We start from the raw sequence: 115,343 nt of genomic DNA, 5'->3' as shown, positions 1-115,343 counted from the left end.
ATCTTCTTATTGTGCGTTTATTTTGTCCTTTACAAATTGTACAAACGCTTCTGCATCACCTTTTTGTATGTTTTTCATCGGCATAGGTCCAATATTAAAGGTGAAATGAATGCGACCGTCTTCGTATGTAATTTTCTCTACTTCATCATAACCAATACTTCTATAATAGAATTCTCCATTCATATCTACATTCAAAATAATACGTTCATTTGTAGCAATAAATGCACCTTCAAATTCTGTAGAACCTTGTACAGAATACTCTATCGTACCTAGTACACTAGGACCTTTCTTTTCTGTTGGAAATAAATCATTTGGGTTTACATTATCTAAAATCATTTTTATGTCACCTTCTTTTACTATTTTTATTCATTATACAAGTTTTTAAATCAATTTATTACTTAAGTGCTCAATTCCATTCTAGTATTGAGTTAATCAAAAAACAATTGAGATTAACACAGTTATATTTTAGATCATCTTGTAAGCAGAACGAATCATCCATAATCAAAAAAGCAGTGAATTCACGATTAAAGTGATTTTCACTGCTTTGAGTATGCGTTTTTAAGACAATCCCCACACATGTCTATTATTATTTTTTATCTATTGCTTTTTCGACTTCTTCAATTTGTTTAATCGCAGTTGTTGTCGAACCACTTGCGAAGTACCAAAGTTTTGGATCTAATTCATATACTTTATCATGTTTAATCGCATCAACATCTTTGATGACATCATTACTCAATGCTTTTTTAGCAGTAGATTTACCTGCTACAGCTTGACCTCGGTCCATCGCAAAAATAATGCTAGGATTTTTTTCTGCAACATATTCATTTGTAACATTTTGGCCATGATTACTTTCTTTAATTTCTTTATCTGCTGGTGTAAAGCCCATTGTATTAAAAATCATAGAACCGAAACGTTCTCCCGGACCAAATGTTGATAATTCACCTTCATTTACTAATAAATATAACGCTTTTTGGTCTTTTAAATCTTTTGTTTTTTCTTTCATACTTGCTATTTTATCTTCTAATTTTTTATTAAGCGACTTAACTTTGTCTTCTTTTTGATAAATTTTACCTATTTTTTTAGCATTTGCTTTAAGCGACTTAACTTCATCTTTATTATCTACACCTATGTAAACAACTTTAGCATCTGGTGCAGCTTTTTTAAATTCATCTAAGTTTTTTTGGTTTGCTGTACGTCCAGATATGAATATCACTTCTGGTTTTGCTTCTGCAACCTTATCAAAATTAACTTCTTTTAAACTACCAGTATTTAAATACTTATCACTTTTAAATTCACTTAAAAAATCTGGTAATGATTTAGCATCTTCACCTTTAGGAACAGCTTTAACTTTATCTTCAAGTCCTAATTCTTTTAATGTATCTAATGCACCATAATCAAACACAACTGCGTTCTTAGGATTTACTGGAACCTCAACTGTCTCTTTTACAGATTTAGCATCACTTCCATCACGTTTTTCTCCATTAGCTTTATAATCATTTTCTATCTTAACTGTTTTATTTGATTCATTGCTATCTGATTTTGTATCCGATGACTTTTTATCGTCTGAGCCACCATTATTACATGCTACTAATAAAAACATTAAACCTATTACCATAAACAAAGCAAATTTCTTCATATGTTTAATCCTCCTGGAATACTAAAGTTAATCACCATTTCAATATGCCGTTTAAAATGAGCAACGTTGCAGCTGCATCACTCCCTTCAATAAAAATCATTCAATTTTAAACGGATTGTAATATAGATAATTCATAATCAGCTGTTTCTTCATCAAAATATACACAAATGCGTTGTCCGCGAATTTCTTCAATTTTAACGTCCATATCATACAATGTTTTGAGCGTATTTTCTTGTATTACTTCATCTTTAGTACTGGCTTTGACCATCTCTCCATCTTTCAATGCAATGATGTCATCTGAATAACACGAAGCAAAATTAATATCATGAATCACAACAACAATTGTTTTATTGAGTGATTTTGCGAGTTGACGTAACGTTTTCATGATTTGAACTGAATGTTTCATATCTAAATTATTTAATGGCTCATCCAACAAAATATACTCTGTGTCCTGCGCTATCGTCATAGCTACATATGCACGTTGTCGTTGGCCACCTGATAATGTTTTTAAGTAACGATGTCTTATTTCTTTAAGATTCAATAACTCAAGTGCATACTCAACTTGCGCCCGATCTGCTTCATTTAAACGGCCTTTTGAATATGGGAATCTTCCAAAATTTACGAGTTGCTCAACAGTAATATTTAACTCAGTATGATTAGCCTGTTTCAAAATTGATAATTTTTTAGACAATTCATTACTCTTAAATTCAGAAATAGCTTTCCCTTCAATCTCAATAGTCCCTTTATCAAAATCGATCAGTCGTGTAATTGCTGAAAGTAAAGTACTCTTACCTGCACCATTTGGTCCTATCATTGAAGTTAAACGCCCTTTACTTATATCTACATTAATGTCATTTAAAATCGTTTTATCTTGAATGGTTTTATTTAACCCTTGAACACGTATCAATTCGCATGTCTCCTTTTAATTAATAGATAGATAAAGTACGTCCCACCTACTAAGTCAATAATGATACTCACTTGCGTCGTCGCTTCAAATAAATTTTCTACTACACCTTGTGCAATAAATAAACTCAACCAACTTAAACAGATTGTTGCCGGTAATATATATTTATGTTCATAGGTTTTCATCAATTCATGCGCTAGATTAACTGTTAACAATCCTAAAAATGTAATCGGACCTACCAATGAAGTAGAGACAGATACTAATATCGCAACAAGTATGAGCAATAATCTGGTAATCATTTTATAGGACAAACCTAAATTAATTGCTTGGTCTTTTCCTAATAAAAGCACATCTAAATATGGTATCGCAATCACTGTAATAATGATTAAAATAATTAATATAACGCCGCACAACATTACCAATTTACTATTGGAAGCATCGAAATTGGCAAACATTGAACTCTGAACTGCTAAAAAATCTTCAGGATTAATAATCAGTTCTAAAAATCCAGTTATACTTCTAAAGAAAGTACCTAATATGACACCTATGAGTAAAATTAAATATATCGACACATCACCAATTCTAAAGATACCTTGAAATAATAATAATGAAAATACGACCATAACCAACAGCGAAGTAGCAAAACTTAAATATATATTAGTTACAAATGCAGACTGTACGCCAAACACAAATACTAGCAATACTTTCACAAACATATATACAGCATCAAGTCCCATAATCGATGGTGTCAATAAACGATTCGTTGTAATTGCTTGAAAGATAACTACTGACGCTGCAATTGCTCCACCTACCAATATCATGAGCACAAGCTTTCGAAAACGACTGATAAACTGGTATCTAAAAATATCAAAATCAATACCGATGAAAAGATATATTAACGCAGCAATTAAAGTGACAGCAAATAATATCATTAACTTTGATTTAGCACTAATTTGCATAATTGTGTCTTCCTTTCATCAATAAGATCAAGAAAATAATCGTGCCAAAGACACCAATTGTTAAACCAATATTTATTTCATATGGATAGACAATAATCCTACCAATTATGTCAGAAAACATAACAAATACCGCCCCTAACATTGCCGTGTGAGGTAATGCTTGCTTTAAGTGGTCACCTCTGAATATTGACACAATATTCGGAACAATTAGACCTAAAAATGGTAGTGTTCCTACTGTAACAACTACAAGTGCTGTTATAGTTGCGGTTATAAATAAACCAATATTTATTATTCTTTCATAGTTGACGCCTAAGTTATTACTAAAATCTTTTCCCATCCCTGCAATCGTGAAATGATTGGCAAATATATATGTAAGTATCAATAAAGGAATGCTTAAGTATAATATTTCATATCTACCGCTCGTAATGATGGCAAAATTTCCATTGAGCCAGTTTCCTATACTTTGTACAGTATTGGTTCTCAGAGCAAGAAAAGTCGCTAAGCTAGACACAATACCACCAAGCATAATACCTAAAAGCGGAATAAAAATAACATCAGTGAATCGTATGTATTGAACTAATTTAACAAATAAAAATGTGCCACCAATACTTAATATCACCGCAAATATTAATTTAATAATAATGTTTTCTTGCGGAAAAAATATCATTGATATCAAAATGCCTAACTTTGCCCATTCCATCGTCCCTGCTGTCGTTGGACTCACAAATTTATTTTGCATCATCTGCTGCATAATAAGTCCAGAAAGCGCTAAAGTACTTCCAGATATTAATATACTTATTGTTCTGGGTATCCTACTAGACACGATGATATTTAATTGTTCATGCGTTAAATGAAAAATATCAGTAATTGATACTTTACTAACGCCTATAAATAAAGAAAGGATAGTTAAAAAGAATAAAATAATAGTTAAGACAACACCATTGAGTAAAAATTTCATAGTGAGTAATTAATCCTTTCATAATCGTCATGTTTTATTGAGTGTGATAATCATTATCAATACCTATAAGTTAAATTTTATCATCTTTACATGTAAATTCAATAGCTATAACAGAGATTATCAAAACAATTCTCTATTTATGTCAAAATTTTCAAAATAAAAGCAAAAACTTTTAGCCAAATGCACTTTTTTGAATTTATGCATTTATAGAAATTTTTGACATTTCAGTTGGCAAACTAATTCAAATACTAAATAAAGTTAAATACGTACTTGAATTAATTGTATTGGCATAAATGTGTAAAATATTAGTGCAACGCACAAAACTTTAATAAATAAAAAACGTCAATCTCTATATAATTCCAATAGAAATTGACGTTTGTTGGTGATTAAAATTTATTTATATTTCACTCATCTGCTATTAATAACTTTAACATTATGATAGTTTAAGCAGGTGTAATTTAGTCTTCAAAAATAAAATCTTCATCTTGTAATGCTTCAACATTTAGCGCTAAAGTATAACCATCGCCTTTAACAGAGAAGAAATCATGGTTTTTTGTAGATGTGTCTAATGCATTTTCGATAATTGGATTAAATTCTCTTTCTTCAAAGTATGGATCAAATCCAAGGTTTGATAGTGCTTTGTTACCATTATATCTTACATAGTTAAGCACATCTTCAGTTAAACCGATATCATCATATAAAGATTGTGTATAAGAAACTTCGTTTTTATATAGTTCATCTAATAGTTTATACATTTCTTGGTCTGCTTGCTGTTTTTCACTTTCAGACAATTCATTGCGTAAACTTTGTGCGTCCATACCAGTAAATACACCATGAATAGATTCATCTAATAAAATTTTACGAATAATTTCTCCAGAAGTCGTCATTTTACCTTGTCCAGCTAAATATAATGGATAATAGAAACCAGAATAGAATAAAAATGTTTCTAGAAAAACACTTGATACACGTGCAATATATTGATCATAAATAGATGCTTCTTTACCCCATAATTTATGATAATTATTTACAATTTTATCCGATTTGAATTTCAAATGTGGTTCTTCTAAGACCCATTTATCTAATAAATAGTTTGTTTCGCTAGATGGTAATAGTGTTGTAAAGATGTGAGAATAACTTTTAGCATGAATTTGTTCCATCATCGCCATAAAGGAATATACCGCTTTTTTACGTAAATCTGTAGTATGTAACATAATTAATGGCATACCATCATCTGCTTGGTGTGTATCCAAACCAGTTAAACCTGCCAATGCCTTTTTAAATGCATTTTTTTCTTCATCAGATAATGTTTTCCAACTTGCAATATCTTTTGAAACTTTAAATTCAGTTTCTACCCACATTTGCGAAATATTTTGTCGCCAAAACATATTTGTCATATCTTCTTGAGTATTCCAATTGACTGCTTTCATTTAGATAATTCCCCTATCTAGTAAATATTTGTTTAATTTATAAAACACAGAAAGTGGGACAGAAATCTAAATATATTTTTAGATTTTCTATCCCTTTGCATAAGTGATTATATTTCTCTAATGTCGATACACTTTGATTTAAATGACATTCACTTAATGCCTCACCTTTTTGTATTTAAAACAGATGCGTTATTTCAAGATTCATATATCTTTTTCATTAATTAAAAAGTTTCGTTTTATATTGCACAGCTTGTACATTCTTCAACACTTAATAATTTATTTCTAGTGTAATATAAAGATTTCAATCCTTTATGATGTGCATAAACATATAATCTAGATAATTCACGTGTTGATATCTCTGAATTCACATAAAGAATTGTAGAAATACCTTGGTCCACATGTGTTTGGATCGTAGCTATTAAATCAATTAATTTCATTTGATCAGTATTAAATGCAGATTTATAGTACCACATTGTTTCTGGCGATAAGAAAGGCATTGGATAAAACGTTTCTGCATTACCATAAGTACGACGTTCAATTTGATCAACTATCGGCATAACTGAACTTGTCGCATTTTGTACATAAGAAATACTTTGTGTTGGTGCAATCGCTAAACGATATGCATGGAATAAACCGTGAGTTTCAACTTCTTTTTGTAATGCTTTCCAATCTTCAGGTGTAGGAATTTCTAAGCCTTCAAATAATTTACGTACTTTTTCATATTTTGGTGCAAATGTTTGCGAAGTGTAAAACTCAAAATATTTACCATTCGCATAATCTGTCTTATCAAAGTCTTTAAATGTTTCTTGTCTATCTTTTGCAATTTCCATGGATCTTTCAATTGAATAGTAGTTCATCATCATGAAGAATATGTTAGCAAAATCTTTTGCTTCTTCAGATTCATAACCAATTTTATTTTTAGCAAGATAACCATGTAAATTCATAACGCCTAATCCAACTGAATGTAACTCGCTATTGGCTTTTCTAACACCTGGCGCATTTTGAATATTTGCTTCATCACTAACCACTGTCAATGCATCCATACCTGTATGCACTGAATCTTTGAATTTACCTGATTCCATAACATTAACAATATTTAAAGATCCTAAGTTACAAGATATATCACGCTTGATGTCATCTTCTGTACCGTAGTCATTAATAATAGACGTTTCTTGTAATTGGAAGATTTCTGTACATAAATTACTCATTTTAATTTGACCAATATTAGAGTTAGGATGTACTTTATTCGCATTATCTTTAAACATTAGATAAGGATAACCAGATTGTAGTTGTGTTTGGGCAATCATATTTAGCATTTCACGAGCGTCTTTTTTCTTTTTATCAACATTTGGATTGGCTACTAAACTTTCATAGTATTCATCTAAATTAATATCATCTAACGTTACACCATATTCATTATAAACTGTATGCGGTGCAAACATATAAAAGTCTTTACCCTCTTTCGCCAATTCAAAGAATTTTGAAGGTACAATTAATCCAGTAGAAATAGTAGATAATCGTAAATCTTCATCTGCGTTAACTTTCTTTGTATCTAAAAATTCTTCTACATCATAATGGAAAATATTTAAGTACACTGCACCAGCACCAGGACGCTGTCCTAATTGGTCTGCATAGCTAAAGCCGCCTTCAAGAGATTTAGCAACAGGTAATACGCCTTTTGCTACACCTTTAATGCCTTTAATCGCTTCTCCTCTTGCACGCAATTTAGATAAGTTGATAGCAACACCGCCACCAATTTTACTTAACTGTTTTGCCGTAGAATCTATAAAATTGATTGAATTTAAACTGTCGTCTACTTCTAATAAGAAACATGATACGAGCTCACCACGACGCGCACGTCCTGCATTTAAAAATGTTGGCGTTGCTGGTTGGTAACGTTGTTCAATCATTGCTGAAATAAGTTGTCTAGCTGTCGGTTTATGACCATTTGCTAAATAAAGTGCAACAATCACAACATGTTGCTTATAATCTTCTAAGAATTGTGTTTTATCATTTGTCTTTAGCGCATAATCTTTAAAGAATTTACTAGCTGACATATAACTTGCAAAACGAAACGCTATACTTTTAGCATAATCTGTAATTTCTTGTAAATCTGCTTCTGAATATTTTTCAAAAACATCAAAGTAAAAATCGTTATCTACAAGATAGCGTAAACGTTCAATTTCAGTATCAAAATAGATTGTCTTATCTTGAATCTCTTCTAAATAAACTGCCAGTGCTTCTTGGTCTTTTTCCAAATTAAAGAAACCATTATCTTTTCGTTTTGTAACCTCATTATTTAATTCAATATGATTGTATTTCTTCTCGTCCATAATCTTCATTGAAATTTCCCACCTTATCTTTAAATTCATTTATATCGTCTGCAGTGCCCTGTACTTCAAACTTCAATAATAGTGGAACTTGATATCGTTCCGAAATTGATCGTCCAGCTTTTGCGAAATTTTGTCCCCAGTTACGATTTCCGCTTGCTGCAACAGCTTTTAACAAATCATCATTCACATCTAAAAACGTTTGAACTGGTTGGGGTACCTCACCAAATCCTATTGTTCCAGTGACCAAAACGAATGGCTCCTCTATTCTCTCTGAACAATTATTTTGCGTGATTTCCATAACATTTGTCAGTTCGGTTTTTTTTATAAATCTGCGCACATTGCCGGAAAACGAAAAATATACCACTTTCATTGGATCACCTTCTTTCTAATAGATATACGTAAGTTGGAAAATCAAAAAATGTAAGGCTTTCGAGGTGTTATTATTTGAATGTGTTTTAAATGATTGAAGTAACCACTATATATAGTAACTTGTAAATCTATAAGTAGGTATGTAAAAACTCAACATTTAAGTATTAATGCCTTATTTGTCATTATTCAAAGCCTAAAACTGTGTGATTTTACTTAAAATTTGATTTATTATAAATAAATTGACCACGTACTAAAACACAATATATTGTGTTTTGTCCTGGCCAGAAATACTATATTATGTGTTTCATTATACATAACTCATCGCCTTATTAAAAGTCTTTAATTTATGACAAAACGATGAAAACAGTATGAAAATGGCACCAATTCAACTTTAAAATCAATTTTAAAAATTTAAAAAATATTTTTGTCTTTTTTAGAGTCTCAATGCTTGCTTTTTTTAATTTGTTCTTAAGCCTTGATATACCTGCATTACTTCATCTATCCTCATATAGATTGCACTTCATCTATTATATTTTTGAACTAATTACTATGCTAAATTACTTTTAAGTTTCTCGATTACATACTTTTTAATAGAACATTTGTTCGTATATCATCTTAATATATTTCTACTTTGATTTCAAGCATATATACATTTTCTAATTAACTATGCTAATATAGATACGTTAAAATTTTAAAATTGAGGCGATGTATGTGAATCCAAAAGTAAAAGGTATTATTGCTATTCTAATTTCTGCAGTTGGCTTTAGCTTTATGTCTGTTTTTTTTAGATTAGCTGGAGATCTCCCTGTCTTTCAAAAATCATTGGCAAGAAACCTCGTGGCGATGTTTATACCTTTGTATTTTATATTTAAATATAAGCAACCACTTTTTGGTAAATTAAGTAGTCAGCCTTTATTAATATCTCGTTCTGCGCTTGGCTTGATTGGTGTTTTATTAAATATATATGCCATCGACCATATGATACTCAGTGATGCAGACACATTAATGAAATTAAATCCATTTTGGACGATACTACTTAGTTTAATTTTCCTAAATGAAAAAGTACGCAATTACCAAGTTTTTGCTATGATTATAGCCATTTTTGGTATGTTGTTCGTTGTAAAACCTGAGTTTTCCTCATCAATGATACCAGCGATTGGTGGATTGTTATCAGGTATCTTCGCGGCAAGTGCCTACACTTGTGTTAGAGCATTAAGTAGCAGAGAAGCACCTTATACGATTGTTTTTTATTTTTCTTTCTTTTCTATAATAGTTCTCATTCCATTTACGATTTTTACATTCGAACCAATGTCTGTCATGCAAGTTGTTTATTTAATCGGTGCTGGCTTAGCTGCAGCTGCAGGTCAAATAGGTATTACTTTAGCATATAGTTTTGCACCAGCAAAAGATATTTCAATATTTACGTACGCATCTATTATTTTCACTGCGTTATTTGGTTTTATTTTATTTGGCGAATCACCAGATTTCTATGCAATTTTAGGTTACATCATTATCATTGGTGCAAGTTACTATATGTTTGAAAAAGCCAGACGCCAACCGCTAACAATTCAGAAAAAAGAACAAAAATCCAAATATTAAAGGAGCAATTACAATGTCTGAAGGACGTAAACAAGAAGATTTAAATGACATTACTTTACTAGGAAATCAAAACAATAAATATGATTTTGATTATCGACCAGATGTATTAGAATCATTTGATAATAAACACCCAGACCGTGATTATTTTGTTAAATTTAATTGTCCTGAGTTCACATCTTTATGCCCTATCACAGGTCAACCTGATTTTGCTACAATTTATATCTCTTATATCCCAAATATTAAAATGGTTGAATCTAAATCATTAAAACTCTATTTATTTAGCTTTAGAAATCATGGTGACTTTCATGAGGACTGTATGAATATTATAATGAATGATCTCATCGACTTAATGGATCCACATTATATAGAAGTTTGGGGCAAATTCACACCTCGTGGTGGGATATCTATAGACCCTTATACAAATTATGGTCGCCCTGACAGTAAATATGAAAAAATGGCAGAACATCGTTTAATGAATCATGACCTCTATCCAGAAAAAATAGATAATCGTTAATTCATTGCTGCTATGAATAATCCACACGAACTAAAAATAATTCGTGTGGATTATTTTTTATTTATTTCATTTTTATATTAAAACGTTTACTTATTTAATTTTGTACTATTGATATATACACTTGTTATTTAAGTGAAAACATTATAAAATAAATCCAACCATTTAGGGGAGGGAAATTATGAAACAGATAAGTTACACGCACGAGGAAATTATGAAAAGTACTCCGAGAAAGGGGTTTTTCGGACATCCAAAAGGACTAGGTACACTGTTTTTCACTGAATTTTGGGAGAGATTCAGTTATTATGGCATGAAAGCGATACTAATATATTATCTTTATTATAGTGTGGCTGAGGGTGGTTTCGGTTTAAGCCAAGCCGTAGCAATGCAAATTGTCGCAATTTACGGAACCTTAATTTATATGTCAGGTGTTATTGGGGCATGGATTGCAGATCGGATAACCGGGACGCAAAGCGCTGTCTTCTACGGTGGATTCTTGATTATGATCGGGCATATTTTATTGTCCTTACCTAATAATTTAACATTAGTAATGGTTGCGCTCGCAGTCATCATTGCAGGTACTGGTCTATTAAAGCCAAATATTTCATCAACTGTTGGTGAACTGTATGATCGTAATGATGTAAGACGAGACGCTGCATTTACTTTATTCTATATGGGAATTAATTTCGGTAGTTTATTTGCGCCATTACTTACAGGTTATTTACAAACTAGAGTGAGTTTCCATGCAGGTTTCTTAGTAGCTGCTATCGGTATGTTCTGTGGTTTAGTAGTATATGCACTAAAACGTAAGGTAAATTTAGGTTTGGCTGGTCGTAACGTGCCGAATCCTTTAACTAAACCAGAAATCAAAAAGTTCGTATTATTTAGTTTAGGTATTGTTGTATTATTTTTAGCATATTTATTAATTCTACATTTAAACAATGCCTTAAGCTTAGAAAACTTCAGCTTTTTAATTACCATTTTAGGTATCGTATTACCAATCTACTTGTTTATTAATATGATTTTACATAAAGACGTTACGAAAGATGAGCGTTCACGTGTATATAGTTACATACCATTGTATATTACATCTGTTGCTTTTTGGATGATACAAGAACAAGGGTCAACGATTCTCGCAACATTTGCAGATAAAAAGACACAACTCGAAATGTCTGTATTAACGAATGGGTTAATTGATTTTTCAATTCCTGCCTCATGGGCACAATCTTTAAATCCATTGTTTATCATTCTCTTAGCGCCAGTCTTTGCAACGTTATGGGTTAAATTGGGTAAAAAGAATCCGCCTACAGTGCATAAATTTGCTTATGGTGCTATTATCGCTGGGTTCTCTTATCTAGTCATGATTATTCCATTGGCTACAGGCAATGACTTAATAAACCCATTATGGCTTGTACTCAGTTTCTTATTAATTACTATCGGTGAACTTTGTATTTCTCCAGTCGGTTTATCTACTACTACAAAACTAGCACCAGTCACATTCACGGCGCGTATGATGAGCTTGTGGATGTTAAGTAACGCAACAGCACAGGGACTTAATGCTCAACTTGTTGTTGTATACACAAAAATGGATCAAAGTGATTACTTTATGTATTCAGGATTAGTTGCAGTTGTTATCGGAGTTATATTATTGATTATTTCACCAAAAGTAAAACGTGCAATGAAAGGTATATATTAATCACTTAAACAATAATATTTTTTAATAAGCAATATAGAGATCGGATTTCAAAGATTTCTATATTGCTTATTTTTTTGTAAAAATACACCGTCGACAATTTAAATATAACTAAATAAAAATTTATGTTTATATACAGTGGTAATAAATCAGAATATTTTGAATATTGTTGTTTTGAGAATATTATTGAAATTTAATTTAATTAAGCGTAAAATCATTTTTATACATTTTTATAGGGAGTATGAAAGGACGGGGAATGTTTTTATGCAAAATCAAGATAAAGCCCATGAACAAGCGGTTCAATCTATTCCACAAAAAGGATTTTTTGGACATCCTAAGGGGCTAGGCGTATTATTCTTTGTTGAATTTTGGGAGAGGTTCAGCTACTACGGTATGCGTGCCCTGCTGATTTTCTACATGTATTTCGCTATTAAAGATGGCGGACTCGGCATGGATAAAGGCACTGCACAGTCTATTATGGCAGTATACGGTGCACTGATATACATGACATCTGTACTGGGTGGATGGATTTCCGATAGAATTACGGGGACACGCGCAGCAACATTTTACGGTGGCGTGTTGATCATTATTGGACATATCTTCTTAAGTTTACCTTTAGATATTATAGGACTATTTATTTCTATGTTCTTTATTATAGTAGGTTCTGGTTTAATGAAGCCAAGCATTTCAAATATTGTCGGTAGATTATACCCTGATAGAGATACACGTATAGATGCTGGTTTTGTTATATTCTATATGTCTGTTAACTTAGGTGGATTAATTTCACCAATTATTTTAGATCGCTTTGTACATACAGGTAACTTCCACGGTGGTTTCTTAATCGCTGCGATTGGTATGGCACTTGGACTCGTATGGTATATATTTTTCAATAAAAGAAATTTAGGGCAAATTGGTTCAAAACCAACAAACCCATTAAATAAAAGCGAGAAAAAGAAATATAGCATTTTATTTGCTGCAATCATCATAATCATTGCAGCGGTATTAGTAATTACCGGCTTAACAGGTACATTATCATTTAACTTAGTTAGTACAACGGTACTCATACTAGGTGTGGCATTACCTATCATATATTTCACAATTATGATTCGAAGTAAAGAAATCACAGACGATGAACGCTCAAGAGTAATAGCGTTTATACCACTATTTATACTCGGTGTAATATTCTGGTCTATTCAAGAACAGGGTGCCAACGTGCTTAACCTCTTTGCGTTTGAAAGCAGTGATATGAAATTAAATCTATTTGGATGGAAAGCCGATTTTGGTCCTACACTCTTCCAATCGATCAATCCATTATTTATTGTATTACTAGCACCAGTAGTTTCACTGATTTGGGCAAAAATGGCTCGACGCCAACCAAGTATAGCCACAAAATTTGTTCTAGGCGCAATATTAGCAGGTGCTTCTTACATAATGATTGGTTCTATCGGTCATTCAGCTGGCGGTACCGATATTAGTGTCAACTGGATTATTTTATCTTATATCATTTGTGTAATCGGTGAACTTTGTTTATCACCTACAGGTAACAGTGCAGCAGTTAAACTTGCTCCAAAAGCTTTCAATACACAAATGATGAGTTTATGGCTGTTAACTAATGCCTGTGCGCAGGCTATAAATGGTACATTAGTAAAACTAATCGAACCTCTTGGATACAAAAACTACTTCCTATTTTTAGGTGCTATTGCAATTGTAGTAAGTTTAATTGTTTTAGCATTTGTACCAAAAATCATCAAAGGTATGCGTGGCATTAAATAGCGCATGCAAAAGGCCCTCTTCTCAATTTATTGAGTTAGTGGGCTTTTTCCATGCGCTAAAGCTCAGATAAACATCGACCTAATTATCCTTGTATAATAGTGCGAGGAAATCATTTGAAATGAAATATATGTTTCGCCCGCCAAAATATATTTATAACTATAGAAATATGGGTAAAGTGAATAAGCAACAAAATTTAAAAGAATATGGTGAAAAAAATTGGAAAATACTAAATTCAAACACGGTGTCTTATTTTATCATGAATATAGTGGTATTAAAGATATATATCGAGGACTGGGAGATGTAGCAGCTTCTTTAACTACGTTTTGTAAACATCTGTCAATCCAACTAAGTGAAGATGAAGGTGATATCATAAGATTTTGCCAGAAGATTAAAGATCAAAGTTACAGTGACGATGTAGATATCATTTTTCTCCTTGGTGGAGATGGTACTGTCAACGAATTAATCAATGGCATGATGCAACATGAATTGAATATCCCTATTGGTATTATTCCAGGTGGTACGTTTAATGATTTCGTTAAAACATTAAACCTAAGTCCACGTCATAAAATAGCCAGTCAACAACTTATTCAATCAGAGTTACAAGCTTATGATGTGATGAAAATCAATGATCAGTATGCACTAAACTTTGCTGGATTGGGGCTCATTGTTCAAAATGCAGAAAATGTTCAAAATGGCAATAAAGACATTTTTGGGAAATTGAGCTACGTAGGGTCTACTGTTAAAACTTTACTTAATCCAGAGCACTTTGATTATCAATTAACCGTTGATGGTAAAGTCATTGATGGTAATACTGCCATGCTTGTTGTTGCTAATGGGTCATTTATAGGAGGCAGTCGCATACCTTTAACAGACCTTTCGCCTAGTGATGGTTATCTGAATTTATTTATCTTCAAAGAACACAGTTCAAGTGTACTGAGTGATATATTTAAACAAAGAGACAGCATGAACTGGAACCACATGACAGAAGGTATTCAGCATTTATTAGCCAAAGATATCAAAATAGAGACTAAGCCTGAAATGAAAGTAGATATCGATGGTGAAATTGCATTAAAAACACCCATCCATATCGAAGTTATACCAAAAGCAATTCAAATTTTAACGTTACCTGAAAATACACCTGATACTGAATATGAATAAATACACTATATATAAAATGATGAATAAAAAGGACTAATCCACGCACATATGGATTAGTCCTTTTGATATAGTGTTAGGACGTGTTTACTTAATTAAAATATAGATAGCCCATAATCTTTCCCTCATGACATATTCAAATGCCGACACATTATAAGTAAAACATCATTAAATTTCATATTTAAACACCAAAACACGTTCATGTCATTTGTATTATATATCGTAATCACGATCACCTAAGAAATATTTTTCAACATCATACCAATCATTCACGCGTGTAAAACGATCATCGTTAACATTATGTGATGCTGTATACATAATTGGTTTACCAGTAAATATAGCTAACTGACGAGGGTTGTCATCTATGAGATAGTCCGCGTTTACGATATCCTTACGACCACAAAAAACAAAATGCTGTGGATCTAAAAACGGAAAATACTCTCTTAACCATGCATATTTATCATGAAACGATGTAGGAACGTCCATTGCAGCAGTAGCAATATAGACATCATAATACTCAGTTAGTTTTTTCACAACTTCTTGTGAATGTGCCATCACTTTTAATTTTTTGAAAAAACCTGGTTCGCGTAAAATTTCATGTAATAACCCATCATGTTCAGGCATAGCATGACGTAATTTTTTACCATCCAACATATCATATGTTATTCCTAAATCTGTACGTTTATTCACATCTTCAATCAATGCACCTACTGTATCAGCAAGTACTTCATCCATATCAATAGCAATTGATTTTCTAGTCATCTCGTACTCTACTCCCTTTTAAGTTCTCGTTCATCAACAATGAAACGCATTATTACATTGGTGATCTTATAACATGATCTTGTTTATCACTATTAGTATAGCAAAAAACGTTCAATGAAACCAAAATTGTATATGAGCATATCATAATATACTATATAAATTAATTATTTTCATTATATAGTTTATACTTTATACATTTTAATTTATTGAACGTTATAAATACTACTTTTTATAAATCAAAGTTATTTAATACTTCGATCATTTTATCATTTTGCTCAGGGAAACCAATCGTAATTCTGACACCATTCGGAAATTCTCTTGTAATGCACCCTTGTTTTAACAATGCTTCATATAATTCGTGAGGTCGCGACGTATTCACAAAAATGAAGTTCGTTTGGCTTGGATTTAATTTATGACTACTGACTGAATCAAAGAATTTCGCTCTTTCTTGTGCATTTTTTTCACGAATAGAATCTAAATAATCTTGATCTTCTAACGCAGCAAGTGCAGCGTGTTCTGATAATCGACCTACATTAAATGGTGGTCGTATAATATTCCATTTTTCAATCGCTTCTTGAGCAGCAATCACATATCCAATACGCATGCCGGCTAATCCATATGCTTTAGAAAATGTTCTCAGTAAGAAAGCATTTGGAAATTGTTCTTGTAAAGCTAATGAATTCGGAAAGTCTTCAGCTGTCGCGAATTCAACATAAGCTTCATCTATAATTACGGGTATATCTTGAGGCACACGTGATAAGAATCGTTGCAACTCTTCATGTGTAAAGTATGTGCCGGTAGGATTATTAGGGTTACACAACCATACAAGTTTAGTGTACTCATCAACTTCAGAAAGTATGCCTTCTAAATCAAATCCACCATCTTTTAGTGGGACTTGTACAGCATCCGCCGCTTCAACTATGGCATTATGATAATACTGACCAAAAGTCATTTCACTTGTAACAATTTTATCTCCTTGGGTTAAAACAGCACGTGAAATCATTAATATCACTTCATCTAATCCTGCACCAAATAAAATACGTGCTGGGTCAACATTCAAATGTTCACTTATCGCTTCTTTAATTAACGGAGAACCCGTTTCAGGATAAAATTGCAATTCGTCTAAATGATGTTTGATTGCGTCTTTCACTTTAGGTGATGGTCCATATAAATTTTCATTAGAAGCTAATTTATAAAGCTCACCCTCAATCCCGTATTGTTCTTTTAATGCTCTTGGTGATAAACCTGGTTGATATGCTGATAATTGTTCGATTTGTTTTTTCATTGTTGATTCGGGCCTCCTTAAATTTACAGAAATTTCAAAACTTAGTAACCATTATATACCTTATTTCCATTGAAAATCAATGTAACTTAATTTTAAAAGCTAGAATTTAATCAAATATAAATACGAGTTCAACTTAATGCATTTTTGTCCGTAGTAAAATGCATTGTTAAACTCGTATTGTCTTATGAATTAATCAATTAAATGATGTTTCTCTAGATAGTTTTTAGCTACCTCATATGGATCTTCTTTTTTCACTGTAACTTCATAATTCATTTGTTGCATATCTTCATCAGAAATCTTACCTGCTAATTTATTAAGCGGTGCTTTAATTTCAGGATGCTCTTTTAAATACGATGTTTTAAACATAGGCGCGCCTTGATATGGAGGGAATACTTTTTTATCATCTTCTAATACAACCATGTCGTATTGTTTTAATTCAGCATCTGTTGAATATGCGTCGATTAAATTAATATCTCCGCTTTCAACTGCTTGATATCTTAATTTCGGCTCCATCGTCTTCACGTCACCGAAATCTAAATCATATGCTTTTTTAACAGCTGGGTAACCATCCTCACGATCATTAAACTCTAATGTGAAACCTGGTTTAATTTGATTGCTCACTTTGTTTAAGTCACCTATCGTTTTAAGATTATGCTTTTTCGCAAAATCTTTTTTCACCGCCAATGAATAAGTATTATTATATTGCATTGGTTTTAACATAGTCATATCGTATTTATCTTCTAAACTTGATTTTGCTTGTTGATATACTTTATTTTCTTGTTTAGACTTCAAATCTTCTTTTGTTAACTCTCCAAGTACAGTACCCGTAAACTCAAGGTAGCCATCTATATCGTCAGATTTCAAGGCATTAAATAGGAATGAAGTTTTCCCCATGCCATCTTTCACTTCTACTGTATCATCTGTTTCTTCTTCAATTAAAATTTTATACATATTGGTAATAACAGAAGGTTCTGAGCCAAGTTTACCTGCTAATGTAATTTTATCTCCTTTTTGAGCAAACATTGGCCCAATAATTACTAATAACAGTATTATAACAATTGCACCAAGGGAAATAAGCAATTTTTTATAGGATAGTTTTTGCATATAACGTAAAACTAAATCAAATAGAATTGCTAATAAAGCTGCAGGAATCGCACCAATAATAATCAATGATGTGTCATTTCGATCTATACCTAACAGAATCAAATCACCAAGACCACCTGCACCAATTAAAGCTGCTAATGTAGCAGTACCGATAATCAATACCATCGCGGTTCTAATACCTGCCATAATTACTGGCATGGCTATTGGCAATTCCACTTTTGTTAATCTTCGACCTGGCTTCATACCGATACCCTTAGCTGCTTCAATTAACGAGCTATCCACCTCGTTGATACCTGTGTATGTATTTCTTAATATCGGCAACAATGCATAAACTACTAATGCGATTACTGCTGGTACCTTACCAATACCAAACAGTGGTATCATCAAACCAAGCAAAGCTAATGATGGTATTGTCTGTAACACGGCAGCGATATTCATCACAATCTCAGAAACCTTGCGTGTCTTTGTGAGTAAAATGCCCAACGGCACCCCAATTACTGCAGCGATGAGCAATGCAATAAACGATATTTGGATATGTTCAAATATGGTAGTTAACAATTGTCCTTTCCTATCTGAAAGTGTATTTATTAATTCATTCATTTTTGACTACCCCCTGTATGCTCCGATAGATATTTAAACATATCTTCGCGTTTAAGCACATGCTGTGTAGCAGTCGAATCATCATTTATAATGATTGCATCGTGATTAGCTAAATCATTATAAATACTTTTAATAGAAGCGTTACTATTAACAATAGGATAACCTTTGGTAGCTTCCTGTTCATTAATCGTTAATTCACCAATAAGTTCTGATAGTTTTATGTCTTTTTCTATTTTCAGTGATTTATCTCCAACAAATTGTTTTACAAAATCACTTTTAGGATGATTAACCATATTGTCAGGTGTATCTATTTGCTCTACATGTCCTTTGTTTAAAAGACAAATTCTATCAGCTAGCTTCATCGCTTCTTGTATATCATGTGTGACAAAAACGATTGTTTTTTTAATTTTTTGCTGTAATGCTATTAAATCATCCTGCAGCTTTTCTCTGCTGATTGGATCTAATGCACTGAAAGGTTCGTCCATCAGAATAACTGGTGGATCTGCCGCTAAGGCACGTACTACACCAACACGTTGTTGCTGTCCACCTGATAATTCATCTGGTTTTCTATCTTTAAATAGTTCTGGTTCTAAGCCAACCATATTTAATAACTCATCTATACGTTTATCAATATCTGCTTCTTTCCATTTTTTCATTTGTGGTACTTGTGCAATATTCTCTTTTATCGTTAAGTGCGGAAATAATGCAATTTGTTGTAAAACATAACCAATATCCCAGCGCATTTCATAAACTGGATAGTCACTAATTGGTTTCCCTTTAAAATAAATAAATCCTTCTGTTAATGAAATTAAACGATTAATCATTTTTAATGTCGTTGTTTTACCACAACCTGAAGGTCCGATTAAAACAAAAAATTCACCTTCTTTTATATTAAAGCTAAGATCATCTACAGCTTTCTTATCCCCATAACGTTTCATAACATTTTTAAATTCTATCAATTTGTCACCCTCACTCTTCTCATTGCCTTTACTATCAGTTAAAAAAATTCACATAGTTAACACATAACCGATTTACCAACAATTTAACCTTTTTAATCATAGTTAAATAAAACAAAAACGAAGTTAATTCAAACTAATCAATATTACTATTACATTTGTGCCTGTATAGTATATTAAAAGTTGTCAAATTAACTTCGTATTTTTTGCAATCATTTCAATGTAAAATACTAATACCGTTAAAATTAAGTATATGGGATTATATATTCTAAAAACAATTATTTGCTCAACTAAATTTGAGCTTTATAAGATTGTATTGTTTCTAAAAATACTGGACAGTAGTGTTTTAATTTATAACTTCCAACACCATCAATTAATATCATATCTTGTTTTGATTCTGGTTTTTTCTTAGCAAATTCTTCCAAAGTAAAATCCGAGAAAATGCTTACAGGTGGAATCGTTAATTTTTCACTTAATTGTTTACGTACAGCAACTAATTCATCGAATAAAGCACGGTCTACACCTTCTACAGTGTTGATGTTAACCTTTTCTTTTGATTTGCGCTTAAATGGTGTTGTATATATCGAAATTTGATTATTAAGCAGTTCCTTTACAGAAACATCACAGGTTAATATTTCATCGTGTTCATTCAAAAATCCTTTGAATCGCAATTCATCAATCAGATGACTGAGTTCAGAAGTCGTATAGTTTTTCATAATACCATGCGTTGTCAATTGATTATAATCACAATAACGAATATAATCAGAGTCTTCGCCTCTTAAAACTTGAATAATGACACTATAACTTTCTTGCTGTTTCATACGTGCAATACAACTCACTATCATTTTCGCTTCATTCGTCATGTCATATGTTTTATTTTCTCTAACACAATTACTACATTGTTCACATTCTTCTAGTTTTTCATTAGGTTCAAAATAATGTACAAGTGTTGCTTCTAGACACTTTTTAGTCTTCGTATATAGCAGCATTTTATTCAATTTTTCACCCATTTTTTCTTTGTAATCATCGTCTGCTTTTGAAGATGAAATGAAATATTGGTGTAACCCAATGTCTCTATCGCTGAATAAAAGAATGCAATCACTCTTCAATCCATCACGACCAGCACGTCCCGCTTCTTGATAATAAGACTCTAAATCACCAGGCATATTAAAGTGAATCACAAATCGTACATTAGATTTATCAATACCCATACCGAATGCGTTCGTTGCTACAACGACACGCACGCGATCATATACAAAATCATTTTGTGCTGCTTCACGCTCTTTATTGGATAAACCAGCGTGATATATTGTGCTACTAATTTTATTATTTTCAAGTGCTTCATGTAGTTCTTCTACTTGTTTACGTGTCGAGCAATAAATAATGCCTGCTTCTTTTTGATGATCTTTAACATATTCTAGTACGAACTTTTGACGTTGATACGTTGGATTAACTTGAAATATTAAATTACGTCGTTTCGTACTTGTTTTAATTTCGTCATGCTTGTCGATATTTAAGCGATCCATAATATCTTTTTGCACTTCAATCGTTGCCGTTGCTGTTAATGCTACAATTGAAAAATCTTGTGGCAAGGCAAAAACCTTATGAATGACCTCCTGATAACTTGGTCTAAAATCATGTCCCCATTTTGAAATACAGTGGGCTTCATCAAAGGCAACTAAGTGTATATCTAACTGCTGTAATAAGCGCATAAAATTAGCATTATCAAAACGTTCCGGTGCAACATATAAAAATTGGATTTCTCCACTTTTTAGTTGTGCTTGAATATCTCTTTGTTGCTTTTGAGTCAAACTACTATTTAAATATGCTGCGCGAATCCCCATGGCCTTTAATTGATCAACTTGATCTTTCATAAGTGAAATTAATGGGCTGATTACGATTGTCGTACCACCCAACATTAATCCTGGCACTTGATAACAAATTGATTTTCCCCCACCAGTTGGTAAAACGCCAAGCACATTACGATGATCCATTACTTTAGTTATTATTTCTTTTTGACCTGGACGGAATGTGTCATAGCCAAAATAATGTGATAATGTTGCTTCCATGTTATATAATCCCTCATTGTTCTTTTAATTCTTCAAGTTCGCTCCATCTTGCTATATCTTCTTCATACAACATATTAAGATTTTGTTGTTCTTCATTTAATTCTTTTACTTTAGCATAATCAGAACTTGCTTCAACCATTTCTTGTTCGATTTCTTCTAATCTGTGCTCGGTTGTTTCAATACGCGCAATTATTGTTTCATATTCTTGTTTTTCTTTATATGATAAACCTTTTTTCTTTTTCTTTTCATACGTTGGTTTCACTTTAGCTTGTTGTTTTTCTTGCGTTTGTAATTTATCTATCTCTTTTTTATAGGCTTCATAGTCATCAAAATTTCCTATGATACGTTCTATTTTTCCATCATGAATATACCAAAATTCTTGAGCAACTTTATTTAAAAAGTAGCGATCATGACTCACCGTGATAACTGTGCCACCAAACGTATCGATATAATCTTCTAAAATAGTTAACGTTTCTGTATCTAAATCATTAGTCGGTTCATCTAATAATAAAACATTAGGTTGATGCACTAATAATTTTAATAAGTACAATCTTTTTTGCTCTCCACCTGATAATTTATAAACTTTTTTACCATGCGTTGCACTTGGGAATAAAAAGCGTTCTAATAATTGTGTAACTGACACAGCAGTTCCATCTTTTTCTTTCGCTACTTCACTTTCTTCACGCAAATAATCAATCATTCTGATGTCCCGGTCTAAACGCGCTTCAGTCTGTCTGAAATAAGCAACTTTAACGGTTTGACCAACTTTCAATTCCCCTTCGAACGCTTGATCATCACCATTCAAAATATTCAACAATGTTGTTTTACCAGCACCATTTGGTCCAACGATACCAATTTGTTGTCCATTTTGAATAATTTCAGTGACATGTTCAAATAATATTTTATCGCCTATACGTTTTGACACGTTATCAAGTTCAAAAACTTGTTTACCTAAACGTGAATACGCAAGATTTAAAGATGCTTTATCTTGTTGTTGTTGATTTTTCACATCGTGTTCTAAATCTTTAAATCTATTTTTTCGTGCTTGTTGTTTTGTAGAACGCGCTTTTACTCCTGCGCGCATCCAAGCTAATTCTTGTTTATATAATGCGCGCTGTTTCGCTTGTTGTTTTTGCTCAACAACTTCATTTTCAGCACGTTGTGCAATGTAATCTTCATAATTACCTGGGTAAGTAGTTAATTTACCTCGATCTAATTCAATAATACGAGATGATACTTCATTTAAAAAATAACGATCATGTGTTACAAATAGCACTGTATGCGGATACTGTTTAACATAATTAATTAACCAGTTGATTGACTCAAAATCTAGATGGTTCGTAGGTTCATCCAGAAGTAATAAATCCGGTTGCTCTATAAGTGTTTTAGCAAGACCAACACGTTTTTGTTGCCCACCTGAAAGTTCTCTCACTTTTTTAGTCGTATCATTGATGCCTAGCTTTGATAAAATAGTCTTAATTTCAGCACTATAATCCCAAGCTTGATATGTATCCATGGCTTCTTGTGCTTGCATCATTTGTTGAAAATCTATCTCGTTCTGCGTCTCACTATATTTTGTTACAGCAGCTTCATATGAGCGAATCACCTGAAGTGTCTTTGTCTCTGACGTTAATACCGCTTCAAAAACAGTTAAATCTCCTTCAAACTCTTGTTTTTGAGACGAATAACGTATGCGATATGCATTGGGATGTGAGACCTCTGCCTCGAAGTCTTCATCCAAACCAGCAATTACTTTTAACAAAGTACTTTTGCCTGTACCATTAATACCTACAAGACCTATTTTTTCTCCACCAGAAATAGACAGATGTAAATCATCGAAAATGATTTTATCAGCGTAAGATTTATGTAAATGTTCAATTTTGTAGGCTTCCATCGTCCAACATCCTTTTTAATATCGAAAATTATAATTAATTCTGTTAAACTTAATTTCAGTTCTATATATTATACACCTTTTTGAACTCAAATGATACAAGGGAGCGTAGCTTATGTCAGATTTTTTCCAAGACTTACCTCCTTTTATCCAAGCACTAATCGCAGGTATCATCACATGGTTATTGACTGCATTAGGTGCTGCAGCAGTCTTTATATTCAAAAGAGTAAATGATAAAATACTGAATTCGATGCAAGGATTTGCTGCAGGCATTATGATTGCTGCAAGTTTCTGGTCTCTATTACAACCATCAATCGATTACGGTTCTGGATCATCTTTTGCATGGTTACCGGCAGCAATAGGGTTTTTATTGGGCGGTTTTTTTATACGCGCGTTAGATTTAATTATTCCACACATTCACCCAAACACCCAAGACACTAACCAATACCAAGAAGGTGTAGGAACGAAAAAACTCAATAAAAATACATTACTTGTATTAGCTATTACATTGCATAACATACCAGAAGGTCTGTCTATTGGTGTAGCATTTGGTGGCGTAGTAGCTGGTAATGGACAAGCAACTTTTTTAGGCGCACTTGGTTTAGCAATTGGTATCGGGATTCAAAACATCCCCGAAGGTGCTGCACTTTCAATGCCTATCAGAGCAGCTGGCGCTTCACGATGGAAAGCATTTAACTATGGACAAGCATCTGCAATTGTTGAGCCCATTTTCGCTACAATAGGCGCTGCTGCAGTACTTTTCATTACGCCTATGTTACCCTATGCTCTCGCTTTTGCCGCTGGAGCAATGATATTTGTAGTTGTAGAAGAGCTTATACCAGATTCTCAAGCTAGTAATAACACTGATTTAGCAACTTTAAGTTTAATGCTAGGCTTTACTATTATGATGATTTTAGACGTTGCACTTGGATAAAAGGTAAAGAAAAAGAAATAACTTGGATCCATTCTTCAAATAAAAAGTGATGAGTCTGGGACGATCATCTCAACCTCAAAACAAAGAGTTTGGGACATAAGTCCCAGAAAAATAGCACTCAGATGATTCAATTCAATTCATCTGAGTGTTTCTTTTTATTCAATACTTCATATTGTTGGTTCGCTATCATAGGGGACAGCTTCAGCCAGTAGCCTTCAGTTTGTCCTATTCCCTCAAGCATCTCGCCAAAATACGTCCCATTTGTCCAAAAACTATATGTCTCAGACAATCTAATTTTGAGAATGAGGATTTATGTTCTAATCCTTTTTAGCATTCTCTTTTTTTACTTTTTCAACGTGCATGTTTGCTCTTGATATTTACTAATCCGCTATCCTCCCCATCTTAAAGTTCACTCATATTAAATATTTTAATACAATTATCATGTGCATTATAAAACACCATTCAATACGCTTACATATATAAAAAGCCCTAATCCATTATCTAAAATGAATTAGGGCTTAAATAATTATTATTTTTTCTCATGTCCTTGCGGTCCAGTTTCATATTTATAATTTGATGGTTTCACTTTATCAAAGTCAGGGTTATCATAGAATCTCAATAAATCGCCGTTTAGGACATCATCACTCATTTGCAAGTCTTTTTCAGCTTGTTGTTTGCGTTTATCAAAATCGCTTGGTTTTTCTGTAACTGGCTCATTATTTTTATTATTATATATTCTACCATTTACATATTTGTAATCTTTCGTTACAAAGTCACCATTTCTAAACGGTACTGTATCATTATGATCTTTTGACAATAAGTCTGTACCCATCATGAGATAATTTTTAGTGTCAATACCCATTAAATGTAGTAATGTTGGCATTACATCTGCTTGTCCAGCATAAGTTTTATCAACAGTACCTTCTTTACCAGGTATTTTCAGCCAGAAGCCTGTTCGGTTTAAATCTGTAAATTTAGCTGGTGTAATGTCTTCACCTAATAATTTTTCCATCGCTTTGTTATGATTTTCAGAAATACCATAATGGTCACCATAAATCATAATAACGGAATCATCATAGATACCTTTTTTCTTCAATTCATTTACAAATTGTTCTAACGATTCGTCTAAATATCTCGCTGTCTGAACATAACCGTCAACTGTTGAATCACCAGTATTTGGTTTATCAATTGATGCATCTTCAGGAGATAATGTAAACGGATAATGGTTTGTTAGCGTGATTAAGTGGTTATAGAAAGGTTCTTTTTCCTTCGCCAAATAATCTGCTGATTCATCAAAGAACTCTTTATCTTTCAGACCTAAATTCTCTTGATTTTCCTCTGACATATCATAGTACGTTGCATCATAGAATTTATCTACGCCGAAGTGTTTATAAACTTGGTCACGGTTCCAGAAAGTTTTATAATCACCGTGCATCACGCTAGATGTGTAACCTTGTTGTTGATGCAAAATCGCTGGTAATGATTGGAACGTATTATCACCTTTAAGCGAGAATGCCGAACCTTGTGGTAAACCGTATAAACTGTTATCCATAGTGAATTCTGAGTCTGAAGTTTTACCTTGTCCTGTCTGGTGGAAGAAGTTTGGATAATATCTAAAATCTTCATTACCAGAAGAAAGTTTATTTAAGAATGGTGTAACTTCCTCGCCATTTACTTTTTTGTTGATCAAGAAAGTTTGGAAACTTTCTAAGTGTATTTTAATCACATTTTTTTTCTTAGCCGCTCCGAAGTATTCTGGGTTCGGTTGCGTTTGTTTTTGTTTCGTATAATTTAAAACTTTCGTTAAATCATCTTCATTTGCTAATGCTTTTTGTTGATTATTTTGAATCGTTTTTACACCATCATAAACTGTGAAGTTATATGGACCTAAGTATTTAACTAAATATTTATGGTCAAATGTACGTGTTAATAATTCCGGACGATCGGATTCAGCAAAAGCTAGGTTTAAGAAAAATAGTGCAACGGATGCTGCCATAATCACTGGAACAAATTTTTTGCTAAACACACGCTTGTCTAACCATTTTTGTCTAAATATCAATACAAATAAATAAATGATTGTATCGATAAAGTAAACAAAGTCATACCATTTAAATGAAGCTGATACAGCACCACCCATTGATTCAACATTACCTACTTGATTTAACGTACTAAAAGTCAAGAAGTCAGAGAAGAATCTGAAATATACAACATTTGCGTATAATAAGAAGGTTAAAATAAAACCGCCTATAAAGATAAACCAAAATGCTTTCTTACCTTTGAAGAATAAGAAAATACTCAATACTAATGCAATTAAACTATATGGATTCATTAATAAGATTAAATTTTGAACTAACCCTTTAACACCTAAAGAAAAGTCAACATAGTATGAAAAATACGTTTTAGCAGTAACTGTTAATACAGTTAAAATAAAAAACGCAAAAAGAGTTAGTTTCTTTTTGTGTAGACTCATGTCTGTTCCCCCGATATAAATTAATAAAAGTTGGTGCTAATACCTAGCCCAATTAAAATGCTTTGTAATCATTGTTAATGCGTAACTTACATTATCTAACAATGCCTTTATCGTTATTTGCGAAAGTTAAAATTTAAATAAGAAAAATAGGGTGACATCCTGTATCTTTCTTCTAAAACACATCTTTTTGTCTTCTGTCACTAATTTATTTTTATAAAGTAGCAATTTTTATTTTTAATGAAATTTATTGATTCTTTTTGAAAAATTATATTTGTTGTAATGTAAATTATGTTAATGCGTTTTATTATGTTTTACATCGTTTTTACACTGCGTTCACTCTGTAACATCTTTGTAATAAAACGATTATAGTTCAATTAATAAATATAAAGCAATTCTTGTCTAATATCAAGTAAAAACACACTTTTTTAAATTAAAAACGCTGATTTAAGCGTTTTATGAAGGTATCATTAACCTATTGTGAATACGTGATTAAAATGAGATTAAAATTTAAATTTCCTTTATAATTATACTTGCTCTACTTAATAAATTAATCAGGCCTTGGACCTATTTAAATAAAGGTTAATTTATACAGAACAACTTATGTAATTACTTAATCTTATCATATTCAATACGATTACCGTTTATTATACTAGATAAATGAGTTCAAATATTTAAGAATGAATCACTATAACTGAATGTATATCGAATAATTCCTGAATATATATCACAAATAAAATTTCAAAACTACACTTGAGTCAAACATTTATCTGAGATCTATGCATATTGAGAAAATCATCTAATGTAAAAAACCTCAGGTAATTTATCACCTAAGGTCTGGATACATTCTAAAATTCATTAACCAAAAGACATATTGATATAATAATTATTTTATGAATAGGAGATTATTAATTTTAAATGCACACTTTCACAACGTGTTACTATACACACATACATTTTATTTTTTGATTGTGTATACTATTTTAGCATTTCTAATTGCATTCTATACTCAATACCATGAAACAGTTGATTTAACCAATTGGTATATTTTATTAAATTCTTTTCTGCAGTTTCAACATCTATGAATTGAAACTTCAACTTAGTACCGGGATGTTTTTGGCCTAACTTCGTTAAGTGATAACTGGCGATTGTCCCTATTTGCGGGTAACTGCCTAATGTATAATGATCATTTAACAATATAATAGGTGTACCATCCCTCTTAACTTGAATCGTTCCTATTTGTACAGATTGATGTGCAGGCATATCTTCATAAAATGCTTTAACAGGTTGACCTTCAACATACATGCCCACCCTGTTCGCTTTACTTGTCACTTTATATTCCCCATAAATAAAACGATTTAAAGCATCTTGATTAAAATCCTCTGTTCCTTTATTTTTAATGACATGAAATACATCTGACATATAATTAAAAGAAAGTGCATAGCCATCTATACCCCAATCTGTTTGATGTGTATGTTCAAGATTCTCAAAAAGTTTGTGGTGACGTTCTGTATAATCACGTTTCATATTGATTTCATCGCCTTTTTCTAATTTGCGACCATGAAAACCACCTAGTTTAGACATGAAATCAGTAGATGTAGAACCCAGCCATTCGTCTAACTCGAATCCTCCACCAACGGCTAAGTATACTCTTGAGGTACGTGACGTTTCTGTAAATTCAAGCACATCACCTTTTTCCATTAAATAAAGTTTATTCGGTAAAACCTTTAAATTAGAAGTTTTAGCTTTAAAACTGCCACCACTTAATGCGATTAAAGTAGGTTCTGTGAAGCGGATACTAGCCATTCTATTGGTCATTTCTAATGTTGCTTCGTGTTTATCATTGGCTACTAAACGATTAGCAATTTCATGTGATAATGGATCTAAAGCACCACTTGGGATTACACCATTGTGTTCAAAACCGATACGACCAAAATCTTGAAAACTTGAGAACAATCCTTCATTTTCTATTATGATTGACATGGTTTAAATCCTCCTAAATCCAATGCTTCTGCTGTCATAGCTTGAAATTGCACATTATCACCTAATTTTAAAGTCGTAAAATCTGTTTGATGCGGATTAAATAATTCAACTGGTGTGTAGCCTATCACTAGCCAATCACCATAAGTATCAATTGTAGTAATACCTGTTTTTTTACCTTCAATAATCACTGATCCCGCAGGAATAAATGCTTTTTTACCACCTGTGTGATTTACAAATAAACGCTTATCCATCCCTGTTAAATATGGAAATCCTGGAGAATAGCCCATCATTGATACGAAAAAGTTCGAATTTGTATGTAATTTTACAAATTTGTCGAAATCCATTTTATAATATTTTAGCAAAGACTCTAAATCTGGACCAAATTCCCCACCATATACTACAGGTATTTGAATTGGTTTAGATGTCTCTTCCACATGTTTTATTTCTAATTGAACAGATTGCAACAATGCTTTCATATATAAAAATGGTGATTTTATGTTGTGATGTTTAATCATATCTCTAGCGTCATAACAAATCATCATATCTGACTCTGTTGGCACAATTTCTGTAATAAAAGGATAATTTTTGTTAACAAGATATGTTTTTAACGCGAGTAGATCGTCAGTTAAATCTTTGGAGACTTCTTTTTCTATAGAAACCACAATTGCTTGGTCGCCTTGACTGTATATCTTCATAAATTCACCTCATCTATTGTGTCTATTGATAAAATACATTTAATATTTGTGTTAAGTAGCGTATTAATTCTTTAACTAAACCATAGATAAATATCAACTGAATAGCACATGAAATAGTGATGATTAACTTAGTAGCAGAATATTTTTGTTGATTCATTAAATAGGTTACATACCATTTTGTAAGGCCGATTAGCGTGATAATTAATAAGATCCAAATCAATATCATTATTTTGCCTCGCTTGCTGACATTAGATTTTTTAAGACTCATATAACTTTGTTTATCTTAATTCAACTCATACAGTTAAACTATATCTATGTGTGGCATATTTGAAATTTCCAACTATTGGTATCAAACACGCTCGCAACAACGTTTTATCACAATTATTAGAATTAAAATTAATATTTTTCTTATACTTTCTATATTCTATAGATTTATTACAACATCGGCAACCTCTCTCAAACTATTTATCAGAAAAACTTGAATTTGATTTCCCCTTAACTTGTGCTTAAAATCTGTCAAACTATAATCTTTTTCAATTAATTTACCTTCTTCTATTAATTCTTGTCTCTTACATCCCTTTAAAAAGTCTTCATTATATATTGGTGTATAATAATAGTTTCCTTCTTTGATCATAATATTTCCAATATCAAATTCTAATATTTTTCCTGATTTGTCATAGAGTAAGATGAGATCAGTTTCATGATTATGTGCTAAATGATCCCTATTTGTTGTTTTATTCGTAAGCACTCGTTTATCTTGAATTGGGGTTAATGGTACAATTTTTGCCGTAAAGCTATCTTTTTGAGGTAATTCAGCAACTTCATATTTAAAAACACCATTAGGGTGTAATATAATTTTCACTCTATAAGTTCCTGTAAAATATAAGCCTTTAATTTCCGAAATCGTTTTGTTCCATTGCTCATCTTCGAAAGTCATTTGGAATTGCTTTGCCGAATGTTTTATTCTGTCATAATGATATGTCAACCTTGAAAATTTGCCAGAATCTAATCGTAATGTTTCAAATAACTGCATTATAATCTCTCCAATATTTTTGTCTTATCAATGAATTCTTGCACCTCAGATTCTGGATCAGAATCAATGGTAATACCTGCGCCAACGCCATAAATAGCTTTTCCATTAATATATTGAATTGTACGAATAGGTACATTAAAAATAGATTTCCCATCAGGTAGCAATAAGCCTATCGTTCCACAATAACCATTTCTTGGTGTTTGCTCTAATTGTTTAATATATTTCATTGTGTTCAGTTTCGGTGCACCAGTAATTGAACCACAAGGAAAAATGGCTTCTAGAACACGCAATAAACGTATATGATTTGGTAATTGTCCAGTTACCATGGATGTCATTTGATAAACTGTTTGATATTTTTCAATATGAAACGGTTGATATACTTTAACTGTTCCAGTATTGGCTACTCTACTTATATCATTACGCAACAAATCAACAATCATTACATTTTCCGCTCTATCCTTGGTAGAGTTTCTTAATTTTTCAAAATGTTCCTTATCTTCTAATTCTGTTTCTCCCCTAGCTATTGTCCCTTTCATGGGTTTACTTAATACAATATTCGATTGATTTTTAAAGGGTCCATATTGAAAAAATAGCTCTGGTGATAATGATGCAATTTGAACTTCTTCAGTATCAATCAGTGCAGAATAATGGCCATGATTCCCACCCTGTAGTACATGGTAAAGTTCAGAAATCGGACCTTGTATATCATCACTCAATCTCGTTGTATAATTAACTTGATATGTATTGCCTTCAACAATCGCTTTTTGTACTTGTTTTATATGTTCAATCATTTGTGCATGTGCATATTGAAATTCAAAGTTATATTTACGTTGATATGTAACATTTTGTTCATTTATGCCATCATGTACTGCTTCAAATACATATGCAGCAGCATAAACAAATGCACCATCGGGAGTTACTGTTGCTAACTGATCATTAAAATAACTTGCCGCTTCATACGGTAAATATAAAGCTACATATTCCCCTTTACTTTGATGTAATTCAGCAAATTGAATGACTGCTCCAATGTCCTGCTTTTGATATGCTATTTTTTTACATACACATTGTTTAAATAGGTATTGATAAGTTTCGGTTTCTGTTTCATTTATGTAATATTGATAATTAAATTTTACTTGCATGATGTGCCTCCACACTTTCAATAAATAATTTAATTTGGTCGATACCGTATTCACTCAAAAATGATTCTGGATGGTATTGGACACCATAAACAGCAAATGCTCGATGTTCACAAGCCATAATAACCCCTCTGTCATTGGTTGCTGTTACGGTTAACTCTCCAGGAAATGTATGTATATCAGCCATTAATGAATGATAACGCATTACATTAAATGATTCTGGTAAATTTTTAAAAATACCTTTGCCTGTATGTGTAATTAAAGTTGTATGTCCATGGATAGGCTTATTGTTCTTTACGATGTGCCCACCAAAATAACTAATAATTTGTTGAAATCCTAAACATACACCCAAAATAGGTATATGATTCATAAATTGTCTTATGACTTCATTTAAAATCGGATAATCTGACGGCGTTCCCGGACCTGGCGATATTACAATTGCTGACGGTTTCATATTGATCAGCTTTTCTATATTAATTACGTCCACATCAACCACTGTGATTGCCTCTGTATAACATTGTTTGAGATAGTCCACGATATTATAGGTAAATGAGTCTTTATTATCGATTACAAGTAGCATTGAATCACCTCAATTATAATTATATATTGTTCTAATATAGTCATTATCCCAAATCTCAACTTGATTTTACAGCTTAAATGTATTATTCTAGTCACGGTATAAATATAACAGAGGTTTCTAGCTGACACCCTCTATAAAAAACTAGACACTTGAACGACGTCTATCTTTTTATAGAGATAGGCGTTTTTTTATGGCGTCATAAGTTTTATATGGCAAAGCTAGCACGATATTTTAAGGAGTGTAAACTATAATGACACAACAGCCATTAAACAATAATAAAGCCATCGTCGTATTTAGCGGGGGCCAAGACAGTACAACCTGTTTATTTTGGGCAAAAAAACATTTTGATGAAGTAGTCTTAGTAACTTTTGAATATGGACAAAGGCACGATACAGAAATTCAAGTTGCAAAACAAATCGCCAAGGAACAAGCAGTCGAACACCATGTACTTGATATGTCACTATTATCTCAACTCACTCCTAATGCACTCACACAACATGACATCGATATAGATGAAGATGAAGACGGCATGCCAAACACTTTTGTACCTGCACGCAACTTGCTGTTCTTATCATTTGCTGGCGCCCTAGCTTATCAAACAAACACAAAACATATTATCACAGGCGTATGTGAAACAGACTTTTCTGGTTACCCTGATTGTCGGGATAACTTTATAAAGTCAATGAACGTTACACTTTCGCTCTCTATGGATAAAGATTTCGTTATTCATACACCGTTAATGTGGCTTGATAAGAAACAAACATGGGCATTGAGTGATGAACTCGGTGTATTAGACTATGTTAGAAATCGAACGTTAACTTGTTATAACGGTATTATTGGTGAAGGTTGTGGCGAATGCCCTGCCTGTAAATTACGCGCACGTGGTCTTAATGCTTATTTAAAAGAAAAAGGAGCGAATTAATATGTTCCAACAAAATTATCCGAGTGTGAACCACAATTACCAATTTGAACTTAATAAGGATTTTAATTTTTCAGCTGCACATTATATCCCAAGTGAAGACGCTGGAAAATGCATGCGTACGCATGGACATACTTATTTTGTCAACTTAACAATCGGTGGAGATACCGTAGACCATAATGGATTTTTAGTGAATTTTAGTGAATTGAAGCAGCTCGTTCACGGACAATTCGACCACCAATTATTGAATGAGTTACCTCAATTTGAAGGTAAAAGTCCATCGACTGAAATTGTTGCACAAACGATATATGAGATGGTCCAATCCTCATTAGATCAAAGACCAAACAAACCACAATGCTTACAGGTTTATGTTAGAGAAACACCAACAAGTTATGTCATATATCGTCCAAAGGAGCTAAATCATGAGTAAAATACCTGTGCTTGAAATTTTTGGCCCAACGATACAAGGTGAAGGCCGTGTAATCGGCCGTAAAACCATGTTTGTACGTACAGCCGGATGTGATTATCGTTGTAGTTGGTGTGACTCCAGTTTTACATGGGATGGCAGTGCTAAAGAAGATATACGCATGATGGATGCAACAGAGATTTATGAGAAATTATATGACATTGCGGGTGAATCATTTAACCACGTAACAATTTCAGGAGGTAATCCAGCTTTAATAAAAGGCATTCAAGGATTAGTCGATTTATTCGAAGAAAAAGGAATACAAAGCGCTCTAGAAACCCAAGGAAGTAAATTCCAGCCATGGATGACACAAATTGATGATTTAACAATTAGTCCAAAACCACCCAGCTCAATGATGAAACCAAATTTACCTATATTAGATGACGTCATTGCTAAATGTAAGCCAGAAACACTCAATCTCAAAGTAGTTATTTTTGATGACGATGACTTTGAATTCGCAAAAATGATTCATCATAGATATCCTAATGTGCCATTTTATTTACAAGTTGGGAATCCATATCTAGATGGAGAATATGTCGAATCTCATACAGAAAAGTTACTTTCATTATATGAAGCCCTTGTTAATCGTGTTATGGATAGTAGCGATATGAATAATGTATATGTATTACCTCAATTACACACTTTACTTTGGAGTAATAAAAAAGGTGTTTAAATTGAGTAAATCAACCGGTTCGTTGTATAATGCTCTTTGTCTATACAATAAACCGGTTTTTCTTTTTTACATTAAATATAGCAATGATTGTCACTGTAAATATAATTATTAAAAATAATAACATTTTTACAATATGTCGGATATTGACTTATAATTTTTTAAAACATCAACTGTTATTAAATGATTAAATCTAACTTAATTGATATAATGTTGCAGTGAAGTATCTAGGTTAGGAGAGCAACATGCTAATAAATATAATCATCAATATAGCTACGGTAGTAATCATACTCGGTATTGATTTATATCGTCAGAATTTCAAACAACTTAAGTTTAGCTCTATACTTTTATCAATAACTATTAACAGTATTATCAATTTAGTCTTTGTTGGTAAATACGATTACATAACATTTTACACTTGCACTCAATTGATTATTTGGACATTATTGCAATTGTATCTCAATAAAAAAACAAAAACATATGTAATAACTGATCAAAAATTTATTGGTTTTATTTTAACGATTATCATGAGTACATCTTTAATCCTTTCATACGATACAAGTAAAGATTCTTACTACATGTCCATTCCGTATTTAGCTCCAGCTATTTTTCTCATAGGTGCAACTTTATTGTTCTATAGTACATTCCAAACACATGAAAAAGAACAAATTAAAATCTTGAATCGTATTCGTAAACCAGTAGTGATTGGGCAAATTATAATTGTATTATCTTTTACAATCATGCCATTATTAACACCTTATTGGTATGCCTTTATTATTGTACATTTATTATTCTTACTTTTTTTATTATGGCAGAATATATTTTTTTCAAAAAAATGATTAGCAAATTATATTTTGTGGTATGTAATAATTGATAATGATATTTAAAAAGGAGGTATACTTATGTTTGGATTTATTGTTATGTTAATTGTCGGCGGTTTGATTGGCTGGATTGCTGGTGGTATCGTCGGTAAAGATATCCCTGGAGGTATTTTAGGTAATATTATTGCCGGTATCGTAGGTTCTGCACTAGGCTCATGGATATTAGGTGATTGGGGTTGGCACTTAGGCGGTATCGCTATCTTCCCTGCACTAATTGGAACAATTGTTCTTGTTGCCCTTTTATCATTTATATTGGGTAAATTACGTAAAAAATAAATGGTTTGTTAATTTTTTAGTTTTTAAAAAAATTCCTGAAACTTAATGTCATAGTTTCTATATCGACAGAAGATGACTATATAGTGAAAGCACTCAGGAATACTAAAATCTCAACCAAAAATATGCGTCAATTTCTATTAACATACTATAGAAATTGACGTTTTTTGTTTTTTGATGTGTTATCATCTTGTGAGTTTATGATCTATTTTTTGTAAGATGTCATTTGTATCAACCTTAGTTGTTGTTTTAACTTTGTGTGTCTGGGCTCAACAATAACCTAAAATCTAAGACAATCTTTATAAAACTAAATATTACTTCTGTATCAACATTTTTTTGACTATAGCATTTTTGTTTTTAAAAGTATTTAACTAATTTGATTCTTTCTATAATTTTGTAATGTGCTAATGCTTGAGAATGATATACGTGAAAAACTACAACCACAAATCGTATCTCCAAGCATGTAAGGTCAAAATTGTAATAATCATTCTATTTATAAATAAAGCCCCAATCTACACTTTTAGCATAGACTGAGGGCTAGGATTATCTGTGTTTAACGAGTGTTTTATTTTTTTCAGTTTTCACCTTATGTGATGGTACATAAAAATGCTCTTCTCTATTTATTCTGTTTTCATTATTTTCTTCTGTTTCTTCTGTTTCTTCTGGATATTCAGACATTTCTATTTCAGAGCCTAATCCTGTTGTTTTGTGTATTGGTTTCAAATTAGATACTTGAACAATATATTTTGGTCGCTGTTTTACTTCATAATATATCCTACCGATATATTCGCCTACAATACCTATTGAAATAAGTTGGATACCTCCAAGTAATAAAATAGCTGCAATTGTTGAAAAGTACCCTGGTGTTTTCACACCATTAATCATAATGTTACCGAAGCTAAATACAATATAAAGTAGACTCACAAAAAACACGATAAGTCCTAAATAAATCATAGCTCGTAACGGTTTATTATTAAATGAAATCAAGCCATCTATTCCATAGTTTAATAATTTACCAAATGACCATTTAGATGTACCTTCTTCTCTTTCAACGTTTTCATAAGTGAAAACCTTAGTATTATAACCTATCCATTCATACAATCCTTTTGAAAAACGATTATATTCATTTAACGATGTTAATGAGTGTAGTGCACGTTGACTAAGCAACCTAAAATCTCCAACGCCATCTTCTAATTTAATATCCTCAACAAAGTGATTAATCATTTTATAATAGCATTTAGTTAAAAATTTTCTCGAACGTTTTTCACCTGTTCTATCACGTTTTGCGACAACTTGATCATAGCCATCCAAATAGCTATCTATCATCTGTGGTATCAGCTCTGGCGGGTGCTGTAAATCAGCATCAATCATCACAACAGCATCACATGCCACACTGTGTTGGAAACCAGCAATCATTGCTGATTCTTTACCAAAATTCCTACTGAACGAAATATACTTCACATGTTCATCATGAGTTGCCATTTCTTGAATATAATTAATCGTTTTATCATGGCTACCATCATCTACAAATAGTAAATCATAGCTATAGTGACGGTTAAGACTATCTTTTTCTAGTATTTCAGTTAACCTACGGTATGTTTTTAATATTACTTCACCTTCGTTATAACATGGCACTATAACTCTTATCTGCATAATAAACACCTTCATTTCAATTACTTCAATTTCACTTTACCAATATTTACAGTTATTTCGCCATTCTTTTCATTTAGATTTACATAATTTTTATATTTCCTTAATATTCAATTATAAAACTTACACGCTTTTAAAAAATTACCGAAACAGATAACATCAATGATTTGCATAATAAAGAAAATCTAAAATGCAATTTTCAAATTTTTCTAATAAAACAAATTATATATATACATAAATATTGCTCTATATCTTTTTTGTAAAAAGTTGTAACTTTGTCCATCTAGTTTATCAACTATTTGTCAGAAATGGAAACAAAACCTAATATTAGTAAAATTAAAAAAATAAGATAGAGAATTAAGTGTCATTAAAACAATTCTCTATCTTACACAATATAAAATAATCAGCTTACAACCTTTTAGGTATATGTTACAGAAAATAGACCAATGATTATAATTGCCGTTTATTAATTTTGTAATTATTATTTAGCAACGCATGCTGATAAAATGATTTAAACTCGCTACTTTAAATTGCTTATTTTAAATCACCTATACGCACTTGATCAGGGTCTTTACCTTGACGTGCATCTTGATTCAGATTATCTATTTCAGCAATGTCTGTTAATTCTAAATTAAAATCAAAAATTTCATAATTTTCTTGAATACGTTTTGGTGTTTTAGATTTAGGTATAATCAAACGGTTATGTGCTGAATGCCAACGCAACACAATTTGCGCAGGTGTTTTACTATAACGTTCGGCAATATCAACAATGATAGGATGTTCAAGTAAACCTTGGTTTCGCATGAGCGGCATCCAAGCTGTCACGGCGATATCATGCTTATCACAAAAATCTTGTAACTCATGCTGATTGAAATAAGGATGTATCTCCACCTGATTTACTGCAGGCGTAATTTCTGTCTCAGCCATCAATTTTTCTAAATGATGTTGCTTAAAGTTACATACACCAATTGCACGTATTCGACCTTCTTTGTATAGTTTTTCCATCGCTCTATATGTTTCAATAAAAAGTCCATCTTCTTCACATGGCCAATGTATTAAAAATAAATCTAAATAATCAGTGCCTAAATTCTCTATAGACTTTGTGAAAAATTCAATTGTTTTATCATACCCTTGATAATCATTCCATATCTTCGAAGTAATAAACAATTCAGAACGAGGCACATCAGATTTTTTCAAAGCATTGCCTAATGCAATTTCATTTTTATAAAAGTAAGCTGTATCAAAAGCACGGTAACCGATATCTAAAGCGCTAGATACAGCTTTTTCCATTTCCTCATCAGTGATTTTGTAAACACCCAAACCAATTTTCGGCATAGGATAACCATTATTTAAATAATACGTATCTTCTATCATAAATTTATTCTCCTCTTTATTTGTATAAATGTATATTTTCATCCTTTAAACAAAAATCGCTATTCTCATAATTTTTCTATAAAGACGATTATAAAAAAACTGGGACATTAATTGATGTCCCAGTTTTTGCAATACTTACTCATATTTATAATACAAGTTGTATGCGTATGGTGCAAAATATATGTTGATATTTTGCCAACAAATGATAATTACTATGTCAAAAACTCAAACATCTCTGATTTATCATCACTCGCAGCTTAATTATCATTACTTTCTTCGTCCTCATCTTCTTCAGGAGTCGGACGTGTTTCATGATATTCAAACTCTAAGATAACATTGATAATTTGATGGTTATCCACTTCCGATATTACCCAACGATCATATTGTGTATCTACATAATCATTTGGTTGTAAGTTGGTATTATGTGCTTGTAACCAACCACCAATTGTATCTATATCTTCAGAATCCTCAAATTCAATACCAAATTGATCGTTTAGATCATCTAATAACACTCTACCGTTAATTTGGTATTTATTATCACTTAGTCTGAGAACATCATTGACTTCATCATCGTCAAATTCATCACGAATTTCACCGACAATTTCTTCTAATATATCTTCCATAGTTAAAATACCTGCAGTACCACCATATTCATCAATAATTAAACTAATGTGAACGTGTTCGCGCTGCATTCTGATAAGCGCATCACTGATTCTAGTAGTTTCGGAAATCATTGGCAAATCATGGATATAGTTACTTGCTTTCATCGGTTTACCAGAAGCATACTCTGTTAAAAATTCTTTTACGTTAATAAAACCTTTTACATGATCTTTATCGCCATCTTCTGTAATTGGATAACGTGTGAATTGATGTTCTTTAATTGTTTCTAATAATTCATCTACATTAAATGGCTCATTTAGTGTAACCATTTGTGTACGCGGCACCATGATATCCTTAGCATGTCTTTCATCAAAAGAAAAGATGTTTTGCATATATGCTAATTCTGTTTGATTGATTTCTCCGCCATTATAACTATTATTTATGATAATTTTTATTTCTTCTTCTGACATAGCATCATTATTTGCATCAGGATCCACACCAAACATACGAATAATCATTCTTGCCGAACCATTCATTAACCAAATTAATGGCTTCATTATAAATCCGAAATAATATAGCGGTCTAGCATAAATGAGTGCCAATTTTTCTGTATATTGGATAGCAAGCGTTTTCGGTGCTAATTCACCCAAGACAACATGCAAATATGTCACAATGATAAACGCTACTATAAATGAAAAAGTTGTCGTTAGTGCTTCAGGTAAATGGATTAATTCAAATAATGGGTGTAGCAACTTGTTAAATGTTGGTTCACCTAACCAACCTAATCCTAAAGATGTCACGGTAATACCCAACTGACATGCTGATAAGTAATAGTCTAAGTTTTTAATCATCTTTTTAACAACACGTGCACTACCGTTGCCTTCTGTTGCAAGTTGTTCAATCCTAGTAGTACGCACTTTAACTAATGCGAATTCTGATCCTACGAAGACTGTAGTTAATGCTATTAAAAAAAAGAATATTACTAAATTTATTATGGTCACTGTTTCCAATTAGTTCCCTATTTCTAGGGATTCACCTCCAAATTTTGTGTCACAATAGGTGACTGCTTATAAAATATTATATGATTGTTAACGTTTGTATTATATGCTAAATCCTTCCCATTGTAACACCTCCCTAAAAATACGCATTTCTTTTATTTTATCATAATAGTTGTTTCGAAAGTAATTTAAAAAAATTAAAATTTATATTCACCTAATGTACCATTTAAACGCAAAATTACCTTCGCGTCAACTTTCTAAATTTTACATCATTTGCCCTAATTAATATTTATTTATTCTAAAATAATGATTACTTAATAAATTGATGTATTTCACCATTTTTGATAGTTGTCTGAACTTCAATATCATCGTTCACGATGACAATATCTGCATCTTTGCCTGCCTTTATGCTACCTTTATTATCGTCAATGTTTAAAGCAATTGCCTGATTCAAACTAGTGACACGCCATAGATTATCCAATGAATCACCAGTAAATTTAAGAAGATTATGCAAACCAGTATTCATTTTTAAAATACTTCCTGCTAATGCTCCTGAAACTAAACGTGCTTCAGAGTCTTTCACGATGACATTTTGACCACCTAAATCATATTCTCCATCTGGCATGCCTTTTGCTCGCATAGCATCTGTAATTAAATAGAAATGTTCATTTCCTTTTTGCTTATATGCGATATTTACAGCAGCAGGATGTGAGTGGATGCCGTCGACAATAACTTCAGTGTTCAATTGATCATTAACCCATGCTGCCCCAAATAATCCTGGTTCTCTATGTTCAAAAGGTGTACCAGCATTATATAAATGCGTTACGTGTTTGGCGCCGTTTTTCACCGCTTCATTACTCTCGTCAAATGTCGCAACTGTATGACCAATTGAAAATATAATTTGATCTTTAAAAGCTGCTAATGTTTCCTTAGCCCCATCGACTTCAGGTGCAAATGTGATAACTTTGATGTGATTATTCGCTATATTTTGGAAATATTTTAATTTTTCCACTGAAGGCCGTTGTACATAACTAGGATTTTGCGCACCTACTTTATGTTCAGAAATAAACGGACCTTCTAAATGGATACCCACAATTTCAGCTGTATTTAACGTATCTTGTTGTGTTTGATATGCAGCTATATTTTTTAGCGCATTTGTAATATTCTCATCTGATTGTGTCATTGTAGTTGCTAAATAACTCGTTGTACCTTCAGATAACAATGATTCTGACAAATGTTTTAAGCCTGTCATCGATGCATCCATTGCATCTTCACCGTAACCGCCATGCATATGAATATCAATAAATCCAGGTAGAATATGATGTCCTTGTGCATCTATTGTTTGTAAATCACCTTCATATGTCCCTATACCTAAGCCAGCAATTTTACCAGATTTAATGATGATATAACCACAATCAATGGTTTCAGTTTCAGTGTATATTCGTCCATTTTCAATTACATATTCAACCATTTATATTACCTTCTTTTCAATTATTTTAGGTTAAAATTTTCTTGCATCACTTGTAATTTATTTTACCAAATTCAAGCCTTATATTATATTCAAAAGCAAATAATAAAAAACCAGAAGTTTCACTCAATCATGAGTTTCTTCTGGTTTTTTATTATGAATCTCTGTATTTTAATCATTCATCGCTTCTGAATTTTGTATCTCTTCTTTGGTTAATGTTGGTTTTAACATACCATATATAACTGCTGCTATGATAGCCCCAATAATGATTGCTATCAATGATTGCAATACGTGACTAAAGTCTGTTCCTAATATAACGATAATACCACCATGTGGTGCTTGAATGGATGATCCTAAACCTAATGCAATTGCACCTGCTACACCTGAACCCACCATCATAGATGGGATTACACGAATAGGGTCAGCTGCGGCAAAAGGAATTGCACCTTCAGTAATAAAGGATAATCCCATCACATAGTTTGGAACAATAGAACCTTTTTGTTCTTTAGTGAATTTTTTACGGAACAGTAACATTGCTGTTGCAATAGCAATCGGTGGCACCATACCGCCAATCATCGCTGCTGTAATTGGTGCTGCATTGCCCTCTGTCAATGCAGCTACAGCGAATACGTAAGCTGCTTTATTAAATGGACCTCCCATATCTATAGCCATCATCGCACCAATAACAAGACCTAGCAACATAATGTTAGTACCTGATAAACTTTGTAAGCCATTTAGCAATAAATTATTTAACCAAGATGCTGGAGGATTCAAAACATAAATCATCAGTAAACCTGTAATAGACACAGAGAATACTGGGAAAATTAAAGTTGGTTTTAAACCTTCTAGAGATTGTGGCATACCATTTGTTAATTTCTTGATGCCTAATGTTAAATAACCTGCTAAGAAACCTGCAAGAATGCCGCCGATAAAGCCAGAATCACCTGTACTAGCTAATAAACCACCAACCAAACCAGCTGCGAAACCTGGTTTGTCTGCAATACTACGTGCTATATAACCAGCAAGTATAGGAATAATTAGCATAAAGGCGCTCTTGTTACCTATATTCCACAATTGTTCTGCAAACGCGTTGTAATCTGAACTTTTTGGATCAAACGAGTTTGCACCAAATAAGAATACGATAGCCATTAAAATACCACCAGCAATAACAAGCGGTAACATATTAGAAACACCGTTCATCAAATGTTTATAAATTGTCTTACCCACACCTTGTTTTTCATTACTTTCTGATTGTACTTTACTTGAATCAGTACTCGCTACAAACGGTTTACGAGAAGTATCTTGAGCAATATTAATTAATTCTTCTGGGCGTTTAATACCATCAGCTACTGGTACTTCAACAACGTTCTTACCATTAAAACGCGCTGTTTCAACATGTACATCTGCCGCTACAATAACACCAGTAGCACGTTCGATATCTTCATTTGTGAGATGATTTTTTATACCGCCAGACCCATTTGTTTCTACTTTTATTTTAACGCCCATTTTTTCAGCTTGCTTTTTCAATGCATCTCGCGCCATATAAGTATGTGCTATACCTGTTGGACAAGCTGTAACCGCTAATATATAGGGTTCATTTGTATCAGCTGAAGCAACAGAGCTTTCAGTATCTTCTTCAACTTCTTCCGTAGCTTCATCATCAGCTTTATCAATGATTTGTAACACAGATTGAGGAGAAGTTGCATTTAGTAAATCTTCTCGTACTTTATCGTCCATTAAAATACCTGATAGTTTTGCTAATGCATCTAAATGCGTTTGTGCGCCACCCTCTGGAGCCGCAATCATAAAGAACAGATGTGCCGGTTGCATATCTAAACTTTGATAATCTACACCCGTTTTAGATTTACCAAAAGCGATGGCAGGCGTATCTACTGCAGCTACTTTAGCATGTGGTATCGCAATACCTTCTCCAATACCAGTTGTACTTTGCGCTTCACGGTTATAAATAGCTTCTTTAAAAACTGATACATCGTTTAATTTCTTTGCTTTATCCAGTTGATTCACTAATTCATCTATGACACCATTCTTATCAGTTGATGAAAGATCCATAGCTATTGTTTCTTGAGTTAATAACTCTGTAATTCTCATCTCATTCACTCCCTTTTAGAGTCGTAATTGTCACTTGTTCTTTAATATCTTCAATCGCTTTGTATGAGGCCAAATCATCGTTAAAAGCAGTTGCCGTCCCCGCAGAAACCGCTTGTTTAAATGCGTTTTCAATTGTCAATCCTGTTTCAAGACCAGCTATCATGCCTGCAACAGTGCTATCACCTGAACCAACTGTATTGACAACTTGTCCATGAGGTACTGATGCTTTCAAGCTATGTTTATGGTCAACATAAACTGCGCCCTCTCCACCAAGTGACACAATCACAGATGATGCTCCTTGTTTCATAATTTCTTGTGCGTAATGGATAACATCTTCGTCCGAATTGATTACTGTATCAAACATAACTTCTAATTCATCTTTGTTCGGTTTAATAAATAGCGGATTGTATTTTAATACAGATTCCACTAAATCTTTTTCAGCATCTACGACTAATCGAGCACCTGTTTGTTTTATGATTTTTGCAATTTGTTCATATGCATCTTTAGGGACGCTTTTCGGTATGCTTCCTGCCACGACTACTATATCTTCTTTTGATGTTTGTTTAAGTTGTCTGAGTAGATTTTCAAAATGTGTTTGAGAAATATTTGGTCCTGGTGCATTTATTTCTGTTTCATCACCAGTTTTCAGTTTTACATTAATCCGCGTATCTTCATCTACTTCTATAAAATCGGTTAGAATACCTGCTTTTTTTAAAGTGTTATCTATAAATTGACCTGGGAATCCACCTGCAAATCCTAAGGCTGTTGAAGGTACGTTCAATGTTTGCAACACTCTTGAAACATTGATACCCTTACCTCCAGCAAATTTAAAAGTTTCTGTCGCTCTATTTAATCCATTTAATTCAAAATCATCAGCAAACATAATGTAATCAATAGAGGGATTAAAAGTTACCGTATAAATCATCGTGTACCTCCAATAAATGTATAATTTTCAGTATATTTCTTAAATATGTCACTCTCTTTTACTTTTTTAGAAGTAACAATGCTAACTTGTGTTTCGACAGGCACATGCGCAAAATACACCTTATCGTATTTATCATGATCAGCTAAAATATAAGCGTTTGTGCCTAAATGTATAGCGTATTTTTTAATAATCGCTTCTTGCTCATCAGGTGTAGTCAAACCATATTTTATGTCTATACCATTTATACCAAGAAATACCTTATCAAAATGATAACTTTTCAACGTTTCAAGGGCGCTTGCACCTACTGTCGCATATGTTGTCGATTTGATTTCTCCACCTAAAATAAATGTTCGGATACCCTGTTTAATTAGCTCTTCGACATGCGTCAAACCACTCGTTACAACAACAATATTTTGTGCATTGATGTAAGGGATCATCTCAAGTGTTGTCGATCCAGCATCTATAAAAATACATTCATTATCTTCTATTTCTAACGCTGCTAACCGTGCGATTTCTTGCTTTTCTTTTAAGTTGGTTGCACGTTTATCTGCTAAATTAGGTTCTAAGATAGATGAGTTATTTAACATTGCCCCGCCGTGCACTCTTTTCAATTTTCCAACTTTTTGTAATTTGGATAAGTCCCGGCGAATTGTGGATGCACTACATCCTGTTCGATCTATTAATTCCTGTAAAGTCAAAAAGTCTTTTTTTGACAATTCAGTCATTATGAGCTCCTGCCGCTTTTCAGTAATCATCCCTCCACCTCATTTCATTTTCATTATAATGGTTACGCTTTCTTATTTCAATCATTTTTTGTCAAAAACAATCAAAAACAATCATATAAAGTTAATGAAATTTGATATTCCACCTTTTTCCTCAATAATTTATAATTTTTATCTATGCGTTAATAATCACATTTGAACATCTTGATAATACGTCTCATTACGTTACAATAATTATGTATTGTACAATTTTTTTATTTTACATATTTCTTACAAGGAGTGCCTTGAAGTTATGCAACAATCAACTATAGTAAAATGGGAAAAAAGAAGCAGAATCAGTATCGCAATTATCTTTGCTATTTTAATGATGCTCAACATATACATAAGTGAAAAATTCAAAACTGACTTTGTATTTTTTCAAACGTTGATTATGTATATCCTGTTGTTTTTTCAAATGGGCTTTAACCTGTTACAATTTCTTAGTCAAACGACGAACAAACATATACGAATGACCATGATTTTACTCTATACATATGCTTATATTAGTAACTTTATCGTGTTGTTAATTTTACTTATATCCCCAATAGATTCTATGCTTGTTTTAACGATGGTTCTCACATTTTTTACATTGAGCTTTATGTTTTTAATGATCGTAGAACATCAATTTAAAAAACGCATAAAAAAAAGAGCGCAAAATTCGAATAAAGTTTCAAATCATTAACGCTCGCGATTTTATAATATTATAAAAAGTATATAATTGCTTACTGTCCATTAAATAATCACGAAATGGTATCATGACCACTTCGTGATTTTAATTATCTTATTATGCTGTTACTGATGAGTGACGTTCAACACTTTTGCTTTAGTTATTTTAATCAAGTCATCAACTGTCATTTCAATCTGTACCCCACGTTCTCCGCCACTAATATAAAGTGCATCTATACATGTTGCTTGCTGATCGACAATCGTTTGAAATTGTTTTTTCATTCCAATTGGTGAACAACCGCCCCTAACATAACCTGTTACGTTTTTAAGTTCATCTAAAGGCATTAATTGTAGTTTCTTTTCATTTACGGCGTTAGCTGCCGCTTTCATATTTAATGTATCGCTTACCGGAATGATAAACACAAAATGATTATGATGACTATTTTCTAAAACAAGTGTTTTATATACGTATTTATCCTCTATGCCAACTTTGTGTGCTACTTCAGTACCATCCATATGTTCATCCGAGATTTCATACGTATTGACATTGTATTTTATCTTTTGACGATCTAACATGCGCATAGCATTTGTTTTCTTTTGTTTCATTTCGATACCTCATATGATTATAAGTATTTTATGCATATCAAAATAATTTTATCACAAACGATCAATCTAGCTTAAGTTGTTTAATAAATTTCGTTAATGCTTCTTTCATTTCTTGATCTTTTAAAGCGAATTCTATCGTAGTTTTTACAAAACCTAACTTTTCACCGACATCATAACGCTCACCTTCAAAGTCGTAAGCATAAACTTGACTTTCTTTGTTCATTCTTTCAATAGCATCTGTCAGTTGAATTTCTCCACCGGCACCTTTACCTTGGTTTGCTAAATATTCAAAGATATCAGGTGTTAACACATAACGTCCCATAATCGCTAAGTTTGAAGGTGCCGTTCCTTGTTTCGGTTTTTCCACAAATTGATTCACTTCATATTGACGCCCATTTTTACCTAATGGATCAATGATACCGTAACGATGTGTATCATTTTCATTCACTTCTTGGACACCGATTACAGATTTACCAGTTTCTTCATATGTATCCATCAATTGTTTAATGGCTGGTTGTGTTGACTCCACAATATCATCACCCAATAGTACCGCAAAAGGTTCATTGCCAATAAATTGACGTGCTGAATAAATTGCATGTCCCAACCCTTTTTGTTCTTTCTGTCTTACATAAAAAATATTAGCAAGTTCAGTAGAATAATTCACTTTTTCTAATAGATCCGTTTTTCCTTTTTCTTCTAAAATCATTTCTAATTCTTTTTGATTATCAAAATGATCTTCAATTGCTCGTTTGTGTTTACCAGTTACAATTATAATATCCTCAATACCGGCACGAGCTGCTTCCTCTACAATGTATTGAATCGTTGGCTTATCTAAAATTGGCAACATTTCTTTTGGCATAGCTTTTGTTGCCGGAAGAAATCTTGTGCCTAATCCTGCTGCAGGTATAATTGCTTTTTTTATTTTTTTCAAAACATTCATCCTTTTCAATTTTTAGTAATTAAATATTCATCAAAGTATAAATCAGTTTAAACTTAATATAATAATAACATCGATACATTTAACTTTATACTTTTTATGATAATAAAAAACATCCAACTTCAATAGAATCTATAAGTTGAATGTTTTCATTTTCTTATTTTAACGCAGGTTGACGTATGACATCACCCAGTTTATTCACAATAACTTTATATTCTTTTTTAGCTGTCGCATCATAAAATGTATAAAACATACCTTGCTTTGAAGCATGCACTTGCTTCAAGGTAGCATTGTTTCCTAGTGCATCTTTTGCATATTTTTGAGCAATTACTTCTGATTCATGTGGCGATATTCTCGGTTTGTCTTGATCTTGGTGATTTTGTACTTTATAAGCATCATCAAATATCCTTGCTTTATTATTTTGATCTACAGTGACTCTATAATATGTTTTGGGATGTTGCTTATTCTTGAAAGTGAAAATATAGTAATATGTCCCCTCACACGTACTATCAATACCATAGTCATTATATTCATTTTCAGAATGGTTATCACTATCAACCATTTTTTGCGCTTTATTTAGTGCTTCTGAAAATTGAGGCAAATTGATTTCTCCAGCCTCTTTATCATTCAAATCATGTGTTGCTAATTTTGCTATAGGTTCGTGGTTTTTTGCATTATATGGCTTTTCTTTTGGCACGTCAGGTTTCGTGTCATCCGGCACATTTGAATCAAAATCTGCATTTTCTTCTCCTGTTTTGGATTGGGCAACATTATTTGTATCGGAATAACTCGATATTGTTTCATGTACTTTTGCAAGCACTTGTTGATTAGTAACTAACACTAATAAAAATATGAAACAACATGTTAATAGGAAAGCCAATATTGTTAATAGTAAATTTTTCAACTTTATCCCCTTAATCATCTCTCTTTAATAATAACAACATATTATCACAAATATTTAACAAAAAACTTATATAGACCACAATTTAAAACAATTGTAATTTCTGTAACATGAATATTATGTGTGCAACTTTATTTAACATTCATGTCATATTTGAAATTCTAATGTACAAATTCTGACAATTTTTATATCAATTAATACATTAACCATTGCATCTTGTTACTTCATACGTATTTTGAAATCTTACTAATGAACATAAGTTTAAAAATTACCATGTTTAATTTACTTAATAAAAAAAGGAGCAAGAAATGAAATTAAAATGGTGGTTCTAATTTCATCTCTTACTCCTATAACATTAACTAATTTGTCAGAAAGTTAAATTGTCTTTTATAAAATAATTATTCATTTTTACATGTTATACATAAATATTTGGTAATAAGCATAGCAAAATGGCTGCGTCGCTCATAAGATTTATGATTTTTTTAGACGATTTCGAATTGCTTTTTCAAAAAATATTACTATCATACCAATAAACATCACTAATATTGCCATATACAGTGGAAATTCAAAATTAATATCGTATAATGTACCAGCTACTAATGGGCCTATGAAATTCCCCATACTGGTAAAAGTCGAATTTAATCCGCCAGCAAACCCTTGACGATTTCCAGCTATATTAGAAAAATAATTGGTAATTGCTGGACGAATCATATCAAAACCAATAAACACTATAAAACTAATAATCATAATTGACCAGTAACTATGCATAAACGTCAATGCAAGTAAAATAATCGCTGAATAAAATAATGCATAAGTAATAAAAGTAAGCTCTTCAAAGTATTTCATAAACTTATCAAAGAAAAACACTTGGAATATCGCACCAAAAATACCGCCACCGGTAATTGCAAAGGAGATATCTATAGGTGAATAATGTGCTTTATCGGCTGTATATAAAGGGAATAATGTTTCGAACGCAGACAAACCAAATGCAAGCACTAGTGTTAAAATGACCGGAGTGAGGAACACTTTCCAATTTATTTTAGCCAATAATTCAGGTTGATATTGTGTAAAACCATCTTGCGTTTCATTTTTCGGATTTTTAATTAATGTGATAGATAATATAAGTGCCAAGACACCGCTTGTACCAGCCACATAGAACGGTAATCTATGCGATACTTCCGCCAGCAAACCGCCTAAACCAGGTCCTAAAATAAAGCCTGAATTAATAATCGCCGACATATAACCAAAATTCTTTGCTTTATCTTTTCCTATAGAAATATCCGCAATCATCCCAGTAACACCAGGCATGACCATTCCAGCACTAAAACCACCTAATATTCTAGAAATGATTAGTAGAGAAAACGTGTGACTAGCGGCAAACAAGAATTCTGAAATTGCAAAAAGTGCAAGTCCAATACAAATAATTAATTTTTTACCTAATTTATCTGCAAGCGTACCACCAAATGGTGAAATAATCATTTGTGCGAGTGCAAAGACCGCAACAAGAATTCCTAAATCACTACCTTTTAAACCTAAATCTTTTAAATATACTGGTAGCACTGGTACAACTAGACCTATACCTAGAAAGACTAAAAAGATATTAAAATATAAAATATAAAATTGTTTATTCACGTTTCTCACTCCATTCTTTTACACACTTTTTTCATCATCTTGTTTTGTATCGTTCATTTAGAGGAATGCACAATATTAGAACATTCTATAACATTTTTCTACAGAAAAACAATAGAAAAACTTACATTTTCAAACACTATTATACATCTCATAAATAATTAATTGTATAATGTTATTAAATACATTAATTTGAATGGAGGTTTTCAAATGGTATATCAAGAAGATGGTAATACGATAGTATTAGTTTTAGAACAAGGTGAAGACATTTTTGAAGCTGTAACGGATCTTGCCCGTGAAAAAAATGGTAAATTTGGAACAGTCAGTGGTATCGGCGCTTGTGATAACGTAGAATTAAATTTCTATAATTTAGAAACTAAAACCTATGAAAAAAAAGAAATCAAAGAACCTTTGGAATTAATTAGCCTTTTAGGCAATATTTCTCATATTGATGAAAAGCCATTTGCACATTTACATGCAACTTTTGGTACTAATCAATATGAAACATTAAGTGGTCATTTAACAAAAGCAATTGTTTCAGCTACTGCAGAAATCGTCATTACAATGACAAATCTAGATATAAATCGTAAACACAATGCCGACATCGGCTTGAATCTATTAGACTTGTAATTCAATGACGCTCAGCTAACAGGGTTTTAACATTATTCAAATAAATACATTGATTGTATTTTACTTATAAAAATATATCAATTTAAATATAATTTTATAAGTTGGAGTTTAAAAATGTAATCTATACTAATCAAGCATCATGGTTATTAATATCTCTGCCTAAAGCGTAAACGTTAATTTCTATTGAAATTATATAGGAATTAGCGTTTTTATACGTTTATGAAAATTTTGTAATATTGCCGACTACCATGCTTTATTTGGTTTTTGTATTAACATGTATCTTTTTTATAATTTTGAAACGTGTTGACGCTCCAGGATTGATTATGCAAATAATATTTATGTTTAACTTGTTTTTTGTAAAACGTTTTCAATTATTTTAACTAGTGTTTCTAATTGAAATTTCTGTCTATAAATTGTATTATAAAAAATCACGTTCGTAATTTTTTGTTTATGTTCCCTTAGTAATAAGCTTTTTAAGGGGATTTTTACTTGTTATTTAAAATTAACACTTATTATCATGTACAAAACAATATCTAATACTTCATAGACAAGATATATAAAAACTCAATTTCAGTTAAAGTTGTTTTTAAACTTTAGCTATAGTTTCACTTTATAAAAATAATTATATGAACTTGTGTGTTTAACACATCTATAAATCCCAAAAGAAAGTAGGTGTAAGTATCGCCCCTCGTTACATTGCTAGAACAATATTTTTAATTTTAATGATCATATCAATTTTCTTTAATCAGTTTTATCAATTTATGACGCTTAATCTCTTTCTAGCATATGTTCCATTTGAATTATGCTTACTATTAAATTTATTTAAACCGAAATATAAATATGAATGGCCATTATTTATCGTTTTTGTACTTATATTTTTATGCATGGTACCCAATACACTATATATGGTTACGGATTTAATACATTTAAATCAATTTACTTTTAATTTTTACCAAGGTTTAATCATCGTTGAATGGGTGTATTTTACATTTTTAGTTGCTGGTGTCTTATTAGCCTTATATTTATTAATTTTGATGTTTGTAGAAATGGAAAACTTTACAACTCATCGTTGGTTAAATAGAACCATTATATTCATTATGATGTTTTTAAATGGCTTAGGTATTTATATCGGTCGTTTCTTGCGTTTACATTCTGTTTATATTATCAATGAACCACTTCGAATTTATAGAGAAGTTATCAATCATTTAGATTTTGATGCTTTCCTATTTGTCATATTACTGGTATTACTTCAAATTTTAATTTATACATTTGCGAAAGGAGTACAACGTACAAAATGACTTTTAATATCTTAATTTTACTTATTGTACTCATCGTATTTCAATTAATTATTGGACATTTACTTCATGACGTAGGCTTTTCATACACAAAAAGCATCTTGCTTATGTGTTTACCACTAGGTATCGGTTTATTTTATTTACAATTATTTTATTATGAACGAAAATATCCTAATTGGCATGTTTCTATTAAAACAAAGATAAGATTAAAATATATGTATATTTTAACTTTTTTTGAATACGTTGCAGTATATATCTGTATTTTCAGAATGTAATCACGAACTAAAATATATAATAAAAAAACCACAGAACACTACTGTGGGTTCAGACTGTCGACAAAGTCTCCGACTTTGTTGGCAGTTTTTTTGTGCACGCTTTCCGCGGTCACTGCCTTAGCCTGTAGTCTTCGGCTAGTGCGCTTTCCGCAGAAGTCGGCCCAAATAACTGCCAATATCACACTAAAAATAGTCTCTGAGTGACAAAGTTTCTATGGATAACATGCTAATATGTATTACCATAAATCTTTTAAAAACAGCAATATGGTTAGTAAAATGGCCAATAATGGTCTGAATACCACTACTATTTTGAAAAAACTATTAAAATAGACAACCCCTTCACAAATTAATGCGAAGGGGTTGTCTACGTTCTGAATCCACAGAACACTACTGTGTGTTATATTTAAAAAAATATTAAATTATTTATTTTTAAGTGATTGCTTCACTTGTTGAACAGCGTTTGCTGAAATTTGTAATTGCTTTAATTCCTTATCCGAAAGTGTGAGCTCTAAAATGCGTTCTATACCATTTCCACCTAATATTGTAGGAACACCTAAACAAATATCAGAAAAACCGTATTCATCTTCTAAATATGCGATGGCGGGTAATAAACGTTGTTGATCTTTCAAAATTGCTTCCAACATACTATATACTGCCGATGCTGGCGCATAATAAGCAGAACCTGTACCTAGTAATTCCACTATTTCAGCACCACCTTTTCGAGTACGTTCAATAATTTGGCTAATCGTAGTTTCATCTAATAATTTAGTCAATGGTACACCATTAACATTTGTAGCATTGACTAATGGAAGCATGGTATCTCCATGACCACCTAGAACTAACCCTTTAACATCTTTAATAGAAATTCCTAAAGCTTCTGCTATAAATGTTTGATATCTTGCAGTATCTAATATACCTGACTGTCCAATAACACGTTTTTTAGAAAAACCTGATGCTTTCAAAACTGTATAAGTCATTGCGTCAACTGGATTAGTAAGCACTACTATTGTACATTCTGGAGAGTATTTAACAATTTCTTTTGTAACTTCTTCCATAACTTGTTCATTTATTTTAACTAAATCGTCTCTGCTCATTCCAGGCTTACGTGGTACCCCTGCAGTAATTACAACAATATTTGAATTTTTTGTATCAGAATAATCTACTGAGCCTGAAACATTTACATCGAATCCATAAATAGGACTACTTTGTAATATATCCAGTGCTTTACCTTTAACCTGTCCTTCATTTTTAGGTTGATCGATCAGTACAACATCCGCTAGTTCATGTTTAGCGATAATAAAAGCTAAAGTAGACCCTGTATTACCAGCACCTATAATAGAAATCTTTTGTTTTGTCATAATGTCAGCCCCTTATAATGTTAGACAAATGAATTGTCTCAATAATTTTTAGTCCCACTTCTCAATTTATTGAGTTAGTGGGACTTATGCATGAGCTTTAGCTCAGGTAATCCTTAATCCACTTCTCAATTTAATGAGTTAGTTCGTTTTACTATCATCACTTTCGCTTATGTTTTCGTTGGCGTTTCAACCACTTCCAAATAATAAAAACAACTAGAATAATAAGTACGATATAAATAATTTTAGAGTAAATATCCATATAGTGCACGATAACGTGCCAATTGCTACCAACTGTTTGTCCTAAATAAATTAAAACAATATTCCAAATCAATGTACCAATTGTTGTAAATAATAAAAACAAAGGCATGTTCATACGAGTTAAGCCGGCTGGAATTGAAATTAAACTTCTTAAAAGCGGTACAAATCGACAGAAAAATATCGTCCAATAACCATATTGTTCAAACCATTGCAGTGTTTTATCTAAATCACTTCTTTTTACTCGTATGATTTTCCCATAACGATCTATAACTTTATATAAATTTCGCTCTCCTATCCAAGCGCCAATGCCATAAAGGACAATCGCTCCAACAACAGATCCCACAGTTGATGTTAGTGTTACACCAATAAAATTCAAGTTAGAATGTGTAGTCATAAAACCACCAAAGGTTAAAATGATTTCAGATGGTATAGGTGGAAAGATATTCTCAAAAAATATTAGAAAAGCAATACCCCAATAACCATATTGTTCCATAAAGTGAGTGATCCATTGCTCCATGTATGCCCTCCTAATTATTTAAATCAAATCATATTGAACATTATAGTAAATTATTTGATTTAGCATATAAATACATCGTCATTCCAAATAGTGCTAATGATAATAAGGTTAAGATGATTGCTAATAGCATAACGCGTTTATAGTGTTTAATAAACGCAACAAACAATATCGCACCATTGTAAAAAAAGAACAGACCAAATAATGTCATCATTAAATTAATGTCAGGATATATTATGTTTAATAAAGCAATTACTATTGCAAAACCCAAAATAGGAAAATTAATAAAATTGCGTTGAAATCTAAACTGATTTCTAAGGTGTTGTTCACTTTGATTACTCATGTTCTACGCTCCTTCTAAATTAAAATCTAAGGAATATCATGACCTAAGGAAGCTGTATAAATATCAAACCATTCTTGGTCAGTTAACGTTATTTCTATACCTTGCAATGCTTCGTCAATACGATTAATCTTTTGCGTGCCTAACACTGGCATGATTGAAGCTGGATGTTTCTTTAACCAAGACATAATAATTGCAGTTATCGTAACATTATACTTTTGTGCCAATGGAGAGACAATCGCAGTAATTCTTGCTGTTTTTTCGTCTTCAAGATCAAACAGTTTTCCTCCAGCCAATGGACTCCATGACATTATTTTAACATCATCTTTGTACATATAGTTAATGGTTCCATCTTCAATTGCATTTAACGTATAAGGGGAAATTTCTAATTGATTTAAAGTAATATGTAATTTATCACAAACTAAACATTTACTTAATAAATCATACTGCGATTTGTTGAAATTTGATACTCCAAACGATTTGATTTTTCCTTCTTTAACTAAAGATTTAACAGCTTCTGTGATTTCATGTGGATCCATCAATGGTGATGGCCGGTGAATCAATAATGAATCTAGTTGCTCTACTTGTAATTGTTTGAGAGAACGTTCCACAGTTTCTGTGATATGTTTTTTACTATGATCATATCGATGTCCATCTGCTGTCGCTAAATGGTCTGATGGCAAAACAATGCCACATTTAGAAACAATTTCAAGATGTTCACGTAAATTAGGCGATAATTTAAGTGCTTCTCCAAAAATTCCTTCGCAACTATAATCACCGTATATATCTGCGTGATCCATCGTAGTAATACCACGCTCGACTAGCTCATTAATATAGCGATTTAACTGTTGTGGTGTCCAATTCCAATCTTTCGCTCTCCAAAATCCTTGTATTACATTTGAAAAGGATACATGTTGGTTAATCTTCACTCTTTCCATAGTGAATCAAACCCCCTTCTTCATTACATTAATTTAAATTAGGTAAATTGTAGCATATCTAATTGATTTCGTAGTTTATTTACATCTAATTGCTCACCAATAATAACTATCGTCAAGGACACTTCTTTATCAATCGTTTGGTAATCTGGCAACCCAAAAGCATATTGAAATTCATAAATATCTTCTGGCACATCTTTAAATTTCACATATCCCTTTAATCTTAGAACATTATCTGGCAACCGTAAAATAAATTGATAAAATAATTGTCTATTAATGGGTCCAGAAAAATGATAATGTATACGATTTATACCATGATGATGTACATGTGAATTCATTTTCATTTGAGTTCCATTTGCAACCGCACTAATTTGATTCATATCCATATCTGCATATGTAGTAAAATATTTAGATGCTGTTGGATTAATTTTGCGAATTGCTTCATCAATATCATGTGCATGATTATCAATGAGGTCCATTTTGTTCATCACTATGTCATGACACACAGATAATTGTTCTTCCATCAATTGAATTGTATGGTTGGTATATTGAAAACGATTTAGGAAACGAGGCCCATCCACCAATCCTATAACTGTAGGTTGGGCGACTTGTTCAATGATTTCAGGATCCTGACATGCCGCAATAATTTCAATTGGATGTGCTAAACCTGTCGCCTCAATTATTATATGGCGCATTGCACTTTTGCTTAGAAAATGTTTTAATTGTTTTATTAAATCTAGTTGCAAATCACAGCATACGCAACCATTTAATATTGACACAACCTCAATATCATTGCTAATAGCATAGCTATCTATATCTAAATTACCGTATTCGTTTACGATTACGCCTGGGTTTTCATTGCTTTTTTGTAAATATTTTACATATTTACTGAGGAAAGTTGTTTTGCCACTTCCTAAAAATCCCGTAATAATCGTAATTTTGGTTTTTTGATGGTTAATATTTTTCATATACTCACTCATTTCATAAATAAAAATGTTTGCGTAAAACCTTAATTATTCTTATAATTAACCTTTCACTTGATAAAATGTTGACTTTCTTCTAAACTTTATACATACTTTATTTTAGCATGGCACAGTGTGAAAGTATGCTTGAGGAAGTGTAACACAACAATAGACGGATTCAAATCCGAAACAGAAAGAACAAAACGGATAGAATGTCTGGAGGAGAACTTTATGTCTGAACCACTTAATTTAAAGGATCAATTATGTTTCAGTTTGTATAATGCTCAAAGACAAGTAAATCGCTACTACTCTAACAATGTCTTTAAAAAATACAAATTAACATATCCACAGTTTTTAGTTTTAACAATCTTATGGGCTGATTCACCTGTTAACGTGAAAAAAGTCGTAACTGAATTAGCACTTGATACAGGTACTGTATCTCCATTACTAAAAAGAATGGAGCAAGTTGATTTAATTAAACGTGAACGTTCTGAAGTAGATCAACGTGAAGTGTTTATCCACTTAACAGATAAAAGTGAAGCAATTCGACCTGAATTGGACACAGCATGCCAAGATGTGGCAGTTGCATCTTCACTTAGCGCAGAAGAAAACAAAGAACTAAATCGATTACTTTCAAAAGTAATTAATGCCTTTACTGAAGAAAAAGCAAAATAATGCTAAATTTCTAATGTTAAAGTAAAACTATATGAAATTGATGAATTAAATATATTAATTTAGAGCTAGAGTCTAGGACATCATTGAATTGTCCTAGACTCTAGTTTATTGTAAAGCCCCACTTCCCAACTTGTTGGGTTAGTGGGGCTTATGCATGAGCCACAGCTCAGGTAATCCTTTTACACTTTTTTCAATGTTAGTCATTCTTACAAGGTTGGGACGGCGAAATCTTTTAATAAAATTAGATTGCTACCCCATACTTTTTTAAATACTATTAAGAAATCACTGAAATAATGATACATTTCTGCACAAATACTTCAGTGATTCGTTCATTTGCTAGCGCTTCATATTAAATTTTCAACATTTTCCATTTACAAATCGAGTGCTTATATTGCTATCTTTTATTGAAAAGTCACTCTTGATTTAACATGACCATTTGATATAAATAGCCTTTGTTTGATAGTAACGATTGGTAATCTCCGGATTCTATTATTTCACCGTCAACCATAACCATGATTTTATCAAATTTTGGTAGTAGTCGTAAATCATGTGTTGCAACGATTAATGTTTGAGATTGTTTGTGAATTTCATCCATCACAAGATTCGTATGATAAATATCTAGCGCTGTAGTAGGCTCATCAAGCACCCAAATTGGAGCCTCTTTTAATAATAATCTTGCAATACCAATCCTTTGAATTTCACCACCAGATAATGTATTACCTGAAAGTGTGATGTGTCTATCTAAATCAATGTGCGATAAACCAAGTGTATCAAAAACATCTTCGATTACTGTATCATCTTGATCAGTGAATAAATTATCACGTACTGTACCATCAAATAACTGTTGTGACTGTAATAGAGCATTAATCGAACTATATTTATCTGAATCTAAAATATTTGTAATATCTAGATTATTTATTAAAGCCTTGCCATCTTCACTTTGATAGAGACCTAACATTAATTGTAATAAGGTACTCTTGCCTGAACCAGAAGGACCAATAATTGCAACATGCTCACCTTCATGCACACTCAGCTTTATTTTTTTTAAAGTGTAATTCGATTGATTCCAATATTTAAAATCAACATTTTGAACTTCTAATAACGGTTGATGTACTTCATTATCCAATGATAATGTTTGATTGCCTTGTTGAATTGGGTGTGCAATAACTTCATTGATATTGTTTAAAGCTTCATCCGTATCCGCTTTATAATAAGCCACATTACTCATAGGAATTGCTTGTTCAAATAGTGTTAACATCATCAAAACAATACTTGTTAAGTAAACAACATCTAGCTGTTGATTTTGTACTTGTATGACACCCAAATATAATGTTGCAAATAAAGCAATCATTGAAACCAGATTTAAGTTGTATTCATACAACGATAAGAAGCGTTGCTCTTTTGCTTGTGCTTGTTCATACGCATTCAATTGATTTAAAACCCGATGCTGATAGTATTCTGTTTGGTCAAATCGTGCAAGTTCTTGATACCCTTCTTTATAATCGTAAAATTGATTTAAAAATTGGTCTTGTATACGATTAACATCCCTTTTTAATAATTGTGCCTTTTTCGCGCTTAACCAAGGAATTAAAACCAATGTTATCAACATACTAATAAAGATGATAAGTGCATGAACAAATGAGAAATAAAAAGTCACAACCATTGCAATTATCGCCGTTAAGCCAATAACTACTGGTGGATAATAAACTCTTAAATAAATATTTTGTAGTGCTTCGACACTACCAACCATGCGACCAAGTAAATCACTGGATTTAAATTTTCTATATACGTCTGGTACGACAGGTATAATATTCTTAAAAAATTGTACCCTCACATTTCTCAACATAGTAAATGTTGCTTTGTGAGATAATAATCGTTCGATATATCTTGCAACCGCACGTATAAATCCAAACATTTTAACAGAAACAATTAAAACCATTAAAGCAAATAATGGTGCACCTAAAGCACTTTGCGTCACCATATAACCACTTAAGAAAAACATGCTTAATGCAGTTAAACTGCCTAATATACCTACAATGATAGATAAAATTAAATCTTTATCTACCTTAAATTGAATATGTGGTCTCAACAAAAGTCACCACCTTTATACGCATTTTGCTTGATTACTTTTATGGACTCAACAAAACCTTCATTAATCTTTATACGTCTATCTGCATTTTTTAAAGTATTTTCTCTATGTGCGATGGTGATGATAGTCGTATTTTCAAACTTTTTGTTTATCACAGATTGAATGACATGTTCTGTTTGTACATCCAATCCCGTTGCAGGTTCATCAAATATCAATACATCAGGTTGCAATAATAACAATCGTGACAGTTCAATTCTTCGCATCTGCCCTCCAGAGAGCATCTCTCCACCTTCACCAATCCAAGTATCAATACCGTTTTCTAACGCATTGATAACCTGTTTTAAGTTAACATCGTCAAGCGCTTCTAAAATTTTATCTTCGTCAATTTTTTGGAACATGGTCATATTATCTCTAATAGATGCGTTAAAAATATATGGATGCTGACTTAAAAAGCCAATTTTTAATTGTTGTTTATAGATCACAGAGCCATATTGTGGTTTAAAATGTTGTGCTATAACTTGGGCTAAAGTAGACTTTCCAGCCCCACTTTTTCCAATTAATGCAATATGTTCTCCATCATAAATACTAAGATTGATATCTTCCAAAGCATGATGTTGCGTGTCGTCATATTTATAATACACATGCTCAAGTTGTATTAATGGCTTTTGATCATTATTCGTTTGCACTTGTGATTGTACATATCGCTCTTGTCGATCTAATAAATCGAAGACAACATCACTTGATCCTTCACTTTGCTTTCCAGTATGAAAAGATTGACCTAAATCTTTAATAGCATTATAAAATTCAGGTGCTAATATGATTGCTATAGCTGCCGTTTTAAAATCTATACTATCAAACAATATCAATCCTAGACCCGCTTCTAAAGCAACAAGGCCAATACCCAGCATACTGATAAACTCTAACATCAATCCCGATAAAAAGGCGCTTCTTAAAATGCGCATCGTTAAATTTCGAAATGTTGTACTTTCCTCATATAAAGATTGTTCTGTAGCCTCAGTTTTATTAAATAATTTGAGCGTAATCAGCCCTTTTATTTTATTTAAAAACTGCTGACTAAACTGATTTAAATAGGTCATTTTATCTTTTGATTCATCACGTGTTTTCAATCCAAAAATGATATAAAACATTGGTATAAATGGTGCAGTAACAATCATAATTAAAGCAGTGTTCAAATGTATGAAACACATTGCGATTATGATAAATAACGGTATCATCATAGACTTAAAAACCTGAGGAAAATAACTATTAAAAAATGGCACTATGCCATCTATATTTTCAGTCAGTGTATTTATTTGAACACCAATGGGTTCTGTCGATTTATTCAAAATTAATTGACGTCGTAAGTCATATTTAACGCGAGCAGACATACGATTACCTATCATTTGATTTATTGTATTAAATGTCGCTCTTGCTAATAAAATAATTAATGTCACTAGTAGTAAAATTAACAAATCTTGATGTGTATTGCGTAACATTGCATTTAAAATTTCTGCTATAGCAACGTTCTGAATGACTACAGTAATCGCTAATGCTGTACTGATTACAAACATTAATATCGGATAAATTTTATACTTCATCGCTAAACTTGTTAATCTTTTCACAAATATCACCTGGTTCATATTATATATGGATTGTATTAAAATGAAATGAATTGGCTCAAAAATTAATACATTTTTATTTACTTAATTCATATTTTTGCCATAATTATAATCAAACAATTGAATTCTTAAATTTTAAACATAAACAATAAACTTTTCATCATTATAAACTTATTAAATTTTAAATAAAGTTCCCTAAAAATGATTTCGACTTTCTTATGGAAATTTATAATAATGTACTTTTCGCCCTATTAACTGAAGTAAGTACTTTTTTCCTCAGTCTTTAGTCCAAAATCTTATTTATCTATAGCACTTTATAATTTTAATGTGCTATTATTATAAAATGAAAATGAATAAACTATAATCCATATTATGAAAGTAGGTTAATTATGATATTGCTTGAATTGATAAAAGGAATCATTCTAGGAATTGTCGAAGGATTAACTGAGTTTGCACCTGTATCATCTACTGGTCATATGATTCTTGTAGATGATATGTGGTTAAAATCAACTCAATTTTTAGGCTCTGAATCTGCATTCACCTTTAAAATTGTGATTCAGCTCGGTTCTGTGTTCGCAGGAGCCTGGGTATTCCGTGAACGTTATTTTGAAATGTTACATATAGGTAAATATAGATCTGAGCCCATCGATGGCATCGGTCAAAAACCAAAACGCTTAAACTTACTCCATATCATTGTGGGTATGATTCCAGCCGGTATTCTTGGTTTAATGTTTGATGATGTTATTGAAAAATATTTATTTAGCGTCCCAACAGTCATGATTGGATTATTTATCGGTGCAATATATATGATCATTGCAGATGTATACAGTAAAAAAGTTACGAATCCACAAACAGTAGATCAAATTAATTATTTCCAAGCTTTTATAATTGGTTTATCTCAAGCCATCGCTATGTGGCCTGGTTTCAGTAGATCTGGTTCTACAATTTCAACAGGTGTACTCATGAAAATGAACCATAAATCTGCTTCTGATTTCACATTTATTATGGCAGTTCCTGTGATGTTAGCAGCAAGTGGTTTATCACTAGTAAAAAACTTTGAATATATTCAATTAAATCACATTGGTTTTTACTTCCTAGGGTTTATCACAGCATTTATCGTTGGTTTAATTGCCATTAAAACATTCTTATTCTTAATTAGTAAAATAAAACTGATTCCATTTGCCATTTATAGAATTGTGTTAGTCATTATAATCGCAATCCTTTACTTCGGCTTTGGTATAGGCCAGGGAATCAGTGGACAGTAAAATGGTTAGAGGCTGTGGCAAACAATTTGTCCAGCCTCTTCTTAAATTTCATTTCTAAAATTACAGCAATAAATCCATGAAAGTACGTGTATTTACCGTTTATTATGATGTATTATGGGGTAATAAGTAGATAGTATAAAATTATTGGAGGCAACGAGTATGGACAAAAAGCAATTAATTAAAACAATCATCACAGTAGCGCCTGTGTTTTTAGTACCGTTAATCGTTGAACGTAAACGTATAAAAGATCATCCAGATGTTAAAAAAGCCAGTGATGCAACTGCTAAAGCTTCAAAAACCGTAGCAAACAAATCTGTTCAAATTAAAGATACAGTAGTAGATAAATCTTCAAACGCAAAAGATTATGTTATTGATAAAAAACATAATATAGATCAAAAACGCGAACTAAAACGTATTGCTAAAGAGCACGATCCTGATTATATTGAGAAAAAAGGCGAAAAACTTGAAAAAGAAAATCGTAAAGAAGCAGACAAAATGAATAAGAAGTTACAAAAAAATATAGACAAACGCCACAATGAAGAAGATAAAAAACGTCAAGAAAATGAAAAACAACGTATTCAGTCTATGAAAAAATCTAACAAACATATGGAAAAAGTTGGAATGACTCCAGGAAAATTAGACAAAGAAACAGAACAAAAAGGCGAAAAACTTGAAAAAGAAAATCGCAAAGAAATAAATAAATTCAATAAGAAATTACAAAAAAATATAGATAAACGTCATAAAGAAGAAGACAAAGCTCGCGATAAAAATAAAAAAGATCGTTTAGCGGAATTCAAAAAATACAAAAATTATGTTGCTAAAAGCATTGTTAAACAAAACAATGAAGAAAAAGGTAAATAATTATTATGACTCAAGTCATCATTGATGGAGATGCTTGTCCTGTTACCAATTCTGTTGTTGAATTGACGAAAGGGACAAGCATCTTTGTTACCGTCGTTCGAAGCTTTAGTCATTTTTCTTCAAAAGTACAACCTGATCACGTCAATGTTATTTATGTTGATGATGGCCCAGATGCGGTCGATTATAAAATCGTTAAAATCACTCAATCAGAAGATATTGTAATAACACAAGATTATGGACTTGCAAGTTTATTATTAAATAAAGCTAAAGTTGTTATGCACCATAAAGGGTTTGTATTCAATCAAAATAATATCAACACCTTGTTAGAACAACGACATGCTAGTGCACAATTCCGAAAAAGTGGTGGACGTACTAAAGGTCCTTCTGCTTTTACAGCAGATGACATTGCGATATTTGAACAAAATTTTTTGTCTATAATTAATGATTTGTCATTATTTACGGAGGAATAGAGTATGAAAAAAATTGCTGTTTATTGTGGTGCAAGTAAAGGTAAAGACGCATCATACATGAAAGAAGCTTATCAGTTAGGCACTTATATGGCTAAACATAATTATGAACTGGTATTTGGTGCTGGTTCTGTCGGTATTATGGGAGCCATTCAAGATGGTGTATTAGATCATGGCGGTAGTGCCATTGGCGTTATGCCCAATATGTTAAATGAACGAGAAATTACTAGTACTAGACTAAGTGAACTCATATTAGTTGATTCTATGCATGAAAGAAAAAACAAAATGGCAGAATTGGCAGATGCATTTGTCATGGCCCCAGGAGGCGCTGGCTCTTTAGAAGAATTTTTTGAAATGTATAGTTGGTCGCAAATTGGTATTCATGAAAAGCCAATCGCTATCTATAATATCAACCGTTTTTTCGAGCCTTTACAAACATTGATTGATCATATGATTCATGAAGGATTTATCGATAAAAAATATCAATCACTTGCACCGCTATGTAACAACCCTGAAGAGCTGTTCGAAACGATTCATAACTATAAGCCTTTAGGTGTTAGAAGTTACGATTAACTATAAAAGCAGAGATATGTATGCATTACGATGCAACTATCTCTGCTTTTCTTATGTTTAAAATAGTATTACTAATAATTGTTTTAATATGATACATGCAACTATCACAATAATCATTGCTGAAAATTTATTTAATATTAAGATATATTTTCCAGTTTTATCAATATTACCTACGACCTTGCCTGCAATAGCCAAAAATATAAACCAAAACCAGGAAACAATGATTGTAGTTATGCTAAAAAACATTTTATCTGTACCTTCATATATTGCTGCGTTCGTACCTATAACACCAATAGTATCCATAATTGCATGAGGGTTCAGTAATGAAACAGACAAAGCAAAACCAATTTGCTTTCTCGCAGACATTGATTGATAACGATCAAGCACTTGAGGTTTCTCCTTCCATAATGACCAAGCCATATAAATAAGAAAAATAAAACCAATACAATAAATAACAATTTGTAACATTGGTAGTGACAGTAATATAACTGACACGCCTAACACAGCCAATACAATTAATAATGTATCGCATAACCCTGCTGCTATGATCACTGGAATTGTCTTAATGAATTGTTTTTGATTTGCTCCTTGATTAAATACAAATACATTTTGTGCACCTAAAGGTAAAATTAATCCTAAAGCTAAAAACAAACCATGAATCATCGGTTGAAACATATTATCTCCTCTTTCTGAATAACAAAATCATCATTAAACCATACCAGTTTCCCCTTCTCTCGAACTTAACTAGCAAGTATATATAGCCAGTCACAATCAATTACTACTAACCATCATTTCGCTTTAATTCACACAATATACTGATGTATTCAACTGAATGAATTAATTTTCTACAAAGTAATGCGCATTAAATATTCAAATTTAAACTACGGAGCGTGTTTCTGTATATAATCATGATACAATAAATTCAATTGATTTTTACCAACCAGTTATAAATTAAAAAGCCAACCAATCATTTAAAGGAGATTTAGCATGTTCACGCCAAAATACAAAGAAATTATTGATGATATATTTTCAAAGATTAAAAATGGTGATTTAGAAGCAGGTATGAAATTACCTTCTCAGAGGAATTTGGCTACTCAATATCGTGTCAATCGTTCAACTATTATTCAGTCTTTAGAAATACTACAAAGTTATGGAGTTTTAGAAAGCAAAGCACGTAAAGGGTTATACGTTTCAAAAAGTAATTGGAATACATATATCAATCATAAAATGAATTGGCATGACTATATAAAAAATAGCGCTTCAAAGAATAACCAATACTTTATACAACGAATTAACGAATTAGAATTCGATGCACACATAATACGTTTAAGTACTGGTGAACTTAGTCCACAGTTAATTCCAAACAAGCAATTTCGAGATATTTTTTCAAAACAAACGACAACTGCTCTAAAAACCAATTATGAACACCCCTTAGGTAATTTGAATTTAAGAAAAGCGATTGTAAATCATGTTAAAAAGTTGGGGATTACGTGTAATGTAGAAAACATTTGTATCACTTCTGGTGCATTGCAGGGATTAAAACTAATCGCTGACGGTTTACTCATACCAAATTCAAAGATTATTATAGAAACACCCTCATATATAAATTCTGTACATACATGGCATAATATTCGAGCAGACCTTAACTTTTTATCGATTTCTAAAATAAAACAACAAATTAATACTATTTTCAATGCAAAAACGTTATATAAAAACAGTATCTTTTATTGTATACCGACTTTACATAATCCCACACAACATTCATATACCCAAGCAGAAAAATATAAATTAATTCAACAATGTCAACAAGCAGGCATACCTATTGTTGAAGATGATGTATACGGTGACTTGTGGTTCGAAGGACTTCGCCCTCGACCTTTAAAATCGTTAGAAGAGAACGATAATATTCTATATATATGAGTAGTTTATCCAAAACAGTGAGTCCCGGTTTAAGAGTAGGATGGATTATAGGTAAACCATCCGTTGTTATGCATTTAGCTGATTTAAAAATGCAAAATGATTATGGTGCCAGCTCACTATCACAATTTATCGCAACTGAGTGGTTAAATAACCCCATATACTATGAACAACATTTAAAATATTTAAAACAAGTACTTTTAGAAAGACGTAATAAATTTTAAACGCTTTAAATCAACATTTTCAAGATTTAGGTACGTGGTCTATACCTAAAGGTTCTTATTATATTTGGTTCAAATTAAACGATCCAATAAACATGAAGACACTATTCGATTTAGCGATTCAAAATCAAATTTTAATTCATCCCGGTGAAATTTATGATAAAGACGCTCAATATCACATAAGATTTTCATATTCTTATATAAATATTGAAGATATTAATGTTGCATTACAAAAATTGAGTCATATTATTAAAAATCAAATACAAAGCAAATATAATTAAAACATGGTTATTCATTGTGATTTTGTACCCTGCGGACGCCCGGGGAAATGATATGAGCGAGAGACTACAGGCTCGAGCCATATCCCCAGGCAAGCATGCACGGTTAAAATCGTAATAAATAAAAGACTAATCCATTTTCATAGGAATTAGCCTTTTTTATAAGAATGAGATTTATATCTCACTACTTTATTTAAGATTTTATTTTGCTTGTTTTGTTATGTTAGATCTTTATAATACCTAACATGTCTTTTAAGCGGATGATATTTACTTAATTCTGGGTATTCAAAGAAATCATATAATTTCATACCTATTTTTTCCATAACCTTACGTGAAGGCGCATTATTTTCTGAAGTAAATGCGTATACGTCATGAATACCATGCTGCTTTGCATATTGGAGTACCGCTTCTGCACCTTCAGTTGCGAAACCATTCCCCCATACTTCAGGGATTAAACGCCAGCCAATTTCATAGAATGGTAGCTCATCAAACGTATATTTGCTGTCTTTCGGTACATAGTTCAATCCAATAAAACCAAGCCATCCATTTGTTTCTTTTAATTCAACAGCAAAAAGTCCTATACCATGATTTATAATAATGTCATTCATCTTTTTCATATCATGTTCTGAACGTCGATAGCTTAATAAACTCGTGAAATATCTACGGACTTGATGATTCGCATTCATCTGTTGAAATGGAAGTAAATCTTCTGCTTGCCAGTCCCGTAACCTTAAACGCTCAGTTTCTATATAAACTGTCATACTGTTACACCTCTAAACTGGAAATTAAATTTCTATAGAAAATAACGCGTTATGATTATTCTCATACCGCGCTATCACATGGATTAAGCTTTGCTTATGCTCTTGAAATATAACTGATCAATTCAACATTTACAGCCACTTCTTTTAACCGACCACGTTCACTTTTTGGTGCGGTAAATGTTGCATCTATAAAATCATTTTTATGATTTAATTTGTAAGTAGCTACAAATGTATCAGTATCAGATTCAAAGTTTGGTAAATGTGCAATAACACGTTTAATTTCACCCGTTGAATCTTTGATTTCTCTACCAGTTATACTTTCAATTTCTCTACCTAACTCTGGAAGCGTAATTGAACGCCCTTCTAGTAATACAAAATCTTTTTCATGCATCGTTATTCCCTCTTTCTCCTAATGAAAAATGATTATTTAAAACTGCGTATAATAAATGATTCATTATAAAGTCACGCTTGATATAAAGGTATTGCTAGACAATTGACTTATAATTTCAAATCTATTTTTTGAAACTTTTTATGTTCATTACGTTAATGATACCCATTATAACAATTTGTAAAACGATAGTACAATAATTTCCTGGGAAATATTGCATAAAATCATTTTGTAAAGAAATACGTTTGGAAGCCTATGTTTCAGCGTTAACATCTTTTTCTAAATTCTTTGACTTATCTTGGAGTTTATCTTTTTGTTTTTCTAAATCTTCTTTTTGCTTTTTCAAATCTTTATTTTGCTTTTCTAATTTATCAATATCTTTCTCTAACGTTGCTTTTTCATCATTTTTTCCACAAGCTGTAAGTAACACAGTGGACGCAAGTATGAGTGCTAAACATTTTTTCATGTAAGAACTCCTTTTGTTAATTTCATAATAATAATATAATTTTATCATTATTTTTAAATATCTTCATTATTTATTATTAATCTTTTATTCATAGTTACTGAACTTATATGATATCCAAGTTTAAAATTCAAATCTTTCATTGCGTTATTGTGGTTGACTACTGTGCTTTCGATTTCTAAAGCACCTTTAGCATGCGCCCATATTTCCACTTCTTTTTTTAATACTTTCGCTATACCCTGATTTCTATAATCTTCTGAAACATACATCATTTCAATAATGACTTTTTGATATTGTTTTAAATATCTTGCCCAGATAAAAGCAATCATTTGTTGATGTTGTATTTCGATAATCACAACATCTGTGTTGGCCATTAATCCATTTTCAATCATTTCTTTGCGCAATCCAACAGAGATAGTAGTGTTTTGATATTGCTCATATTGTTCATTAAGTTGTTGTTCGTGAATTTCTGCAATTTCATTTAAATATTGTTGCTGTGTTTGTTTTAAATATTCCATTATTACTCCTTTAAAAGTGTTATTGATTTATAATACTATATTAGTCATAATTAGCATTATCAATATATTTTATATGTAAGAAGGAATGCCAAATGCCAATGAAATCTACCGATAAATTAATGCGTGAAAACAATGTAAAAGCATTACGTTTAAATAATACAGATCGAGATACTTTCGAAAATTATATGACTTATGTTAGAGCTGATTTGAGTGTTAATCCGCATGATTCAGAAAAAATGTTAAATCGTGTTTTAAATCAATTGTTGGAAGCAGAAAAAGATGGTGCATTAGCAACGGAATTCTTTGATCATGATCCAAAAGCTCATGCAAAAAGAGAACTTAGACGTTTACCAAATGAAACAATAAGAAATATTTTCAAGTACATTATGCGTCATATCATGCTGTTTGTGGGTATTTTTTGTTTTCTTAAAGGATTTGCAGGATTTTTTATTGGCGCAAAACGACTATATCTATATACTTTTCCACTCACATTAATCGTAGGTATTGCTATCATTTTTTTCTTTATTTGGATGTTATTTAAAACAGTACAAATACGCTGTTTTAGTACATCACATTTATCTTGGCTTTTAACATATCTCGTTTTACTTTTATCCGTATGTGGGATATTTTATGTTTTTTTCATTCCACAGACATTTTTAACTGTAGGACCATATATATTAATTAGCAACTGGACTTTTATTATTATTTCTTTTATCTTCATTCCAACAGCATTATATATTGATCATCACTTTACTAATAAAAATACAAATGCTTCTTTATAAAGATAATTTAAAAACACGTTAGCACATGCTTCTAAAATTTAAGAAGTGGCTGACGTGTTTTTAGTTTATGTTTCACCTATGTTGTTATACTTTCTTTCTTTTCTACTGCAATATTGATAAATAAGAATACAAGGCCAATTAATGTTAATATTGGCGCAATTAAACTTAAGGATGCAACTGGTAGATTTGTTACCACGACACCTCCGATAAACGCACCTAAAGCATTTCCTAAATTAAATGCTGATTGGTTAAGTGTACTCGCAAGAGTTGGTGCATCTTGTGAAATTAACGTACTTTTATATTGTAGTGATGGACTCATACTGAATCCAATTAGACCGAAAAAGAAAATACCTGCTACCATTAATAGTCCATTCATTTGCACAAAATATAATAAGATGAAATATAAAATAAATACACTAAATATCATTTTTAATGCTTTATTTAAATTCCAATCTGCAAGTTTTCCGCCTACAACATTACCTAATGTGACACCAACACCAAATATAATCAATAAATATGAAATTAAATTTTCTTGTACATGTGACACATCAATAAGTACTGTTGATATATAAGTAAAGTAAGCAAACACACTGCTAAATCCAAATAATGTAACAGCTAATGTTAACCATAAACGTTTTTCTTTTAAGATTTTCAGTTCATTTAATACAGATGATTTAACTGTTTCTTTTTTCATTGGTACAAATATAATAATACCTATTAATGCTAATGCTCCGATGATTGATATAATAATAAATGTCATTGGCCAACCAAAATTTTGGCCGATTAACGTTCCAAATGGCACGCCTAATATATTACTCATGCTTAAACCCATAAACATTAATGCCATTGCACTAGCACGCTTTTCTGGTTTAACCATACTTGCAGCTAATATTGAACCTATACCAAAAAATGAACCGTGCGCTAATGAAGTAATAATTCGACTCGTCATCATGAATCCATAATTTGGACTAAATGATGCTGCAAAATTTCCTATAATAAATATCACCATTAATGCCAACAATAAATATTTTCTATTCCACTTAATTGTCAACATTACAATGATAGGACCACCGATAGCAACACCTAAGGCATAACCTGTAATCAGTTGACCAGCTTGACTCACACTAACATCAAAATCTCTAGCGATGTTGGGCAATAATCCCATAATTACAAACTCTGTCATTCCGATTGCAAACGCACCGATTGCGAGCATCCATATAGCAATTGGATATTTCATTTAAGACTCCCTTCCTATTCCCGTTTTTTAACACATGTGAGTGATTATACTAAAGTAGTCATAACGAAAACAAGAAGATTGCTTATATTCCAATTCATTTATGCTATAAGGACGCTCGCCAAGATTGTATGCCTTTTGTTACATCTTTTACTACGTAAATTAATTGATTAATAATGCATCTATGAAAAACCAAATAACCATAATAATCATTATTATCGCTTGAGCGATAGAACTTGCTAAAAATGCTACAACTGAACCAAAACTTGCTTTTAAAGCTTTAGAAAAGTGCGGCTCTTGTATAAATTCAACAACTAACACCGCTATAAACGGGATAATGATTATTCCAAATGGTGGAAAGACAAAACAACCAACGATAACACCAATCAATGCTGCATACTCGCTTAATTTTGATCCACCGAATTTACTGACAAAATATTTATTCATAATGAAATCCGCAATAATAATAAATATTGTGAACAATGCCATCGATACATAAAAAATCCAAGACAAATGATGATTATCAAAGCCGAATTGATAAATTAAGAAACCAATCCACAATATAAGTACTGATGGTATAATTGGTTTAATTAAACCGATAAATGCTAAAACAAATGCTGCTATAATAAATAACCATAAAATCAATGTCATTACAATCTACTCCATACTTTCTTCTGTAAATTTTTGTTCTTTCGTAAAATATATTAAAATCATACCTAAAAATATTGACCCTGCAGAAACAAAGAACACGTTACCTAAGCCAACCCAATGACTCATTATACCACCGAGCAGATTACCACATAATTGTCCTATAACCATCGCATTAGCAAATAATGTAGATGCATAACCAGGAAAATCAGGTAGAATATCTTGGAAATAACTTATACCTAATCCAAGTAAAATTGCTAGGAAAATCGCTAGAAATACTTGTCCTACAATCATCATGATAAGACTGTTAAATACACCAATACTAAAATAGAATAACCCTCCAAACAAACCTCCAAGTATCAGTAACGTACGCGTAGTCAACTTTGCCGATAAAATACCTAATATGACCATAAATGGTACTTCTAGACCAGCACAAATACTAGCTAGCACACCCACTCGACTTTCTGGCTCGTTCAAAAAGTTCGTCACATACAATGGCATATTCAACGTATACATCCATTGTCCTATATGTAATAAAATAAAAGCCAAAAAGGGTACAAATAAAACTTTATCTCGCAGCATATTAGGTGCAGCCGCTTCGACATGTGTACTATCTGCTACTGGACGCTTTGTTTGAATATCTTTAAAGAAAAAAACTTGTAATAAAAGTGTGAATAATATGATTGTTATCGTTCCACCAAATAAACCTGCATATCCTTTAAAACTGAGTAACAACGCGCCTATAAGTGGACCGAACAAGAAACCAAATGAAAACATCGAACGTAATACAGCGTTAGCGAATTTCGCTCTATCCTTTGATGTAGAAGTATTGATCGATTCTCTCGCTGACGCATACATTTGAGGCATAGCCGGGGCAAAACAACCTTGAAAAATGGCATACATTACTATAAAGACCCATATCTCATGAACATAAAAATAAATTGAAAAACTGACTGCGCCCATAAAAAGTGCAGTAATAATAATCGTTTTTCTATTGATACTATGTGTATCAGAAAAACGCGCTACAATTGTATTCATAGTAAATTGGCTAATTGCAGCTAATGCTAATAACAACCCGTATTGGGTAGAAGTCATACCTAAATCATTTGTGGCAAATAATACCAAATACGGTACAGTGATTGCAATTCCCATACCTAACATCATCATATTAACGACAAATAATTTATAATTTTTTATATGTAACAATTCACTAAACATTTAGCGTCCTCTATTCCTATTAAATTCAATATAATTCTTCGCAAAATTACTTTTATAACTGAACCAAAATATTCAATTGTGAATAATTATTATTCCACGTATTCCATTATTAAATTAATAAATGAATCAACTTGTGGCAACTGTAACATGCTTGGATCATAGCTTAGATAAGTAGATCGAATCAGCGGTTTATCGTCTATATCTACGCGTTGAAACGCAAATTGTTCCTTATCCAAGTGTTTCATCATTATTTCTGGCAATATGGTCACGCCAACACCATTTAATAACATTTCTTTACATGTCGCCACTTGGTCAACCGTAATCATTGCATGATAATCTTGACCAATTTGACTACCATACCATTCTTTAATTTGATTAATATAAATAGGATCAGCTTGAAACTCGATAAACGGCATCTTTTCTACTTCATCATTACGATTTTTTGGATGGATAAAATAATGTTCGTCATTAAATAAATGTGTGTTGCTTAAATTCATCATTTTATTACCACGAATAATCATTACATGGTAATCTCTATGATTCGCTTTAATTTGTTCACTTGATCCTACTTGAACTTGAATTTCTACATTTGGAAATTGTCGTGTATATAAATTCAATACAACTGGCAACAACGTTTGACCTATTAAAGACGAACAACCGATAGAAATGGTACCATTTACTTCGCCGATATGTGCTTGCATCTTATCTAAAAATAGACGCTCTCTATTTAACATATCGCGCGCGTGTTCAATAATCATCATACCCTCAGTCGTAGTTATTAATTGTTTTTTTGTACGTATGAATATATCGACACCAAATGCATTTTCTATCGCTTTTAATCGTTGTGTTACTGCTGGTTGAGAGATATATAAAATTTCTGCTGCTTTCCTGAGCGTTTTTGTCTCATCTAATGTAGTTAACAAGCGATAATCGTCAATCTTCATAATTATCCCCCTATTTTACAAATACTTGAATATCTTTATTTATGGTGGCTTTACTTTTTTCTACTTTGCGTTAATTACTTATATACAGTAATCTTCAATTCTCGCAGTGTTTACTATAACATGGTTAATGCATGACTAATATAGGGAATTTTGTTTACCACAATTTTAAGATTTTTGAGATGCATTTGAATCTTTAATCTTACTATGATGTGATTTATTTTTGTTTTGATTAGAATGATTATGATGCTTATTATATTTTTTCATCGGCTTATGTTTAGTCTCATTGTATACAGAGTCTTTATCTTTATGCTTTTTTCCTTTAAATTTTTGTTTATTAAAAGAAGATTGCTTTTGAGAATTCGCTTTTTGTTTTATTTTATGAAAACAATACATAATTTTGTCTTGCATCGTTGTAAAATCTGTATCGATTTTAATCATTAACTGATGTGCGATAATGTATGCTTCGTGATATTGTTTCTTCGTAATTTGTCCTTGATTTAACGCGCGTAACAAGTCGTCTTCATCTACAAGCTCGTATGCGCCACTAGGTAATGCTAATACGTCTAAGCATAAATCAATCGTACGCGCATTTCCTTTTTGCGTAACGTTTTTTATATTTATGTCAAAGTAATATTCTAATGGATTGCCCTTGTCGTCTAACATCACTGTGATACTATAACGCTTTTTTTCAGGTAATATTTGTAACCACTGGTAGTTATCATCAGCAACAACAATATTTTGTCCTACCACCGATACTTCTAGCGGTTCGCGTACTTTTTTCATCGTTACCAATCCAATAATACCTTTAAATTTGTTATTATTCACTTTGACTTCCGTATACTCTCGGTCAATGATGCGACGCCAGTGACGTTTATCAATATATTTTACTTTCACTGCCACCAACTCCTTGTCATTATTATATAAAACTGAACCTTACATGTCATCTTATGTTTGTTGCATTTAAATTTTTAATTAATAGTGATTAGATAATTATTTTTATTGTACTATATTTCATAGCGTAAAAGCGAAATTGACAATTGTTGAGAATTTTGTTAAATTTTTAATATATTTTTCAGAAAATTCTTTAAAAAGGGAGATAGCCATATGTCAACGACACAAAGACCATTTAGAGCGGATCACGTAGGAAGTTTACTACGTCCAAAACGCTTAAAAGATGCACGCAAAGATTATCAAAACAACGAAATAGATGCACAAACTTTAAAAAATATAGAAGATGAAGAAATTGAACGCATCATAGATAAACAACTAGAAATTGGTTTACATAGTATTACTGATGGTGAATTCCGCAGAAGTTGGTGGCATTTTGATTTCTTAGAAAACTTGAATGGTGTTGAAGGTTACACATCTGAGCGAGGTTTAACATTTGAAGGTGTGGAAACTAGAAATCACAACGTCAAAGTGGTTGATAAAGTTGCGTTCAATCCAAATCACCCCCATTTTGAACACTTTAAATTTTTATATGATAAGGTAAATGGTCGTGCAACAGCAAAAGTTTCTATTCCAAGTCCAAACCAATTATTCCACCCTAATATTTTAAACGAAGAATTATATCCTGACATCAATGATTTTGCACATGATGTAGCAAAGGCTTATCATGATAGTTTACTTAAATTCTATGAGCTTGGTGCACGTTATATTCAACTAGACGATGTGTATTGGGCAAACTTAACATCAGGAACACAAAACACACGTGGGCGTGATAGAAGTGAATCAGAAAAAGAAGTTGCACGTCAACTTGCCTATAAAGTGATTAATGAAGCAATCAGTGATTTACCAGAAGATTTATTAATCACAACACATATTTGTCGTGGAAATTATCAATCTACCTGGGCTATTTCTGGTGGTTATGAACCAATCGCTCCATATCTATTCAAAGAACAATTAGATGGTTTCTTCTTAGAATATGACGATAATCGTTCAGGTGATTTCGAACCCTTAAGATTTTTCCCAAAAGACCGTTCATTTGCAGTATTGGGATTATTCACTTCAAAAAACGGTGAACTAGAAGATAAAGATACTATTTTAAAACGTGTAAAAGAAGCACAAAATTATATAGATTTGGAACAAATTTGTCTAAGTCCGCAATGCGGCTTTGCTTCTACAGAAGAAGGCAATAAATTGACAGAAGAAGAACAATGGAAAAAGTTAGCTTATATTGTTGAAATCGCTAACGAAGTTTTTGGTACTTCAAAATAATATTAACAAAAAAGCTCGTGTTACTTTCACAACCATTTTAATGAGAAAGTAACACGAGTTTGTTTTTATATTTAACTATTAATGTCCATTGATGATAAAGCATAACGATCGTTAGTTTGTTTTAACTCTGGGTAAGTTTCGTTTAACCATTCTTTACTCAATAACTCAAAATGTTTAAATTCAAATGCTGGATGGCACATACAACCCACAAGTGCATAGCCAGCACAATCTTCAATAGACGATGCAAAAATCGTACCTTTTGGAACTACATGTTGCAATACATCACCATTTTCGATATGAGGACCTACGGTTACTTTTTGATAGCTGCCGTCTGGGTATATCATGTGAACAGTTAAAGAAGCGCCTGCATGGTAATACCAGATTTCATCGGCATCTATTCGATGAAAATGTGATATATTATCATGCGTTAAAAGAAAATATATACTCGAATAAGCCGACCTTTGATTTGAGTTATCAGGTATCGCTTTTATAGTCTCTTTGTAATACCCACCTTCAGGATGCGGATGTAATTGTAATTGTTCAATCCATTTTTGTACTTCTTGATTTTTCTCCATGTTATTTCAAATCCACATTATGAAATACATTTTGTACATCTTCTAAATCTTCTAATGCTTCAATTAATTGTTCGAATGTTTCCTGATCTTCTGCCGATAATTCAATATCTGACTGTGGTAACATTTCGAACTCCGCTACTTTAAATGTTTCAACACCTGATGCACGTAATGCATCTTGTACTTGCGCAAATTGATCAGGCTCAGCATATACAATGGTTAAACCATCTTCGTCAATGACATCTCTAACATCTATCTCTTGTTCCATTAAACTTTCTAAGATATCATCCGCTGGCTTGTCTTCAACACCAAATACTGCAGTATGTTCAAACATATAAGCAACAGATCCAGAAACACCCATATTGCCACCATTTTTACCAAATGCGGCACGAACATCAGATGCGGTTCTATTAACATTATCCGTAAGCGCATCTACAATTATCATTGAACCATTCGGGCCAAATCCTTCATATCGCAACTCATCGTAATTTTCTTCGCCGCCACCCTTAGCTTTTTCAATAGCTTTATCTATAATATGGTTAGGCACAGAATATGTTTTTGCTCTTTCTAATGTTAATCTTAAGGCTTGGTTTGATACTGGATCGGGTTCACCAGATTTAGCTGCTACATAGATTTCTTTACCAAATTTAGCATAAATTCTACTCGTATTCTTATCTTTTTGGGCCTTTTTCTCTTTAATATTATTCCACTTACGTCCCATCATTTCATCTCACTTTCTATTTAATGCGTATATCAGTACATCATATTATACAATATTTTCATTATATCACATAGATAAACATGCTACTTTGCTTGTATTTTTTATTGATGTTCTCGCATTAACTTAACTATTTTGTCATTTATTTAAAGTGTACGTTGACAGTTTATCACAAAGCTTCCAATCAAATAGGTTGATTTAAATTAATAAATATCTCATTTTAAAGTTGTATGATAGTAATTTTATAGTATACATAGTGTATTTTTGCACTTAAGTACATATTTTAAAGTGAATTTGAAACCTGCTTGCGTCAATGAATTACAATTCCAGGCTACACCTAGTCACATAAACGCGATTAATATGATGTCATTTCAATCGTAAAAAGGACTAATCCACAAAATATGGAAAAGTCCCTTTATATCGCGTATGAGATTAATATCTCATATTCGTTCACGCAGTACCGTTATAATCTTTAATATTCGTAACTTAATACTGCGCTATTTTTATGTAATTATGCATTTTTTAATATTTTAGTCTACCTGTGCTTCGATTTCATCTAACAAAGTTTGATACTTCGTATTATTCTCCTCAGTCATCGATAAAAATACTTTTCTCTCATCTTTTGTTGAACGTAATTTGCTTACCCGATCTTGGTTAATTAATCGTCGAATTGATGCTAACACTTTTGTTCGGCTCAAATCGAGTTCAGTCGTCGCAATTTTTAAAAATGGTTGCATCAGCATGTTTTGCTGTCTACAATTTTGTTGTATTATTTCCAAAATCGCAATATCATTCATTGTTAATTTATATTTATTTTCTATATATGACATTACTCTATTGTATTTTTTATAAATTTTTAATAACTGTGCCTTCTTTTCATCAGTCATTGTTGCTACACCTCCAAACGCTAGTAAGCAATACAATTTCATTATCTCTAAAAAAAGTAACTCTGTCTTTATCATTTATTTTTATAGCTTTGTCATTATTACGAACGCCAGTAAATTAAATTTTACAAAACATGTTGAATTGATTATATATTTCGAATTTAAATACTCATTTATAAATATCAATAATGTGTACAGTGTTATAATCGATAGCTACACTTAAAGATTTGTCATTAAATGGATGTTCAAACACGCTAATTAGCGGCTTATTATATGCTTCAATTTTTTCTATAAATAAATCAGACCATTGGTATTTCTCACGTAAATTGCATGGTATTACACAATTGATATTTCCATGCACATTGTTATAAGTCTCTTTAAAAATTAAATGCTTTTTTCTAAACTTTAAATCTTTAAAATTTATATTAAACGACATTTTTGTCGCATGATGATTCGATACTTCATTTTCCATAATTTGCCAATCACTAATATAAACGCTAATTTTATCTATTTGGTCAATAATAGTATAAAAATCATGTTCATAAACTTTATAGCGTGTTTTTTCTATCAAACGATGAAACATATTTCCTACCAGTGTACGGAAACCATTTTTATCATATAAATATAAAGTTTCTTTGCCGTTCATTTGCTGTATCAGGTCTACACCGATACCTGAAAAATGTTTTAATATTCTTTTAAAAACGCCGACTAACAATGGTGGACTTTCGATAATATTCATTGACTCATCATGCACTAAAAAATTATTTCTTACATTTAATAAAAAGTAACGCCTTTCCTCCAAACACATTTCTGACATTATTTTTCTTATATAATTAAATTTAAAGATTTCTTTCGTCAACAACATTTCATGAGAATCATTTAAATTTGGTATTGAAAGCTTTTGATTATCTACACAATAGTAATCAAAGCCAATTCTCTTTAACTGTACTTCCAACATTTTAAAAGTATCAGGTTCATTAAATAATTGAGTAATATCAATACCAAATTTCACATTTTCTCTAAACTGTCTGATTTTGATAATATTACGATAAATCTCTTTTATCGGCATTGTACTTAAGTCAAAACAATAACTTATCTTATTAAGCAAATCCTTATTGAAGTTTGTGCTAGTTTGTAAATAAGTCAAATAAGGTCTACAAATCTGATTTATATATATTTCAATGTCTTGACTTTCATAAACTTGAAGTACCAAATTTGCATTGTTTTTTATGATAAAATCAATCGCTTTATATGTTTGTTGTTCAGAAATGTATTTTTGAAAAACTTTGACGTTGATATTGCAATAAATATAAACCTGATTGTCATTTTCAATCAAATAACTCATTTTAGGAACAGTATACAATTGGTACAACTCTGTTATTGTATAAATTTGAATGATTATAGATGAGTTGCGATTATCGGAAAAATAATCAGAGCAAATAGTAATTTCATTGTTTTGCACATCACTATTTTCTAGTTTTTTAGTAAGTTGAGATTTTACTTGATCTTTAAATGTGTCATCCAATGTTTCATAAGGATAATATAAATGCTTATTGTATTTCGTAAGCTTACGATATTGATTGGGTGTATAACCGTAATATTGTTTAAATTTTTTACTGTAAAGTGCTGCACTACTAAAACCGTATAAGTCAGATATTTCTCCAATGGTATATTGATCATTCAATAACTCTTTCATAGATGTCGCCAATTTTAAGGTATCCACATAAGTTTTAAAATTCATATCCAACTTACTATGAAATTGACTGGATATATTTGATTGTGAAATAAAAATATGATTGGCAATTGATTTTAACGTTAATGGTTGTTTCAAATTATGATTCACATAATCAAGTATTTCCCCAGTAATACCAAAGTACGCGTTGTCTGTTTGCTGAGGTAAATAGTTCGAATCTACTTTAGCTTCATTAGCAATAATTTCAACAATCTTGACCATGTAATTTTCATAAATATCCCAACTTAATGTATGATTTAAGTAGTGTTTCGTTAACTCTATTAAAGATTTAGTTAATTGTGCTGTAGATTGAATCAATTTAGAGGTATATTGACAATCAAAAAATGGATAACCTCGTTCTAAAAACCAATCACTCGCAATATATAATAAAATCGTTGTTTCATTTCGTTTAATACTAAAAATTTCTGTATGGTTTACGATTAATATTTCTGTATCAATTTTTACATTAGCGGTAAATTGTTGAATCTCTAATACTCCCTTTATTGGCAATAATAGTAGTAGGCCATCTGTTACACGTTTAGTAGGATAAAATTTATTAGAAATAATATTTAAGCACTGTACTTCCATATTCCAACCTCTCTCATATTCAGTTACACACCACACACATTAAATCATTTTTATAAAAATGATTATTTCTTTAATATTTGCATCTTTTGAAATTAGAACATTCACTGTTTTAGTTTCAAAGTACATGTTTTATCATTACATAATTTTGAATATAATAATTTAATTTGTCAACATAATTTTTCATTCATCGTCCTTAATTCTAAACTTTTTATATTTTATTAATGATAAAATAAGTTGTTATATCACATTATTGCATGATCATAAATTAAACCTGTCGTGACATGACAATCTTATGTAACCTTAATATTATTCAATGATCTTGCTGAAGTAATAGCAACAATAAAGATTAAGGAAAAGCAATAAACTAAAAAACCGTAACTGAATTTTTATAAAATTCAGTTACGGTTTTTAAATTTTTAATCTTATATATTATTTTTTGAATTTGTTCGCTAGTCTTAACACATATTTGATAATGTGTAATAAATTGATGAATAAGTTGAATCCCATTTCTCGTGGAGAAAACTGACCACGTTTCATACGATTAAAATCATATATAGTATATAATAAGAATAACAATAAACCTACTACTGTAATGATTGTATGGAATATTGGATTATGCACAAACATACCGATGATTCCAGCAACAATCAGTGCGACTAACGTAACAAATAAGTATTTACCCATACCTGAAGCGTTATCGACAATGAAATAGCCAATTATACCAAATGCGATAAAAGCACCTATTGCTAGTAACACATTTTTATAAAACACTTCTGGCCCTAAGTTTTGCAAATAAGCTGTAAATGTAGCATAAGACAATAAGCCGACAACTATTGCATATATATGTGAAATAACCAATCCATACTTACGTGCACGATTTGTTAAAACTGTGAATAATACTAATACGAGTAAGACGATAGATAGTGGCTTTCTCCATTCCATAGGTAAAAACTGTCCAAAATAACAGCCAATACCAAAAATAATCCAATAATAAACAAAGAATAACCATACTTTACCATACGCACGAGATTGGGATTTGTCCTTTTTTGATTTAGATTGTTTTTGATTAATTTGTTGTGTTGATTCAGCCAACCAATTCACTCCTTAGATGTTATAACGTTTTACACATTAATTGAAATTAATTTACTAATTCGTATAATCAAAGTGCTTAAACGTCGTTATAGTTTTGTTTTTGATTAAATGTATTACTTTTATTTTCACTATTCCAAGTTAAATCAAACATTTTATTATCAATTCTAAAAAGATATTTAAGTTAATTGAAATTTACACATTTTCAAATGTTACAAAGTAATAATTTTTAAATGAATTCCAAAACTCAAACCCCGTTTAAAGTCCATAACAAAAGTATTTGTTATGTTTACACCCTAACAATCTAAAATGTTAATAATGTTACATCTCTATAACAATAAACACAAGTCGCCTATTTTTTGTTAGTATGTAACATGAATTCAAATAAAGAAAATCAAACAGATATATATAATTTAAAATGAGTTATTTATATAGGTGTGAGGAGGAGTTCTTTTGAAAAAGTTCGCATTTGCAGTAACCGCTGCTTCAGGTGCAGCAGCATTTATTGCTAACCATGAAGCTGAAGCATCAACACAACATACAGTACAATCAGGTGAGTCACTATGGACAATCTCTGAACAATATGGTGTTTCAGTAGATGAGATTAAACAAAACAATAACCTCGATAACAATATGGTATTTCCGGGACAAGTTATCGAAATTGGTGGAAGTGGTCAAAGTTCAAGTTCAAACACTTCTTCACAAACATCAGGTGGATCTTCACATACAGTTAAATCTGGTGAATCATTAAACATCATTGCTAACAATTACGGTGTTTCAGTAGATGCATTAATGTCAGAAAATAATCTAAATGGTTACTTAATCCATCCTGGTCAATCACTTACAATTCCAAGTGGATCAAGTGTTGGCGGTTCAGGTGGTTCTGGTAACACTGCTACACAAACACCTTCTACAGGTAATAATTCTGCTAGTGACGCTAATTTATATGATTGGGGTCAATGTACATGGCATGTATTTAACCGTAGAGCAGAAACTGGACAACCAATTAGTACATATTGGTGGAACGCTGATCACTGGGCTAACAATGCTGCAGCAGACGGCTATACAGTAAACAACACACCAACTGCTGGTTCTATCATGCAAAATTATGAAGGTCCAATTGGTCACGTTGCATATGTTGAGCAAGTTAATCCTGATGGCAGTATTTTAATATCAGAAATGAATTATAATACACCTCCAGGTACAGTAGATTATCGCACAATTCCATCATCTACTGCTTCTAGCTATAATTATATTCATTAAGATAATCAAAATGAATGATTAAAAAAAGAGGAAGGACTTAAACCTCTTCATCAAACAAATATACGTCAATTTCTATGGAAACATATAGAAATTGACGTTTTCTTTTGCTCAATTTTCATCATTCGATTCATTGTTTTGATTAGATAAGTATGTACTACCTTCATCAAAGTTGTGATCATGTTAGATGAATATATTTATGAGTTAATCCTGTACTATTCTCTCATTTAAATTAAAATATATTTTTAGCTTCATTCCCTTTTCTTCCTTTTGTTCAACTATTTCATTAATCACCTTTATCAATTGATTTATTCAACATAACAAAGAACACCACTGTTTATTTTATATTATAATTTCACCAGTGAGTTGAGTAGATTTCTGCGAAAGTGTACCAACCGATTACTACTGTATAAGGAAATGCCCAAGGGAAAGCACGCACAAAAAACTGCCGACAAAATCAGGAATTTTGCCGGCAGACTAAAAGAATCAATCCTATTGTATATGGATTAGTCCTTTATCTTGAGAATAAGAAGTAGGTCTTAAACGCATTATTAAATTTATTTAGTTATTTATGACTAACCCTTGTTAATACTTATAAAACAAGATTGATTACAAAATATATTAAAGCGGCTAATATTGCAGAAATAGGTAATGTGATTACCCAAGTAATAATCATACGTTGTGCAGTATTCCATTTCACACCTTTAATACGGTTAGAAGAACCTACACCTAATATAGATGAAGATACGACATGTGTCGTTGAAAGTGGAAAATGTAATGATGACGCAACAAAAATAGTTAAAGCAGAAGATAAGTCAGCTGCTGCACCATTAGCTGGACGTATTTTCATTATATTTCCACCAACTGTTTTGATGATTTTCCAACCACCGACAGCTGTACCTAATCCCATCGCAGTAGCACAGGCAACCTTAACCCATAGTTGAGGCTCGGTGCTTGTACCTGTTTGGATATTCGCAACTATAAGCGCTAAAGTAATAATACCCATTGATTTTTGTGCATCATTTGTACCATGTGAAAATGATTGTAATGAAGCAGTGAAAATTTGGAAAAATCTAAAATTACGATTTGCTTTCGTAAGATTTGCATTTTTGAAAACTACTTTAACAATTGAATACATAATAAAACCAACACAAAACGCAATAACTGGTGATAAAAGTAATACAATTATTATTTTTGTAAAGCCTTGATAGTGTAGTACAGCAAATGTACCTTGTGAAGCAATTGCTGCACCAGCGATTGAACCAATTAATGCATGTGAAGATGAACTAGGTATTCCAAAAAACCAAGTTACTAAATTCCAAATAATTGCTGCTAAAATAGCAGCTAAAACCACAACTAGACCATTTTCTAATTTAAATGGGTCTACAATATCTTTTGTTATCGTACTTGCAACTCCAGTAAATGTTAATGCACCAATAAAGTTCATAACTGACGCCAAAATAATCGCAGTTCTAGGAGTTAATGCACGTGTTGAAACAGCAGTAGCGACGGCATTGGCTGTATCATGGAAACCATTGATAAAGTCAAATATCAAAGAAAAAATAACGATAGCTACTGTGATAATCAAAATATATTCCATAAGTTAGGACTCCTTAGCTATTTTTCATTATTATTGTTTCAAAGTTATTCGCTACAGCTTGACATTTATCGGCAATTTCTTCTAGACTTTCATAGATCTCTTTGATTTTAATAAGTGTGATAGGATCAGTTTCACTGTTAAAAATATGTTTAATTGACTGACGTAATATACCATCACAGTTAGTTTCAAATTCTTTAATATTAATAGAATGAATGCGCATGTGAGATAATTTTTTATCGACAAGTAAGCCCACTGCTAATTTCATTTCAGCAATAGCTTTTTGGATATTATCAACAAATTCAGCCATATATTCATCTGTATATTCTATAGAGTACATTTCAAACATTGCTGATGTTTCTTCAATTGCATCTAAAACATCATCAATAGCGTTACATAAAGAGAGGATGTCCTCACGTTCAATAGGTGTAATGAATGTTTGGTTTAAATCCGAAATCACTTGATGCATAAGCTCATCACCATGCGATTCGTATGTTTTAATGTTATCTGAGTACGCTTTAAGGTCTAAGTGTGTATTAAAATCCATTTTCCCAAATTCAATTGCTGCACGGTCTAAGTTGAAAACCATTTCTTCAAGTTTCACCATGAACTTATCTTTTTTCTTGTTAAACATTCAAAAAATCCTCCATTTACAGTGACCATTACAATCACCTTCAATAAATTTAAAAAATTACATTCTTTTCTAGACAAATTAAAATTGGCAAGATTTACAATACACCCATTACTTTTTTGATTTATTAATATTATGTAAATGAGTCTTTGCTTATTAGGTTTAAAAAATCTCACAAATGTTGATTTGTCCTTATTTGAAAATAGCACAAATTTAACAATCCTACAATTAAATTTACAAATTCTTAACATTACATTTTCGTTAAATTAATAATTGTGTGTATAATGTTCTGTCGCATTTATATTTTTCAAAAATGATATATAAATTCAGACATCAAAACGCACAATAGCAATAATTGCATAATTACTATTTATAATCAACAATTATTTTTCTATATTTCTCAAAATTAACAGACATAAAATCATTTCTAGGTAACGCTTATCTTTAAATTTATTAAAAGCAAATAAATATTTCGATCAAAGGTTCATTTAATACGCAATAACGTCAAACGTGAATATATTTCTCACTTTTATTACAGTAAGTATGAGTAATCACAAAAAAAGGCAATCCCTTTAGCAAAATTAGGATTGCCACTTTGGCGCTAAGCACGTCATTCATGTCTCAAGCTGCGTATTTTTGTACTTTTTTCTAAATTTTAATCCGCTATAACCGATAAATACAATATTTAGACACTTTTATTTGTCATCGCATTTTTCACACATTGCATTTGAACAGTTTCAATAATCAGATAACCTTTCAACAATTTCATTTTGGTTTGGAAAAACAAACTGTACTTTCGTTCCTTTATTGATTTCAGAATTGATATGAACAGTTATAGCTAATTTTTCTTTTACATTTTTTACAAGATATAGCCCTATACCAGAAGACGTCGTTTCATTACGATTTTTCGTTGAGGTGAAACCTTTATCAAAAATTCTTGGTAAGTCTTTTTTACTTATTCCTCTACCTTCATCTTTAATTTCCAACGTCACATGGTTTTGAATCAGCCTTCCACTTATAAAAATTGTGCTATTTTCACTATATTTAATAGCATTAGAAAGAATTTGTCTTATCATCATCCGACACCATTTCGTATCTGTATATACTTTATAATTGTCGTCAAATTCAAGATCAAAATCAATGCCTTTCGCTTGGCTAATATATCTAGTAATCTGTATTTCATCAATAACTAAACGTTTTAAATACACGTATTCATAATACATATCTTTATTTTGTGACTCTAATCGAGTCAAAAACAGATGTTTATCTAACATATCGTTGATGCGTGTCCATTCAAATAGTAGTGCACGCCTTCTACTATCATCATTTTCTTTTTCAATCAATAATTTCAATGCAGTGACTGACGTCTTAATATCATGCACGAAATCTGTTAACGCAGCTTCAGTAGATTTAATTTGTTGTTTTTGCTCAGTCACTAATTTTTTTTGCGACGTAATTTGATCATATAAATACTCTAACATTTCTTGTTGAAATGGCGTATCTGCCAGTGATTTATGCTTTAACGCTTCGGGTTCTATATTATCATCTAAGTGTTTATAAAACTTAACTTCTTTTAAGTATGTAAATACTAAAAAAATACAACTTAACCCTATATTTAAAATAATTATATATAAAACACTGTTTACATTTAAATCATAATCTAAAAAAGCAATACCTAAAAAGATGAATTGTAAAGTGAGTAACCAAAATATCCAATTTTTCCGTGAACGGAGAAATAACCAAACCCATTTAATACTATCCATGAGCCATGTATCCCTTACCGATTTTAGTTTCAATTGCATCTTTCATATTTATATCTGCAAGTTTCTTTCTTAAACGATTCACATTTACAGTTAACGTATTGTCACTGACAAATGCTTCGTCGTCCCAAAGTGCAGTTATCAATGTGTCTCTGGTTACAATTGTATCTTGTTTTTTTTACTAACATCTCTAAAATAATCATTTCTGTTTTAGATAAGTATATGACTTGATCATCTTTATTGATACTATCCTTTGTAAGATCGAGTGTCGCTTCTTGCCAAGTTATGACCCTTTTCTCATCTATACTAAATTGATAAACACGTCTATATATCGCTTGTAGCTTAGCAATTAAAATATTCGTGTTAAACGGTTTTTGAACATAGTCGTCTGCGCCTAATTCCATGCTCATTACCTGATCCATTGGATTATCTCTTGAGGATAAAAATAAAATTGGTGTGTTTGATATTTCTCGAATCTTTCTCGTCCAGTAAAATCCGTCATATTTCGGTAGTTTAACATCCATAATGACGATTGCTGGTTCCACTGCTTGAAATTTCTCTATTACAAGATTAAAATCATCGATACCATTAACATTAAAATCCCACTGTTCCAACTCTTCACTAAGTTCTTTAAATAAAGTCATATCATCTTCCACTAATAAAATTTCCATAAGCTCACCTCAACTATTTTGTATATTTTATATTTTCTCCAGAATTAATTCGACCTTGGTAATGTTTAATACGGCAATCAATTTCAAATCCTCTCATCATTAAATCTTGAAAAGGTGACTGTAATAAATAATATATTGGCCAAGTTAATTTCGGAATATAATCAAACAGGTGTACGATGACTTGTTGTGTGCCTTTTAATTTGCGAAACTCTAATTTCCCTTGTTTTTTTAAATTCGGTTTTACAATACTACCACTTACAAGATACAACGTTATGATATCTTTTTCAGTCTTCGCCTTACGAAGTACTAGTATAGGATTACGCTTATTTTTCATATAAACGATAAAATTATCTCCTTGTTTTGCTGTATGTAATAATGTTCCTTTCGTTTCATCTAACCATTTAAAATAATATGTGACCATTTGATTTAATGTCCAATTCATCGGTAATTGTATACTTAGCGCACTTCTTACATCATCGTATTTTGACGTTTGTAACTCAACTGCTACATGTGGGCGTGCCACTTGTGCTGTCGTCTCTTCTACTTCAGTGCCATATGCCGATAAACGTCTTTTCGTTTCAACATCGAAACGACTACCACTAATATATATAATCTTGCTCACACCTTGTTTTGCCGTAGCTCTACCAAAATTATCCGCGGCTATCAAATTGATATCCCTAGCAGTTGCATGTGTTAGCTTAGCAGAATGCTTGGTAGGATCTAAATAAAATATTGCAATGTCTATATCTTCCATAGCAGTTAAAACATCATTATAGTTATAAATATCCTTTTCAAGCCAAATAATTTCTTTATATTCTTTTTCTTTAGGATACTTTGACAATGTGTATAAGACGCCTTCATCTTTAATGGATTCAATTAGATTCTTTCCTATATATCCTGTGACGCCCGCAAGCAATATATTTGGTTTCATTATGCGACACCCTTTATCATATATTTTTCTTATTTTAAGTATTCCCTAGTAAATTCATGTTAATGATGTTAAGTTATACTATAACTGAGTTTTAAAAATTGGAAATGAGGAGTGGACATATATGGTTCATCAAATTCGAGAAATTGGTATCAACGATATAGAACCTTTTATAAAACTATTAAGTACAATCTATGATGAATCTGATTATTTGATATACAATCCTGGCGAATATGCGCCCTCTAATACAGATGCTATCGCCACTTTAGAACATTATATAACTTCTCCCTCTAATGCAATTTATATTGCAGAAAACAACGGTGAACTTGTAGGATTTGCAATTGTCACTACCGAAAATTTCGAACGTACACGACATGAAGCACATTTTTCTATGGGCGTTATAAGGCATTATCGCGAAAAAGGATTAGGACAATCATTAATTAATTCCATAGAAGCATGGTGTCTCAATCATGACATTCACCGTATTGAAGTTGAAGTCGTTCCCGAAAATTCGACCGCTGTTGATCTATTTAAAAGTGCAAACTATCAAGTAGAAGGAGAACTCAAAGACAAATTGTTTATTGATCGTCGCTATTATAATAAATATATCATGGCCAAATTACTAATTTAATAGATTAAATGTAATAAGTTAGTAAATTTTTCCTTAATTGTAGTTTAATCGTTTTTTGATAATTATCCAAATAACAACACATTCTGTTTGAAAATTCCAGTAATAAAATCGTTATAGAATTATATATGATACCAAGACAAACTTAGCGAGCAACTTCTTTTGATTGTCACCCCCACATACTTCTATTTCATTCCCAAACGTATAGTCAAAATGAACTAACAAATAAATATGAATCTATTCAATATTTATAAAAACACTTCCGTATGAATACATCTCATTTGTATTCAACGAAAGTGTTTTTTATTTCAAAATCTTTATAAAGTTGAGGTTATTGGTTTCAAACATGGTCAGCCATTGATAACCTAGTACGGGTTTAATTCAACGCCATTTGGATTTGCATCTTCAGATTGATATTCCGTTTCAACACCTGAAGAAGTAGTATTTCTACTTAAAAATCTTAAGACGTCTTTCATGTTTTGCTGCGATTCTGGTAATTCCATATGAAATTGATACTGATGTCTCAATTTATGAGAACCGTCATAAAATAATGTGTCAACTGGTACGTCTGTTGACTTTAATTTTTTATAGAATTCAATGTTCTGACTATAAAATGGATCAGCATCACCCACTGATAAAAATGTTGGAGGATAATCCTCTGTAACTTGGTTGATAGTAGACATCTCACTTATATACTTAAATTGTTGTTCCCAATCTCGCTTCCCAGTATAGCTTTCCATAAAGAGTTGAATTCTGGGGAATTCTGTTGCTCTAACTGTTTTCATGTCATAAAATCCACCAAAAAAGATGGCCGCTTTAAGCTGATCTGGTTCGAATTGTTGCTTAAAGTCCATATCTTCTCTTAAAGATTCATTCGTTTGTATCGCTGTGAATTGACTTGATAATTGTGCACCTGCGGAATCACCACCAAAGATAACTTGATTGAAATCAATAGGCAGTTCATGTTTATTTCTCTTAATAAAACTCACCGCTTGATCAATCTGTTGTAATTGCATAGGATATTTAAAATCTGGCGCAAGTGCATAATTAATATTCACCACAATATATCCCTGCTCAGCAATCTTAGATAATAGTGGGTTTTTATATTGTTTATCTCCTGCAATAAATCCTCCACCATGCATCCAAAAAATTACTGGAAGTTTATTATCTTGATCTAATTCATTCGGAGTTAATATATCAAGTCGACTATTTGGCAATCCTTTACCATAGGTGATATTTGTAAAAGCATTCACATTTTTATTATTAATTTGAACTTTTTCGTGTACTTTACCCGTGTTTTGTCTATCATACTGTAATTTTAAAAGTACTGCCATAACTACTACAACAGTGACAATGATAAAAGTTGTGATAAGGGTCCATTTATGTTTTTTCTTCATAGATTACCTTTCCTTTCGGAAGCATTGTACCATAATAAATAAGTTCACAATAGTATTACAAGGATAATGAAGTAGAAAACTCAGCTTGCATTAGTTGGCAAGCTGAGCTATATCATATATAAATTATGTTTTCACTTTTAAAGATTAAGCAATAAATTTCTTGTTTTGTCGTTTTCTACTGTAATACTTAATAAGTACTCCAATAACAACAATTAAACCAACATATCCCATTATTGGATATAAGTAGTTAATTAATCCTGCGAAACCTACAAAGCTTAAACCATAAGCCACAATTACCATAACTATGATAAAGATATGATACTTTTTACTGTATGGTTCAGTAAATCTCGCTGCAAATGAATACATTAAACCTAAGATTGTATTATACATTACTGCTAACATAATTACCGATAGCACAAGTGCTATCCAAGGATTAATTGCATTTGCTAACGTTAACATCGGAATATCTGCATCCTTGATTTTTGGGAATTCAGACTGTAATGCAAAGTTGATTAACGCTAATAATATGGTATAAATAATACCTCCAAATAGCGCACCAGCGCCTGAAACGCGACGTCTTGAAGCATCGCCACCTATAGCGACAATAGTACTGAATCCTACAGCAAATGCAAGACCACCGTAGTTAATACCTTTAAGTATTCCTAACCATAAGCTGTCATGTGGTACAGTTTCGTTAACTTTTCCAAATGAAATACTACCATTGAAAAGATAGTACGCAGCAATAATAACTACTAATATAATTAAGAATGGCGTAACAATACCTAAAGCTCGTACAATTTTATTAAAGTCCATCAATAGTGTGATATATATTGCGATTACCATTATCAATGCACCTAACCACGTTGGTACACCGAAGCTTTCTTGAAATGTTGATCCTGCTCCAGCAATCATAGTAACTGAAATACCAAATAGGAAAAAGATAAGTAAGTAGTCTACAATTTTACTGAATGCATTTCCAAATAAATAGTCTAAAGTTGATTCATGGTTTTGTGCGTCAAACGCAGTCCCAATTTTTGCAACTTGTCTACCAATAAATCCTAAAATTAGCCCAGAAAGTAAAACACCAATATATGACCATAAGCCATATGGTGAGAAGAATTGCATAACTTCCTGTCCTGTTGAAAAGCCAGCACCTACGACGATACCGACATAAGCGAAACCAATTTTTATAGCTTCTTTATTCAACCCCATGTGATAAATAACCTCCTCATAGTTAACACATTTTGTAATTATAACGTACTGACTGTAATTTGCAACATGAGAAAATTAAGATTTGCACAATTCATTAAAATTAAACATAATAGTCAAACAATATATTTCTTTTTAATCATTCATTTTATCTTTTAAAAATAAATCATATACTCCTAGATACACTATAAAAATGAACAATTCACATTAAGATTTTGCAACTTTATACATTTTCTAATTTCATAATAATTCTAAAAATAAAATGAAAATTTTTTTGAAAAAATTTTCATTTCTTCATCTCTCACAGTAATTATTAAATATAAAAAGTAAATTACAGTGTTATTTTCACTCATATGATAATAACAAAAAAATGAGCGGAATAGAAATCTCATTGATTTAAAATGCTTTCATGGTACCCACCCTAACGAGCTATCCCAATATTTCAAGAAAATAATGCTTAGTTTCACCTGATCTTCTGCCCAAACATAAAAGGCTGAGACAATCCATTTGTCTCAGCCTCAAAAGTCATTTTCATATACATTTGTTTTTACATCAGAATTAAACACTATACTAAAATTTAATTATCACTCAAGTTAATGTGCATTTTTAAAACGATTTAGTTCATTGAAATCAACGACAACATTATCTAAACGTTTCGCTGTTTCTTTAAGTACATTACGCGCAACGCTATTCGTTGGATCTAGTTTAAGTATTTGGCGAGAAATCTCTAATGCTTTTTTATCAGAAATGACCGGTTCGGGAACTGCATGTAATAACAACATCTGTAATAAGCTTTTTACTTCTTTGCCGTCAGTAAGTTTTATGGATGAATCTGCATGATAATACGCAGAATCTAAAGCACCTTGTAGTTCACTTAATGGATAAACGAGTAGTAGAAAAGCTAAGTCATGCATTTCTGCAGTTTCTTCAGTTTTCATCATATCTAAAATACATGTATAAAACATGATACTTTCCACTTCATGAGCGCTTGAGATATAAGCTTCTTCAAATTCCATAAAATCTGTCTGGGACATAAGACGGTATACTGATTCAAATTCGCCGTTTAAGACATGCTTTTGTATCAATTCTTTCATTGCAATGTCCTCCTAGATATCCAGATTTCTTTAATAGTTAAGTCTCATTTTACCATATCTTAATTATATATTCATATAAAAAAGAATATTTTTGTCAAGTTAATTGAAAAAGTTATAATTACATACGCTACTCATATATGTAATTATAACTTCTTGAATGGCGTCATTACTCCATATTTTTTCATTTAGCCAAATTTCGTATTTAGTTCATTTATCACTTCGTCCACGGTATTTCCTACAGAAATATTTACAGCTGCAGTAAAAGTACCTTCAACAATCGGTGCATCTATTTTTTCTACACGATACTTGCCATCATACATCTCAATCGCTAAATCTAAATTCATTTCAGCAGAACCAATGTCATAAAAACATAATGTGTCATCATCTATTTGATTCACTATTTCTTGAATATCGTCATATGATGTACCGATTTTACCGTTCACACCACCTTGTGCCGTGATCGTGATATCCTCTCCTACCATTTGACTTATCAGTGCTTTAGTACCGTCAGCGATCTCCTTACTATGGCTTACAATGATAATTTGCGTCATATTAATCAGCTCCTATCAATGCGTTTAAAATATATACACTACTCTGTGCTCCCGGATCAACATGTCCTTTTGATGCTTCTTTAAAATAGGCAGCTCTACCTTTAGTAGCTACTATATCCTTAGTGGATTCTGCAAAAGATTGTAAATCTTCAAAAGATAAAGTTTCTCCGTTATTAACTGCTTCATTGGTACGTTCAATAACGTCATACATTGTTTTTTCATTCAGTTCAACTTTACCACGTTGTGCAACTGCCTCTGAAAATGTATTAAGCATTGCTTTTAAATTTTCTTTATCAATTTCATCATCTACAACTTGAGACATTTTCACAAAACTAAATCCATAAAGTGGACCAGAAGCACCTCCAATATTAGACATTAATGTCATACCAGTAGATTTTAATAATGCAGACATAGAACTATCATCTAGCTTTTCGGGTAACGCTTTAAATCCTCTTAACATATTCACGCCATGATCGCCGTCACCAATTGCTCTATCTAATTCTGTTAATAATGCCTCTTTTTCTTCAAAGACATCAACTAAATTAAGCAATTTTTCTTTTAACTCTGATACATTCATACTTCTTCACTTCCTGTCTTATATATTCGTTATTTACGCATTAAAATATGGACTATTTGTCGGTGCAGTCAATGCCTCATAAACTGTTTCTGTATATGGTAAAAAGGTTATTGATAATCCTTCCATATCTAATGAAGTCATATAGTCTCCAACAAACCATAATTTCACATCTTTTTGTTTATCTTTTAATTGTTGTGCCACGTATTTCGTTGCAATATTTAGTTCAGATAAAGGTGTAGCTCCCATACCGTTTATCATCACGATAAGTTGTTCATCTTCTACCTCTTTCAATAATTCGGAGATCAATCGTTCTACAACTATATCAACGCTTTCAACTTTTTCACGTGCTAGACCCTTTTCGCCATGTATACCAATACCGATTTCCATTGATTCATCATCTATATCGAAACCATATTGCCCTGTCGTCGGAACTAACGGCGGCGTTAAAGCCATACCTATTGATTTGATAGTTGGTAATAATTCATCTAATTTTTCTTTAATTAGTGACAACGATGTTCCCTTTTCAGCTAAATATCCAGCTATTTTATGCACAAACACTGTTCCAGCAACACCTCTACGTTGTGCTGTATCACTAACAGCGACATCATCCTTGACCACTACTGTCTCTACTTGAATATCTTCCATTTCCGCCATTTCTTGTGCCATTTCGAAATTCATAACATCACCTGCATAGTTTTTTACAACAAGCAGTACGCCTTCTCCGTTATCCACAGCTTTAATTGCACTTAAAATTTTATCAGGTGTTGGAGATGTAAATACCTCACCGCATACTGCAGCATCTAGCATGCCTTGTGCTACATACCCTGCATGTGCAGGTTCATGACCACTCCCACCACCAGAAACAATTGCTACGCCTTTTTCTTTTTTCTGTTTACGCACTACTACTGTGTCAGCAATTACTTCGACATTTTTATTTGAAATCGAAAGACCATCTAACATATCTGGTAAAAATTGTGTTTTATCTTTAATGAGCTTTTTCATAATGAGGACCTCCTATTTTCACTATTCACTAATAGTATACCCTACACATAAATGTAAACGCTAACAACTCGAAGGTTTTTTCTTTATAAAAAAAGCGGGTCTACAACCAACCATTTTCAAAATTGATCCTAAAACCCGCTCATATATAAAGTTTATGCTTTACTTGCGATTATCTCTAACGGTATGCACATCTCTTTTCATACTTATTTAACACGTACTAAAACTTGATAACTTTTATTCATGTACTTAAACTGATTTTGTTTTATACATTAAATATAAGAAGTAAGGCGCGCCAATAATAGATACAACAATTCCAGCTGGTATGCCAGAAGGTTGTAATATCACTTGTCCGACCGTGTCTGCTAATACAAGTAAAAATGCACCTATTAATATGGAAATTGGTAGAAATAGTTGATGTCTCGGACCAACAATTGATTTAGCAATATGTGGACCTAGCAAACCTATAAATCCAATAGCTCCCGCAACAGATACCGCAGCTGAAGACAGAATTACTGCTATTAATAATAATACAATGCGTTCTCTACCAATTTTCACCCCAACACCTTGAGCAATATGTTGATGTGTATTTAATAAATTTAATACATTCGCTTTTAACAATAAAAATGGTATAAGTACAATGACCCAAGGTAAAAAGGCAATTACAAACGCCCATTCATCACCCCAAATGTTACCCGCAAGCCATGAAGCAATAAACTCTGATTGATCTTCATCAAATGTTGACATTAGTGTCAGCGAACCACCACTTAAAGCTGTAGCCATACCTACACCTACTAACACCATACTTGCTGGAGTAATACCTTCACCTTTATTATAACTAAACGAAAAAATAATTAGCGCAGTTAGTATACCACCAATCATACTTATAAATGGTAATACATACACAAAATTATCCACATTAACTTGACCGACTACTATAAATAATGCAATGGCAAACCCACTTCCCGCATTTATACCTAAAATACCAGGTTCAGCTAATGGGTTTTTAGACACACTTTGTATAATAGCCCCACTCATCGCTAATGCAGCTCCGGCTAAAATAGTTATAACCATCCTTGGAAATCGAAATTCCATAAGTATCAGAGTATCAGTATATTCCCCTTGACCTATGAGTGTTTTAAAAAAAGTACCTACCGACATCTTATATTCACCTGAAGTCATGCTCCAAGCACATGCGAATATTATCAATATTATAAGAATAATCACGGTAATGAACTGTTTATATCTTAATTTTGGGTCTATCATGAAAAGCGTCCCCCTCGTTTAACCAAATACAAGAAGTAAGGTACGCCAATAAATGAAATAATTGCACCTACTGGAGCTTCACCTAACATGCGTGCTAACGTATCTGCAACGAGTAGCAATAAGCCACCAACAACAGCAGTTAATGGCAGAACACGAGCATAGTCTGTACCTACTAAATAACGTACAATATGCGGGACCATTAGTCCTACAAATGCTATTTGACCAACCATCGCTACAGCAATACCTGCCATAACCATGGATATAATTAATGCAATCGCTCGTGTTAATGCAACATTTTGTCCCAATCCAATCGCTAAAGTTTCACCTAAATTTAAAATTGTTAAATGTTTACTCATCGCGATGATGATAACCAGCGCAATAATGATAAATGGCGCTGCCCAAACGAGCTGTCCCCAAGTCGTACCAGAAACACCGCCAGCGCTCCAAAACGTTAAACTTTGATTTAATCTAAACAATAACGCTACACCTTGACTTAAAGCTGTTAGCAAAGCACTTACGGCAGCCCCAGCCAATATAATCCTCATTGGATTAAAACCATCACTTCTTGACCTGCCAATCATCAGTACAATAAAGCCACCCATGATAGCACCGACAAATCCTGCAATCATCAGCACTATAAATGGTGCTGTCGGATAAAATGCAAAAGTTAGCGCTAACATAAATGAAGCACCTGAATTTAATCCAATTAAACTCGGGTCTGCTAAACCATTTTTAGTAACGCCCTGAATGACTGCACCTGAAGTCGCCAACGCTACACCTACGAGCATTGCACCTATATCTCTTGGAATACGTATTTCGCTAATGATATTATGTTGCTGATTCTTATTATCATAATTGAATATAGCATCAAATATTGTTGAAATATGAATTTTTGCATCTCCAATCAATATTGATACCGTCAAAGCAATGACTAACAGAATCAAACTGATTATAAAAGTTGTTGTGAAGCTTAATTTCCCTTTTTTTTGCGTAGCCATGTTTACACCTAAATTTCTGAATAGCTTTTTCTACATAAATCATAGGTAACTAGCATTGGTTTCCCTGTTCTAGGGTCTGTACTAATTTCTACATCTATATTGAATACTTTTTCTAAGTTTTCTTTAGTTAAAACATCTTCCGTATCTCCAGCAGCGACAATGTCTCCATGTTTCATCGTAATTAGATGATCTGAGAAACGAACTGCTTGATTAATATCATGTAACACCATAATAATAGTGCAGCCTTGTTCCTGGTTTAATTGAGTAATTAATTCTAAGATTTCTAATTGATGTGAAATATCTAAATATGTTGTAGGTTCGTCTAAGAAAATAATATCTGTTCGCTGTGCTAATGCCATGGCAATCCACACTCTTTGACGTTGACCACCACTTAAATCATTGATAGAACGTAGTCGGAATTCATAAGTTCCTGTTACATTCATTGCCCAGTCAATTTCTTTTTTATCTTCAGCAGAAAGTCTTCCAAACCCTTTTTGATGTGGAAAGCGACCATAAGAAACAAGCTCTCCAACCGTAAGTCCATCAGCGACCTCTGGAGATTGTGGTAAAATAGCAATTTTTTTTGCGACTTCTTTTGTTGATTGTGTATGCAGGTTTTCACCATCTAATTTAATTTCACCATCTTTAATTGGTAAAAGACGTGACAATGCTTTTAGTAATGTAGACTTTCCACAACCATTTGGTCCTATAATGGATGTAATTTTACCGGTTGGAATATGAACATCCAAATTATCGACGATAACATTATCCCCATAACCTATCGTAACTTGTTCTCCTTCTAATCGAGTCATAATTTCCCTTCTTCCTAATACAAAATGTACCAAAAAAGCAATCTATATCTATACCACTTTAATCTAATCCGTTATTTAAATGATAATCATTATCACAGATGATATTATATCATTTTTTAGATATGATGACTAATAAATGTTCTATGATAATATGCAATATGTATAGTCTATAAATATGTTTAGGTTTGCCATATTGTATTTTAAGCCTCATGATTAATTTCTTGTTTGTCGAATTATTGTAGCTATACCTAAATTAAAACCTTGATATATCAAGGTTTTAATTTGATTTTTTCATTATTAATGTTCATCAATTAAGAAACCATTACCATAAACATCACGAACATCATGTATTACTAAAAATGCCTCATTATCGATGCGTTTGATTAAACGTTTCGCCTTACTAACTTGTGTTTTAGTAATAACAACATACAATATGTCTTTTTCTTGTTTAGAGAAATAACCTCTACCATTTAGTATAGTTAAACCACGTCCAACTTGTTCATCAATCACTTTCGCTATTTCATCTGGTTTACTAGAAATAATCGTCATTGCTTTTTTCGTATTTAAACCTTCTATAACATAATCCATTACTTTTGTACCGATATAAAGTGAAATCACTGTGACTAATGCACTTGGAACAGGAATTACTGTTAATGATATTGCAACAACAATTAAATCAAAGAACAACAGTGCATATGGTGTACTAACATCTAAATATTTATTAGCTATTCTAGCCAATATCGTTGTTCCAGCAGTTGTCCCTCCTGCAAGAACGATAACACCGATACCTAGACCTACAGACATACCACCAAAAACTGCATTAACTAATATGTTACCTGTCTCAATTTTCCAACTCACTGTTAATTCCAAAAATAGTGAGATCAATACTGTCGCCACTATCGTTAAATACATACTTCTTTTACTTAAAAACTTGTAACCTATAGCAATAAGTACTGCATTGAATACAAAGTTTGTTACACCAGGAGAAATGTGAAAGGCATAATAGAGTACGATAGCTATACCGGTCACGCCTCCTTCGCCTAAATCAGCAGATATGATAAAAGTATTAACGCCTGCTGAAAATATAAATGACCCAATTACAACGAATAACAAATCTCGTACTGTTTTATTCACCCACATGACCCCCTCAAATTAACTTCAATCAATTGAATAGTAGCAAACTATAGAACTTACCACAACATCATTCGAAAAAAATTCTGAACCACATACTTGCAAAAGCTTGATTTTATAAGGTTTGCTTTTAATATTATTTTAAAAGTTCAAAAATTCTGAATTTTCGGTTTACTTATACACTTTCCTTTGCTATAATAAAATCTATCTTCTTATTGATTGCCAATAAGAAGCCATCTCCTTTGTGTTGTTTATAGTAACATACAAAACAATTTTTGCTCGAGTATATTTTTAGTACCTAGTCCTTACTATTAATATACAATTAATTCATTTCCCGTAAAAGCCAAGTAATATTGAATGTGTCTCCTCACTTCAATTACTTGGCTTTATTTTTATTTTCAAAACGCCATGATACCTAACTCACAACTACTAGTGCAAAAAAGGAGCGCTATTGATATCAATAATTAATTGATCTCACACGCTCCTTTACATAGTTAATTCATATGAATGAATACCTTATTACAACGTTTCACTCGATTGACATACCCTGACGGTTGTTTCAGCATCTATCATTTTATAATGAATCACTCATTGAGAATGCTTTACCAAGCAAACAAACCAACAAATCCAGCAGTCATTAGTGATACTAAAATACCCGCTAGTAACATCATTGGCACATATTGTGAAACAAAGTCAGATGTTTTCTTATCTACAATTCCTTTTAATGTTCCAATAATCATTCCTATTGTTGAGAAGTTAGCAAATGATACTAAAAATGTCGCAATAACGGCACGTCTGTGTGGTGAGTATGAATCAATAACATCTTTAATTTGGCCCATTACCACAAATTCATTCGTTACAATTTTCTTAGCCATTTGTTGTGCAACTATCCACGCCTCGTCAAACGGTAATCCTAGCAATAAAGCAAATGGATACATAAATGTACCAAGTATTTGATCTAGACCAAAGCTTCCTTTAATACCAGCCCAACTGCCAACAATACCTGTGATTAAATTAATAAAACGATCAATTAAATCAGAAAGTGCAACAAAACTGATTACAAAAGCAATGATGATTAAAATCAATTTACCCGCATTTAATACTGAATCACCTAAAAATGAGAAAAATGGTTGTTTATCAATTTCTTCATTGCGAATACTGTAAATAATATCTTCTTTTTCTTCGACAGAAACAGGGTTTAAAATAGAAGAAACAATAATCGCATTAATGATATTTAATGGAATAGCTGTTAACACTAAATCACCAGGTATCATTGATACATATGCGCCAACAATCGCACCAGAAATCGAACTCATCGACATCATCGCTACCGTTAACACACGTGTCTCTTTCATGCGTTTCAATTGTTCATTTGAAACTGCTAATGCTTCTGTATTTCCTAAAAACATCATTTCAATACCAAAGAAAGACTCGAATTTTGGCTGACGTGTAATTTTAGCTAAAACCCAACCAATACCACCTATAACTTTGGGTAATACATTAAAATACATCAAAATATCAAACAGTGGCACTACTAATAGTATTGGAAATAGTGCACTCACAGCCATATCCATCATTTCAGTATTTGTCCAACTGGCAAATGCAAACCCTGTACCTACATGGGCTGAATCAATGACCCATGAAATACCATTCGCTAATAATTGAACGCCTGCTTTCCCCCAAGGGAAATACATAAAGAACCACGCTAAGAACAAGTTAATCACGACTAAAATACCAATTGATTTCCACTGAATATCTGATTTCTTTCTAGAAAAAAGAACAGCAATACCTAAAAACACAATTAACCCAATAATATTAATTAGTAAAAACATCATACACCCACCATTTCCTATTAAATAAATAATTAATTGAATATTTAAAAGCAACACTCGATTATGTATAAGAATTATTAAGATGAGTACATTTTCTCTCGCTCATTAAATAAGTTGTAAAGATTAATTACATAGCGGCAAATATACTCATCTTAAATTTTGTTACCCATTTATTTAATTTCATTCTTGATAAAAATCTATCATTCCCCAAATGATTGTTACTTATGAATTCACAATAATTATACCATGTATGTACATTATATAAAATAAAAATTTTATGGTTCGTTTATAGTCAAAAAATATATTTATACAATATCAAATTATACGTGTTTTTAATATTACTTTGTTAAATTTTGTGTATGAACAAATTGTTGATATTTTTCATGACTGGCAATCAACTCCTGATGATTACCTACACCTGTAACACTACCGTTATCAATAAAAATAATTTGTTCTGCTTTTTTAATGGTAGATAGTCTATGGGCAATCACGATAGTGGTTCTGTTTTCCATCAATTCTTCTAAAGCATCTTGAATCTTTCGCTCACTTTCGCTATCTAAGTTAGCAGTTGCCTCATCCAATAATAAGATATCTGGATTTTTAACAAAACTTCTTGCAATATCTATACGTTGACGTTGGCCCCCTGACAATTTTAAGCCTCTCTCGCCAACGATTGTGTCATAACCATCTTCAAACGCAATGATAAATTCATGACAATTTGCTAATTTTGCATAGTAAATTAATGCTTCATTTGAAACTTCACGATTAATTCCATATAAAATGTTATCTCTGATTGTGCCATTCATCATTGAATTAGATTGCATAACATAACCAATTTTTTCACGCCAATCACCTAGATTTATATCATAAATCGATTGGCTACCATAAGTGATATCACCTTGTTCTATGTCATACATTCGCTCTATAATATTAAAAATTGTACTCTTACCTGAACCTGAAGGCCCCACAAAAGCAGTAATGCTACCAGAAGGTATATCAAAATTCACATTTGTAAGAATTGGTTTATTACCGTATTTAAAATGTACATTTTCAAATGATAAGTTACCCTCGATGATTGGTTTCGCTTGCTCTAATTCAAAAACTTCAGTAGGTTCTTCCATTATTTCATAGATACGACTACTTGCCCCGACAGCCTTTTTATAATCTGTAACCAAAGTAGATAAATTGATGATAGGTTGTGTGAGTTGTATAACATAAAAAATCATTGCAATTAATGTTCCAGCTGTAATTGCTCCAGTAGAAATTCGAATTGCACCAAATCCTAAGATAACTGCAATTGTTAATAACATAATCACACCTGATATAGGTTGTATGATAGCTGTAATCTTAGCTTGCTTTAGTCCTAAAAAATATATTTCTTGTAAATTTTTATGCGCATTGTTTAACTCTGTTTTTTCTGTACGTGAAACTTTTACTAGTCGCATTTCTGTTAATACACGGCCTAGTAAACCACTGAAATTCGCAATCTCGGTCTGTGTTTTTTTAGAAATATTTTGCATAATTTTACCTAATGGAATCATAATTAATACAAATATAGGTATCGTGATAAAAGTTAGCAAGGTCATTTGCCAATCCATCACAAATAGCATTATTAATGAACCAATAATAGTCAACACAGAAGGTAATAAGTTTGGCAATTTTTGTGAAATAAATTCATTGATTACTTTTGTATCGTCTGTTAAACGACTCATTAATTGTCCACTTTCATTTTTATCAAAAAAAGGCATTTTTAAGTGAATGATGTGTTTCCATAAAACAGATCGAATCGCGTATATGATTTTCTCACCAATTTTACTCAATAAATACAGTCCTATACCACTAAGTAAAGCATTGATAATAAATATAGAAATAAATGCAGTGATAAACATCCAATTAATATTTTCAAAAGAAAATTTATCTACAAGTTTACCTGTAAAAAAAGGAACTACTAGCCCTGTAATACTACCTAATGAAGAAATTAAAACAGCTATGATAATCAGACCAACAGGCCATGATAATTTTTTAAATAAGTAGAATAATGGATTCTCTTGATTCATGTCTAATTTACCTCTTCTAAAAATATTTTAAATTACCTCTTACTTATATAAATTTATGAGCAGATGAATTTCGATGTAATAAGTTAAATTAATTTCAACTTATTTTATCATGTTTTACACAATAATTTTCAATTAATTAGTTATTAAAAATATTCTTCTGTGTAATATTTTATAAACTACATACAATATGCTAAAATACTTCTATTGCAATAAAACAGAACATGTTAAGAGGGAATGTAATTATGAGAAAGTTAATTCTGGCAATTGTAACTGTACTCTTCGTCGGTTCAATTATAACACCTTTTGCCAAAGCTGAAACAGTAACACCTACACAGGTGGCAAATCAATATGGTTATAATGTTACTGATAATTATCAACCTGAAGGTGCAGTGAATATCGCCCAAACTGGTCAAATTCTTTATCAATATAATGCTGATAAAGAGTGGTATCCTGCTTCGATGAGTAAATTAATGACCATGTATTTAACACTCGAAGCAGTTAATAACGGGGATTTATCATTAGATGATAAAGTTAAAATCACAGACAAACATTACAGAATGTCTACTTTACCTGAATTAAGTAATACCAAGCTTTATCCTGGGGAAACATACACGATTAAAGAGTTACTCCAAATCACTGTTTCAAATTCAAGCAATGCCGCAGCACTTATACTCGGACAAGAAGTATCCGGAAACCTGTCAGATTTTACAGATGCAATGAACAAAAAAGCGAAATCAATAGGTATGAAAAATACACATTTTGTTAATCCAACAGGCGCGGAAAACAAACAATTAAAAGATTTCGCACCTGAAAAATATAAAAATGAAGAAAATAATACATCAACAGCCAAAGATTTTACAATTTTAGCTCAGCGTACCATTCAAGATACACCGAAAATTATTTATTTCACTAAACAATTAGCTCCAACCCAACACGGCGTTACATATTACACATTCAATCATTCTTTAGAAGGTGCGGATATGAGCTTAGAAGGTACTGATGGTTTAAAAACTGGTTCTAGTGATATTGCAGATTACAATCATACGATCACTACAAAAAGAGGTAATTTTAGAATTAATCAGACAATTATGGGTGCCGGTAACTATGACAACTTAGGCGGCGAAAAACAACGTAATATGATGGGAAATGCCTTAATGAACATGTCTTTTGATCAATATAAATACAAAAAAATTATTTCTAAAGGCAATCACAAAATTAATGGTAAAACATATTATGTAGAAAAAGATTTATACGATGTGCTTCCAAATGATTTTGATAAAAATGATTATAAATATGTAATCGAGGATGGTAAATTGCATATTGAGTATGACCGTAAATTCATTTCTGAAAAATACGGTCCACCAACAGTCAATGTAAGTAAACCAATCCTACATCAAACTACTACAGTTGTGAAAACAACGTGGGATGAACATCCAATTCTCACTTTATTAGGTACTATTTTAATCATAGCTGCAATGGCAATTATTATTTATCTTTTTATCGAAACTTTCAAAAACAGAAAAAATCATAAATAAAGTACCTGAATATCAGTACCAAAATTCAGCCCCGAAAAGATGCTTTAATATAGCAATCTTTTCGGGGCTTTTACACTATTGTTAGTTCGAGGACTAAACAAATTGAGGCTGGGACACTAAGAAGTCCCAGCCTCGCTTAATATATTTACTAAACATATGATTTATTAAAATTACAATTCATGATCGACAAATTATTGTCAATTTATTTTTCGGCATCGCCATAAAGTTCTTTTTTGATTTTAGTAGTAGAAATGCCTTCTGTACGGTTAAGGTAAATCACTTCACATTTATCTTTCAAGAAGTCAAATTCACCTTCCCAGTCATGCCCCATTACAAAAGTATCGATTTCATAACGATCAACGTCGATTTCTTTTTGTCCCCATCCACTTTCAGGGATTACAAGATCAACATAACGAATAGACTCTAACATCATTTTTCGTTGTTCATAATTGTAATAAGACTTTTTATTTTTAATGCGATTAAACTCATCTGTAGATAATGCAACCACTAAATAATCGCCCATTTCTCTAGCTCTTCTTAATAATTCAATGTGACCATAATGTAATAAATCATACGTTCCATAAGTAATAACACGTTTCATACGCTCATACTCCTTAACAAAATTTAATTAAAATTTACATTTTTTAAAAGTATAGCACACTGATTTGAAGTTTACGAACTATACCCAAAATTCATTTTTTTAGTAATTGTTTTAATTTCAATTTACCTCTGAATTTTACACGTTTCGGTAATACTTCAATTTGAAAGCGGTAATAATTCGGTCGACCAATGCCAACATTAAGTAATGCTTCTTGCCATTTTTTATATAATGATTTATTCCAGTTCTTACCACATCGTTCAACAACTTTAATTATTCTAAACATTGCCTCTCCTGAATAATCTGATTCCTGCATATTATACATATAAGATGTTACAACATCTAAAAATGGGTCTGTTAGTTTTTTATTATTTGTGAGATATGCTTGCAGCAAATAACTGACAATGAGCTCATCCATACGATAACTGTAATAAATCCTTGCTTCCCTTAACAATAATGTATCCATCACTCTATGTCTTACTTTAATCGCATCACTCATATAATTTACAAATCGATCTGCTCTTTGAGCTGTGATCGACCCTTTTTCTTCATGATAACCATACACAATGAATGGCAATAACTGCACATCTCGTGCTTTCTTATACGCTTTTATCATAAATGTATGTTCTTCGCAAAACACTACATCTTCATCAAAACGCAAATCTTTGAAAGTCGCACTGAATAACTTACCTCCAGGTCCGATAGACTGCATCATTTCAGGACATTGCGCTAAATTCACTTTATCAAATTTTTGTATTGGCTGATGCGTATAAAAACTTTGCCACGTGCCATTATTTAATCTACCGATTTGTCCTAATACAATATCTACATGTTCATCCTGTTGAAAGTAATCGGCCATAGCATCTATACTATTAGGCAAAAACACATCGTCTGCATCTAAAAACATAAAAGCATCACCTGTGACGTAGGCCAATGCATTATTTCTACTCATCGCTGCACCTTGATTTTCCTGATTAATAATCCGAATGTTTTTGTATGCTTTTTGTAATCTTTCTAAAACTTGTTTACTCTCATCTGTTGAACCATCATTGACACAAATAATTTCATAATCTTGCTTTGTATCTACAGAACTTATTGCTCTTTGAATAGTATTTGCCGCATTATAGACGGGTATGATAACTGATATTTTCATGTTTTCACCATTTTCTCTATATGATTTATAACCTGATTTAAACTATTTTGATCATTATAATCATGCCAATTTTTAAATAGCGGTTTTAATTCACTTGCATGTGCTTGAAGTATATGAACGATGTCCTCTTCACTATATGCTTTGTAAAGTTCTGGAATTTCATAATAATATGAATTTAGTCCCCGTACTCGTTCATAATTTGCTTCATCGTAGACATAAAATAGCGTTGGCTTATTTAATAAACTTGCCTCAATTGCTAATGAACTGTAATCTGTAATGATAACGTCCGCCATAATCATCAATGATTGTAGATTTATATGATATTGCTTATCTTGAGGTAGAGATGGATGTAATTTACTAATCAATGTATATGAAGGCAACGCTGTTTCAAAACGTGCTTTATCAATAACGTGATTGGCTTGATGATGCTCGCGGTACGTAGGTACATAAAGTGCTAATTTATCCTTGATACCATATTGTAATTTTAATGCATGTTGCTTTTGTTTAATGTCTAAGTTCACATATGGAACAAGACGTGGCAATCCAGTTCTTAAAAACTGATCATCTCGTGCACCAAATGAGGCTTTAAAGCAATCCACCATTGGCTCGCCCCCCACTAAATATTTATCAGTAGCCTGATAAACTTTTTTATATTGCTTCACCATTTTTTTATTGTTTAAATCTACTTGGTGGTCAGTAAGTCCAAAATTTTTCAAAGCGCCAACAGCGTGCCAGGTTTGAATCATTGTCTGTTGTGATTTCTTTTTGAAACCACCAAACAATAAATAATATGTATCTATCACTATGATTTTTGCCGTACTCATCGCCTTTATATGTTTGAAGACTTGTTTATTGCCTGCAGGTATAAATGACACATTGTCTAATCGTTCAACATGTTTTCTATTTATTTCCTTGGCAATCACTGTCACTTTATAAGATTTTCTATTTAATGCTTCAATAATTGGAAGTACATCTTCAACAAATGTCATCATGACCACAATATGTTGTGAATCTATTTTTTTCTTTATATAAATCAAATTTAAAAAGCTAATGATTGTCATATAAAGCTTTTTTATTAACTGTCTCAAATTTCCACCGCCGGTTATTATTTATTCTCTTTTATTATAGCTATTTTATATTTAAAATTATAGAAAAATCCTTTAATGACATTTAAGCCATCAAAGGATTTAATATAACACGTTTTTGTCTAAATTCCATTACATAAAGTCTGCAAAATGATCTCTATAACGCATATGCAAAATTGATCCTATAACAAATAAAAATACGATAATAAAGAAGTTATAGAATGTTAATTCCCAATGTGTAACAAAATACCATTCATTGTATAGAACAGATGCACGATACGCCTCAGCAAGATAATATATTGGATTTAATTGCATAACATCTTTAACGATACCTTCTGGCGGTACAATTAAAATAGATGAAGCAAAGAATACCATTCTCATTAATGCTTGTATTGCTGGTTGTGTATCTTTTACTAGCACACCTAACGTAGAAGTAAACAGTGCTACTGTTGTAGTAAAAATTAGTGCAAACGGCACATATAAAAATAATTGTAATGTATAGATTGATGGATAATATCCGCCTAGCATACATAATAAAATAACAGCAACTAATAGTGCGATATGCCCATAGAACCTACTCATCACTATATATGATGGTATGATTGATAACGGGAAATTCATCTTAGCGACATGATTATATTTACTTGCGATGGATTTCGTACCTTCTAAAATACCTTGGTTAACAAAGAACCACATACTAATACCAACGAGTAACCAATAAATAAATGGCACGCCTTCGATTGGATTATTAGTTCTAATTCCAAGACCGAATACAAACCAATAAACCATAATTTGCATTGCTGGGTTAATTAATTCCCAAGCCATACCAAGGTAATTATTGGTGTTAGTAATTTTAACTTGGAACTGTGCTAACCTTTGAATTAGATAGAAATTTTTAAAATGCTCTTTTAAGACTACCCACACTGCACTCATTTAAATAAACCACACTTTCAATCAATTTGCTAATCATAATTATGCTATAAAAAAGACTACATTCAAATCTAATATACGCTTTGTTTTTAATCTTAACAACCTATATTTAATTAAGGAAATTAAATATTTTATGTGCTAAAAGCGGATGTGCTTACACATATGATTGTTGTATAATAGAAAAACAATGATGCTAAAATGACTTCATTTTAGTTGATTTTATAACTTAAATTCAGTAAACTTTAACAATTGTATAAGAACGTTATCTTAAAATTTGTACTCACTTACTTTACAATAGGTTAATAAATTTAACAACTAATATATAATATAATATACTATATACTATCTGCAAATAAGGAAGGTAAAATTATGAATGTATCGGTTAACATTGAACATGTAACTAAAGAATACCGTATCTATCGCAATAATAAAGAGCGTTTAAAGGATGCTTTAGTCCCTTTTAATAAAAATAAAACCTTTTATGCGCTGAACGATTTGTCACTAACTGCATACGAAGGTGATGTTATAGGTCTCGTAGGCATCAATGGGTCAGGCAAATCTACGCTTAGTAATATTATTGGTGGCTCCCTATCTCCTACTGCTGGAGATGTTGATCGTCACGGTGAAGTTAGCGTAATTGCAATTAATGCTGGTTTAAATGGACAGTTAACAGGTATTGAAAACATAGAATTCAAAATGCTATGCATGGGATTCACAAGAAAACAGATTAAAGAATTAACACCTGATATAATTGAATTTAGTGAATTAGGAGAATTCATTTATCAACCTGTTAAAAAATATTCCAGTGGTATGCGTGCCAAGTTAGGTTTCTCAATTAATATCACGACAAATCCAGACATTCTTGTTATTGATGAAGCATTATCTGTTGGAGACCAAACTTTTGCTCAAAAATGTTTGGATAAAATTTACGAGTATAAAAAGCAAGGTAAAACCATCTTCTTTGTTAGTCATAATATGAAACAAGTGCGTGAATTTTGCACTAAAATCGCATGGATAGAAGCTGGGAAATTAAAGAAATTTGGAGAAATAGACGAAGTCCTACCTGAATATGAAAAATTCCTGAATGGTTTTAAAAAATATTCCAAAGAGGAACAAAAAGCATTTAGAAGTAAATTAGATAATTCAAGATTTGAAGTTAAATAATATTATTGCATATTAAATGTAATAGATAACGACTGTCTAATTACATAGCAATTTTAATGGACTGATAATCATCTCGTTAAATTAGTAATTGTAAAACGTATCAATCTCATTTTAGTAAAAACCGGCTATAGCGCAAACGATGCTATAACCGGTTTTTATTATTGCTTGGTTTTTTGCTTAATCACTTTAAATACAAATTTCGGTATTGCTTTCATTCTGCCAAACCGCTTCCAATCAATGATAAAACGATAAACCCATTCTATATTTAATTTGCGAAATATTTTTGGTGCCCTTTTTTTCGTTCCACTAAAAACTTCAATAGATCCGCCGACACCCATTAGCAACGTCTGTTTAAAATGATTATCATGACGTTCAATCCATTGTTCTTGCTTTGGATAACCCATTCCAACGAAAACATAATCTGGATTAAATGAACTAACGTGTTTCAATACCGTTTCATCTTCTAAGTTAAAATAGCCATGATGATAATCAAAATTAATATTGGGGTATTTTTCACTTAATTGCTTTACAGCTTTCACTACAACCTCGTCTTTTGCACCTAATAAAAAAACTTTTTGATAATTCGCATTAGCAATCTTTAAACACGCTTCCATTAATTCTATACCTGGTACACGCTCTTGCAATGGTTTTTTAAGTAATCTTGAAGCCATAACTACACCAGTGCCATCTGGAATTACATAGTTTGCGCTGTTGATTAACTTAAGATACTCTGCATTTTCGGTAGCAAAATCAACAATTTCAGGATTAGCAGTTACAATAAATAAATTTTTGTCAGTTTCTGATTCAAAAAAAAGTTTTATGCGGTCACGCATTTCTGTCAGTGTTACATTATCAAATAAAACAGATAATACGTTTACCTTTTCTAATTTATTAGCTCTTGTCATGATTGGTTATCTCCTAACTCAACTCTTTTTTCGATACGCTATAATATTTTTCTTGTAATATGAATACAGTCACTCTCGCATATATTACAATATCCATAAAACCTAGGTCAAACAGTGTTAAGCGATAATATACGACAAAAGTCCAAATGCTTTATGGGTATTCTTACTTTATACTATTATATGTGAGATACTGTTTTACCAATACTGTATCTCGTAAAATATCAAATAATCGTATTATACAAATGAGGTATTTCATGTCTAAGCTACATGCGTTTTTCAGTTCATCTATTCAATTACATCTTTATTGGATTATTTTGGTTGCCATAATCTATATCATTATACATACTTATCGGAATAAATCCATAAACCAACTTTTAGATATCTATTTTAATTATATTCCTGTATTAACACATGAATTCGGCCATATATTATTTAATAAATTAAGCGGAGGCAAAGCTAGAGACTTAGTGATTGTTGCAAGACCATCAGAACGTCTAGCAACATCTCAACAAGGCTTCGCTATAACACAATCAAAAAATAGCATCGGGCAGTCCATCACCACATTTGGTGGCTACATTATGCCCCCACTTATGTTATATATAGGTTTTCTATCAACGCAATATCAATATCCAAGTTTATTTATCACTGCCTACCTATTAATATTTATATATTTTGTATGCTTAACATCTAGAAAGTTGTTACCAATGTTCATCGTAATACTTTTAGTTTTTTTACTATACTGTTTATTTAAAAGTGAAAACCAATTGGCGATACTTTATGTTGTAACCATCACACAACATTTTATATTAGGTGTTTTACTAGGAGAAGTACTTCAATCTTCTTGGACAATATTCAAATTAACGATCTCGACAGATGATATCACTTGGGATGGTAGTACTTTAAAAACATTGACTCATATTCCAACTTTTATCTTTAGCTTTATTTGGATAGCCATCAATTTATTTACGATTTATCAATTATTCCGAGTGTATTTTATTCCTTAGACCTCTTCAAAAAAGCGAAATCTAATTTTTATTTAGATTTCGCTTTTTCATTTCAACTAAACTGTTAATTTTTAAATATGATTACAATGTCACGCTTTTTTCTATACTTTAGACAAATAATTTTACTAAATCAATGTAAATAACAACTTAGAAATGCCAGTATTCAATTTACTATTTTTCCGCATAAATATGTTTAGCATTATCATAACTCAATACAGTCACTTTTTCTTCTTTCTGCACCATCATCACTTTATTCGTATCATCTTTATCTAATATTTTTATTTGTTCACCAATCAATATGGATTTACTCGATAAATAAACTAATAATTCTGTTCTATCACGGACACGTTTTATCGTCACTAAATCACCCGCTTCAAACGACAATAAATCTGTAGTATAAATCTCTTTGTATTTATTGTCTCTAGGAATAACACCACCGTGTGGACAAGTGATTGGATAATCTAATAATTTATCTAACCGTTCAACAAATAAGTGTGAAACTTTATGTTCTAGTACCTCAGCTTCCTGATGTACCTCTTCCCAATTATATTCTAATATCTTAATTAAAAATAACTCTAATAATCGATGTCTTTTTATGATATCTAAGGTATATGTCAATCCTTCTTCGGACAACTGCACACCTTTGTATGGCTTCGTTTCTACAAATCCTGATTTTTCTAAACGATTCACCATTTCACTTACAGATGGTGGTTTGATATTTAAATACTGGGATAATGTCTTGTTTGAAACGAAAGAATGATCGCCATTATGGGTTAAAATTGCCTTTAAATAATCTTCTTTTTCTTCAGTTATCATGGTTTCACCTCTCAAGTCATTCACTTTATTGTATCACGAATCTACTTGACACGCTAAAAGTTAATGTTATATTATAAATTAAATTAGGTTAGCCTAAAATTTAATTTAAGGAGGTAGAAAAATGTTAGAAATTAATAACTTAAATCTCACTTTAGGGAATAAACATATCTTAGATAATATCAATTTAGAAATTCCCATAAAAGGTGAAATTATAGGTATTATGGGACCCAATGGAGCTGGTAAATCTTCTTTACTCAAATCAATTATTGGTGAATTCAAGTCAACAGGCATTGCTAATTTACATAACATTGCTATACAACAAACACTTAAAAATGTTACATACATCCCACAAAAAGCGCATATTGACTTAGACTTCCCAATTAAGGTAGAAGATGTTGTACTTTCAGGTGCTTACAAAGATATTGGCTGGTTTAGGTTTGTTACCCCTAAAACGCGAGCTAGACTTAATCAGCTGCTAACAACATTAGAATTACAAGATTTAAGAAATCGACAAATTTCTGCACTCAGTGGCGGTCAATTACAAAGGGTTTTAGTTGCGAGAGCACTCATGACAGAAAGTACACTCTATCTTTTAGACGAACCATTTGTAGGTATCGATTTCCACAGTGAACAAATCATAATGTCTCAATTAAACGAGCTTAAGAAAGCCGGAAAATTACTTTTAATTGTTCATCATGATTTATCTAAAGCAGAAAAGTATTTTAATCGTGTTATTCTTTTAAACAAAACAATTCGCTTCTTTGGAGAAAGTCATGTTGCCATGCAACCAGATCATTTAAATGAAACTTTCTTAAACCCCACACAAGAAGATCAAGAAAAGTCAGAATCGGCATAAATAGAAAGGAAGTAACACGATATGGAATTTTTTCAACACCTATTTGAATACAAATTTTTAAGCAATGCATTGATTATTTCAATTGTTGTAGGAATCGTTTGTGGTACAGTAGGTTGCCTCATTGTACTAAGAGGTCTTTCCCTTATGGGAGATGCAATGAGTCATGCAGTTTTACCTGGTGTTGCATTATCATTTTTATTCGGCGTTCCTATGTTTGTTGGAGCGTTAGTGACAGGTATGATTGCTAGTATCTTTATCGGATTCATTACCAAAAGTAGTAAAACCAAGCCTGATGCGGCTATAGGTATTAGTTTTACAGCATTTTTAGCAACTGGGGTCATTTTAATTAGTTTAATTAATAGTACCACCGACTTATATCATATTCTTTTTGGAAATCTATTAGCAGTTACACACGCTACTTTTTGGTCCACTGTCGTAGTTGGTTTGATTGTTATGGTTTTAATCGTAACTTTCTATAGACCACTAATGATTTCTACATTCGACCCAATTTTCAGTAGAATGAGTGGTTTAAACACTACATTCTTACACTATTTTGTAATGTTATTGCTCTCACTCGTTACAGTAGCAAGCATACAAACAGTAGGTATTATATTAGTTGTCGCATTATTGATTACACCTGCTTCAGCTGCATTTTTAATCGCTAAAAAACTACATACGATGATGATCATTTCCAGTCTTATTAGTGTTATAAGTTCAATCGTCGGTATGTATTTTAGTTACATTTATAATATTCCAAGTGGTGCAACTATCGTCTTATGTGCGTTTATCATTTATATCATTATTTTCACTTGTAATAAAATGCAATTTTTCGCAAAAAAAGGAGCAATTTAATGAAAAAATTATTAACAATTACAATGATTCTTATATTATTTTTAAGTGCATGTGGCAAAGGAAACAACGATTCTACATCGCAATCCCATGAAAAAATAAAGGTGGTAACAACAAACTCAATTCTTTATGACATGGTCAAAAACGTTGGTGGCGATAACGTAGAAATTCATAGTATCGTACCAATCGGTCAAGATCCACATGAATATGAAGTAAAACCAAAAGATATTAAAGCATTAACTGATGCTGACGTTGTATTCTATAACGGACTAAACTTAGAAACAGGTAACGGTTGGTTTAAAAACGCATTATCACAAGCTAATAAGTCATATGAAGATGGCTCTGTTGTTAAAGTTTCAAAAAATGTTAAACCTTTATACTTAAACGGGGCTAAAGAAGGCGATGAATCAAAACAAGATCCACATGCTTGGTTAAGTTTAGATAATGGTATTAAGTATGTAGAAGAAATAAGCAAAGCCTTGATTAAGAAGAATGACAACTATAAGGATGATATCCAAAGCAATACCAAAGATTACATAGCTAAATTAGAAGATTTGAAAAAAGAAAGTCATGATAAATTCAATGATATACCGAAAGAACAACGTGCGATGATAACAAGTGAAGGTGCTTTTAAATATTTCTCAAAACAGTTTGATATTAAACCTGGTTACATTTGGGAAATCAATACCGAAAAACAAGGTACACCTGAACAAATGAAACAAGCTGTAAAATTTGTGCAAGACAATAACCTTAAACATTTACTTGTAGAAACGAGTGTAGATAAGAAAAGTATGCAAAGTCTAAGTGAAGAAACAAACTTAGATATTTATGGAGAGGTTTATACCGATTCTATAGGTAAGAAAGGTACTAAAGGTGATTCATATTTTAATATGATGCAAGAAAATATCAATACTGTTCACGGAAGTATGGAATAAAATAAGGCTATTAACCTACATTGTAGGTGAGTAGCCCCATACCGTACGTTTCCCTCCTAATGACGTACGGTATGGTGGTATTCAAGCCTTAAATCATCTATCTCCCTTAACTCCATCAATGGTTGGCTCCTCCCCCCATTGATGGAGATTTTTTTTAGTCTTACTTTTCAGCTTTGCTGAAT

105 protein-coding genes and 2 pseudogenes are annotated in these 115,343 nt (G+C 31.8%); 30 read left to right on the top strand and 77 right to left on the bottom strand.

Annotated elements, in window-relative coordinates; genetic code table 11:
- Positions 1 to 6 precede the first annotated feature (6 nt).
- The 8 genes from KA867_RS00710 to nrdI form a co-directional block, all read right to left on the bottom strand.
- Positions 7 to 336: a PH domain-containing protein gene (locus tag KA867_RS00710; RefSeq protein WP_107385211.1), complete on the bottom strand. Its 330-nt coding sequence runs from the start codon at positions 334 to 336 to the stop codon at positions 7 to 9.
- A 250-nt stretch (positions 337 to 586) separates the two neighbouring features.
- Positions 587 to 1,636 carry a ferrated catecholamine ABC transporter substrate-binding lipoprotein SstD gene (locus KA867_RS00705; protein WP_210136738.1) on the bottom strand — a complete coding sequence of 350 codons (1,050 nt, stop codon included), beginning with the start codon at positions 1,634 to 1,636 and terminating at the stop codon, positions 587 to 589.
- Between the two features lie 106 nt (positions 1,637 to 1,742).
- Positions 1,743 to 2,543 (bottom strand): iron ABC transporter ATP-binding protein, encoded by an 801-nt coding sequence (locus KA867_RS00700; RefSeq protein ID WP_040030228.1) that lies wholly within the window; start codon positions 2,541 to 2,543, stop codon positions 1,743 to 1,745.
- Entirely contained in the window at positions 2,540 to 3,499 is a 960-nt protein-coding gene (locus tag KA867_RS00695) for an iron chelate uptake ABC transporter family permease subunit (protein WP_210136737.1), read from the bottom strand. Before KA867_RS00695 ends, KA867_RS00700 begins: the two co-directional genes overlap by 4 nt.
- Positions 3,489 to 4,457, bottom strand: a complete 969-nt coding sequence (locus tag KA867_RS00690; protein WP_210136736.1) for an ABC transporter permease — start codon at positions 4,455 to 4,457, stop codon at positions 3,489 to 3,491. Before KA867_RS00690 ends, KA867_RS00695 begins: the two co-directional genes overlap by 11 nt.
- Before the next feature lie 458 nt (positions 4,458 to 4,915).
- Entirely contained in the window at positions 4,916 to 5,884 is a 969-nt protein-coding gene (gene nrdF / locus KA867_RS00685) for a class 1b ribonucleoside-diphosphate reductase subunit beta (RefSeq protein WP_019469517.1), read from the bottom strand.
- A 236-nt stretch (positions 5,885 to 6,120) separates the two neighbouring features.
- Complete coding sequence (gene nrdE, locus KA867_RS00680) at positions 6,121 to 8,226, bottom strand: class 1b ribonucleoside-diphosphate reductase subunit alpha (protein WP_210136735.1); 2,106 nt, start codon at positions 8,224 to 8,226, stop codon at positions 6,121 to 6,123.
- On the bottom strand, positions 8,189 to 8,587 hold the full coding sequence (gene nrdI / locus KA867_RS00675) for a class Ib ribonucleoside-diphosphate reductase assembly flavoprotein NrdI (protein WP_210136734.1): 399 nt from the start codon (positions 8,585 to 8,587) through the stop codon (positions 8,189 to 8,191). Before nrdI ends, nrdE begins: the two co-directional genes overlap by 38 nt.
- A 710-nt stretch (positions 8,588 to 9,297) precedes the next feature.
- On the opposite strand from nrdI, the gene KA867_RS00670 reads away from it, so the two are divergent.
- The 5 genes from KA867_RS00670 (at position 9,298) to KA867_RS00650 (ending at position 15,320) form a co-directional block, all read left to right on the top strand.
- Positions 9,298 to 10,185, top strand: a complete 888-nt coding sequence (locus KA867_RS00670) for a DMT family transporter (protein WP_119517952.1) — start codon at positions 9,298 to 9,300, stop codon at positions 10,183 to 10,185.
- 13 nt (positions 10,186 to 10,198) lie between these two features.
- On the top strand, positions 10,199 to 10,699 hold the full coding sequence (queF, locus tag KA867_RS00665; protein WP_210136733.1) for a preQ(1) synthase: 501 nt from the start codon (positions 10,199 to 10,201) through the stop codon (positions 10,697 to 10,699).
- Positions 10,700 to 10,877: 178 nt separating this feature from the next.
- Entirely contained in the window at positions 10,878 to 12,392 is a 1,515-nt protein-coding gene (locus KA867_RS00660) for a peptide MFS transporter (protein WP_210136732.1), read from the top strand.
- Positions 12,393 to 12,653: 261 nt separating this feature from the next.
- Positions 12,654 to 14,162 carry a peptide MFS transporter gene (locus KA867_RS00655; RefSeq protein ID WP_210136731.1) on the top strand — a complete coding sequence of 503 codons (1,509 nt, stop codon included), beginning with the start codon at positions 12,654 to 12,656 and terminating at the stop codon, positions 14,160 to 14,162.
- 216 nt (positions 14,163 to 14,378) lie between these two features.
- Positions 14,379 to 15,320 (top strand): diacylglycerol/lipid kinase family protein, encoded by a 942-nt coding sequence (locus tag KA867_RS00650; RefSeq protein ID WP_210136730.1) that lies wholly within the window; start codon positions 14,379 to 14,381, stop codon positions 15,318 to 15,320.
- Between the two features lie 210 nt (positions 15,321 to 15,530).
- On the opposite strand, the gene KA867_RS00645 is transcribed toward KA867_RS00650, so the two are convergent.
- The 6 genes from KA867_RS00645 to KA867_RS00620 all read right to left on the bottom strand — a co-directional run bounded on the left by KA867_RS00645 (position 15,531) and on the right by KA867_RS00620 (position 23,987).
- Positions 15,531 to 16,079: a 5' nucleotidase, NT5C type gene (locus tag KA867_RS00645; RefSeq protein WP_107505188.1), complete on the bottom strand. Its 549-nt coding sequence runs from the start codon at positions 16,077 to 16,079 to the stop codon at positions 15,531 to 15,533.
- A 229-nt stretch (positions 16,080 to 16,308) separates the two neighbouring features.
- Positions 16,309 to 17,364 (bottom strand): histidinol-phosphate transaminase, encoded by a 1,056-nt coding sequence (gene hisC / locus KA867_RS00640; RefSeq protein ID WP_210136729.1) that lies wholly within the window; start codon positions 17,362 to 17,364, stop codon positions 16,309 to 16,311.
- Positions 17,365 to 17,553: 189 nt separating this feature from the next.
- Entirely contained in the window at positions 17,554 to 19,068 is a 1,515-nt protein-coding gene (locus tag KA867_RS00635) for an ABC transporter permease/substrate-binding protein (RefSeq protein WP_210136728.1), read from the bottom strand.
- Positions 19,065 to 20,027, bottom strand: coding sequence for an ABC transporter ATP-binding protein (locus tag KA867_RS00630; protein WP_210136727.1), 963 nt, complete (start codon positions 20,025 to 20,027; stop codon positions 19,065 to 19,067). Before KA867_RS00630 ends, KA867_RS00635 begins: the two co-directional genes overlap by 4 nt.
- 287 nt (positions 20,028 to 20,314) lie before the next feature.
- On the bottom strand, positions 20,315 to 22,093 hold the full coding sequence (gene recQ / locus KA867_RS00625) for a DNA helicase RecQ (RefSeq protein ID WP_210136726.1): 1,779 nt from the start codon (positions 22,091 to 22,093) through the stop codon (positions 20,315 to 20,317).
- Between the two features lie 13 nt (positions 22,094 to 22,106).
- Positions 22,107 to 23,987: an ABC-F family ATP-binding cassette domain-containing protein gene (locus tag KA867_RS00620; RefSeq protein WP_210136725.1), complete on the bottom strand. Its 1,881-nt coding sequence runs from the start codon at positions 23,985 to 23,987 to the stop codon at positions 22,107 to 22,109.
- A gap of 112 nt (positions 23,988 to 24,099) precedes the next feature.
- Here KA867_RS00620 and KA867_RS00615 point away from each other — a divergent pair, with 112 nt between their 5' ends.
- On the top strand, positions 24,100 to 24,918 hold the full coding sequence (locus KA867_RS00615) for a ZIP family metal transporter (protein WP_210136724.1): 819 nt from the start codon (positions 24,100 to 24,102) through the stop codon (positions 24,916 to 24,918).
- A 529-nt stretch (positions 24,919 to 25,447) separates the two neighbouring features.
- Here the strand turns inward: KA867_RS00615 and ltaS are convergent.
- From ltaS to KA867_RS00580, 7 genes are all read right to left on the bottom strand, one after another.
- Complete coding sequence (gene ltaS / locus KA867_RS00610) at positions 25,448 to 27,388, bottom strand: polyglycerol-phosphate lipoteichoic acid synthase LtaS (RefSeq protein WP_210136723.1); 1,941 nt, start codon at positions 27,386 to 27,388, stop codon at positions 25,448 to 25,450.
- Positions 27,389 to 28,363: 975 nt separating this feature from the next.
- Complete coding sequence (locus tag KA867_RS00605; protein WP_210136722.1) at positions 28,364 to 29,368, bottom strand: 5-oxoprolinase subunit C family protein; 1,005 nt, start codon at positions 29,366 to 29,368, stop codon at positions 28,364 to 28,366.
- Complete coding sequence (pxpB, locus tag KA867_RS00600) at positions 29,356 to 30,063, bottom strand: 5-oxoprolinase subunit PxpB (protein WP_210136721.1); 708 nt, start codon at positions 30,061 to 30,063, stop codon at positions 29,356 to 29,358. The genes KA867_RS00605 and pxpB overlap by 13 nt, the downstream gene beginning before the upstream one ends.
- Before the next feature lie 22 nt (positions 30,064 to 30,085).
- On the bottom strand, positions 30,086 to 30,289 hold the full coding sequence (locus KA867_RS00595; RefSeq protein ID WP_210136720.1) for a hypothetical protein: 204 nt from the start codon (positions 30,287 to 30,289) through the stop codon (positions 30,086 to 30,088).
- A gap of 198 nt (positions 30,290 to 30,487) precedes the next feature.
- Positions 30,488 to 31,096, bottom strand: a complete 609-nt coding sequence (locus tag KA867_RS00590; protein WP_210136719.1) for an aminotransferase class IV — start codon at positions 31,094 to 31,096, stop codon at positions 30,488 to 30,490.
- The gene (locus KA867_RS00585) at positions 31,096 to 32,235 is read right to left on the bottom strand and encodes a chorismate-binding protein (RefSeq protein WP_210136718.1); all 1,140 of its coding nucleotides are present in this window, start codon (positions 32,233 to 32,235) and stop codon (positions 31,096 to 31,098) included. The genes KA867_RS00590 and KA867_RS00585 overlap by 1 nt, the downstream gene beginning before the upstream one ends.
- Positions 32,219 to 32,812, bottom strand: a complete 594-nt coding sequence (locus KA867_RS00580) for an anthranilate synthase component II (protein WP_210136717.1) — start codon at positions 32,810 to 32,812, stop codon at positions 32,219 to 32,221. Before KA867_RS00580 ends, KA867_RS00585 begins: the two co-directional genes overlap by 17 nt.
- 250 nt (positions 32,813 to 33,062) lie before the next feature.
- On the opposite strand from KA867_RS00580, the gene queC reads away from it, so the two are divergent.
- The 5 genes from queC (at position 33,063) to KA867_RS00555 (ending at position 36,024) form a co-directional block, all read left to right on the top strand.
- On the top strand, positions 33,063 to 33,734 hold the full coding sequence (queC, locus tag KA867_RS00575) for a 7-cyano-7-deazaguanine synthase QueC (protein WP_107384454.1): 672 nt from the start codon (positions 33,063 to 33,065) through the stop codon (positions 33,732 to 33,734).
- 1 nt (position 33,735) lies between these two features.
- Positions 33,736 to 34,161 carry a 6-carboxytetrahydropterin synthase QueD gene (queD, locus tag KA867_RS00570; RefSeq protein WP_210136716.1) on the top strand — a complete coding sequence of 142 codons (426 nt, stop codon included), beginning with the start codon at positions 33,736 to 33,738 and terminating at the stop codon, positions 34,159 to 34,161.
- Positions 34,154 to 34,870, top strand: coding sequence for a 7-carboxy-7-deazaguanine synthase QueE (queE, locus tag KA867_RS00565; RefSeq protein WP_019468259.1), 717 nt, complete (start codon positions 34,154 to 34,156; stop codon positions 34,868 to 34,870). The genes queD and queE overlap by 8 nt, the downstream gene beginning before the upstream one ends.
- Positions 34,871 to 35,112: 242 nt before the next feature.
- The gene (locus KA867_RS00560; RefSeq protein WP_210136715.1) at positions 35,113 to 35,706 is read left to right on the top strand and encodes a hypothetical protein; all 594 of its coding nucleotides are present in this window, start codon (positions 35,113 to 35,115) and stop codon (positions 35,704 to 35,706) included.
- Between the two features lie 63 nt (positions 35,707 to 35,769).
- Positions 35,770 to 36,024 carry a GlsB/YeaQ/YmgE family stress response membrane protein gene (locus KA867_RS00555; protein WP_210136714.1) on the top strand — a complete coding sequence of 85 codons (255 nt, stop codon included), beginning with the start codon at positions 35,770 to 35,772 and terminating at the stop codon, positions 36,022 to 36,024.
- Between the two features lie 540 nt (positions 36,025 to 36,564).
- On the opposite strand, the gene KA867_RS00550 is transcribed toward KA867_RS00555, so the two are convergent.
- From KA867_RS00550 to norA, 11 genes are all read right to left on the bottom strand, one after another.
- Complete coding sequence (locus KA867_RS00550) at positions 36,565 to 37,674, bottom strand: glycosyltransferase family 2 protein (RefSeq protein ID WP_210136713.1); 1,110 nt, start codon at positions 37,672 to 37,674, stop codon at positions 36,565 to 36,567.
- 531 nt (positions 37,675 to 38,205) lie between these two features.
- Positions 38,206 to 39,045 carry an aldo/keto reductase gene (locus KA867_RS00545; protein ID WP_210136712.1) on the bottom strand — a complete coding sequence of 280 codons (840 nt, stop codon included), beginning with the start codon at positions 39,043 to 39,045 and terminating at the stop codon, positions 38,206 to 38,208.
- Between the two features lie 257 nt (positions 39,046 to 39,302).
- The gene (locus tag KA867_RS00540) at positions 39,303 to 40,655 is read right to left on the bottom strand and encodes a hemolysin family protein (RefSeq protein WP_210136711.1); all 1,353 of its coding nucleotides are present in this window, start codon (positions 40,653 to 40,655) and stop codon (positions 39,303 to 39,305) included.
- 298 nt (positions 40,656 to 40,953) lie between these two features.
- Positions 40,954 to 42,114 (bottom strand): N-acetylglucosamine-6-phosphate deacetylase, encoded by a 1,161-nt coding sequence (gene nagA, locus KA867_RS00535; RefSeq protein WP_210136710.1) that lies wholly within the window; start codon positions 42,112 to 42,114, stop codon positions 40,954 to 40,956.
- 168 nt (positions 42,115 to 42,282) lie between these two features.
- Complete coding sequence (locus KA867_RS00530) at positions 42,283 to 44,220, bottom strand: PTS fructose transporter subunit IIABC (protein WP_210136709.1); 1,938 nt, start codon at positions 44,218 to 44,220, stop codon at positions 42,283 to 42,285.
- 1 nt (position 44,221) lies between these two features.
- Positions 44,222 to 45,145 (bottom strand): 1-phosphofructokinase, encoded by a 924-nt coding sequence (gene pfkB / locus KA867_RS00525; protein WP_210136708.1) that lies wholly within the window; start codon positions 45,143 to 45,145, stop codon positions 44,222 to 44,224.
- Positions 45,142 to 45,900 (bottom strand): DeoR/GlpR family DNA-binding transcription regulator, encoded by a 759-nt coding sequence (locus KA867_RS00520; RefSeq protein ID WP_210136707.1) that lies wholly within the window; start codon positions 45,898 to 45,900, stop codon positions 45,142 to 45,144. The genes pfkB and KA867_RS00520 overlap by 4 nt, the downstream gene beginning before the upstream one ends.
- A 798-nt stretch (positions 45,901 to 46,698) precedes the next feature.
- On the bottom strand, positions 46,699 to 47,178 hold the full coding sequence (gene ybaK / locus KA867_RS00515; protein ID WP_210136706.1) for a Cys-tRNA(Pro) deacylase: 480 nt from the start codon (positions 47,176 to 47,178) through the stop codon (positions 46,699 to 46,701).
- A gap of 61 nt (positions 47,179 to 47,239) precedes the next feature.
- A complete protein-coding gene (gene galU / locus KA867_RS00510; RefSeq protein ID WP_210136705.1) occupies positions 47,240 to 48,109 on the bottom strand; it encodes a UTP--glucose-1-phosphate uridylyltransferase GalU in 870 nt (289 codons plus the stop codon).
- A 163-nt stretch (positions 48,110 to 48,272) separates the two neighbouring features.
- A complete protein-coding gene (locus KA867_RS00505) occupies positions 48,273 to 49,019 on the bottom strand; it encodes a hypothetical protein (protein ID WP_210136704.1) in 747 nt (248 codons plus the stop codon).
- 468 nt (positions 49,020 to 49,487) lie between these two features.
- Positions 49,488 to 50,648, bottom strand: coding sequence for a multidrug efflux MFS transporter NorA (gene norA, locus KA867_RS00500; protein WP_210136703.1), 1,161 nt, complete (start codon positions 50,646 to 50,648; stop codon positions 49,488 to 49,490).
- Positions 50,649 to 50,855: 207 nt separating this feature from the next.
- Between norA and KA867_RS00495 the strand changes: the two genes are divergently transcribed.
- The 3 genes from KA867_RS00495 to KA867_RS13350 all read left to right on the top strand — a co-directional run bounded on the left by KA867_RS00495 (position 50,856) and on the right by KA867_RS13350 (position 52,845).
- Entirely contained in the window at positions 50,856 to 51,275 is a 420-nt protein-coding gene (locus tag KA867_RS00495; RefSeq protein ID WP_210136702.1) for a PPC domain-containing DNA-binding protein, read from the top strand.
- 722 nt (positions 51,276 to 51,997) lie between these two features.
- On the top strand, positions 51,998 to 52,573 hold the full coding sequence (locus KA867_RS00490; RefSeq protein ID WP_210136701.1) for a DUF1361 domain-containing protein: 576 nt from the start codon (positions 51,998 to 52,000) through the stop codon (positions 52,571 to 52,573).
- Positions 52,570 to 52,845 (top strand): hypothetical protein, encoded by a 276-nt coding sequence (locus tag KA867_RS13350; protein ID WP_107385382.1) that lies wholly within the window; start codon positions 52,570 to 52,572, stop codon positions 52,843 to 52,845. Before KA867_RS00490 ends, KA867_RS13350 begins: the two co-directional genes overlap by 4 nt.
- A gap of 419 nt (positions 52,846 to 53,264) precedes the next feature.
- On the opposite strand, the gene mdh is transcribed toward KA867_RS13350, so the two are convergent.
- The 5 genes from mdh to KA867_RS00465 form a co-directional block, all read right to left on the bottom strand.
- Positions 53,265 to 54,203, bottom strand: coding sequence for a malate dehydrogenase (gene mdh / locus KA867_RS00485; protein ID WP_210136700.1), 939 nt, complete (start codon positions 54,201 to 54,203; stop codon positions 53,265 to 53,267).
- 157 nt (positions 54,204 to 54,360) lie between these two features.
- Entirely contained in the window at positions 54,361 to 54,978 is a 618-nt protein-coding gene (locus KA867_RS00480; protein WP_210136699.1) for a DedA family protein, read from the bottom strand.
- 40 nt (positions 54,979 to 55,018) lie between these two features.
- Positions 55,019 to 55,318, bottom strand: coding sequence for a hypothetical protein (locus KA867_RS00475; RefSeq protein ID WP_019468239.1), 300 nt, complete (start codon positions 55,316 to 55,318; stop codon positions 55,019 to 55,021).
- A gap of 26 nt (positions 55,319 to 55,344) precedes the next feature.
- A complete protein-coding gene (locus KA867_RS00470; RefSeq protein ID WP_210136698.1) occupies positions 55,345 to 56,253 on the bottom strand; it encodes an aldo/keto reductase in 909 nt (302 codons plus the stop codon).
- A 38-nt stretch (positions 56,254 to 56,291) separates the two neighbouring features.
- The gene (locus tag KA867_RS00465) at positions 56,292 to 57,218 is read right to left on the bottom strand and encodes a CobW family GTP-binding protein (protein WP_210136697.1); all 927 of its coding nucleotides are present in this window, start codon (positions 57,216 to 57,218) and stop codon (positions 56,292 to 56,294) included.
- A gap of 225 nt (positions 57,219 to 57,443) precedes the next feature.
- Here KA867_RS00465 and mgrA point away from each other — a divergent pair, with 225 nt between their 5' ends.
- Positions 57,444 to 57,887, top strand: a complete 444-nt coding sequence (gene mgrA, locus KA867_RS00460) for a global transcriptional regulator MgrA (RefSeq protein ID WP_046207364.1) — start codon at positions 57,444 to 57,446, stop codon at positions 57,885 to 57,887.
- Between the two features lie 412 nt (positions 57,888 to 58,299).
- Here mgrA and cydC read toward each other — a convergent pair whose 3' ends face one another.
- Both cydC and KA867_RS00450 read right to left on the bottom strand, forming a co-directional pair.
- The gene (gene cydC, locus KA867_RS00455) at positions 58,300 to 59,976 is read right to left on the bottom strand and encodes a thiol reductant ABC exporter subunit CydC (protein ID WP_210136867.1); all 1,677 of its coding nucleotides are present in this window, start codon (positions 59,974 to 59,976) and stop codon (positions 58,300 to 58,302) included.
- Entirely contained in the window at positions 59,973 to 61,598 is a 1,626-nt protein-coding gene (locus KA867_RS00450; RefSeq protein WP_210136696.1) for an ABC transporter ATP-binding protein/permease, read from the bottom strand. The genes cydC and KA867_RS00450 overlap by 4 nt, the downstream gene beginning before the upstream one ends.
- Before the next feature lie 386 nt (positions 61,599 to 61,984).
- Between KA867_RS00450 and KA867_RS00445 the strand changes: the two genes are divergently transcribed.
- The 4 genes from KA867_RS00445 to KA867_RS00430 all read left to right on the top strand — a co-directional run bounded on the left by KA867_RS00445 (position 61,985) and on the right by KA867_RS00430 (position 64,761).
- Positions 61,985 to 62,860, top strand: coding sequence for an undecaprenyl-diphosphate phosphatase (locus KA867_RS00445; protein ID WP_210136695.1), 876 nt, complete (start codon positions 61,985 to 61,987; stop codon positions 62,858 to 62,860).
- A 159-nt stretch (positions 62,861 to 63,019) separates the two neighbouring features.
- Complete coding sequence (locus KA867_RS00440; RefSeq protein WP_210136694.1) at positions 63,020 to 63,721, top strand: hypothetical protein; 702 nt, start codon at positions 63,020 to 63,022, stop codon at positions 63,719 to 63,721.
- A gap of 5 nt (positions 63,722 to 63,726) precedes the next feature.
- Complete coding sequence (locus tag KA867_RS00435; RefSeq protein WP_210136693.1) at positions 63,727 to 64,191, top strand: YaiI/YqxD family protein; 465 nt, start codon at positions 63,727 to 63,729, stop codon at positions 64,189 to 64,191.
- A gap of 3 nt (positions 64,192 to 64,194) precedes the next feature.
- Positions 64,195 to 64,761 (top strand): LOG family protein, encoded by a 567-nt coding sequence (locus tag KA867_RS00430; RefSeq protein WP_019468231.1) that lies wholly within the window; start codon positions 64,195 to 64,197, stop codon positions 64,759 to 64,761.
- A 57-nt stretch (positions 64,762 to 64,818) separates the two neighbouring features.
- Here KA867_RS00430 and KA867_RS00425 read toward each other — a convergent pair whose 3' ends face one another.
- The gene (locus tag KA867_RS00425) at positions 64,819 to 65,436 is read right to left on the bottom strand and encodes a LysE/ArgO family amino acid transporter (RefSeq protein ID WP_210136692.1); all 618 of its coding nucleotides are present in this window, start codon (positions 65,434 to 65,436) and stop codon (positions 64,819 to 64,821) included.
- Between the two features lie 312 nt (positions 65,437 to 65,748).
- On the opposite strand from KA867_RS00425, the pseudogene KA867_RS00420 reads away from it, so the two are divergent.
- Positions 65,749 to 67,180, top strand: a pseudogene (locus KA867_RS00420) (aminotransferase-like domain-containing protein).
- 215 nt (positions 67,181 to 67,395) lie between these two features.
- Here the strand turns inward: KA867_RS00420 and KA867_RS00415 are convergent.
- From KA867_RS00415 to KA867_RS00400, 4 genes are all read right to left on the bottom strand, one after another.
- The gene (locus KA867_RS00415; RefSeq protein ID WP_210136691.1) at positions 67,396 to 67,938 is read right to left on the bottom strand and encodes a GNAT family N-acetyltransferase; all 543 of its coding nucleotides are present in this window, start codon (positions 67,936 to 67,938) and stop codon (positions 67,396 to 67,398) included.
- A gap of 94 nt (positions 67,939 to 68,032) precedes the next feature.
- Complete coding sequence (locus KA867_RS00410; protein WP_046207354.1) at positions 68,033 to 68,329, bottom strand: hypothetical protein; 297 nt, start codon at positions 68,327 to 68,329, stop codon at positions 68,033 to 68,035.
- Positions 68,330 to 68,579: 250 nt separating this feature from the next.
- Positions 68,580 to 68,792 carry an SA0632 family lipoprotein gene (locus KA867_RS00405; RefSeq protein ID WP_107505178.1) on the bottom strand — a complete coding sequence of 71 codons (213 nt, stop codon included), beginning with the start codon at positions 68,790 to 68,792 and terminating at the stop codon, positions 68,580 to 68,582.
- Between the two features lie 53 nt (positions 68,793 to 68,845).
- Positions 68,846 to 69,307 carry a GNAT family N-acetyltransferase gene (locus KA867_RS00400; RefSeq protein ID WP_210136690.1) on the bottom strand — a complete coding sequence of 154 codons (462 nt, stop codon included), beginning with the start codon at positions 69,305 to 69,307 and terminating at the stop codon, positions 68,846 to 68,848.
- A gap of 98 nt (positions 69,308 to 69,405) precedes the next feature.
- On the opposite strand from KA867_RS00400, the gene KA867_RS00395 reads away from it, so the two are divergent.
- The gene (locus tag KA867_RS00395) at positions 69,406 to 70,089 is read left to right on the top strand and encodes a DUF1129 family protein (RefSeq protein ID WP_210136866.1); all 684 of its coding nucleotides are present in this window, start codon (positions 69,406 to 69,408) and stop codon (positions 70,087 to 70,089) included.
- Between the two features lie 76 nt (positions 70,090 to 70,165).
- Here KA867_RS00395 and KA867_RS00390 read toward each other — a convergent pair whose 3' ends face one another.
- The 5 genes from KA867_RS00390 to KA867_RS00370 all read right to left on the bottom strand — a co-directional run bounded on the left by KA867_RS00390 (position 70,166) and on the right by KA867_RS00370 (position 75,027).
- Complete coding sequence (locus KA867_RS00390) at positions 70,166 to 71,326, bottom strand: MFS transporter (protein ID WP_210136689.1); 1,161 nt, start codon at positions 71,324 to 71,326, stop codon at positions 70,166 to 70,168.
- A 159-nt stretch (positions 71,327 to 71,485) separates the two neighbouring features.
- Positions 71,486 to 71,974: a DUF456 domain-containing protein gene (locus KA867_RS00385; protein ID WP_019468182.1), complete on the bottom strand. Its 489-nt coding sequence runs from the start codon at positions 71,972 to 71,974 to the stop codon at positions 71,486 to 71,488.
- A 6-nt stretch (positions 71,975 to 71,980) separates the two neighbouring features.
- Positions 71,981 to 73,189, bottom strand: a complete 1,209-nt coding sequence (locus KA867_RS00380; protein ID WP_107505175.1) for a sugar efflux transporter — start codon at positions 73,187 to 73,189, stop codon at positions 71,981 to 71,983.
- An 89-nt stretch (positions 73,190 to 73,278) separates the two neighbouring features.
- Positions 73,279 to 74,133 carry a LysR family transcriptional regulator gene (locus KA867_RS00375; protein ID WP_019468180.1) on the bottom strand — a complete coding sequence of 285 codons (855 nt, stop codon included), beginning with the start codon at positions 74,131 to 74,133 and terminating at the stop codon, positions 73,279 to 73,281.
- Between the two features lie 165 nt (positions 74,134 to 74,298).
- Positions 74,299 to 75,027, bottom strand: coding sequence for a ribonuclease FAU-1 family protein (locus tag KA867_RS00370; RefSeq protein WP_210136688.1), 729 nt, complete (start codon positions 75,025 to 75,027; stop codon positions 74,299 to 74,301).
- 210 nt (positions 75,028 to 75,237) lie between these two features.
- Here KA867_RS00370 and KA867_RS00365 point away from each other — a divergent pair, with 210 nt between their 5' ends.
- Positions 75,238 to 76,350 carry a 5-methyltetrahydropteroyltriglutamate--homocysteine S-methyltransferase gene (locus KA867_RS00365; protein ID WP_210136687.1) on the top strand — a complete coding sequence of 371 codons (1,113 nt, stop codon included), beginning with the start codon at positions 75,238 to 75,240 and terminating at the stop codon, positions 76,348 to 76,350.
- A gap of 71 nt (positions 76,351 to 76,421) precedes the next feature.
- Here KA867_RS00365 and KA867_RS00360 read toward each other — a convergent pair whose 3' ends face one another.
- The 5 genes from KA867_RS00360 to KA867_RS00340 all read right to left on the bottom strand — a co-directional run bounded on the left by KA867_RS00360 (position 76,422) and on the right by KA867_RS00340 (position 81,936).
- Positions 76,422 to 76,925 (bottom strand): cupin domain-containing protein, encoded by a 504-nt coding sequence (locus tag KA867_RS00360; protein WP_210136686.1) that lies wholly within the window; start codon positions 76,923 to 76,925, stop codon positions 76,422 to 76,424.
- 1 nt (position 76,926) lies between these two features.
- Complete coding sequence (locus tag KA867_RS00355) at positions 76,927 to 77,643, bottom strand: YebC/PmpR family DNA-binding transcriptional regulator (RefSeq protein ID WP_210136685.1); 717 nt, start codon at positions 77,641 to 77,643, stop codon at positions 76,927 to 76,929.
- A gap of 527 nt (positions 77,644 to 78,170) precedes the next feature.
- On the bottom strand, positions 78,171 to 78,527 hold the full coding sequence (locus tag KA867_RS00350; RefSeq protein ID WP_107386436.1) for a transcriptional regulator, SarA/Rot family: 357 nt from the start codon (positions 78,525 to 78,527) through the stop codon (positions 78,171 to 78,173).
- Positions 78,528 to 78,693: 166 nt separating this feature from the next.
- On the bottom strand, positions 78,694 to 80,844 hold the full coding sequence (locus KA867_RS00345; protein ID WP_210136684.1) for a helix-turn-helix transcriptional regulator: 2,151 nt from the start codon (positions 80,842 to 80,844) through the stop codon (positions 78,694 to 78,696).
- Positions 80,845 to 81,273: 429 nt separating this feature from the next.
- Positions 81,274 to 81,936 carry a Bax inhibitor-1/YccA family protein gene (locus KA867_RS00340; RefSeq protein WP_210136683.1) on the bottom strand — a complete coding sequence of 221 codons (663 nt, stop codon included), beginning with the start codon at positions 81,934 to 81,936 and terminating at the stop codon, positions 81,274 to 81,276.
- Positions 81,937 to 82,386: 450 nt separating this feature from the next.
- Between KA867_RS00340 and KA867_RS00335 the strand changes: the two genes are divergently transcribed.
- On the top strand, positions 82,387 to 83,196 hold the full coding sequence (locus tag KA867_RS00335) for a CHAP domain-containing protein (RefSeq protein ID WP_210136682.1): 810 nt from the start codon (positions 82,387 to 82,389) through the stop codon (positions 83,194 to 83,196).
- A gap of 589 nt (positions 83,197 to 83,785) precedes the next feature.
- Here KA867_RS00335 and KA867_RS00330 read toward each other — a convergent pair.
- The 5 genes and pseudogenes from KA867_RS00330 to KA867_RS00310 form a co-directional block, all read right to left on the bottom strand.
- Positions 83,786 to 84,793, bottom strand: coding sequence for an inorganic phosphate transporter (locus KA867_RS00330; protein ID WP_210136681.1), 1,008 nt, complete (start codon positions 84,791 to 84,793; stop codon positions 83,786 to 83,788).
- A gap of 13 nt (positions 84,794 to 84,806) precedes the next feature.
- The gene (locus KA867_RS00325; RefSeq protein WP_019468170.1) at positions 84,807 to 85,424 is read right to left on the bottom strand and encodes a DUF47 domain-containing protein; all 618 of its coding nucleotides are present in this window, start codon (positions 85,422 to 85,424) and stop codon (positions 84,807 to 84,809) included.
- 734 nt (positions 85,425 to 86,158) lie between these two features.
- On the bottom strand, positions 86,159 to 87,184 hold the full coding sequence (locus tag KA867_RS00320; protein ID WP_210136680.1) for a sensor histidine kinase: 1,026 nt from the start codon (positions 87,182 to 87,184) through the stop codon (positions 86,159 to 86,161).
- Positions 87,177 to 87,852 (bottom strand): annotated as a pseudogene (locus tag KA867_RS00315) (response regulator transcription factor). Before KA867_RS00315 ends, KA867_RS00320 begins: the two are co-directional and overlap by 8 nt.
- A 13-nt stretch (positions 87,853 to 87,865) precedes the next feature.
- A complete protein-coding gene (locus tag KA867_RS00310; protein WP_210136679.1) occupies positions 87,866 to 88,783 on the bottom strand; it encodes an NAD-dependent epimerase/dehydratase family protein in 918 nt (305 codons plus the stop codon).
- A 121-nt stretch (positions 88,784 to 88,904) separates the two neighbouring features.
- Here KA867_RS00310 and KA867_RS00305 point away from each other — a divergent pair, with 121 nt between their 5' ends.
- Positions 88,905 to 89,411: a GNAT family N-acetyltransferase gene (locus KA867_RS00305; RefSeq protein WP_210136678.1), complete on the top strand. Its 507-nt coding sequence runs from the start codon at positions 88,905 to 88,907 to the stop codon at positions 89,409 to 89,411.
- Positions 89,412 to 89,773: 362 nt separating this feature from the next.
- Here the strand turns inward: KA867_RS00305 and KA867_RS00300 are convergent, their stop codons facing one another.
- From KA867_RS00300 to KA867_RS00245, 12 genes are all read right to left on the bottom strand, one after another.
- The gene (locus tag KA867_RS00300) at positions 89,774 to 90,805 is read right to left on the bottom strand and encodes an alpha/beta hydrolase (RefSeq protein WP_210136677.1); all 1,032 of its coding nucleotides are present in this window, start codon (positions 90,803 to 90,805) and stop codon (positions 89,774 to 89,776) included.
- Positions 90,806 to 90,949: 144 nt separating this feature from the next.
- Positions 90,950 to 92,017, bottom strand: coding sequence for a YkvI family membrane protein (locus tag KA867_RS00295; RefSeq protein WP_107384955.1), 1,068 nt, complete (start codon positions 92,015 to 92,017; stop codon positions 90,950 to 90,952).
- A gap of 590 nt (positions 92,018 to 92,607) precedes the next feature.
- The gene (locus KA867_RS00290; protein WP_019468163.1) at positions 92,608 to 93,108 is read right to left on the bottom strand and encodes a hypothetical protein; all 501 of its coding nucleotides are present in this window, start codon (positions 93,106 to 93,108) and stop codon (positions 92,608 to 92,610) included.
- Positions 93,109 to 93,293: 185 nt separating this feature from the next.
- Positions 93,294 to 93,659 (bottom strand): dihydroxyacetone kinase phosphoryl donor subunit DhaM, encoded by a 366-nt coding sequence (gene dhaM / locus KA867_RS00285; RefSeq protein ID WP_210136676.1) that lies wholly within the window; start codon positions 93,657 to 93,659, stop codon positions 93,294 to 93,296.
- Position 93,660: 1 nt separating this feature from the next.
- Positions 93,661 to 94,236, bottom strand: a complete 576-nt coding sequence (dhaL, locus tag KA867_RS00280) for a dihydroxyacetone kinase subunit DhaL (RefSeq protein WP_210136675.1) — start codon at positions 94,234 to 94,236, stop codon at positions 93,661 to 93,663.
- Positions 94,237 to 94,269: 33 nt separating this feature from the next.
- Positions 94,270 to 95,238: a dihydroxyacetone kinase subunit DhaK gene (gene dhaK, locus KA867_RS00275; RefSeq protein ID WP_210136674.1), complete on the bottom strand. Its 969-nt coding sequence runs from the start codon at positions 95,236 to 95,238 to the stop codon at positions 94,270 to 94,272.
- Positions 95,239 to 95,484: 246 nt separating this feature from the next.
- Positions 95,485 to 96,501 carry a FecCD family ABC transporter permease gene (locus KA867_RS00270; protein WP_210136673.1) on the bottom strand — a complete coding sequence of 339 codons (1,017 nt, stop codon included), beginning with the start codon at positions 96,499 to 96,501 and terminating at the stop codon, positions 95,485 to 95,487.
- The gene (locus KA867_RS00265) at positions 96,498 to 97,499 is read right to left on the bottom strand and encodes a FecCD family ABC transporter permease (RefSeq protein WP_210136672.1); all 1,002 of its coding nucleotides are present in this window, start codon (positions 97,497 to 97,499) and stop codon (positions 96,498 to 96,500) included. The genes KA867_RS00270 and KA867_RS00265 overlap by 4 nt, the downstream gene beginning before the upstream one ends.
- Before the next feature lie 8 nt (positions 97,500 to 97,507).
- Positions 97,508 to 98,311 carry an ABC transporter ATP-binding protein gene (locus tag KA867_RS00260; protein ID WP_019468157.1) on the bottom strand — a complete coding sequence of 268 codons (804 nt, stop codon included), beginning with the start codon at positions 98,309 to 98,311 and terminating at the stop codon, positions 97,508 to 97,510.
- A 297-nt stretch (positions 98,312 to 98,608) separates the two neighbouring features.
- Positions 98,609 to 99,445 carry a YitT family protein gene (locus KA867_RS00255; RefSeq protein WP_019468391.1) on the bottom strand — a complete coding sequence of 279 codons (837 nt, stop codon included), beginning with the start codon at positions 99,443 to 99,445 and terminating at the stop codon, positions 98,609 to 98,611.
- Positions 99,446 to 100,044: 599 nt separating this feature from the next.
- The gene (locus KA867_RS00250) at positions 100,045 to 101,274 is read right to left on the bottom strand and encodes a NupC/NupG family nucleoside CNT transporter (RefSeq protein WP_019468392.1); all 1,230 of its coding nucleotides are present in this window, start codon (positions 101,272 to 101,274) and stop codon (positions 100,045 to 100,047) included.
- 338 nt (positions 101,275 to 101,612) lie between these two features.
- A complete protein-coding gene (locus KA867_RS00245; RefSeq protein ID WP_210136671.1) occupies positions 101,613 to 103,331 on the bottom strand; it encodes an ABC transporter ATP-binding protein in 1,719 nt (572 codons plus the stop codon).
- A 242-nt stretch (positions 103,332 to 103,573) separates the two neighbouring features.
- Here KA867_RS00245 and pbp4 point away from each other — a divergent pair, with 242 nt between their 5' ends.
- Complete coding sequence (gene pbp4, locus KA867_RS00240; protein WP_210136670.1) at positions 103,574 to 104,866, top strand: penicillin-binding protein PBP4; 1,293 nt, start codon at positions 103,574 to 103,576, stop codon at positions 104,864 to 104,866.
- A gap of 202 nt (positions 104,867 to 105,068) precedes the next feature.
- On the opposite strand, the gene tagD is transcribed toward pbp4, so the two are convergent.
- The 4 genes from tagD to KA867_RS00220 form a co-directional block, all read right to left on the bottom strand.
- Positions 105,069 to 105,467, bottom strand: a complete 399-nt coding sequence (gene tagD / locus KA867_RS00235) for a glycerol-3-phosphate cytidylyltransferase (protein ID WP_019468395.1) — start codon at positions 105,465 to 105,467, stop codon at positions 105,069 to 105,071.
- A 91-nt stretch (positions 105,468 to 105,558) separates the two neighbouring features.
- Complete coding sequence (locus KA867_RS00230) at positions 105,559 to 106,617, bottom strand: glycosyltransferase family 2 protein (RefSeq protein WP_210136669.1); 1,059 nt, start codon at positions 106,615 to 106,617, stop codon at positions 105,559 to 105,561.
- Positions 106,614 to 107,705 carry a teichoic acid glycerol-phosphate primase TarB gene (tarB, locus tag KA867_RS00225; RefSeq protein WP_210136668.1) on the bottom strand — a complete coding sequence of 364 codons (1,092 nt, stop codon included), beginning with the start codon at positions 107,703 to 107,705 and terminating at the stop codon, positions 106,614 to 106,616. Before tarB ends, KA867_RS00230 begins: the two co-directional genes overlap by 4 nt.
- A 129-nt stretch (positions 107,706 to 107,834) precedes the next feature.
- Entirely contained in the window at positions 107,835 to 108,635 is an 801-nt protein-coding gene (locus tag KA867_RS00220) for an ABC transporter permease (RefSeq protein WP_019468398.1), read from the bottom strand.
- Positions 108,636 to 109,001: 366 nt separating this feature from the next.
- On the opposite strand from KA867_RS00220, the gene tagH reads away from it, so the two are divergent.
- Positions 109,002 to 109,796: a teichoic acids export ABC transporter ATP-binding subunit TagH gene (gene tagH / locus KA867_RS00215; protein WP_210136667.1), complete on the top strand. Its 795-nt coding sequence runs from the start codon at positions 109,002 to 109,004 to the stop codon at positions 109,794 to 109,796.
- 158 nt (positions 109,797 to 109,954) lie between these two features.
- On the opposite strand, the gene tarA is transcribed toward tagH, so the two are convergent.
- The gene (gene tarA / locus KA867_RS00210) at positions 109,955 to 110,701 is read right to left on the bottom strand and encodes an N-acetylglucosaminyldiphosphoundecaprenol N-acetyl-beta-D-mannosaminyltransferase TarA (protein WP_210136666.1); all 747 of its coding nucleotides are present in this window, start codon (positions 110,699 to 110,701) and stop codon (positions 109,955 to 109,957) included.
- 254 nt (positions 110,702 to 110,955) lie between these two features.
- Between tarA and KA867_RS00205 the strand changes: the two genes are divergently transcribed.
- On the top strand, positions 110,956 to 111,705 hold the full coding sequence (locus tag KA867_RS00205; protein WP_210136665.1) for a M50 family metallopeptidase: 750 nt from the start codon (positions 110,956 to 110,958) through the stop codon (positions 111,703 to 111,705).
- A gap of 171 nt (positions 111,706 to 111,876) precedes the next feature.
- Here the strand turns inward: KA867_RS00205 and KA867_RS00200 are convergent, their stop codons facing one another.
- Positions 111,877 to 112,521 (bottom strand): metal-dependent transcriptional regulator, encoded by a 645-nt coding sequence (locus KA867_RS00200; RefSeq protein WP_210136664.1) that lies wholly within the window; start codon positions 112,519 to 112,521, stop codon positions 111,877 to 111,879.
- 121 nt (positions 112,522 to 112,642) lie between these two features.
- Between KA867_RS00200 and KA867_RS00195 the strand changes: the two genes are divergently transcribed.
- Genes KA867_RS00195 through mntC form a run of 3 tightly spaced genes read left to right on the top strand, consistent with a single transcriptional unit; the run spans position 112,643 to position 115,161 of the window.
- Complete coding sequence (locus tag KA867_RS00195) at positions 112,643 to 113,377, top strand: metal ABC transporter ATP-binding protein (protein WP_210136663.1); 735 nt, start codon at positions 112,643 to 112,645, stop codon at positions 113,375 to 113,377.
- Between the two features lie 21 nt (positions 113,378 to 113,398).
- Positions 113,399 to 114,229, top strand: a complete 831-nt coding sequence (locus KA867_RS00190) for a metal ABC transporter permease (protein WP_019468404.1) — start codon at positions 113,399 to 113,401, stop codon at positions 114,227 to 114,229.
- A complete protein-coding gene (gene mntC / locus KA867_RS00185; RefSeq protein WP_210136662.1) occupies positions 114,229 to 115,161 on the top strand; it encodes a manganese ABC transporter substrate-binding lipoprotein MntC in 933 nt (310 codons plus the stop codon). The genes KA867_RS00190 and mntC overlap by 1 nt, the downstream gene beginning before the upstream one ends.
- Positions 115,162 to 115,343 lie beyond the last annotated feature (182 nt).

Origin of the sequence: Staphylococcus sp. GDH8C109P (genome assembly GCF_017893405.1) — a bacterium.
Classification (GTDB): Bacteria; Bacillota; Bacilli; order Staphylococcales; family Staphylococcaceae; genus Staphylococcus; species Staphylococcus cohnii.
This window is presented reverse-complemented; position numbering and strand designations above follow the sequence as displayed.

What these genes read in the sequence shown, in the direction of transcription:
- KA867_RS00710 (WP_107385211.1), bottom strand. Translation starts at nt 336, where the DNA reads ATGATTTTAGATAATGTAAACCCAAATGATTTATTTCCAACAGAAAAG.
- KA867_RS00705 (WP_210136738.1), bottom strand. Translation starts at nt 1,636, where the DNA reads ATGAAGAAATTTGCTTTGTTTATGGTAATAGGTTTAATGTTTTTATTA.
- KA867_RS00695 (WP_210136737.1), bottom strand. Translation starts at nt 3,499, where the DNA reads ATGCAAATTAGTGCTAAATCAAAGTTAATGATATTATTTGCTGTCACT.
- KA867_RS00690 (WP_210136736.1), bottom strand. Translation starts at nt 4,457, where the DNA reads ATGAAATTTTTACTCAATGGTGTTGTCTTAACTATTATTTTATTCTTT.
- nrdF (WP_019469517.1), bottom strand. Translation starts at nt 5,884, where the DNA reads ATGAAAGCAGTCAATTGGAATACTCAAGAAGATATGACAAATATGTTT.
- nrdE (WP_210136735.1), bottom strand. Translation starts at nt 8,226, where the DNA reads ATGAAGATTATGGACGAGAAGAAATACAATCATATTGAATTAAATAAT.
- nrdI (WP_210136734.1), bottom strand. Translation starts at nt 8,587, where the DNA reads ATGAAAGTGGTATATTTTTCGTTTTCCGGCAATGTGCGCAGATTTATA.
- queF (WP_210136733.1), top strand. Translation starts at nt 10,199, where the DNA reads ATGTCTGAAGGACGTAAACAAGAAGATTTAAATGACATTACTTTACTA.
- KA867_RS00660 (WP_210136732.1), top strand. Translation starts at nt 10,878, where the DNA reads ATGAAACAGATAAGTTACACGCACGAGGAAATTATGAAAAGTACTCCG.
- KA867_RS00655 (WP_210136731.1), top strand. Translation starts at nt 12,654, where the DNA reads ATGCAAAATCAAGATAAAGCCCATGAACAAGCGGTTCAATCTATTCCA.
- KA867_RS00645 (WP_107505188.1), bottom strand. Translation starts at nt 16,079, where the DNA reads ATGACTAGAAAATCAATTGCTATTGATATGGATGAAGTACTTGCTGAT.
- hisC (WP_210136729.1), bottom strand. Translation starts at nt 17,364, where the DNA reads ATGAAAAAACAAATCGAACAATTATCAGCATATCAACCAGGTTTATCA.
- KA867_RS00635 (WP_210136728.1), bottom strand. Translation starts at nt 19,068, where the DNA reads ATGAATGAATTAATAAATACACTTTCAGATAGGAAAGGACAATTGTTA.
- recQ (WP_210136726.1), bottom strand. Translation starts at nt 22,093, where the DNA reads ATGGAAGCAACATTATCACATTATTTTGGCTATGACACATTCCGTCCA.
- KA867_RS00620 (WP_210136725.1), bottom strand. Translation starts at nt 23,987, where the DNA reads ATGGAAGCCTACAAAATTGAACATTTACATAAATCTTACGCTGATAAA.
- KA867_RS00615 (WP_210136724.1), top strand. Translation starts at nt 24,100, where the DNA reads ATGTCAGATTTTTTCCAAGACTTACCTCCTTTTATCCAAGCACTAATC.
- ltaS (WP_210136723.1), bottom strand. Translation starts at nt 27,388, where the DNA reads ATGAGTCTACACAAAAAGAAACTAACTCTTTTTGCGTTTTTTATTTTA.
- KA867_RS00605 (WP_210136722.1), bottom strand. Translation starts at nt 29,368, where the DNA reads ATGTCAATCATAATAGAAAATGAAGGATTGTTCTCAAGTTTTCAAGAT.
- pxpB (WP_210136721.1), bottom strand. Translation starts at nt 30,063, where the DNA reads ATGAAGATATACAGTCAAGGCGACCAAGCAATTGTGGTTTCTATAGAA.
- KA867_RS00595 (WP_210136720.1), bottom strand. Translation starts at nt 30,289, where the DNA reads ATGATATTGATTTGGATCTTATTAATTATCACGCTAATCGGCCTTACA.
- KA867_RS00590 (WP_210136719.1), bottom strand. Translation starts at nt 31,096, where the DNA reads ATGCAGTTATTTGAAACATTACGATTAGATTCTGGCAAATTTTCAAGG.
- KA867_RS00585 (WP_210136718.1), bottom strand. Translation starts at nt 32,235, where the DNA reads ATGCAAGTAAAATTTAATTATCAATATTACATAAATGAAACAGAAACC.
- KA867_RS00580 (WP_210136717.1), bottom strand. Translation starts at nt 32,812, where the DNA reads ATGCTACTTGTAATCGATAATAAAGACTCATTTACCTATAATATCGTG.
- queC (WP_107384454.1), top strand. Translation starts at nt 33,063, where the DNA reads ATGACACAACAGCCATTAAACAATAATAAAGCCATCGTCGTATTTAGC.
- queD (WP_210136716.1), top strand. Translation starts at nt 33,736, where the DNA reads ATGTTCCAACAAAATTATCCGAGTGTGAACCACAATTACCAATTTGAA.
- queE (WP_019468259.1), top strand. Translation starts at nt 34,154, where the DNA reads ATGAGTAAAATACCTGTGCTTGAAATTTTTGGCCCAACGATACAAGGT.
- KA867_RS00560 (WP_210136715.1), top strand. Translation starts at nt 35,113, where the DNA reads ATGCTAATAAATATAATCATCAATATAGCTACGGTAGTAATCATACTC.
- KA867_RS00555 (WP_210136714.1), top strand. Translation starts at nt 35,770, where the DNA reads ATGTTTGGATTTATTGTTATGTTAATTGTCGGCGGTTTGATTGGCTGG.
- KA867_RS00550 (WP_210136713.1), bottom strand. Translation starts at nt 37,674, where the DNA reads ATGCAGATAAGAGTTATAGTGCCATGTTATAACGAAGGTGAAGTAATA.
- KA867_RS00545 (WP_210136712.1), bottom strand. Translation starts at nt 39,045, where the DNA reads ATGATAGAAGATACGTATTATTTAAATAATGGTTATCCTATGCCGAAA.
- nagA (WP_210136710.1), bottom strand. Translation starts at nt 42,114, where the DNA reads ATGGTTGAATATGTAATTGAAAATGGACGAATATACACTGAAACTGAA.
- KA867_RS00530 (WP_210136709.1), bottom strand. Translation starts at nt 44,220, where the DNA reads ATGAGAATTACAGAGTTATTAACTCAAGAAACAATAGCTATGGATCTT.
- pfkB (WP_210136708.1), bottom strand. Translation starts at nt 45,145, where the DNA reads ATGATTTATACGGTAACTTTTAATCCCTCTATTGATTACATTATGTTT.
- KA867_RS00520 (WP_210136707.1), bottom strand. Translation starts at nt 45,900, where the DNA reads ATGATTACTGAAAAGCGGCAGGAGCTCATAATGACTGAATTGTCAAAA.
- ybaK (WP_210136706.1), bottom strand. Translation starts at nt 47,178, where the DNA reads ATGAAACAAAAGAAAACAAATGCTATGCGCATGTTAGATCGTCAAAAG.
- KA867_RS00495 (WP_210136702.1), top strand. Translation starts at nt 50,856, where the DNA reads ATGGTATATCAAGAAGATGGTAATACGATAGTATTAGTTTTAGAACAA.
- KA867_RS00490 (WP_210136701.1), top strand. Translation starts at nt 51,998, where the DNA reads ATGATCATATCAATTTTCTTTAATCAGTTTTATCAATTTATGACGCTT.
- KA867_RS13350 (WP_107385382.1), top strand. Translation starts at nt 52,570, where the DNA reads ATGACTTTTAATATCTTAATTTTACTTATTGTACTCATCGTATTTCAA.
- mdh (WP_210136700.1), bottom strand. Translation starts at nt 54,203, where the DNA reads ATGACAAAACAAAAGATTTCTATTATAGGTGCTGGTAATACAGGGTCT.
- KA867_RS00480 (WP_210136699.1), bottom strand. Translation starts at nt 54,978, where the DNA reads ATGGAGCAATGGATCACTCACTTTATGGAACAATATGGTTATTGGGGT.
- KA867_RS00475 (WP_019468239.1), bottom strand. Translation starts at nt 55,318, where the DNA reads ATGAGTAATCAAAGTGAACAACACCTTAGAAATCAGTTTAGATTTCAA.
- KA867_RS00470 (WP_210136698.1), bottom strand. Translation starts at nt 56,253, where the DNA reads ATGGAAAGAGTGAAGATTAACCAACATGTATCCTTTTCAAATGTAATA.
- KA867_RS00465 (WP_210136697.1), bottom strand. Translation starts at nt 57,218, where the DNA reads ATGAAAAATATTAACCATCAAAAAACCAAAATTACGATTATTACGGGA.
- mgrA (WP_046207364.1), top strand. Translation starts at nt 57,444, where the DNA reads ATGTCTGAACCACTTAATTTAAAGGATCAATTATGTTTCAGTTTGTAT.
- KA867_RS00445 (WP_210136695.1), top strand. Translation starts at nt 61,985, where the DNA reads ATGATATTGCTTGAATTGATAAAAGGAATCATTCTAGGAATTGTCGAA.
- KA867_RS00440 (WP_210136694.1), top strand. Translation starts at nt 63,020, where the DNA reads ATGGACAAAAAGCAATTAATTAAAACAATCATCACAGTAGCGCCTGTG.
- KA867_RS00435 (WP_210136693.1), top strand. Translation starts at nt 63,727, where the DNA reads ATGACTCAAGTCATCATTGATGGAGATGCTTGTCCTGTTACCAATTCT.
- KA867_RS00430 (WP_019468231.1), top strand. Translation starts at nt 64,195, where the DNA reads ATGAAAAAAATTGCTGTTTATTGTGGTGCAAGTAAAGGTAAAGACGCA.
- KA867_RS00425 (WP_210136692.1), bottom strand. Translation starts at nt 65,436, where the DNA reads ATGTTTCAACCGATGATTCATGGTTTGTTTTTAGCTTTAGGATTAATT.
- KA867_RS00415 (WP_210136691.1), bottom strand. Translation starts at nt 67,938, where the DNA reads ATGACAGTTTATATAGAAACTGAGCGTTTAAGGTTACGGGACTGGCAA.
- KA867_RS00410 (WP_046207354.1), bottom strand. Translation starts at nt 68,329, where the DNA reads ATGCATGAAAAAGATTTTGTATTACTAGAAGGGCGTTCAATTACGCTT.
- KA867_RS00405 (WP_107505178.1), bottom strand. Translation starts at nt 68,792, where the DNA reads ATGAAAAAATGTTTAGCACTCATACTTGCGTCCACTGTGTTACTTACA.
- KA867_RS00400 (WP_210136690.1), bottom strand. Translation starts at nt 69,307, where the DNA reads ATGGAATATTTAAAACAAACACAGCAACAATATTTAAATGAAATTGCA.
- KA867_RS00395 (WP_210136866.1), top strand. Translation starts at nt 69,406, where the DNA reads ATGAAATCTACCGATAAATTAATGCGTGAAAACAATGTAAAAGCATTA.
- KA867_RS00390 (WP_210136689.1), bottom strand. Translation starts at nt 71,326, where the DNA reads ATGAAATATCCAATTGCTATATGGATGCTCGCAATCGGTGCGTTTGCA.
- KA867_RS00385 (WP_019468182.1), bottom strand. Translation starts at nt 71,974, where the DNA reads ATGACATTGATTTTATGGTTATTTATTATAGCAGCATTTGTTTTAGCA.
- KA867_RS00380 (WP_107505175.1), bottom strand. Translation starts at nt 73,189, where the DNA reads ATGTTTAGTGAATTGTTACATATAAAAAATTATAAATTATTTGTCGTT.
- KA867_RS00375 (WP_019468180.1), bottom strand. Translation starts at nt 74,133, where the DNA reads ATGAAGATTGACGATTATCGCTTGTTAACTACATTAGATGAGACAAAA.
- KA867_RS00365 (WP_210136687.1), top strand. Translation starts at nt 75,238, where the DNA reads ATGTCAACGACACAAAGACCATTTAGAGCGGATCACGTAGGAAGTTTA.
- KA867_RS00360 (WP_210136686.1), bottom strand. Translation starts at nt 76,925, where the DNA reads ATGGAGAAAAATCAAGAAGTACAAAAATGGATTGAACAATTACAATTA.
- KA867_RS00355 (WP_210136685.1), bottom strand. Translation starts at nt 77,643, where the DNA reads ATGGGACGTAAGTGGAATAATATTAAAGAGAAAAAGGCCCAAAAAGAT.
- KA867_RS00350 (WP_107386436.1), bottom strand. Translation starts at nt 78,527, where the DNA reads ATGACTGATGAAAAGAAGGCACAGTTATTAAAAATTTATAAAAAATAC.
- KA867_RS00345 (WP_210136684.1), bottom strand. Translation starts at nt 80,844, where the DNA reads ATGGAAGTACAGTGCTTAAATATTATTTCTAATAAATTTTATCCTACT.
- KA867_RS00330 (WP_210136681.1), bottom strand. Translation starts at nt 84,793, where the DNA reads ATGGAATATATTTTGATTATCACAGTAGCTATCGTTATTTTTTCTTTG.
- KA867_RS00325 (WP_019468170.1), bottom strand. Translation starts at nt 85,424, where the DNA reads ATGTTTAACAAGAAAAAAGATAAGTTCATGGTGAAACTTGAAGAAATG.
- KA867_RS00320 (WP_210136680.1), bottom strand. Translation starts at nt 87,184, where the DNA reads ATGGATAGTATTAAATGGGTTTGGTTATTTCTCCGTTCACGGAAAAAT.
- KA867_RS00310 (WP_210136679.1), bottom strand. Translation starts at nt 88,783, where the DNA reads ATGAAACCAAATATATTGCTTGCGGGCGTCACAGGATATATAGGAAAG.
- KA867_RS00305 (WP_210136678.1), top strand. Translation starts at nt 88,905, where the DNA reads ATGGTTCATCAAATTCGAGAAATTGGTATCAACGATATAGAACCTTTT.
- KA867_RS00300 (WP_210136677.1), bottom strand. Translation starts at nt 90,805, where the DNA reads ATGAAGAAAAAACATAAATGGACCCTTATCACAACTTTTATCATTGTC.
- KA867_RS00295 (WP_107384955.1), bottom strand. Translation starts at nt 92,017, where the DNA reads ATGGGGTTGAATAAAGAAGCTATAAAAATTGGTTTCGCTTATGTCGGT.
- KA867_RS00290 (WP_019468163.1), bottom strand. Translation starts at nt 93,108, where the DNA reads ATGAAAGAATTGATACAAAAGCATGTCTTAAACGGCGAATTTGAATCA.
- dhaM (WP_210136676.1), bottom strand. Translation starts at nt 93,659, where the DNA reads ATGACGCAAATTATCATTGTAAGCCATAGTAAGGAGATCGCTGACGGT.
- dhaL (WP_210136675.1), bottom strand. Translation starts at nt 94,236, where the DNA reads ATGAATGTATCAGAGTTAAAAGAAAAATTGCTTAATTTAGTTGATGTC.
- dhaK (WP_210136674.1), bottom strand. Translation starts at nt 95,238, where the DNA reads ATGAAAAAGCTCATTAAAGATAAAACACAATTTTTACCAGATATGTTA.
- KA867_RS00270 (WP_210136673.1), bottom strand. Translation starts at nt 96,501, where the DNA reads ATGATAGACCCAAAATTAAGATATAAACAGTTCATTACCGTGATTATT.
- KA867_RS00265 (WP_210136672.1), bottom strand. Translation starts at nt 97,499, where the DNA reads ATGGCTACGCAAAAAAAAGGGAAATTAAGCTTCACAACAACTTTTATA.
- KA867_RS00260 (WP_019468157.1), bottom strand. Translation starts at nt 98,311, where the DNA reads ATGACTCGATTAGAAGGAGAACAAGTTACGATAGGTTATGGGGATAAT.
- KA867_RS00250 (WP_019468392.1), bottom strand. Translation starts at nt 101,274, where the DNA reads ATGTTTTTACTAATTAATATTATTGGGTTAATTGTGTTTTTAGGTATT.
- KA867_RS00245 (WP_210136671.1), bottom strand. Translation starts at nt 103,331, where the DNA reads ATGAATCAAGAGAATCCATTATTCTACTTATTTAAAAAATTATCATGG.
- pbp4 (WP_210136670.1), top strand. Translation starts at nt 103,574, where the DNA reads ATGAGAAAGTTAATTCTGGCAATTGTAACTGTACTCTTCGTCGGTTCA.
- tagD (WP_019468395.1), bottom strand. Translation starts at nt 105,467, where the DNA reads ATGAAACGTGTTATTACTTATGGAACGTATGATTTATTACATTATGGT.
- KA867_RS00230 (WP_210136669.1), bottom strand. Translation starts at nt 106,617, where the DNA reads ATGAAAATATCAGTTATCATACCCGTCTATAATGCGGCAAATACTATT.
- KA867_RS00220 (WP_019468398.1), bottom strand. Translation starts at nt 108,635, where the DNA reads ATGAGTGCAGTGTGGGTAGTCTTAAAAGAGCATTTTAAAAATTTCTAT.
- tagH (WP_210136667.1), top strand. Translation starts at nt 109,002, where the DNA reads ATGAATGTATCGGTTAACATTGAACATGTAACTAAAGAATACCGTATC.
- tarA (WP_210136666.1), bottom strand. Translation starts at nt 110,701, where the DNA reads ATGACAAGAGCTAATAAATTAGAAAAGGTAAACGTATTATCTGTTTTA.
- KA867_RS00205 (WP_210136665.1), top strand. Translation starts at nt 110,956, where the DNA reads ATGTCTAAGCTACATGCGTTTTTCAGTTCATCTATTCAATTACATCTT.
- KA867_RS00200 (WP_210136664.1), bottom strand. Translation starts at nt 112,521, where the DNA reads ATGATAACTGAAGAAAAAGAAGATTATTTAAAGGCAATTTTAACCCAT.
- KA867_RS00195 (WP_210136663.1), top strand. Translation starts at nt 112,643, where the DNA reads ATGTTAGAAATTAATAACTTAAATCTCACTTTAGGGAATAAACATATC.
- KA867_RS00190 (WP_019468404.1), top strand. Translation starts at nt 113,399, where the DNA reads ATGGAATTTTTTCAACACCTATTTGAATACAAATTTTTAAGCAATGCA.
- mntC (WP_210136662.1), top strand. Translation starts at nt 114,229, where the DNA reads ATGAAAAAATTATTAACAATTACAATGATTCTTATATTATTTTTAAGT.